This is a genomic window from Microbacterium sp. NIBRBAC000506063 (assembly GCF_017968845.1).
Classification (GTDB): domain Bacteria; phylum Actinomycetota; class Actinomycetes; order Actinomycetales; family Microbacteriaceae; genus Microbacterium.
In genome coordinates, this window is record NZ_CP072876.1 from 2,246,596 (window position 1) to 2,359,748 (window position 113,153).

Annotated in this window: 103 protein-coding genes, 3 tRNA genes, 1 other RNA gene and 25 pseudogenes (1 of these 132 running past the window's edge); 99 read left to right on the plus strand and 33 right to left on the minus strand. The window is 67.8% G+C overall.

The window, feature by feature from the left end:
• Positions 1–88 precede the first annotated feature (88 nt).
• Positions 89–532: pseudogene (locus KAE78_RS18870) on the minus strand (thioredoxin family protein); the annotation flags it as partial.
• On the opposite strand from KAE78_RS18870, the gene KAE78_RS12740 reads away from it, so the two are divergent.
• From KAE78_RS12740 to KAE78_RS12820, 17 genes and pseudogenes are all read left to right on the plus strand, one after another.
• A complete protein-coding gene (locus tag KAE78_RS12740; protein ID WP_223171085.1) occupies positions 531–1,340 on the plus strand; it encodes a thymidylate synthase in 810 nt (269 codons plus the stop codon). The pseudogene KAE78_RS18870 and the gene KAE78_RS12740 sit on opposite strands and share 2 nt — an antisense overlap.
• A pseudogene (locus KAE78_RS12745) lies at positions 1,337–1,811 on the plus strand (dihydrofolate reductase). Before KAE78_RS12740 ends, KAE78_RS12745 begins: the two are co-directional and overlap by 4 nt.
• A complete protein-coding gene (locus tag KAE78_RS12750) occupies positions 1,811–2,572 on the plus strand; it encodes an SDR family NAD(P)-dependent oxidoreductase (RefSeq protein ID WP_223171086.1) in 762 nt (253 codons plus the stop codon). Before KAE78_RS12745 ends, KAE78_RS12750 begins: the two are co-directional and overlap by 1 nt.
• Before the next feature lie 272 nt (positions 2,573–2,844).
• Positions 2,845–3,729, plus strand: coding sequence for a type IV toxin-antitoxin system AbiEi family antitoxin domain-containing protein (locus KAE78_RS12755; protein ID WP_223171087.1), 885 nt, complete (start codon positions 2,845–2,847; stop codon positions 3,727–3,729).
• Positions 3,730–3,871: 142 nt separating this feature from the next.
• Positions 3,872–4,849 carry a 4-hydroxy-tetrahydrodipicolinate synthase gene (dapA, locus tag KAE78_RS12760; RefSeq protein WP_223171088.1) on the plus strand — a complete coding sequence of 326 codons (978 nt, stop codon included), beginning with the start codon at positions 3,872–3,874 and terminating at the stop codon, positions 4,847–4,849.
• 56 nt (positions 4,850–4,905) lie between these two features.
• A pseudogene (locus tag KAE78_RS12765) lies at positions 4,906–6,581 on the plus strand (ribonuclease J).
• Positions 6,582–6,622: 41 nt separating this feature from the next.
• Positions 6,623–6,880, plus strand: a complete 258-nt coding sequence (locus KAE78_RS12770) for a hypothetical protein (RefSeq protein ID WP_223171089.1) — start codon at positions 6,623–6,625, stop codon at positions 6,878–6,880.
• Between the two features lie 193 nt (positions 6,881–7,073).
• Positions 7,074–9,714: pseudogene (locus tag KAE78_RS12775) on the plus strand (DNA translocase FtsK 4TM domain-containing protein).
• 38 nt (positions 9,715–9,752) lie between these two features.
• A complete protein-coding gene (gene pgsA / locus KAE78_RS12780; RefSeq protein ID WP_223171090.1) occupies positions 9,753–10,337 on the plus strand; it encodes a CDP-diacylglycerol--glycerol-3-phosphate 3-phosphatidyltransferase in 585 nt (194 codons plus the stop codon).
• Positions 10,334–10,834 carry a CinA family protein gene (locus tag KAE78_RS12785; protein ID WP_223171091.1) on the plus strand — a complete coding sequence of 167 codons (501 nt, stop codon included), beginning with the start codon at positions 10,334–10,336 and terminating at the stop codon, positions 10,832–10,834. Before pgsA ends, KAE78_RS12785 begins: the two co-directional genes overlap by 4 nt.
• Positions 10,835–10,996: 162 nt before the next feature.
• A complete protein-coding gene (locus KAE78_RS12790) occupies positions 10,997–11,305 on the plus strand; it encodes a helix-turn-helix domain-containing protein (protein WP_223171092.1) in 309 nt (102 codons plus the stop codon).
• A gap of 10 nt (positions 11,306–11,315) precedes the next feature.
• Complete coding sequence (locus KAE78_RS12795) at positions 11,316–11,540, plus strand: DUF3046 domain-containing protein (protein WP_223171093.1); 225 nt, start codon at positions 11,316–11,318, stop codon at positions 11,538–11,540.
• 252 nt (positions 11,541–11,792) lie between these two features.
• Positions 11,793–12,848 (plus strand): recombinase RecA, encoded by a 1,056-nt coding sequence (gene recA, locus KAE78_RS12800; RefSeq protein WP_223171094.1) that lies wholly within the window; start codon positions 11,793–11,795, stop codon positions 12,846–12,848.
• A gap of 470 nt (positions 12,849–13,318) precedes the next feature.
• Positions 13,319–13,639 (plus strand): regulatory protein RecX, encoded by a 321-nt coding sequence (locus KAE78_RS12805; RefSeq protein WP_411155947.1) that lies wholly within the window; start codon positions 13,319–13,321, stop codon positions 13,637–13,639.
• Between the two features lie 57 nt (positions 13,640–13,696).
• A complete protein-coding gene (miaB, locus tag KAE78_RS12810; RefSeq protein WP_223171095.1) occupies positions 13,697–15,256 on the plus strand; it encodes a tRNA (N6-isopentenyl adenosine(37)-C2)-methylthiotransferase MiaB in 1,560 nt (519 codons plus the stop codon).
• A gap of 135 nt (positions 15,257–15,391) precedes the next feature.
• On the plus strand, positions 15,392–16,300 hold the full coding sequence (gene miaA / locus KAE78_RS12815; RefSeq protein ID WP_223171096.1) for a tRNA (adenosine(37)-N6)-dimethylallyltransferase MiaA: 909 nt from the start codon (positions 15,392–15,394) through the stop codon (positions 16,298–16,300).
• Positions 16,301–16,524: 224 nt separating this feature from the next.
• The gene (locus KAE78_RS12820) at positions 16,525–16,857 is read left to right on the plus strand and encodes a helix-turn-helix domain-containing protein (RefSeq protein WP_223171097.1); all 333 of its coding nucleotides are present in this window, start codon (positions 16,525–16,527) and stop codon (positions 16,855–16,857) included.
• 21 nt (positions 16,858–16,878) lie between these two features.
• Here KAE78_RS12820 and KAE78_RS12825 read toward each other — a convergent pair whose 3' ends face one another.
• Complete coding sequence (locus tag KAE78_RS12825) at positions 16,879–17,481, minus strand: ClpP family protease (protein ID WP_223171098.1); 603 nt, start codon at positions 17,479–17,481, stop codon at positions 16,879–16,881.
• Between the two features lies 1 nt (position 17,482).
• Positions 17,483–18,103: a ClpP family protease gene (locus KAE78_RS12830; RefSeq protein ID WP_223171099.1), complete on the minus strand. Its 621-nt coding sequence runs from the start codon at positions 18,101–18,103 to the stop codon at positions 17,483–17,485.
• A gap of 117 nt (positions 18,104–18,220) precedes the next feature.
• Here KAE78_RS12830 and KAE78_RS12835 point away from each other — a divergent pair, with 117 nt between their 5' ends.
• Together KAE78_RS12835 and dapF are read left to right on the plus strand one after the other, a co-directional pair.
• Entirely contained in the window at positions 18,221–18,751 is a 531-nt protein-coding gene (locus KAE78_RS12835; protein ID WP_223171100.1) for a dihydrofolate reductase family protein, read from the plus strand.
• 9 nt (positions 18,752–18,760) lie between these two features.
• Positions 18,761–19,633, plus strand: a complete 873-nt coding sequence (gene dapF, locus KAE78_RS12840; protein WP_223171101.1) for a diaminopimelate epimerase — start codon at positions 18,761–18,763, stop codon at positions 19,631–19,633.
• A 135-nt stretch (positions 19,634–19,768) separates the two neighbouring features.
• On the opposite strand, the pseudogene KAE78_RS12845 reads toward dapF, so the two are convergent.
• Positions 19,769–20,427, minus strand: a pseudogene (locus KAE78_RS12845) (class I SAM-dependent methyltransferase).
• Positions 20,428–20,519: 92 nt separating this feature from the next.
• On the opposite strand from KAE78_RS12845, the gene hflX reads away from it, so the two are divergent.
• A complete protein-coding gene (gene hflX, locus KAE78_RS12850; RefSeq protein ID WP_223171102.1) occupies positions 20,520–22,028 on the plus strand; it encodes a GTPase HflX in 1,509 nt (502 codons plus the stop codon).
• Positions 22,029–22,226: 198 nt separating this feature from the next.
• Here the strand turns inward: hflX and KAE78_RS12855 are convergent, their stop codons facing one another.
• Entirely contained in the window at positions 22,227–22,883 is a 657-nt protein-coding gene (locus KAE78_RS12855) for an SIMPL domain-containing protein (RefSeq protein WP_223171103.1), read from the minus strand.
• Positions 22,880–23,479: a dihydrofolate reductase family protein gene (locus KAE78_RS12860; RefSeq protein WP_223171104.1), complete on the minus strand. Its 600-nt coding sequence runs from the start codon at positions 23,477–23,479 to the stop codon at positions 22,880–22,882. Before KAE78_RS12860 ends, KAE78_RS12855 begins: the two co-directional genes overlap by 4 nt.
• A 142-nt stretch (positions 23,480–23,621) precedes the next feature.
• On the opposite strand from KAE78_RS12860, the gene ssrA reads away from it, so the two are divergent.
• The 8 genes and pseudogenes from ssrA to KAE78_RS12895 all read left to right on the plus strand — a co-directional run bounded on the left by ssrA (position 23,622) and on the right by KAE78_RS12895 (position 29,635).
• Positions 23,622–23,991, plus strand: a transfer-messenger RNA (tmRNA) gene (ssrA, locus tag KAE78_RS12865).
• A 278-nt stretch (positions 23,992–24,269) separates the two neighbouring features.
• Entirely contained in the window at positions 24,270–25,193 is a 924-nt protein-coding gene (locus KAE78_RS12870) for a phosphate/phosphite/phosphonate ABC transporter substrate-binding protein (RefSeq protein ID WP_223171105.1), read from the plus strand.
• 45 nt (positions 25,194–25,238) lie between these two features.
• A pseudogene (locus KAE78_RS19890) lies at positions 25,239–25,523 on the plus strand (ATP-binding cassette domain-containing protein); the annotation flags it as partial.
• Between the two features lie 122 nt (positions 25,524–25,645).
• A pseudogene (locus KAE78_RS19895) lies at positions 25,646–25,711 on the plus strand (hypothetical protein); the annotation flags it as partial.
• Between the two features lie 87 nt (positions 25,712–25,798).
• Positions 25,799–26,086: a hypothetical protein gene (locus KAE78_RS12880; RefSeq protein ID WP_223172525.1), complete on the plus strand. Its 288-nt coding sequence runs from the start codon at positions 25,799–25,801 to the stop codon at positions 26,084–26,086.
• 142 nt (positions 26,087–26,228) lie between these two features.
• The gene (gene phnE, locus KAE78_RS12885) at positions 26,229–27,788 is read left to right on the plus strand and encodes a phosphonate ABC transporter, permease protein PhnE (protein WP_223171106.1); all 1,560 of its coding nucleotides are present in this window, start codon (positions 26,229–26,231) and stop codon (positions 27,786–27,788) included.
• A gap of 10 nt (positions 27,789–27,798) precedes the next feature.
• Entirely contained in the window at positions 27,799–28,935 is a 1,137-nt protein-coding gene (locus KAE78_RS12890) for a TIGR03364 family FAD-dependent oxidoreductase (RefSeq protein WP_223171107.1), read from the plus strand.
• A gap of 16 nt (positions 28,936–28,951) precedes the next feature.
• The gene (locus KAE78_RS12895) at positions 28,952–29,635 is read left to right on the plus strand and encodes an HAD family hydrolase (RefSeq protein ID WP_223171108.1); all 684 of its coding nucleotides are present in this window, start codon (positions 28,952–28,954) and stop codon (positions 29,633–29,635) included.
• Here the strand turns inward: KAE78_RS12895 and KAE78_RS12900 are convergent.
• Both KAE78_RS12900 and KAE78_RS12905 read right to left on the minus strand, forming a co-directional pair.
• Complete coding sequence (locus KAE78_RS12900) at positions 29,616–29,993, minus strand: hypothetical protein (RefSeq protein ID WP_223171109.1); 378 nt, start codon at positions 29,991–29,993, stop codon at positions 29,616–29,618. The two genes, KAE78_RS12895 and KAE78_RS12900, sit on opposite strands and share 20 nt — an antisense overlap.
• A 241-nt stretch (positions 29,994–30,234) precedes the next feature.
• Positions 30,235–31,040, minus strand: a pseudogene (locus tag KAE78_RS12905) (inositol monophosphatase family protein).
• A 93-nt stretch (positions 31,041–31,133) separates the two neighbouring features.
• Between KAE78_RS12905 and KAE78_RS12910 the strand changes: the two are divergent.
• From KAE78_RS12910 to KAE78_RS12960, 11 genes and pseudogenes are all read left to right on the plus strand, one after another.
• Positions 31,134–31,206, plus strand: a tRNA-Lys gene (locus KAE78_RS12910).
• A gap of 193 nt (positions 31,207–31,399) precedes the next feature.
• Positions 31,400–31,720 (plus strand): hypothetical protein, encoded by a 321-nt coding sequence (locus tag KAE78_RS12915; protein ID WP_223172526.1) that lies wholly within the window; start codon positions 31,400–31,402, stop codon positions 31,718–31,720.
• On the plus strand, positions 31,713–33,191 hold the full coding sequence (locus KAE78_RS12920; protein WP_262927665.1) for an amidohydrolase family protein: 1,479 nt from the start codon (positions 31,713–31,715) through the stop codon (positions 33,189–33,191). The genes KAE78_RS12915 and KAE78_RS12920 overlap by 8 nt, the downstream gene beginning before the upstream one ends.
• A 280-nt stretch (positions 33,192–33,471) precedes the next feature.
• Positions 33,472–34,713: an ABC transporter ATP-binding protein gene (locus tag KAE78_RS12925; protein ID WP_223171111.1), complete on the plus strand. Its 1,242-nt coding sequence runs from the start codon at positions 33,472–33,474 to the stop codon at positions 34,711–34,713.
• Positions 34,710–34,901, plus strand: a pseudogene (locus KAE78_RS19900) (hypothetical protein); the annotation flags it as partial. The gene KAE78_RS12925 and the pseudogene KAE78_RS19900, both read left to right, overlap by 4 nt.
• 137 nt (positions 34,902–35,038) lie before the next feature.
• Positions 35,039–35,644 carry an ABC transporter ATP-binding protein gene (locus KAE78_RS12935; RefSeq protein ID WP_262927666.1) on the plus strand — a complete coding sequence of 202 codons (606 nt, stop codon included), beginning with the start codon at positions 35,039–35,041 and terminating at the stop codon, positions 35,642–35,644.
• 383 nt (positions 35,645–36,027) lie between these two features.
• On the plus strand, positions 36,028–37,560 hold the full coding sequence (locus KAE78_RS12940) for an ABC transporter substrate-binding protein (RefSeq protein WP_223171112.1): 1,533 nt from the start codon (positions 36,028–36,030) through the stop codon (positions 37,558–37,560).
• A 75-nt stretch (positions 37,561–37,635) separates the two neighbouring features.
• Entirely contained in the window at positions 37,636–37,944 is a 309-nt protein-coding gene (locus KAE78_RS12945) for a hypothetical protein (RefSeq protein ID WP_223171113.1), read from the plus strand.
• 35 nt (positions 37,945–37,979) lie between these two features.
• Positions 37,980–38,582, plus strand: a complete 603-nt coding sequence (locus KAE78_RS12950; protein ID WP_223171114.1) for an ABC transporter permease — start codon at positions 37,980–37,982, stop codon at positions 38,580–38,582.
• Positions 38,583–39,008: 426 nt separating this feature from the next.
• Positions 39,009–39,511: pseudogene (locus tag KAE78_RS12955) on the plus strand (ABC transporter permease).
• A gap of 39 nt (positions 39,512–39,550) precedes the next feature.
• A complete protein-coding gene (locus tag KAE78_RS12960) occupies positions 39,551–40,138 on the plus strand; it encodes an isochorismatase family protein (RefSeq protein WP_223171115.1) in 588 nt (195 codons plus the stop codon).
• Between the two features lie 4 nt (positions 40,139–40,142).
• On the opposite strand, the gene KAE78_RS12965 is transcribed toward KAE78_RS12960, so the two are convergent.
• Positions 40,143–41,747, minus strand: a complete 1,605-nt coding sequence (locus KAE78_RS12965) for an N-acyl-D-amino-acid deacylase family protein (protein WP_223171116.1) — start codon at positions 41,745–41,747, stop codon at positions 40,143–40,145.
• A 132-nt stretch (positions 41,748–41,879) separates the two neighbouring features.
• Between KAE78_RS12965 and KAE78_RS12970 the strand changes: the two genes are divergently transcribed.
• From KAE78_RS12970 to KAE78_RS13070, 27 genes and pseudogenes are all read left to right on the plus strand, one after another.
• Positions 41,880–42,272: a hypothetical protein gene (locus tag KAE78_RS12970; protein WP_223171117.1), complete on the plus strand. Its 393-nt coding sequence runs from the start codon at positions 41,880–41,882 to the stop codon at positions 42,270–42,272.
• A gap of 233 nt (positions 42,273–42,505) precedes the next feature.
• Complete coding sequence (locus KAE78_RS12975) at positions 42,506–43,765, plus strand: alpha/beta hydrolase family protein (RefSeq protein ID WP_223171118.1); 1,260 nt, start codon at positions 42,506–42,508, stop codon at positions 43,763–43,765.
• A 69-nt stretch (positions 43,766–43,834) separates the two neighbouring features.
• Complete coding sequence (locus KAE78_RS17930) at positions 43,835–44,269, plus strand: serine hydrolase domain-containing protein (protein WP_262927667.1); 435 nt, start codon at positions 43,835–43,837, stop codon at positions 44,267–44,269.
• Positions 44,239–44,484: a hypothetical protein gene (locus KAE78_RS19905; RefSeq protein WP_411155948.1), complete on the plus strand. Its 246-nt coding sequence runs from the start codon at positions 44,239–44,241 to the stop codon at positions 44,482–44,484. Before KAE78_RS17930 ends, KAE78_RS19905 begins: the two co-directional genes overlap by 31 nt.
• Positions 44,457–45,119, plus strand: coding sequence for a serine hydrolase domain-containing protein (locus tag KAE78_RS12980; RefSeq protein WP_411156026.1), 663 nt, complete (start codon positions 44,457–44,459; stop codon positions 45,117–45,119). The genes KAE78_RS19905 and KAE78_RS12980 overlap by 28 nt, the downstream gene beginning before the upstream one ends.
• A gap of 22 nt (positions 45,120–45,141) precedes the next feature.
• Positions 45,142–45,414 (plus strand): serine hydrolase, encoded by a 273-nt coding sequence (locus KAE78_RS19910; RefSeq protein WP_262927668.1) that lies wholly within the window; start codon positions 45,142–45,144, stop codon positions 45,412–45,414.
• Entirely contained in the window at positions 45,411–46,040 is a 630-nt protein-coding gene (locus KAE78_RS12985; protein WP_262927669.1) for a serine hydrolase, read from the plus strand. The genes KAE78_RS19910 and KAE78_RS12985 overlap by 4 nt, the downstream gene beginning before the upstream one ends.
• Before the next feature lie 53 nt (positions 46,041–46,093).
• The gene (locus tag KAE78_RS12990; protein ID WP_223171119.1) at positions 46,094–47,191 is read left to right on the plus strand and encodes a M20 family metallopeptidase; all 1,098 of its coding nucleotides are present in this window, start codon (positions 46,094–46,096) and stop codon (positions 47,189–47,191) included.
• Between the two features lie 17 nt (positions 47,192–47,208).
• Positions 47,209–47,628, plus strand: coding sequence for a hypothetical protein (locus KAE78_RS12995; RefSeq protein WP_223171120.1), 420 nt, complete (start codon positions 47,209–47,211; stop codon positions 47,626–47,628).
• 23 nt (positions 47,629–47,651) lie between these two features.
• Positions 47,652–48,128, plus strand: coding sequence for a hypothetical protein (locus KAE78_RS13000; RefSeq protein ID WP_223171121.1), 477 nt, complete (start codon positions 47,652–47,654; stop codon positions 48,126–48,128).
• A gap of 15 nt (positions 48,129–48,143) precedes the next feature.
• A pseudogene (gene menC, locus KAE78_RS13005) lies at positions 48,144–49,249 on the plus strand (o-succinylbenzoate synthase).
• Between the two features lie 450 nt (positions 49,250–49,699).
• Positions 49,700–51,019, plus strand: a complete 1,320-nt coding sequence (locus tag KAE78_RS13010) for a PucR family transcriptional regulator (protein WP_223171122.1) — start codon at positions 49,700–49,702, stop codon at positions 51,017–51,019.
• Positions 51,020–51,160: 141 nt separating this feature from the next.
• Positions 51,161–52,243: a P1 family peptidase gene (locus KAE78_RS13015; RefSeq protein ID WP_223171123.1), complete on the plus strand. Its 1,083-nt coding sequence runs from the start codon at positions 51,161–51,163 to the stop codon at positions 52,241–52,243.
• Positions 52,173–52,877 carry an aspartate/glutamate racemase family protein gene (locus tag KAE78_RS13020; protein ID WP_262927670.1) on the plus strand — a complete coding sequence of 235 codons (705 nt, stop codon included), beginning with the start codon at positions 52,173–52,175 and terminating at the stop codon, positions 52,875–52,877. The genes KAE78_RS13015 and KAE78_RS13020 overlap by 71 nt, the downstream gene beginning before the upstream one ends.
• Positions 52,878–53,005: 128 nt before the next feature.
• Positions 53,006–54,202: a substrate-binding domain-containing protein gene (locus KAE78_RS13025; RefSeq protein ID WP_223171125.1), complete on the plus strand. Its 1,197-nt coding sequence runs from the start codon at positions 53,006–53,008 to the stop codon at positions 54,200–54,202.
• 57 nt (positions 54,203–54,259) lie between these two features.
• Positions 54,260–55,056: pseudogene (locus KAE78_RS13030) on the plus strand (ABC transporter ATP-binding protein).
• Positions 55,053–55,763, plus strand: coding sequence for an ABC transporter ATP-binding protein (locus tag KAE78_RS13035; RefSeq protein ID WP_223171126.1), 711 nt, complete (start codon positions 55,053–55,055; stop codon positions 55,761–55,763). Before KAE78_RS13030 ends, KAE78_RS13035 begins: the two are co-directional and overlap by 4 nt.
• Positions 55,760–56,634, plus strand: a pseudogene (locus tag KAE78_RS13040) (branched-chain amino acid ABC transporter permease). The gene KAE78_RS13035 and the pseudogene KAE78_RS13040 overlap by 4 nt, the downstream one beginning before the upstream one ends.
• Positions 56,631–57,191: a branched-chain amino acid ABC transporter permease gene (locus KAE78_RS19915; RefSeq protein ID WP_411155949.1), complete on the plus strand. Its 561-nt coding sequence runs from the start codon at positions 56,631–56,633 to the stop codon at positions 57,189–57,191. The pseudogene KAE78_RS13040 and the gene KAE78_RS19915 overlap by 4 nt, the downstream one beginning before the upstream one ends.
• The gene (locus tag KAE78_RS19920) at positions 57,131–57,517 is read left to right on the plus strand and encodes an ABC transporter permease subunit (protein ID WP_411155950.1); all 387 of its coding nucleotides are present in this window, start codon (positions 57,131–57,133) and stop codon (positions 57,515–57,517) included. The genes KAE78_RS19915 and KAE78_RS19920 overlap by 61 nt, the downstream gene beginning before the upstream one ends.
• Positions 57,487–57,765: a hypothetical protein gene (locus KAE78_RS19925; RefSeq protein ID WP_411155951.1), complete on the plus strand. Its 279-nt coding sequence runs from the start codon at positions 57,487–57,489 to the stop codon at positions 57,763–57,765. The genes KAE78_RS19920 and KAE78_RS19925 overlap by 31 nt, the downstream gene beginning before the upstream one ends.
• A gap of 20 nt (positions 57,766–57,785) precedes the next feature.
• A complete protein-coding gene (locus KAE78_RS17940) occupies positions 57,786–58,211 on the plus strand; it encodes an AMP-binding protein (RefSeq protein ID WP_262927671.1) in 426 nt (141 codons plus the stop codon).
• A pseudogene (locus KAE78_RS19930) lies at positions 58,208–59,049 on the plus strand (class I adenylate-forming enzyme family protein). Before KAE78_RS17940 ends, KAE78_RS19930 begins: the two are co-directional and overlap by 4 nt.
• Complete coding sequence (locus KAE78_RS13055; protein WP_262927871.1) at positions 58,940–59,335, plus strand: AMP-binding enzyme; 396 nt, start codon at positions 58,940–58,942, stop codon at positions 59,333–59,335. The pseudogene KAE78_RS19930 and the gene KAE78_RS13055 overlap by 110 nt, the downstream one beginning before the upstream one ends.
• On the plus strand, positions 59,319–59,999 hold the full coding sequence (locus KAE78_RS13060) for a TetR/AcrR family transcriptional regulator (RefSeq protein ID WP_223171127.1): 681 nt from the start codon (positions 59,319–59,321) through the stop codon (positions 59,997–59,999). The genes KAE78_RS13055 and KAE78_RS13060 overlap by 17 nt, the downstream gene beginning before the upstream one ends.
• Positions 59,996–60,748, plus strand: coding sequence for a 3-hydroxybutyrate dehydrogenase (locus KAE78_RS13065; RefSeq protein WP_223171128.1), 753 nt, complete (start codon positions 59,996–59,998; stop codon positions 60,746–60,748). Before KAE78_RS13060 ends, KAE78_RS13065 begins: the two co-directional genes overlap by 4 nt.
• Entirely contained in the window at positions 60,745–61,665 is a 921-nt protein-coding gene (locus KAE78_RS13070; RefSeq protein WP_223171129.1) for an alpha/beta hydrolase, read from the plus strand. The genes KAE78_RS13065 and KAE78_RS13070 overlap by 4 nt, the downstream gene beginning before the upstream one ends.
• 93 nt (positions 61,666–61,758) lie before the next feature.
• Here the strand turns inward: KAE78_RS13070 and KAE78_RS13075 are convergent.
• Positions 61,759–62,549 (minus strand): annotated as a pseudogene (locus KAE78_RS13075) (IclR family transcriptional regulator).
• 104 nt (positions 62,550–62,653) lie between these two features.
• On the opposite strand from KAE78_RS13075, the gene KAE78_RS13080 reads away from it, so the two are divergent.
• The 3 genes and pseudogenes from KAE78_RS13080 to KAE78_RS13090 all read left to right on the plus strand — a co-directional run bounded on the left by KAE78_RS13080 (position 62,654) and on the right by KAE78_RS13090 (position 65,263).
• Complete coding sequence (locus tag KAE78_RS13080) at positions 62,654–63,427, plus strand: CoA transferase subunit A (protein WP_223171130.1); 774 nt, start codon at positions 62,654–62,656, stop codon at positions 63,425–63,427.
• Positions 63,428–63,429: 2 nt separating this feature from the next.
• Positions 63,430–64,083: a CoA transferase subunit B gene (locus tag KAE78_RS13085; RefSeq protein ID WP_223171131.1), complete on the plus strand. Its 654-nt coding sequence runs from the start codon at positions 63,430–63,432 to the stop codon at positions 64,081–64,083.
• Positions 64,080–65,263 (plus strand): annotated as a pseudogene (locus KAE78_RS13090) (acetyl-CoA C-acetyltransferase). The gene KAE78_RS13085 and the pseudogene KAE78_RS13090 overlap by 4 nt, the downstream one beginning before the upstream one ends.
• A gap of 112 nt (positions 65,264–65,375) precedes the next feature.
• Here the strand turns inward: KAE78_RS13090 and KAE78_RS13095 are convergent.
• A complete protein-coding gene (locus KAE78_RS13095) occupies positions 65,376–65,642 on the minus strand; it encodes a hypothetical protein (RefSeq protein ID WP_223171132.1) in 267 nt (88 codons plus the stop codon).
• Between the two features lie 143 nt (positions 65,643–65,785).
• Between KAE78_RS13095 and KAE78_RS13100 the strand changes: the two genes are divergently transcribed.
• The 9 genes and pseudogenes from KAE78_RS13100 to KAE78_RS13140 all read left to right on the plus strand — a co-directional run bounded on the left by KAE78_RS13100 (position 65,786) and on the right by KAE78_RS13140 (position 75,260).
• Positions 65,786–66,739 (plus strand): hypothetical protein, encoded by a 954-nt coding sequence (locus tag KAE78_RS13100; protein WP_223171133.1) that lies wholly within the window; start codon positions 65,786–65,788, stop codon positions 66,737–66,739.
• Positions 66,736–67,032: a hypothetical protein gene (locus tag KAE78_RS13105; RefSeq protein ID WP_223171134.1), complete on the plus strand. Its 297-nt coding sequence runs from the start codon at positions 66,736–66,738 to the stop codon at positions 67,030–67,032. Before KAE78_RS13100 ends, KAE78_RS13105 begins: the two co-directional genes overlap by 4 nt.
• A gap of 36 nt (positions 67,033–67,068) precedes the next feature.
• Positions 67,069–68,469, plus strand: a pseudogene (locus KAE78_RS13110) (trehalose-6-phosphate synthase).
• Positions 68,466–69,257, plus strand: a complete 792-nt coding sequence (gene otsB / locus KAE78_RS13115) for a trehalose-phosphatase (RefSeq protein WP_223171135.1) — start codon at positions 68,466–68,468, stop codon at positions 69,255–69,257. Before KAE78_RS13110 ends, otsB begins: the two are co-directional and overlap by 4 nt.
• Before the next feature lie 9 nt (positions 69,258–69,266).
• Positions 69,267–70,985 (plus strand): dihydroxy-acid dehydratase, encoded by a 1,719-nt coding sequence (ilvD, locus tag KAE78_RS13120; RefSeq protein ID WP_223171136.1) that lies wholly within the window; start codon positions 69,267–69,269, stop codon positions 70,983–70,985.
• Between the two features lie 64 nt (positions 70,986–71,049).
• Positions 71,050–72,852 (plus strand): acetolactate synthase large subunit, encoded by a 1,803-nt coding sequence (locus KAE78_RS13125; RefSeq protein ID WP_223171137.1) that lies wholly within the window; start codon positions 71,050–71,052, stop codon positions 72,850–72,852.
• Positions 72,853–72,855: 3 nt separating this feature from the next.
• Positions 72,856–73,364: pseudogene (gene ilvN, locus KAE78_RS13130) on the plus strand (acetolactate synthase small subunit).
• 109 nt (positions 73,365–73,473) lie between these two features.
• Complete coding sequence (gene ilvC / locus KAE78_RS13135) at positions 73,474–74,502, plus strand: ketol-acid reductoisomerase (RefSeq protein ID WP_223171138.1); 1,029 nt, start codon at positions 73,474–73,476, stop codon at positions 74,500–74,502.
• A 26-nt stretch (positions 74,503–74,528) separates the two neighbouring features.
• Positions 74,529–75,260, plus strand: a complete 732-nt coding sequence (locus tag KAE78_RS13140) for a copper homeostasis protein CutC (RefSeq protein ID WP_223171139.1) — start codon at positions 74,529–74,531, stop codon at positions 75,258–75,260.
• An 18-nt stretch (positions 75,261–75,278) separates the two neighbouring features.
• Here the strand turns inward: KAE78_RS13140 and KAE78_RS13145 are convergent, their stop codons facing one another.
• The 3 genes from KAE78_RS13145 to KAE78_RS13150 all read right to left on the minus strand — a co-directional run bounded on the left by KAE78_RS13145 (position 75,279) and on the right by KAE78_RS13150 (position 76,848).
• Positions 75,279–75,596 carry a hypothetical protein gene (locus KAE78_RS13145; RefSeq protein WP_223171140.1) on the minus strand — a complete coding sequence of 106 codons (318 nt, stop codon included), beginning with the start codon at positions 75,594–75,596 and terminating at the stop codon, positions 75,279–75,281.
• 359 nt (positions 75,597–75,955) lie between these two features.
• The gene (locus tag KAE78_RS17955) at positions 75,956–76,078 is read right to left on the minus strand and encodes a hypothetical protein (protein WP_262927672.1); all 123 of its coding nucleotides are present in this window, start codon (positions 76,076–76,078) and stop codon (positions 75,956–75,958) included.
• Between the two features lie 2 nt (positions 76,079–76,080).
• Positions 76,081–76,848, minus strand: coding sequence for a hypothetical protein (locus KAE78_RS13150; protein ID WP_223171141.1), 768 nt, complete (start codon positions 76,846–76,848; stop codon positions 76,081–76,083).
• 71 nt (positions 76,849–76,919) lie between these two features.
• Here KAE78_RS13150 and KAE78_RS13155 point away from each other — a divergent pair, with 71 nt between their 5' ends.
• From KAE78_RS13155 to serA, 3 genes are all read left to right on the plus strand, one after another.
• Entirely contained in the window at positions 76,920–77,375 is a 456-nt protein-coding gene (locus KAE78_RS13155) for a hypothetical protein (RefSeq protein ID WP_223171142.1), read from the plus strand.
• Positions 77,376–77,400: 25 nt separating this feature from the next.
• Positions 77,401–77,736 carry a bacitracin resistance protein gene (locus KAE78_RS13160; RefSeq protein ID WP_223171143.1) on the plus strand — a complete coding sequence of 112 codons (336 nt, stop codon included), beginning with the start codon at positions 77,401–77,403 and terminating at the stop codon, positions 77,734–77,736.
• A 132-nt stretch (positions 77,737–77,868) separates the two neighbouring features.
• A complete protein-coding gene (gene serA / locus KAE78_RS13165) occupies positions 77,869–79,473 on the plus strand; it encodes a phosphoglycerate dehydrogenase (protein ID WP_223171144.1) in 1,605 nt (534 codons plus the stop codon).
• Here serA and KAE78_RS13170 read toward each other — a convergent pair.
• Positions 79,460–80,005: a TetR/AcrR family transcriptional regulator gene (locus KAE78_RS13170; RefSeq protein WP_223171145.1), complete on the minus strand. Its 546-nt coding sequence runs from the start codon at positions 80,003–80,005 to the stop codon at positions 79,460–79,462. The genes serA and KAE78_RS13170 overlap by 14 nt on opposite strands.
• 98 nt (positions 80,006–80,103) lie before the next feature.
• Here KAE78_RS13170 and KAE78_RS13175 point away from each other — a divergent pair, with 98 nt between their 5' ends.
• From KAE78_RS13175 to KAE78_RS13210, 8 genes and pseudogenes are all read left to right on the plus strand, one after another.
• On the plus strand, positions 80,104–81,654 hold the full coding sequence (locus tag KAE78_RS13175; RefSeq protein ID WP_223171146.1) for an MFS transporter: 1,551 nt from the start codon (positions 80,104–80,106) through the stop codon (positions 81,652–81,654).
• 27 nt (positions 81,655–81,681) lie between these two features.
• A complete protein-coding gene (locus KAE78_RS13180) occupies positions 81,682–82,164 on the plus strand; it encodes a DUF2867 domain-containing protein (protein WP_223171147.1) in 483 nt (160 codons plus the stop codon).
• A 90-nt stretch (positions 82,165–82,254) separates the two neighbouring features.
• Positions 82,255–83,301: a 3-isopropylmalate dehydrogenase gene (locus tag KAE78_RS13185; protein WP_223171148.1), complete on the plus strand. Its 1,047-nt coding sequence runs from the start codon at positions 82,255–82,257 to the stop codon at positions 83,299–83,301.
• A gap of 102 nt (positions 83,302–83,403) precedes the next feature.
• Positions 83,404–84,507 (plus strand): branched-chain amino acid aminotransferase, encoded by a 1,104-nt coding sequence (locus tag KAE78_RS13190; RefSeq protein ID WP_223171149.1) that lies wholly within the window; start codon positions 83,404–83,406, stop codon positions 84,505–84,507.
• Between the two features lie 50 nt (positions 84,508–84,557).
• A pseudogene (locus tag KAE78_RS13195) lies at positions 84,558–85,333 on the plus strand (fumarylacetoacetate hydrolase family protein).
• Positions 85,330–86,616, plus strand: a complete 1,287-nt coding sequence (locus KAE78_RS13200) for an MFS transporter (protein ID WP_223171150.1) — start codon at positions 85,330–85,332, stop codon at positions 86,614–86,616. The pseudogene KAE78_RS13195 and the gene KAE78_RS13200 overlap by 4 nt, the downstream one beginning before the upstream one ends.
• Positions 86,617–86,806: 190 nt before the next feature.
• Positions 86,807–88,311 (plus strand): annotated as a pseudogene (gene gltX, locus KAE78_RS13205) (glutamate--tRNA ligase).
• Positions 88,312–88,391: 80 nt separating this feature from the next.
• Positions 88,392–88,463 (plus strand) — tRNA-Gln (locus KAE78_RS13210).
• Between the two features lie 74 nt (positions 88,464–88,537).
• On the opposite strand, the gene KAE78_RS13215 is transcribed toward KAE78_RS13210, so the two are convergent.
• The 10 genes and pseudogenes from KAE78_RS13215 to idi form a co-directional block, all read right to left on the minus strand.
• Positions 88,538–88,969 (minus strand): pyrimidine dimer DNA glycosylase/endonuclease V, encoded by a 432-nt coding sequence (locus KAE78_RS13215; RefSeq protein WP_223171151.1) that lies wholly within the window; start codon positions 88,967–88,969, stop codon positions 88,538–88,540.
• The gene (locus tag KAE78_RS13220) at positions 88,966–89,754 is read right to left on the minus strand and encodes a prenyltransferase (RefSeq protein ID WP_317451929.1); all 789 of its coding nucleotides are present in this window, start codon (positions 89,752–89,754) and stop codon (positions 88,966–88,968) included. Before KAE78_RS13220 ends, KAE78_RS13215 begins: the two co-directional genes overlap by 4 nt.
• A 170-nt stretch (positions 89,755–89,924) precedes the next feature.
• A pseudogene (locus tag KAE78_RS13225) lies at positions 89,925–90,143 on the minus strand (prenyltransferase); the annotation flags it as partial.
• Complete coding sequence (locus tag KAE78_RS13230) at positions 90,140–90,466, minus strand: lycopene cyclase domain-containing protein (RefSeq protein ID WP_223171152.1); 327 nt, start codon at positions 90,464–90,466, stop codon at positions 90,140–90,142. The pseudogene KAE78_RS13225 and the gene KAE78_RS13230, both read right to left, overlap by 4 nt.
• A pseudogene (crtI, locus tag KAE78_RS13235) lies at positions 90,466–92,066 on the minus strand (phytoene desaturase family protein). Before crtI ends, KAE78_RS13230 begins: the two are co-directional and overlap by 1 nt.
• On the minus strand, positions 92,063–92,299 hold the full coding sequence (locus tag KAE78_RS18875; protein ID WP_317451779.1) for a hypothetical protein: 237 nt from the start codon (positions 92,297–92,299) through the stop codon (positions 92,063–92,065). Before KAE78_RS18875 ends, crtI begins: the two are co-directional and overlap by 4 nt.
• Before the next feature lie 91 nt (positions 92,300–92,390).
• Positions 92,391–92,990 carry a phytoene/squalene synthase family protein gene (locus KAE78_RS18880; protein WP_317451780.1) on the minus strand — a complete coding sequence of 200 codons (600 nt, stop codon included), beginning with the start codon at positions 92,988–92,990 and terminating at the stop codon, positions 92,391–92,393.
• Positions 92,987–93,427, minus strand: coding sequence for a polyprenyl synthetase family protein (locus KAE78_RS17960; RefSeq protein WP_411155952.1), 441 nt, complete (start codon positions 93,425–93,427; stop codon positions 92,987–92,989). The genes KAE78_RS18880 and KAE78_RS17960 overlap by 4 nt, the downstream gene beginning before the upstream one ends.
• A 29-nt stretch (positions 93,428–93,456) precedes the next feature.
• A complete protein-coding gene (locus KAE78_RS17965; RefSeq protein WP_262927674.1) occupies positions 93,457–94,110 on the minus strand; it encodes a polyprenyl synthetase family protein in 654 nt (217 codons plus the stop codon).
• Positions 94,046–94,656 (minus strand): annotated as a pseudogene (idi, locus tag KAE78_RS13250) (isopentenyl-diphosphate Delta-isomerase). The gene KAE78_RS17965 and the pseudogene idi overlap by 65 nt, the downstream one beginning before the upstream one ends.
• 110 nt (positions 94,657–94,766) lie before the next feature.
• Between idi and KAE78_RS13255 the strand changes: the two are divergent.
• The 4 genes from KAE78_RS13255 (at position 94,767) to KAE78_RS13270 (ending at position 100,604) form a co-directional block, all read left to right on the plus strand.
• Positions 94,767–95,348, plus strand: coding sequence for a MarR family winged helix-turn-helix transcriptional regulator (locus tag KAE78_RS13255; protein ID WP_223171153.1), 582 nt, complete (start codon positions 94,767–94,769; stop codon positions 95,346–95,348).
• Positions 95,349–95,552: 204 nt separating this feature from the next.
• A complete protein-coding gene (locus KAE78_RS13260; protein WP_223171154.1) occupies positions 95,553–96,893 on the plus strand; it encodes a hypothetical protein in 1,341 nt (446 codons plus the stop codon).
• 1 nt (position 96,894) lies between these two features.
• A complete protein-coding gene (locus tag KAE78_RS13265; protein WP_223171155.1) occupies positions 96,895–97,986 on the plus strand; it encodes an ATP-binding protein in 1,092 nt (363 codons plus the stop codon).
• A gap of 176 nt (positions 97,987–98,162) precedes the next feature.
• A complete protein-coding gene (locus KAE78_RS13270) occupies positions 98,163–100,604 on the plus strand; it encodes a LuxR C-terminal-related transcriptional regulator (RefSeq protein ID WP_262927675.1) in 2,442 nt (813 codons plus the stop codon).
• Between the two features lie 22 nt (positions 100,605–100,626).
• On the opposite strand, the gene KAE78_RS13275 is transcribed toward KAE78_RS13270, so the two are convergent.
• From KAE78_RS13275 to KAE78_RS13285, 3 genes and pseudogenes are all read right to left on the minus strand, one after another.
• Complete coding sequence (locus tag KAE78_RS13275; protein ID WP_223171157.1) at positions 100,627–100,938, minus strand: SHOCT domain-containing protein; 312 nt, start codon at positions 100,936–100,938, stop codon at positions 100,627–100,629.
• Between the two features lie 23 nt (positions 100,939–100,961).
• Positions 100,962–101,386, minus strand: a pseudogene (locus KAE78_RS19935) (DUF6325 family protein).
• 13 nt (positions 101,387–101,399) lie between these two features.
• Complete coding sequence (locus tag KAE78_RS13285; RefSeq protein WP_223171158.1) at positions 101,400–101,789, minus strand: SHOCT domain-containing protein; 390 nt, start codon at positions 101,787–101,789, stop codon at positions 101,400–101,402.
• Between the two features lie 113 nt (positions 101,790–101,902).
• Here KAE78_RS13285 and pepN point away from each other — a divergent pair.
• Positions 101,903–104,399 (plus strand): annotated as a pseudogene (gene pepN / locus KAE78_RS13290) (aminopeptidase N).
• Positions 104,400–104,451: 52 nt separating this feature from the next.
• Here pepN and KAE78_RS13295 read toward each other — a convergent pair.
• Both KAE78_RS13295 and KAE78_RS13300 read right to left on the minus strand, forming a co-directional pair.
• Positions 104,452–104,925 (minus strand): GNAT family N-acetyltransferase, encoded by a 474-nt coding sequence (locus KAE78_RS13295; protein WP_262927677.1) that lies wholly within the window; start codon positions 104,923–104,925, stop codon positions 104,452–104,454.
• A gap of 60 nt (positions 104,926–104,985) precedes the next feature.
• Positions 104,986–105,621 (minus strand): MBL fold metallo-hydrolase, encoded by a 636-nt coding sequence (locus KAE78_RS13300; protein ID WP_223171160.1) that lies wholly within the window; start codon positions 105,619–105,621, stop codon positions 104,986–104,988.
• A gap of 106 nt (positions 105,622–105,727) precedes the next feature.
• On the opposite strand from KAE78_RS13300, the gene KAE78_RS13305 reads away from it, so the two are divergent.
• Positions 105,728–105,800 (plus strand) — tRNA-Glu (locus KAE78_RS13305).
• Positions 105,801–105,850: 50 nt separating this feature from the next.
• Here KAE78_RS13305 and KAE78_RS13310 read toward each other — a convergent pair.
• The 3 genes from KAE78_RS13310 to KAE78_RS13320 form a co-directional block, all read right to left on the minus strand.
• A complete protein-coding gene (locus KAE78_RS13310) occupies positions 105,851–107,197 on the minus strand; it encodes a PHB depolymerase family esterase (protein ID WP_223171161.1) in 1,347 nt (448 codons plus the stop codon).
• A gap of 251 nt (positions 107,198–107,448) precedes the next feature.
• The gene (locus tag KAE78_RS13315; protein ID WP_223171162.1) at positions 107,449–108,576 is read right to left on the minus strand and encodes a DUF4349 domain-containing protein; all 1,128 of its coding nucleotides are present in this window, start codon (positions 108,574–108,576) and stop codon (positions 107,449–107,451) included.
• Entirely contained in the window at positions 108,573–109,130 is a 558-nt protein-coding gene (locus KAE78_RS13320) for an RNA polymerase sigma factor (protein ID WP_223171163.1), read from the minus strand. Before KAE78_RS13320 ends, KAE78_RS13315 begins: the two co-directional genes overlap by 4 nt.
• Before the next feature lie 243 nt (positions 109,131–109,373).
• On the opposite strand from KAE78_RS13320, the gene KAE78_RS13325 reads away from it, so the two are divergent.
• The 4 genes from KAE78_RS13325 to murA form a co-directional block, all read left to right on the plus strand.
• Entirely contained in the window at positions 109,374–110,363 is a 990-nt protein-coding gene (locus tag KAE78_RS13325; protein WP_223171164.1) for a TerC/Alx family metal homeostasis membrane protein, read from the plus strand.
• Between the two features lie 151 nt (positions 110,364–110,514).
• On the plus strand, positions 110,515–111,993 hold the full coding sequence (leuC, locus tag KAE78_RS13330) for a 3-isopropylmalate dehydratase large subunit (protein ID WP_223171165.1): 1,479 nt from the start codon (positions 110,515–110,517) through the stop codon (positions 111,991–111,993).
• Between the two features lies 1 nt (position 111,994).
• Positions 111,995–112,591, plus strand: coding sequence for a 3-isopropylmalate dehydratase small subunit (gene leuD / locus KAE78_RS13335; RefSeq protein ID WP_223171166.1), 597 nt, complete (start codon positions 111,995–111,997; stop codon positions 112,589–112,591).
• Between the two features lie 62 nt (positions 112,592–112,653).
• Positions 112,654–113,153, plus strand: the beginning of a protein-coding gene (gene murA, locus KAE78_RS13340) for a UDP-N-acetylglucosamine 1-carboxyvinyltransferase (RefSeq protein ID WP_223171167.1). The gene runs 865 nt beyond the window's last position; the window shows 500 of its 1,365 coding nt (coding positions 1–500); it begins with the start codon at positions 112,654–112,656; the stop codon falls past the right edge of the window.

The following is a 113,153-nucleotide window of genomic DNA, read 5'->3' on the forward strand; positions in this document are numbered from 1 at the left end:
GCTCCTTCGGGGCGAGCTCGGCGAGGTCCTGCAAGAGCGTGGGGGTGTGCGGAACACCGCGGTAGCGGGCGTGCACGGCGCCCGAGACATCGACGAGTAGGGTCGTCGGCGTCTGCAGCACATGGTAGTGACGGGCGAGATCGGGGCGGTGGGTCAGATCGACGTCGATGTGACGGACGCCGGGGCGGGTGCCGGCCAGCTGCGTGAGCTGACGGCGCACCTGCGGGCAGCGTGCGCACAGCTCGGTGCTGAACTGCACGAGGGTGGCCCGCTCTCCGAGCGCCTCGCCGTCGAGATCGGATGCCCGCATCCGCTCGCCCGGCGCCGCGTCGACGTGTCGTCCTTCGCGGCGCCGCAGCAGCACGCCGATGAGCGTCGCGAGGCCCAGGAGGACTCCCGCGACCAGCAGCGCGCCGCCGAGGGTCATGTGGTCAAGAATACGGCGGTTTGCGGCATCCGGATCGGTTGTGACGGCCCATGACGTGCGGGGCGCGCCCCGTTCGTCGGTGCCCGCGGGTATCGTGGCAGGCATGAGCGACGCTGTGCCCACTCCCTACGAAGATCTGCTCCGCGATGTGCTCGAGTCGGGGGCGGTGAAGACCGATCGCACCGGCACCGGCACCCGCAGCGTCTTCGGGCGGCAGATTCGCTTCGATCTGGCCCAGGGCTTCCCCCTCATCACGACCAAGCGCGTGCATTTCAAGTCGATCGCCTATGAGCTGCTGTGGTTCCTGCGCGGCGAGTCGAACGTGCGGTGGCTGCAGGAGAACGGCGTGACCATCTGGGACGAATGGGCGGATGCCGCGGGCGACCTGGGTCCGGTGTACGGGGTGCAGTGGCGCTCCTGGCCGACCCCCGACGGCGGGCACATCGATCAGCTGTCCGAGGTGATCGAGCAGATCCGGCGGGAGCCCGATTCCCGGCGCCTGATCGTGTCGGCGTGGAATCCGGCCGACATCCCCGACATGGCGCTCGCCCCCTGCCACGCGCTCTTCCAGTTCTATGTCGCCGACGGTAAGCTGTCGTGCCAGCTCTACCAGCGCAGCGCCGACCTCTTCCTCGGGGTGCCGTTCAACATCGCCTCCTATGCGCTGCTGACGCTCATGATCGCGCAGCAGACCGGGCTGGAGCCCGGCGAGTTCGTCTGGACGGGCGGCGACTGCCACATCTACGACAACCACGTCGAGCAGGTCACCGAGCAGCTGACCCGAGAGCCCTTCCCGTACCCGACGCTGCGCTTCGCGCGAAAGCCCGAGTCGGTCTTCGACTACCGGTACGAGGACTTCGTGGTCGAGGGCTACCAGCACCACCCGCCGATCCGGGCGGTGGTGGCGGTATGACCTGGGTCGGGCTGATCTGGGCCGAGGCGCGCGGCGGCGTCATCGGCGCCGAGGGGGCATGCCCTGGCATGTTCCCGAAGACCTCGCGCACTTCAAAGAGGTGACCCTCGGTGCGCCGGTCATCATGGGACGCAAGACGTGGGACTCGCTGCCCGAGCGCTTCCGTCCGCTGCCGGACCGCGAGAACATCGTGATCACCCGCCGTCAGGACTGGGGCGCCGAGGGCGCGCGTCGCGCCGCGACACTGGCGGATGCCGTGCGCGGTCACGATCAGGTCTGGATCATCGGCGGCGCCGAGATCTTCGCCCAGGTCATCGGCGAGGCCGACCGGCTCGAGGTCACCGAGATCGACCTGGAGGTCGACGGCGATGCCTTCGCACCGGCGAAGGACGGCTGGCGCCTGGTCGGCGAGGGGAGTGGCAGACCTCGCGCACCGGCATCCGATTCCGATTCCTGAGGTATGAGCGCTGATGCCCACCGCACTCATCACCGGAGCGAGCGCGGGCCTCGGAGCCGAGTTCGCCACGCAGCTTGCGGCGCGCGGCGCCGATCTGGTGCTCGTGGCGCGCTCGACCGACGCGCTCAAGGGTCTCGCCGAGAAGTTGCGCGACGAGTACGGCGTGGCCGTCGATGTGCGCACGGCCGACCTCACCCAGACGCGCGGCATCAACAAGGTCGCCGAGCGTCTGGCCGATACCGAGCAGCCGATCGATCTGCTCGTCAACAACGCAGGCTTCGGGCTGCCGCTGCATTTCGCGAGCAACGACATCGACGACGAGGTGGCGCATCTGCGCATCCACGTCGAGGCGCCGATGCGGCTCACCCATGCGGCACTCCAGGGCATGCGCGGCCGCGGCGGGCGCATCATCAACGTCGCCTCGGTCGCCGCGTTCATCCCGCGCTCCACCTACGCGGCGTGCAAGTCATGGCTCATCAGCTTCAGCGAGTGGGCGAATGCCGAGTACGCCCGCGACGGCGTCTCGGTGACGGCGCTGTGCCCGGGCTTCACTCACACGAGCTTCCACGAGCGGATGGGACTGCCGCCCGGGCAGGAGGGCATCGCGCCTTTCCTGTGGCTCGATGCCCCCGACGTGGTCCGCGAGGCGCTGCGCGATGCCGCGCGCGGCAGGGCCGTCTCGATCCCGTCGCTGCGGTACAAGGCGATCGTGGCGCTGACGAGAGTGCTGCCCCGTTCGGTGCTTGCCCGCACGGGCCGGCAGGGGCGGGTCTAGCGCCGCGCCGCCATGTCGCCACGCGCGAAGCCAGGCGCGTCTGGGCCGCCGTCTGCAGGAGCACCCCGGCCATCTGCAGGAGCAACCACTCGAATAGGTCGCAAGTGCCTCGAAATCCCGCCGTTTCGACGTACTTGCTCCTGCAGACGGTCGGGTTGCTCCTGCAGACGAGCACGGCGACTACTTCTCCACATTCGCGGGTCGGACCTGATCCATCCACAATCGCGATGAAGTGCCCTCGGCGCCGGCATGCGCCCGGGAAGATCGCAGCCATGAAGGTGAAACAGATTCTTCATGACAGGGGTGGGCTGGCTCGGACAGCAGACTTCCGCCGGGCAGGCGTCGATAGGTCTGCCATCGACCGAGCGCTGTGCGATGGAACCATGCATCGCGCGCGGCGGGGAGTGTATGCCAAGGCAGGGCTGGCCCGGGACAGCCTCGTGGCAGCCCGGCACGGCGGCGAACTGGCGTGCGTCTCCGTGTTGCGCACACTCGGGGTCTGGGTGCTTGATGATGAGCTCGATTCGGCCGACGCCGACTCGCCGATTCATGTGTGGGTAGGGCCTTCCGGCAGGCAGCACAAGCATGAGGGATGCGGGTGCAAGGTTCACCATGAGGAATGGACGCGAACGCCTGGCCTGGGCACCGCGGATGCGGCACTCGCGCTCATCCAGTACGCCGGCTGTGCACCGGAGGAACGCTTCTTCGCCTCACTCGAGTCGGCCTTGCGGCAGGGTCTGGTCACCGATGCCGGGCGAGGCATGATCCGGCGGCGGATCCTTAAGGAGAAACGCTGGATCGTCGACCTCGCCCGTACCGACGCCGATAGCGGCCTCGAGTCGCTCTTGCGTTTCCGCCTGCACCTTCTCGGCATCTCCTTGGAGTCGCAAGTATCGATCCCGGGGATCACACCGGTGGACTTCTTGCTGGGCGGGCGGATCATTCTGGAGGCGGACGGCCGCGAGAATCATGACGGCCCGTCGAAGCGGCACAAGGATCTGATGCGCGATGCGGTGACCGCAGCGCTGGGCTATGAGACCCTGCGGTTCGACTACGCGATGATCGTGTACCGGTGGCAAATCGTGCTGGACGCGATTCTGGGGCGCATGCGGCGTATCGGGCTGAGCCTTCCGCAGGAGGCGGCTTACCGTCTGTAGGAGCGATCCATCGATTCCTTGCGTTTTCGGGGTGTTTCGGCGGTCATCACGCATGTTGCTCCTGCATACGGCGCGGGCGCTCCTGCAGACCGTCGCCTCGGCCCGTCATGCACCCCATCGCCAAGACCGATAACCTGAAGACATGACGCACACGGGCAACCCCTTCGGACAGGTGCTCGTCGCGCTGGTCACTCCGATGACCGCCGACGGCGAGGTCGACTGGCCCGCCACCGAGAAGCACATCGACGACGTCATCACCGCCGGCGCCGACGGCATCGTCGTCACGGGCACGACGGGCGAGACCTCCACGCTCACCGATGCCGAGAAGATCCGCCTCGTCGAGGTCGGCAAGGACGTCGCGGCCGGCCGGGCGAAGATCATCACCGGCGGCGGCTCCAACGAGACCGCCCATGCGATCGAGCTGTACAAGGCCAGCGAGAAGGCCGGCGCCGACGGCATCATGATCGTCACCCCGTACTACAACAAGCCGACGCAGGCCGGCATCCTCACGCATTTCCGGCTCGTGGCCGACGCGACCGACCTTCCGGTGATCCTCTACGACATCCCGGGTCGCACGGGGGTGCCGATCCAGTACGAGACGATCCTGCGCCTGGCGAAGCATCCGAACATCCTCGCGGTGAAAGACGCCAAGGGCGACTTCAGCGAGGTGAGTCGTGTGCTCAACCAGACCGACCTGATGTACTTCTCCGGTGACGATGCCAACGTGCTGCCGCATCTGTCGATCGGCGCCACGGGCCTGATCGGCGTGACGGCCAACGTTGCCGCCGCGCCCTACCGGGTGATCGTCGACGCGATCGGCCGCGGCGATCTCGCGGCGGCGACGGCGGAGCACAAGCGTCTGGAGCCGCTCGTGAGGGCGGTCATGACGCATGTGCCCGGCACTGTCGCCGCGAAGTACATCCTCCACGGCCTCGGCCGTATCTCCAGCCCGCGGGTGCGACTGCCGCTCGTGGGCCCGGAGGAGTGGGAGGCCGCCATGATCGAAGACGAGCTGGCGCTCGTCGGCGATGTGCCCGGCGCCGACTTCTCGAACTTCCGCCCCGACCGCAATGCGGCCGCCGGCGGCGCACTGCCCAAGGTGCACGGCACGACGCGGTGACGCGGCGCAGCTGCACGAACGACCGGATGCGAGCCGCATCCGACTGAGGAGACGCAATGTCCATCCCGCTCGCTGATCCCGAACCCCTCGCCGCCGGCACCCTCCGGGTGACGCCGATCGGCGGTCTCGGAGAGATCGGTCGCAACATGACGACCTTCGAGTTCGACGGCAAGATCCTCATCGTCGACTGCGGGGTGCTCTTCCCCGAGGAGCACCAGCCGGGCGTCGACCTGATCCTGCCGGACTTCGAGCCCATCAGGGACCGCCTCGACGACGTGGTCGGCATCGTGCTCACCCACGGGCACGAGGATCACATCGGCGCGGTGCCCTATCTGCTGCGGCTGAAGAAGGACATCCCGGTCATCGGCTCGGGCCTGACGCTCGCGCTCGTGGAGGCGAAGCTCAAGGAGCATCGCATCAAGGCGTTCACCATGACGGTGACCGAGGGGCAGAAGGAGAAGGTCGGGCCTTTCGACCTCGAGTTCGTGGCCGTGAACCACTCGATCCCGGATGCGCTGGCCGTCGCGATCCGCACGCCTGCCGGGCTCGTGCTCGCCACGGGCGACTTCAAGATGGATCAGCTGCCGCTGGACGGCCGCCTGACCGACCTGCGCGCCTTCTCGCGTCTGGGTGAAGAGGGCGTGGACCTCTTCCTCGTGGACTCGACGAACGCCGATGTGCCGGGCTTCACACCGCTGGAGCGCGCGATCGGTCCGGTGCTCGACCAGGTGATCGCGAAGGCGCCGCGCCGGGTGATCGTGGCGAGCTTCGCCAGCCATGTGCACCGCGTGCAGCAGGTGCTGGATGCGGCGGCTGCCCACGGGCGCCGGGTGGCGCTGCTCGGGCGCAGCATGGTGCGCAACATGACGATCGCGGAGGAGCTCGGGTACCTCACGGTTCCCGACGGCCTGCTCATCGACTACAAGAAGGCGCGCGATCTTCCCGACGACAGGATCGTCTACATGTCGACGGGGTCGCAGGGCGAGCCCATGGCGGTGCTCAGCCGCATGGCCAACCTCGACCACGCGATCGAGCCGGGGAGGGCGACACCGTCATCCTGGCCTCCAGCCTCATCCCCGGCAACGAGAACGCCGTCTACCGGGTGATCGACGGCCTGACCAAGCTCGGCGCGACCGTCGTGCACAAGGCGAACGCGAAGGTGCACGTCTCGGGTCACGCCGCGGCGGGCGAGCTGCTGTACTGCTACAACATCCTCAAGCCCAAGAACGTCCTGCCGGTGCACGGCGAGTACCGCCACCTCATCGCGAATGCGAAGCTCGCGCAGGACACGGGCATCCCCGAGGAGAACACGATCATCGCCGAGAACGGCACGATCATCGATCTGAAGGACGGCCAGGCCCGTGTGGCGGGCCAGCTCGATCTCGGCTTCGTGTACGTCGACGGGTCGACCGTCGGCGAGATCACGGATGCCGACCTCAAGGATCGCCGCATCCTCGGCGAAGAGGGCTTCATCTCGATCATCACGGTCGTCGACGCCGCCACCGGCAAGATCATCTCCGGCCCGGAGATCCACGCCCGCGGCGTCGCCGAGGACGACTCGGTGTTCGACGACGTCGTGCCGAAGATCGTCGCCGCGTTGGCGGATGCCGCACAGAACGGCGTGCGCGACAGCCATGCGCTCTCGCAGATCGTCCGCCGCACGATCGGCCGCTGGGTCAACCAGAAGCTGCGCCGCCGGCCGATGATCGTGCCGCTCGTAATCGAGGCCTAGCCGGCACCGTAGCGCTGCGGGGTTATCGCGTACCGTGGGGCATGACCGACGGCACCGGCGATCAGCGTCCGCAACCAGCCACCGCGCTCTACGAGGAGCGTGTCGCCTTCGAGGCTCCCGAAGGGCCGGAGGGCACGTGGCTTCCGGGCGTCGCGAGCATCACCGATGTCGCGGTATCCCTCGTCGCCGACGAGCCCTATCGCAGTACTGCGGAGGGACTGACGGAGGTCGGCGTGCCCTATTCGGGCTTGTATGCAGCCGAACCCGAGCGGGGCCATTTCCGTGCCAGCTCGATCTGATAGGTGGATGGGGGACGATCCGCGTGCGCTGCCGCCGGGCGAACGCCTTCGCCGCGAAGGTTCTGGAGGCGGCGGAGGCTGCGCGCGGATCCTGAGCCAAGCGCAGAGACCTCACTGCCTCGCGATGGTCGCCAATCCGCCGGAAACCCGCGTCATTGCGGGGAATGTCGGTGCTGCGCCGTAGCGTGAGGGCATGGCCAAGAGCACCACGAAGACCTCGCGCGCGTCGGAGAAGAAGACCCCGACGCGTTCGCGGGCGGCGGCCGCGCCCAAGAAGTACGTCGACGAGGCAGAGAAGGCGCCGGTGGTCGTCCGCGCCTGGTTGGGGCTCGCCCACGGGTCGGTGGTCTCTTCCGTGCCTTCGGGCCCGAGACGCTCGAGAAGGAGCAGCGCCGCGACGGCTTCCCCTTCCTCCTCGTGCTCCTGGCGGTCGCGGGGCCGTCAACGAATGGTTCTTCATCGGCAACGAGATCGCCGAGGGCATCAGCGCCTACACCTTCGGCGGACTCTTCGGCCGCACCGCCTTCATCCTCCCCGTCCTTCTGCTGGTCCTTGCAGGCTGGCTGTTCCGGCATCCGTCGTCGGTCTACGACAACGGGCGCATCGGCATCGGCTTCGGCCTGCTCGTCCTGACGATCGCCGGGTTCTGCCACGTGGCGGGCGGGCAGCCCGAGCCGCGCAGCGGCATGCCCGCGCTCAGCGCCGCCGGCGGCCTGTTCGGCTGGATGCTCGGCGAGCCGCTGGCCTTCGCCATCACTGACATCGGCGCCTACATCGTGCTGAGTCTGCTGGCCGCGCTCAGCGTCCTCATCATCACCAAGACGCCACCCAACCGCATCGGCTCGCGTCTGGGCGATCTGTACGCCTGGATGTTCGGTGCCGAGCGCGCCGAAGCAGACCCGGATGCCGCACCCGCCGCCGAGTCGGACGACGACGCACTCCCGTGGTGGCGCCGCAACAAGACCGGGCGCGAAGAAGAGCCCGACTCGCACCTGGGCTCGCAGGACCTCACCGCACTGCTTGAGCCCGACTCCGCCCAGGGCGGCTTCGAACAGGCGATCGCCCCGGTCTTCACGCCCGACGAGTCGCCGACCCAGATCCTTTCCGGCCTCGACCTCGGTGGGCAGGACTCCACCATGACGGCGATCATCGGCGACGGCGAAGACGACACCGGCGAACTCGCCGGTATGTCGGGTCTGGGCACCGAAGGCCCGGGCTGGGAGGTCCGCAGCCGCCGTCCGCACCGTACATACTCCCGACCGTCGACGCCCTGGCGGCGGGCAGCCCGCACAAGGAGCGCTCGGCCGTCAACGACCAGGTCGTCGCGCAGATCACCGCGGTGCTCGAGCAGTTCTCGATCGATGCGAGGGTCACCGGGTTCTCTCGCGGGCCGACCGTCACCCAGTACGAGATCGAGCTCGGACCAGGGTCAAGGTCGAGCGCATCACCGCGCTCACCAACAACATCGCCTACGCGGTCGCGTCCAACGAGGTGCGCATCCTCGCCCCATCCCGGGCAAGAGCGCGATCGGCGTCGAGATCCCCAACAGCGACCGCGAGATCGTCACGCTGGGCGACGTGCTGCGATCGCCCGCGGCCGCCGGCAGCACGCACCCCATGACGATCGGCGTCGGCAAAGACGTCGGCGGGGCTACGTCGTCGCCAACCTCGCCAAGATGCCGCACCTGCTCGTGGCGGGCTCCACAGGCTCTGGCAAGTCGAGCTTCGTGAACTCGATGATCACGAGCCTGCTCATGCGTGCGACGCCCGCCGAAGTGCGCATGGTCCTCATCGACCCCAAGCGTGTGGAGCTCACCTCGTACGCGGGCGTGCCGCACCTGATCACCCCCATCATCACCAACCCCAAGAAGGCCGCCGAGGCCCTGCAGTGGGTCGTGAAAGAGATGGACATGCGGTACGACGACCTCGCGTCGTTCGGCTTCCGTCACATCGACGACTTCAACCGTGCCGTGGTCGCCGGCGAGGTCGAGACGCCGGTCGGCAGCGAGCGGGTGCTCAAGCCCTACCCGTATCTGCTGGTGGTCGTCGACGAGCTCGCCGACCTCATGATGGTCGCCCCGCGCGACGTCGAAGACTCGATCGTGCGCATCACGCAGCTCGCGCGTGCCTCCGGCATCCACCTCGTGCTCGCCACGCAGCGCCCCTCCGTCGACGTCGTCACCGGTCTCATCAAGGCGAACGTCCCCTCGCGCCTGGCCTTCGCGGTCACCAGCGTCACCGACTCGCGCGTCATCCTCGACCAGCCCGGCGCCGATCGGCTGATCGGCCAGGGCGACGCCCTGTTCCTGCCGATGGGCACCTCCAAGTCGATCCGCGTGCAGGGCGCCTGGGTCAGCGAGACCGAGGTCGACAAGGTCGTCAAGCACGTCACCCGGCAGGCGCAGCCCGAATACCGTGCCGATGTGCAGGCCGCCGCAGAGAAGAAGGAGATCGACGCCGACATCGGCGACGATCTCGAGGTGCTGCTGGCCGCCGCCGAGCTCGTCGTGTCGACCCAGTTCGGCTCGACCTCGATGCTCCAGCGCAAGCTCCGCGTCGGCTTCGCCAAGGCGGGTCGCCTCATGGACCTGCTCGAATCGCGCGAGATCGTCGGACCCTCGGAGGGCTCGAAGGCCCGCGACGTGCTCGTCACGGCCGAGCAGCTGCCGACTGTTCTGGCGAAGCTGCGGGGGAGGAGCCCGCGGCATCCGCTGCTCCGGCATCCGGAGCCCCGCGTCGGCGCCCATCGACCCGATCGAGGCGCAGTACGAGGGTCTTCCCGTCGTCGACGCGAGCGACAGCGAAGACGCGTGGGGCCTGACGGGCCGGGAGTGACCTCTGCGCACCTCCGTGGCGACGGATAGTCTCGGCACATGAGCATCCACCCGCAGCTGCCCAACGCGATCACCGTCGCCCGCATCCCGCTGGCGATCGTCTTCTTCGTGCTTCTGCTCGTCGGCGGCACGTACGGAGAGGCATCGCTCGGTGCGCGCTGGGCGGCGGGCATCCTCTTCGTCGTCGCGATCTCCACCGACTGGGTCGACGGCTACCTCGCCCGCCGCTACGAGATCGTGAGCGACTTCGGCAAGCTCTGGGACCCCATCGCCGACAAGCTGCTCACCGGTGCCGGCTTCATCGGCCTGGCGATCCTCACCGAGGTCTGGTGGTGGCCGGTCGTCATCATCCTCCTGAGGGAGTGGGGCATCACCGTGCACCGCCTCGTCGTCGCCAAGGAGCACGTGGTCGCGGCCGCCTGGATGGGCAAGGTCAAGACCGCCGTGCAGGGCGTCGCCCTCTCGTGGGCGCTGCTGCCGCTGCACGTGCTGATCGGCCTGCCCGCGTGGACGCTCGTCACCGCGATCCTGATCGGCATCGTGCTCGTGCTCACCGTCGCCAGCGGCATCGACTACGTGGCCGCACAGGCGCGAGGCGCCCGACAGGCGAAAGACCGTCCGTGAGCACCGCGGAGGCCGTCATCGCGCTGCTGCGAGAACGCGGCTGGACGATCGGCGTCGCCGAGTCGCTCACGGGCGGCGACCTGGTCTCCGCGCTCGTCTCGGTGCCCGGCGCCTCCAACGCGCTGCGTGGGGGAGTCGTCGCCTACGCGACCCCGCTCAAGCACTCGCTGCTGGGCGTCGACGCGGCGCTGCTCGCCGCGCACGGCGCCGTCCACCCCGAGGTCGCCCGGCAGATGGCCGAGGGCGTGCGGGCCGCGGTGGCCGTGGACGGCAAGCCTGCGGATGTCGGGGTCTCCACCACCGGCGTCGCCGGCCCCGACCCGCAGGACGGGCAGCCGGTGGGCACCGTGCACATCGCCGTGGCGACGGCGGCGGGCACCGGCATCCGATCCTTCCTCCTCGAAGGAGACCGGCCCGAGATCAGAAGACAGGCATCGGATGCCGCACTCCACGCGGTGCACGAGACGCTGCTCGATCAGGGGCGCGACGGGGAATAGCGGCCGCGTGAGGGACGTTGTTCATGATGTGCTCACAGCGAACCCCCGTGCTCTCTCATCGAAAGCACAGCGTGAAACAGTAGCCTGGGAGGCATCCGATCGGGTTAGACTGACCACCCGGCCGGATACGCCTCCGGTACGAGGAAAGGAGAGGAGGTCCTGATGATTCTTGTAAGACAGGAAATCGGCGATGTGCTGAGGGACTTCCGCCTTCAGAAGGGTCGCACCCTGCGCCAGGTCGCGGGCAAGGCCTCTGTGGCACTCGGTTACCTCAGCGAGGTCGAGCGCGGCCAGAAGGAGGCCTCGAGCGAGATCCTCGCCTCGGTGGCAGACGCCCTCGATGTCCCGATCTCGATGATCATGCGCGAAGTCGGCGACCGGATCGCTGTGCTGGAGGGCCTCGAGGTCTTCTCGGATGTCGTCCCCGACGACTTCGCGACGGCCATCGAGCCCGAGCTCTCGCTGCACTGACGGCCCGCGGGTGCGACGCAGCGAGTTCTTCCGCGCGGTGGACGACGAGTTCGGCGCGAACGCGGCATCCCTTCTGCACGATCTCGTGCTGAGCGAGCTCGGCTCGCGCACGGCCGATGAGGCACTGGATGCCGGTGAGCCGCCGCGCACGGTCTGGCTGGCGCTGTGCGCCGAGATGGACGTGCCCGCGAATCGTCGCTACGGCGCCTGGAGCCTGGAGCCGCGGAAGCGCTGAGTCGCGGCGTGGTTTCGTGCTGCCGTTGTGCGGCGTGTCTTCGAAATAGTGTTCGAAAGCCGCGTAGTCTTCTGCACAAGTGGAATCGAGCGCTTGTCTTTCCACATTGTGCGGTTTCGCGGACCGAATGTCCGAGGCCCCGCATAACGTGAAGGCCATGGCTCAGCCATACGCCTTGTCGGAGAGCTTCACCCCAGCCGGGGTGGCCGCGACAGCCTACAGGCGGCAGAACGCGAGCAGAAGGAGCACACCATGCCATCACCCGCCGACCGCGAGAAGGCCCTCGAATCGGCCCTCGCCCAGATCGACCGTCAGTTCGGAAAGGGCTCGGTCATGCGCCTCGGCAGCGACGAGCGCGCCCCGGTCGAGGTCATCCCCACCGGCTCCATCGCCCTCGACGTCGCCCTCGGCGTCGGTGGTCTGCCGCGTGGCCGCATCATCGAGATCTACGGTCCGGAGTCCTCGGGTAAGACGACGCTGACCCTGCACGCGATCGCCAACGTGCAGCGTGCCGGCGGCATCGCCGCCTTCATCGACGCCGAGCACGCGCTCGACCCCGACTACGCGCAGAAGCTCGGTGTCGACATCGATCAGCTCCTCGTCTCTCAGCCCGACACAGGAGAGCAGGCGCTCGAGATCGCCGACATGCTGGTGCGTTCCGGCTCCATCGACCTCGTCGTCATCGACTCGGTGGCAGCCCTTGTGCCGCGCGCCGAGATCGAGGGCGAGATGGGCGACTCGCACGTGGGTCTGCAGGCCCGCCTCATGTCGCAGGCACTGCGCAAGCTCACCGGTGGGCTGAACCAGACCGGCACGTCGATGATCTTCATCAACCAGCTGCGCGAGAAGATCGGTGTCTTCTTCGGCTCGCCCGAGACGACCGCCGGCGGTAAGGCGCTGAAGTTCTACGCCTCGGTGCGTCTCGACATCCGCCGCATCGAGACGCTGAAAGACGGAACGGATGCCGTCGGCAACCGCACCCGCGTCAAGGTCGTCAAGAACAAGATGGCTCCGCCCTTCAAGCAGGCCGAGTTCGACATCCTCTACGGCACCGGTATCTCGCGCGAGGGCTCGCTCATCGACTTCGGCGTCGAGCACGGGATCGTGAAGAAGTCCGGCTCCTGGTACACCTACGACGGCGACCAGCTGGGCCAGGGCAAGGAGAACGCGCGCAACTTCCTCCTCAAGAACGACGACGTCGCGCTGGCCATCGAGACCCAGATCAAGCAGAAGCTCGGGATCGGCGGTGCCGCCCCTGCCGAAGAGGCGGAGACGGTCGACGAGCTCGCCGAGCGGCGTCCGGCCTGAGCGACCCGGGCTGACCGATGACACACGGATCCGGGGCGAGTCGGGCGGAGACGCCGCCCGACTCGCCCCCGTCACCCCGCTCTTCGGCAGAGGCCTGAGCGAACGGCATCCGGCGCACGGGCACGCGCTGCGCTCGAGCGTCGACGCCCGCGCTGAGGCAGACGTGCATGATCGTGCGACGGCGAAGAGACCCGCGCTCCGCGCCGTCGAACGCATCGATGCCCCTTCACCGGATTCGGGTCGTCTGAACCCTCGGATGCCGAAGTCGCCGACTCTGCGCCCGACCCCGAGGCGCTGCGCGATGCCGCCGAGCGGCTTCTGCTGCGCAAGCTGCGCGCCAAGGCGCTGTCGGTCTCGGAGGCCCGACTGACCCTCCGCGGCGAAGGACTCTCCACCGAGCAGGGGAGGAGATCATCGACGACTGCCTGCGCCGCGGGTACCTCGACGATCGCGTCCTCGCCGAACTGCTCGTGCGTGCCGGCGTCGAACGCCGGAGCCAAGGGCGGGCCGCGCTCGCGCGCAGCCTCGCCCAGCGCGGCCTCGATCGGTCTGTCATCGATGAGGCACTCGCCGAACTCCCCGACGACGATGCGGAGCGGGCGCTCGAGTTCGCGCGCTCGAAAGCCCGGTCACTCGCCCGTCTCGACCCCGACACGGCACTGCGGCGCCTCGTCGGGCAGCTCGCACGTCGTGGATTCGGGGGAGGAGTCGCGATGAACGCGGCGAAGCAGGCGCTGCGCGAGGCCTCTTCCGGCGGCGGGTCCGGGGTGCGGTTCCGCGAATCCGAGTGAGGAGCGGCATCCGACGGGGCCGCATCCTCAGCAAGCGCTCGTAGAATGGCATCCATCATGACTACTCCGCTGAGCGAACCGACGATCATCGCGCCGTCGACGGCCGCCGTCGACGCCGACGGGCACGTGCGCACCTACGAGGTGCGCACCTTCGGCTGCCAGATGAACGTGCACGACTCCGAGCGGTTGTCCGGCTCGCTCGAGAGCGCCGGATACGTACCCGCCGCCCTCGGCGAAGAGGCCGACGTCGTCATCATCAACACCTGCGCCGTGCGCGACAACGCCGCCGGCAAGCTCTACGGCACGCTCGGGCACCTGAAGTCGCGCAAAGACAAGCACGAGGGCATGCAGATCGCCGTCGGCGGATGCCTTGCGCAGATGGATCAGCAGGCGGTGCTCGACAAGGCGCCCTGGGTCGACGTCGTCTTCGGCACGCACAACATGGGCTCGCTTCCCGGGCTGCTCGAGCGCGCCAAGCACAACGGCGAAGCCGAGCTCGAGATCCTCGAGGCGCTCGAGGTGTTCCCCTCGACGCTGCCGACCAAGCGCGACTCCGCGCACAGCGGCTGGGTGTCGATCTCGGTCGGATGCAACAACACCTGCACCTTCTGCATCGTGCCGAGCCTCCGCGGCAAGGAGAAGGACCGCCGCCCCGGCGACATCCTCAACGAGATCCGGCTTCTCGTCGACGACGGTGCCATCGAGGTGACCCTGCTCGGGCAGAACGTGAACTCCTACGGCGTCGAGTTCGGCGACCGTCAGGCCTTCGGCAAGCTGCTTCGCGCCGCCGGCGAGATCGAAGGGCTCGAGCGCATCCGCTTCACGAGCCCGCACCCCGCCGCCTTCACCGACGACGTCATCGACGCGATGGCCGAGACGCCCTCGGTCATGCCCCAGCTGCACATGCCGCTGCAGTCCGGCAGCGACCGCATCCTCAAGGCCATGCGCCGTTCGTATCGCTCCTCGAAGTTTCTCGGCATCCTCGACCGCGTGCGCGAGCGCATCCCGCACGCGGCGATCACCACCGACATCATCGTCGGCTTCCCCGGTGAGACCGACGAGGACTTCGAAGAGACGATGCGCGTCGTCGAGCAGTCGCGCTTCTCCGGCGCCTTCACGTTCCAGTACTCCATCCGCGAGGGCACGCCCGCCGCGACGATGGAGGACCAGGTCCCCAAGGCCGTCGTGCAGGAGCGTTACGACCGCCTCATCGCGCTGCAGGAGCGCATCTCGCTCGAAGAGAACCAGAAGCAGGTCGGCCGTGAGGTCGAACTGCTCGTGTCGGTCGGCGAGGGCAAGAAAGACGCAGAGACGCACCGGCTCACCGGTCGCGCCCAAGACAACAGACTCGTGCATTTCCAGGTGCCCGAGGGTTCTGAGTTGCCGCGCCCCGGCGACGCCGTCACCGTCACGATCACCCACGCCGCACCCTTCCATTTGCTGGCCGACGACCCCAGCGGTGCGCCCCTGAAGATCCGGCGCACGCGCGGCGGCGACGCCTGGGATCGCGCACAGGCCGAGTCCTGCGGCGTGCCGGCACCGGGCGGCTCCTCAGCCGGCGCCGGGACAGTTTCCCTGGGCCTGCCCACCCTCCGCGTCGCCCCCTCCGGTCGTTGAGCGAGGAGCGCAGCGACGAGACGAAACGTGGTGACGACCCATGAATCGCAACCGCCTTCGAGTCGAATGCGTTGACAGGGCGGGGCACCGCGTTTCGACTCGCCTTCGGCTCGCTCGACGACCGGGAGTCACCTTATGAGCCGCGCCCCAGGCCTCTGGGCCGTCGTCGGCGCCACCGGCACCGGCAAGAGCGACTTCTCCCTCGACCTGGCCGAAGCGCTCGGCGCCCAGGGCATTCCCGCCGAGATCGTCAACGCCGACGCGATGCAGCTGTATCGCGGGATGGACATCGGCACCGCCAAACTCGCCGAGGGCGAGCGCCGCGGCATCCGACACCATCTCTTCGACGTGCGGGAGGTCACCGAGGACGCCGCCGTCGCCTGGTACCAGCCGCTGGCCCGCGCGGCGATCGAGGGCATTCATGCGCGGGGAGCCGACGCGATCCTCGTCGGCGGGTCGGGGCTCTACGTCTCGAGTGTGATCTTCGACTTTCGGTTCCCGCCGCGCGACGAGCGGTTGCGTGCGCGGCTCGAGGCCGACCTCGATGAGTTCGGAACCGGCGCCATGTTCGAGCGTCTCCGCGCGCAGGATCCAGCCACCGCGGCCCGCATCGACCCGCACAACGGTCGTCGCATCGTCCGTGCCCTGGAGGTGCTCGCCCAGGGCTCAGAGACGCACGGCGCCGCACTGCCCGAGGAGCCGCAGCTGTGGCATCCGGAGACACGGATCATCGGCATCCGACTCGACCGCGCCGACCTTGTCGAGCGTCTGGACCAGCGCGTCCTGCGCATGTGGGAGGCGGGGCTCGTCGACGAGGTCGCCCGCCTGCGCGAGCGAGGGCTGGAACAGGGCGTCACAGCGCGTCGTGCCATCGGCTACGCGCAGGCGCTCGCACAGCTGGAGGGCACGCAGACCGAGGCCGAGGCGATCGCCGAGACGCAGGCACTGACCCGGCGCTACGCCCGGCGCCAGGTGTCGTGGTTCAAGCGGTACCCGGAGATCGAATGGGTGGACGCCGGAACGGATGCCGCCACCGTGCTCTGAACGCGGCGCCCCTCCACCCTGTGAACACCCGCGCCGGTCTCAGTTCCTGCGACATCCGCGTGCGCCTCGTCGCCATTTGTGAGACCGACGATCTTGGCGGTCTCAGTTGTTGTGGGCTCAGGAGGGAACACCCGCAACAACTGAGACCGGCGCGAAGGGGCGAGGGATTCTGCTCTGAGCGGATCGGCTCGACCCGGGTGCATGGCCCTGCCTACGCTGTGGGCATGAGCGACGTCGCCGAGAACCCGGAAGCACCGACGGCCCCGAGACACGACCCCGACCCGCTCTGGCGCGAGGTCGTCGGGGAGCTGCTGCGCGAAGAGCGTGCGGAGCGCGGCGAGACCCTGGTCGAGACCGCGCGCCGCGCCGGTGTCTCGCCGCAGTACCTCTCCGAGATGGAGCGCGGACTCAAAGAGCCCTCCAGCGAGATGCTCGCCGCCGTCGCCGGCGCGCTGGAGCTCTCCCTGCTCGACCTCACGCGGGGCGTGGCCGAGCGGATCGCCCCGGCGGCGGCGCCGATGGCGACTGTCCGCGCGGCTTTCGCCCTCGCCGCCTGAGAACTGCCCGCGCGTCCGCTCTCACGGACGTGTCACCGGACGCTCGGCGATCACCTCGTCGACCAGACCGTACTCCTTGGCGCCTTCGGCGGTGAGCACGAGATCGCGGTCGGTGTCGGCGCGGAGGCGCTCCAGGTCCTGCCCGCTGTGCGCCACGAGGATCCGCTCGAGGTCGCTGCGCACGCGCACGATCTCGTCGGCCTGCAGGATGAGATCGGGGATCGCCCCGCGCCCCTGCGCGGCCGGCTGGTGCAGGATGACGCGTGCATGGGGGAGCGCGGCACGCTTCCCCGCGGCGCCGGCGGCCAGCAGCACCGCGCCGACCGAGATCGCCTGACCGACGCAGAAGGTCGCGACATCCGATCGGATGAACTGCATCGTGTCGTAGACGGCGAGCATCGCGCTCGGATCGCCGCCCTCGCAGTTGATGTACAGCTGGATGTCGCGGTCCTCGCCCTGCGCGTCCAGATGCAGCAGCTGAGCGACCAGCGCATTGGCGACGTCTGCGTCGAGCGGCGTGCCCAGGTAGATGACGCGCTCGGCGAGCAGGTGCGAGTAGACATCCATCACCCGATCGCCGCGCGGCGACTGGCTGATGACGTGGGGTATCAGCAGGTTGGGCATCTCAGGCTCCTTCCGCGACGAGGCCTACCGCGCGCCGGGCCGGGCGCGGCATGAGGGTGGGGAAGTCCGTCGTGATCTCGTCGATGAACCCGTAGGCGCGCGCCTCCTCGGCGCTGAACCAGCGGTCGTGCAGGGAGTCTTCGAATACCCGGTCGAGGCCCTGCCCGGTGTCGGCGGCGATCAGGGCGAGCACCGTGTCGCGCGTGTGCCGGAGGTCGGCGGCCTGCAGCTCGACGTCCACCGCGGTGCCGCCGATGCCCGCCGACCCCTGGTGCAGCAGGATGCGGCTGTGCGGCAGCGCGCGACGCTTGCCCGGCGTGCCCGCAGAGAGGAGGAACTGCCCGGCGCTGCACGCGAGACCGAAGGCCACGGTCGCCACATCGCAGGGCACGGCCCGCATGAGGTCGCGGATCGCCAACATCGCCGGAACCGAGCCGCCCGGAGAGTGGATCCACAGCGTGATGTCGGCCTGCGCATCTTCGGCGGCGAGGGCCAGCAGCTGCGTCATCAGCAGCACGCCGTTGTCGTCGTCGAGCGGCCCGTCGAGCACGAGCACGCGACGGGCGAAGAGCATCCGGCGCGTGTCGGCGTCGAAGAGGTTCCGCGGGGTGTCATCTGTCATGCTCTCAGCCTGACGGCGCAGAGTCCGCCGCGCCGCGGAATCCGCCGACGGCGGATCCGCCCACGGCGGCGAGCCGCGTGTGACGGAATGTCGGATGCCGTCGGCACACTGGCAGGCATGACCACCCACTTCTACACCGCGACGAGTCTCGACGGCTTCATCGCGACGCCCGAACACTCCCTGGACTGGCTGCTGTCGCAAGACATCGACGAGCACGGGCCGATGCACTACGGAGGGTTCATCACGGGCATCGGTGCTCTCGCGATGGGCGCCTCCACATATGAATGGCTGCTGCGCAACGACCCGGCCGGCTGGTCGTACGACATGCCGGCCTGGGTCTTCACCCATCGCGAGCTGCCCGTTCTCGACGGCGCCGACATCCGCTTCGTCTCCGGAGATGTCACGCCCGTCCATGCGCAGATGCAGGCCGCCGCGGGCGGCAAAGACCTCTGGATCGTCGGCGGCGGCGAGCTCGTCGGTCAGTTCGCCGACGCCGGACTGCTCGACGAGGTGTGGCTGCAGTACGCGCCGGTCACCCTCGGCGCGGGAGCCCCCTTGCTGCCACGGCGCCTCGACCTGGAGCTGATCGAGGTCGCCCGCAACCGGAGCTTCCTATGCGGGCGCTATCGGGTCGTGAAAGCTCCCTAGACTGGGAGGATGGTCGCATTCACCAAGGGGCACGGGACGGGCAACGACTTCGTCATCATCGCCGATCCCGATGGTGCTCTAGAGCTGAGCACCGAGCAGATCGCGGCTCTGTGCGACCGCAACTTCGGCATCGGGGGCGACGGACTGCTGCGCGTCGTCCGCTCGACGGTCATCGCCGAGGGCGAGGGGATCCTTGCCGAGGAGCCCGAGGCCGAGTGGTTCATGGACTACCGCAACGCCGACGGATCGATCGCCGAGATGTGCGGCAACGGCATCCGGGTCTTCGCCCACTACCTCGTCCGTTCCGGGCTCGCGACGATCGAGCCGGGCTCGACGCTGCCCATCGGCACGCGCACGGGCGTTCGCGACGTCACCCGCAGCGAGAACGGCTACCAGGTCGACCTCGGCCGGTGGCGGCTGTCGGGAGACGACCCGCTGACGAGCGTGTCAGGACTGGCGGTGCCACGCCCCGGCCTCGGCATCGACGTCGGCAATCCGCATGTCGTGGTGGCGCTGGCCTCCGAACAGGAGCTCGCCGGGCTCGACCTGCACCGGCCGCCGGTTCTCGACCCGGTGCTCCCCGAGGGCGCGAACATCGAGTTCGTCGTCCCCGGCGAGCCGCTCGTGCGCGACGGCGTCGGCCGGGTCAGGATGCGTGTGCACGAACGCGGGGTCGGTGAGACCCTCAGCTGCGGCACCGGCGTCGCGGCCACCGCGCTCGCGGTGCGGCACTGGGCGGGAGAGGGCGCGCCCGACCACTGGCGCGTGGAGGTGCCCGGCGGCACGCTGGGCGTGCGCATGTTCCCCGCCGAGGATGGCGAGCACGTCGGACTCTCCGGGCCCGCGCAACTGGTCTACTCGGGCGAGATCGCGCTCGCGTAGGTCTTCTCCCGGTCGTCCCGCGAGCCGACGTAGAGTCGACACGCAGTACGTCGATCGGCCGAGGTCACCGCGTTTCGTCACTTCGACGCGCTGCGCTTGCTCAGTACACTGCTCGGTCGCCTGCGGCGTCCTCGCTCAACGACCGGAAGAGGGCGTTGCCACCGCGACCTCGTCGGTCTGCGGCGAGCCGTGCTTGCGCACCTTGATCACGCGGTAGCCGCGGCCCGTCGCTGTGCGGTAGACGCTGTATCCCTTGTCGAAGTTCGCCGCCAGCCACCGCTGCAAGGAGTCGGCGCCCAGATTGCGCTGCACCACCAACCAGGCGTCGCTGCGCTCGTCCAGCCGCGGGATCCACCGATCGAGCAGATCGTGCAGCTGGTTCTTGCCGACGCGGATGGGCGGATTGGAGCGGATTGTGCGGAACACGACGTCATCGGGAACATCGTCGGGCTGTACGGCGTTGATGTTCTTCAGGCCCAGGCTCTCGGCGTTGCGGCGTACGAGGTCGAGGGAGCGCTCATTGACGTCGACGGCCCAGATCGTCGCGCGAGGAGCGCTCAGCGCGAGAGAGATGCTGATGGGCCCCCATCCGCATCCGAGATCCAGGAAGTCGCCGCCGGGAGGCGCGGGAGGCGTATTGGCGAGGAGCACAGCGGTGCCGGCATCGAGGCGGTCCGGGCTGAAAACCCCGCTGCGGTGGTGAGTTCCCACTCTCGGCCTGCGAGAGTGACACGGATCTTTCGCAGGTTCTCCGCACTTGCCGGGGCCGCGCTGAAGTAGTGGTCTGACCCCATACGGTGAGCGTACCGGACAGGTGGGGTTAAGGTTAAGGCGCTCTTCCGCGCGATGAGGTTGCGAGGAGCAGATGCACAAGACTAAGGAACGAATGACACAGCCGACAGACGAGACACCGCAGACCGATCCGCTGGATCGTGTGCTCCAGAGCGCGCAGAAGCGCACCGAAGCGCGCGTGTTCGGCGCGGCGCAGGCGCTGCAGGACGAGGCCACCGCCGGGCATACGATCGCCGACGGCGAGCAGTGGGACCTCGAGGAGCGGCGTGCCCTGCGGCGGGTCGAAGGGCTCTCCACGGAGCTCGAAGACGTCACCGAGGTCGAGTACCGCCAGCTTCGCCTGGAGCGGGTCGTGCTCGTGGGCGTGTATCCCGCCGGAGCGCAGTCGGATGCCGAGAACTCCCTCCGTGAGCTCGCCGCCCTGTCCGAGACCGCCGGGGCGCGGGTGCTCGACGGTGTGCTGCAGCGGCGTCCGAACCCGGACCCCGCCACCTATCTCGGTCGCGGCAAGGCGGAGGAGCTGCGTGATCTGGTCGCGGCATCCGGAGCCGACACCGTCGTCGTCGACACCGAACTCGCGGCCAGCCAGCGGCGTGCCCTGGAGGACGTCGTCAAGGTCAAGGTGATCGACCGCACGACCGTCATCCTCGACATCTTCAGCCAGCACGCCAAGAGCCGCGAGGGCAAGGCGCAGGTCGAGCTCGCGCAGCTCGAGTATCTGCTGCCGCGCCTGCGCGGCTGGGGCGACTCGATGAGCCGTCAGGCCGGTGGTCAAGTTGGCGCCGGCGGCGCCGGTATGGGCTCGCGCGGTCCGGGTGAGACGAAGATCGAGCTGGACCGTCGCCGCATCCGCACCCGCATGGCGCAGCTGCGCCGTCAGATCCGCGGCTTCGCGCCCGCGCGCGACGCCAAGCGCGCCGAGCGCAAGCGCCACACGATCCCCTCCGTCGCGATCGCCGGGTACACGAACGCCGGCAAGTCGAGTCTGCTCAATGCCCTCACCAACGCGGGTGTGCTCGTCGAGAACGCGCTGTTCGCGACGCTGGATGCGACCGTGCGCCGCACGGAGACCTCCGACGGGCGCGTGTTCACACTGACCGACACGGTCGGATTCGTGCGCAACCTGCCGCACCAGCTGGTCGAGGCGTTCCGCTCGACCCTGGAGGAGGTGGCCGATGCCGACGTCATCGTCCACGTCGTCGACGGCTCGCATCCGGACCCCGCCGGGCAGCTGCAGACCGTCCGCGACGTGATGGGGGATGTCGGCGCGCGCGACATCCCGGAGATCGTCGCCTTCAACAAGGCCGACCTGCTCAGCGCCGACGATCGGCTCGTGCTGCAAGGGCTGGAGCCGAAGGCCCACTTCGTCTCCTCCCGCACGGGTGAGGGGATCGCGGGGCTGCGGCAGACGATCGAGGAGACGCTGCCGCGTCCGGCCGTCGAGATCCACGCGATCGTGCCCTACGACCGGGGCGGTCTCGTCTCGGCGATCCACGAGAGCGGCATCCTGCTGTCGTCGGAGCATCGCGAGACGGGCACCGAGGTGCGCGCCCACGTCTCCGAGCGGCTCGCGGCCGAGCTCGCGCCCTTCGCGGTCGGGTGAGCGGGTCTCGGCTGCCTCCGACCAATCGGTCCGTATGCGGGTGTGGTCGTGCGATCCGCAGGAGCGAGCGATCCGTCTGCAGGAGCGAGCGAGGGAATCGCCCGTCCTGGTCGCGTCACCAGGGCACGCAGGCGCCAACGCTCCTGCAGACGGGGAGCATCCTCCTGCACACGGTCGTGTGCGGCCGGGTCTCTCTGTTCAGCGGGCGGTGAAGCGCGCCTCGACCGTCGCCGACACCACGATGTCGGCGGGCTGGAACTCCATGTTCGCGCCGCCCGCAGCATCCGAGGCGAAGGCGACCGCCCGGAGCATCGGCTGTGCGCTCTCCTGGTGCTGCAGAAGCCCCTGGTCGGCGATGGAGACCGGCGATACGCTCGTGCGCCCGAGCGCGGTCGCATAGGCCTGTGCGCGGCGCACGGCGACCTGGATCGCCTCGGTGGCGACGTCCTGCTCGATCGCGCGGCGCGTCTGCGGCGTGAGCGCCCAGTCGACGTGGCCGATCTCGACGGCGTCCCAGGCCGAGACGTCGGTCACCCACAGGGAGAGCGCGCTGAAGTCCGCGAAGGTCGCGGTGAAGTCGATGCTCGCGTGGAAGACGGGCGCGAGGCGCTTGCCCTCCGGGTTCCAGGGGCGCTCGGCCCGTACCGAGAGTCGGGTGCTCGACCACTCTACGAGCGTGCCGGCATCCGATCCGGCCGTCAGGCTCTCACGCACGGGGTCGGCGGAGCGGCCCGCCTCGTCGAGCACGGTGGCCCGCTCCGGGCCTTCCGTGCGCACCGTGACGTGCACCGTCGCCCGCTCCGGCACCACACGCACCTCCTGTTCGCCGCGGACCGTGATCGTGACCTCGCTCATGATGCGATGCTACTCCGACGCGCTCTCGCCGCGCGGGACCGCATACCGCAGGAGCGCGCCCCGGTGTCGAGCGGGCGCGCGTCGAGCAGGGTCAGCGGCCGCGGCTGGTCGGCGGGTTTGAACAGCGGGTTGCCGGCGCCGAGGATGACGGGGGAGACGCCGACGAGCAGTTCGTCGACGAGCCCGGCCTCGAGCAGCGCATCGGTCAGCTCGGCGCTGCCGAACACGTAGATCGGTCGTTCGCCCTCCTGCTTGCGGCGGGTGAGCTCGCCGACGATGTCCGAGGCGACCTCGGTGTTCTGCCAGGTCGCCTCGGCGAGGGTTCGCGATGCGACGAGCTTGGGCGCGGAGTTCATGTACGCGGCGATCTCGGGATCGTCGGTCGCGCTCTGCCAGTGGGCGGCCATGCCCTCGTAGGTCACGCGTCCGAAGACGAGCAGTCCGAGGTTCTCGCCGAAGCTCAGGCTGAGCTCGCGCAGGTCCTCGCCCCAGATGTACTCGTGCAGCGCGAGGTTCCAGGGCTGCGTTCCCTCGAAGTAGCCGTCGAGCGAGATGACGTTCCAGACGATGAGCTTGGCCATGGTGTCCAGTCTCACGTCCCGCGGATGCGGCGTCCAGGGGTCTGGCGCAGGAATGGCGCCGGGGCGGCATCCGTTGTATTCTGTAATGCTCGGGTGCACGGCATCCGGGTTGGTAATTCCACAGTGTGACAACGGCTTCCTTCGCGAGAAGGACCACGGGGCTGATCGGTTTCGACAGCGCCTGTGAATCCACGAGAAGCGGGCCGAGGATGCAGAGTTATCTCGTAAACGCTCTCTGCAAACCAATAGTTGCCGATGCAAAGCGCAACGACTTCGCCCTCGCTGCCTAAGCGAGCCCGATAGTCCGTCAGACCGTGGCTGATCTCGACACGGACTCTGGCGTCATCTAGAGATCTTGCTGAGCGGTGGCGTCTGGACGCCGCTCGGGACTTTTCCCAGACTGGGCTCGTCGACTTAGGTGTCTGTGACAAAGGTCGGAGCCGAGCAGAACGCTTCCACAGACTGCGCCCGGAGAAGGCGTGGAGACTCAGTGCTGGACGGGGGTTCGATTCCCCCCAGCTCCACGAAAGAACCAAGTCGTTGTCATAGATGAAGCCCCGCACCCCTTGCCATGACAAGGGGGTGCGGGGCTTTTTCGTTGCTCGACATGTGCGGTACGGCCGCAGAGCGGAGGCCGACCGCGAGCTGTCACTCAGAGTTCACCCGACGATCGCCGGTGTTGAGGTGGGCGTCACCTGCTGCCCGTAGCTTCATGGGCGGACCCGGGGCCGTGTTCGCATGCCCAGGCGTGCGTACAGGGCGCGGATCCTCCCCTGTGTATCCCTCTCAGAAAGAGTCCTGTCACATGAAGCTCTCCAAGGTCGCCGCGGCATCCGCTGCCGCTGTGCTCGCCCTGTCCCTCGCCGCCTGTAGCGGGGACGCCTCCGGCGCCGAATCCGAAGGCTACGCCAAGGACGCCGACACGCTCGTCATGGGCATGGTTCCCGACCAGCAGTCGGTCGAGAACAACTTCCAGCCGCTCGTCGACTACATCGAGGAAGTCACCGGCAAGAACGTCGAGCTCATCGAGTCGGCCAACTACGCCGCGCTCGTCGAGGCCGCGATCGCCGGTCGCATCGACATCGGCTCCTTCTCCGGCTTCACCTTCGTCGCCGCGCAGAACGGCGGCGCCAACCTCATCCCGATCGGCGTGACGGTCACCCAGGAGGGCGAGGAGCCCGGCTACGAGTCGGTGGCGATCGTGCCCGCAGGCTCGGACATCACCTCCATCGAGGGTTTCCGCGGCAAGAACGTCTGCTTCGTCGACCCGGGCTCGACCTCGGGCTACCTGTACCCCTCGGCGGAGCTGCTCGCGGTGGGCATCGACCCCGAGACCGACATCACCCCGGTGTTCGCCGGCGGCCACGACGCCTCGGCGCAGAAGACCGCGCAGGGCGTGGAGTGCGACGCGGGCTTCGCCGAGGACGCGGTCGTCGACGTCACGGGCGTGCAGCAGGGCCTCTTCGCCGAGGGCGACCTGGTCTCCGTGAACCGCACGACCGTCCCGGGCGCGCCGCTGGTCATCTCGGGCAACCTGCCACAGGACGTCCAGGACGAGCTGACCTCTTCGCTGCAGAACATCACCCGCGCCGACATCGAGGCCAAGGGCATCGAGATCACCGAGGCCTTCGCCGCCTACTTCTTCGAGCTCGTGCCCGTCGAGGACTCGTACTACGACAGCGTGCGTCTCGTCTGCGAGCAGACCGGCGCCGCCCAGTGCACGCCGTGATCTGATCACCCGACGCACCGCTGAGCACAAGGACGAGACAGGCTGATGAGCACCGAGAGAGTTATCGAACTGACGGATGTCCGCAAGGACTTCGGGAAGACCCGCGCGCTGAAGGACGTGTCGCTGGGCATCGAGCAGGGGGAGATCGTGGTCCTGCTCGGGCTCTCCGGCTCGGGCAAGTCCACGCTCCTGCGCCACCTCGACGGACTCGAGCAGCCCACCTCCGGCACCGTCACGGTGCTGGGGGAGGAGGTGCCGAGTCTGACGGGAGCGCGGATGCGGGGGCTGCGCAGTCGCGTCGGCTTCATCTTCCAGCAGTTCGAGCTCGTCGGTCCTCTGACCGTGCTCGAGAACGTGCTCACCGGGTCTCTCTCGCAGCTGTGGGGTCCGCGACTGGGGCTTCCCACCTACCCCGCGCGCTGCGCGAGAAGGCCTTCGATCTGCTCGAGGAGGTGGGTATCGGCGCGCAGGCGTTCCAGCGCGCCGATACCCTCTCCGGTGGGCAGCAGCAGCGCGTGGCGATCGCCCGCGCGCTCATGCAGGACCCCGAGATCCTCCTCGCCGACGAGCCCGTCGCCTCGCTCGATCCCGAGTCGAGCGAGCAGGTGATGAATCTCATCCGCGAGATCGGCATGCGCCGTCATCTCACGGTCGTGTGCAGCCTTCACCAGGTGGAGCTGGCGCTGGCCTGGGCCGACCGCATCATCGGGCTCCGACACGGCGAGATCGTGCTCGACACGCCCGCCGAGGGCCTCAGCAAGGAGGCGGTGATGGAGATCTACGGCCGCGTCGCCACCTCCACGAGCGAGCTGACGGCCGTCGCCGAGGAGCTCAGCGCGGCTGCCGCCGAAGTCCAGGCGCTCGCGACGGAGCGCTCGGGAGCGCACGGATGACGACCACCGCTCCTCCCCGCTCCTCGAGCACCCGCGAGCCGTTGCGCCTTCCGCCGCCCTCGCGCAATCAGACCACCGTCACGATCGTCCTGATGGGGTTGCTCCTCCTCTCCGTCTGGTCGTACATCCAGTCCGGACCGTCATGGGCCAGATCGTCAAGGGCATCGACTATGCCGAGCGCTTCCTGCAGCGCACCGTGCCCTTCGTCTGGCCGAGCTTCGGCGAGATCGTCTGGTACAGCACCCTGACGCTGGCGATCGTGATCTGCGGCACGGTGCTCGCCGCCGTCCTGTCGATCCCCGTCGCCTCCCTCGCCGCCCGCAACACCACCCCGGGCAAGAGCACCCGCTGGGTGGGCCGCGCGCTCACGGTCGTCACCCGTGCCGCCCCGGATGCGATCCTCGCGCTGATCTTCGCGCTCATCATCGGTCAGGGCGCCCTCGCGGGCATCCTCGCCCTCGGCATCCACTCGATCGGCATGATCTCCAAGCTCACCGCCGACGCCATCGAGCAGATCGACGAAGGGCCGCGCCTCGCGCTGCGCGCGGCCGGTGCCACGCGCTCGCAGGAGTTCTGGGGCGCGATCTGGCCGCAGATCCTGCCGGCGTTCGTCGCGATCGTGCTGCACCGCACCGACATCAACCTGCGCGTCTCGGTCATCCTCGGATTCGTCGGCGTCTACGGCCTGGGCTACGAGCTCAGTCACCACCTGCAGACGCTCAACTACCGCGAGGCGATGCCCTACGCGATCATCATCTTCGTGCTGTGCGTGGCCTTCGAGATCATCGCCTCGGCCGTGCGGCGCACCCTCCTCGGCGTCGAGCCGACCGGCAAAGGGCTCGGCGACCGCACGGTGCGTGCCTTCACGAAGGGTCGTTCGGCGAAGACCGAGGACGCCGCGGCATCCGCTCCGCAGCGTCCGAGCCGCGTCCGCCCCTGGGATCGCGCGCGCCTCGCCAACACGGTCTTCGCCTGGTTCGCCGCGATCGCCGTGGTCGGCTCCATCGTGGTCGCCTCCACCCAGACGAGCTCCTTCGCCAACGTCTGGCAGAACGCCGTGATCGCCTGGAACCGTCTCTGGCCGCCCATGATGGCCCGCGAGAAGTGGGAGCCGGTGTTCTTCGCGCTCCTGGAGACCGTGCAGATCGCCCTCGCGGCGACGCTGTTCGCCCTCGCGTTCTCGGCGATCATCGGCAGCTTCTCGGCGCGCAATGTCGCGCCGAACACCGCCACCCGCAATGCGTTCCGCTTCCTGCTGGTGGGCATCCGCGGCCTTCCCGAGCTGCTGCTCGCCCTGTTCTTCATCATCCTCACCGGGCTCGGCTCGGGCGCCGCGGTGCTCGCGCTCGGCATCGGCGGGATCGGGCTGCTGGGCAAGCTCTTCGCGGACTCGCTCGAGGAGGTCGATCCGGGCCCCGAGCGCGCCCTGCGGGCGACGGGCGCGAGCAGGCTCCAGATCTTCGGATCGGCGACCCTCCCGCAGGCCGCCCCGGCCTTCATCGGGCACACGCTCTACATGTTCGACACGAACGTGCGTTCGGCCACGATCCTCGGCATCGTCGGCGGCGGCGGCATCGGCTACATGCTGTCCGCGGCCGCGCGCGTCAACCAGCACGAGCTGCTGTTCCTGCTGCTGTGCGTGCTCGTGATCGTGCTGCTGATCGAGGCGCTGTCGTCGTGGATCCGCCAGCTCATCTCGTGATCGGATGCCGATGAGCACTGATTCCAACGAGTACGACCTCGCCGTCGTCGGCGCCGGCGTGATCGGTCTCGGCGCCGCGCTCGCGGCGAGGGAACGCGGCCTGCGGGTGATCGTGCTCGAGCGCGCGGCGGCGATCGTGGGCGCGAGCGTGCGCAACTTCGGGCACGTCGGCGTCACCGGCCAATCGGGGCGCGCCCACGACCTCGCCCGGGAGACACGCCGCCGCTGGCTGCGGTTGGCCGAGCGCGTCGCTCTTCCGGTGCGCGCCGAGGGCGCCACGCTGGTCGCCCGTGGAGACGACGAGATGGAGCTTCTGGATGCCTTCGCCGACCGGCGCGGTGACGGTATCCGCGTTCTCGGACGCCGAGAGGCGCTGGCCGAGGCGCCGGTGTCCGAGCACGGTGTCGTCGGCGGCGCGCGGCTCGTGGAGGATCTGCAGCTCGATCCCCGCACCGCGGCCGTGCACCTCGCGGAGGCGCTCGCCGGAGACGGGGTGCGCATCGAGTACGGATGCGCGGTATCGGCCGTCGAGCCGGGCCTCGTGCGCACGTCGCGCGGCGAGGTCCGGGCGAAGGCGGTCGTCGTGGCGGTCAACGCCGATGTCGACCAGTTCTTCCCCGCCGCAGCGGCGGATGCCGGCATCCGACGCTGTCGCCTGGAGATGCTCGCACTGGACGGCGCGCACCGGCCCCGCCTCGAGCGCCCGTTGTTGACCGGCACGGCTCTGCTGCGCTACTCCGGGTTCCGCGACCTGCCCGGGGCCAAGGCGCTGCGCGCGCGTTACCAGCGGGACTGGCCCGAGGCCTTCGAGTTCGACATCAACCTCATGGCCACCCAGCGCGCGGACGGCACGCTCATCCTGGGCGACACGCACGCCCGCGGCGACGTCGCCTCCCCGTTCCAGCAGGAGGCCGCCTTCGACGCCCTGCTCGACGCTGCCCGAGGACTGTTCGGCGGACCGCCGATGCGCGTGCTGCAGCGCTGGCAGGGCGTGTACGCCGCGGCCGAGGAGGAGTTCTTCGTGCATGCTCCTGCGGACGGCGTGCGCGCCGTCTCGGTCACCACCGGAATCGGCATGACGTGCGGCCTGGGGCTGGCGGCATCCGTCGTCGATGGACTGTTCGGCGAGCGAGAAGGCTCGTCGTGAGAAGAGAAGAGAGACAATGAACGCACCTGCCCTCGTCGTGATGGACCTTGCCGGCACGACCGTGAAGGATGACGGCGTCGTGGAGGACGCCTTCGCCGTCGCCTATGCGGAGACCACGGTCATGCACGGCTACGGCGATGTGGAGGCCGTGCGCGCCTACGCCCGCGAGACGATGGGGCAGTCGAAGATCGACGTGTTCCGGGTGCTTGCCGGCGACGGGGCGGAGGAGGCGAACGCCGCGTTCGAACGCGCCTACGATCGCTTGATCGCCGAAGGCGCGTGCACCGCGATCCCCGGCGCCGAGGACACCATCCGAGTGCTGAAGGACGCCGGGATCCCCGTCGTGCTCACCACAGGCTTCTCCGAGCCGACGAAGAACGCGCTGCTGGACTCCCTCGGCTGGCAGGAGCTGCCGACCCTGTCGCTGAGTCCGGCGCATCCCGTGCGCGGTCGCCCGGCCCCGGATCTCAATCTCGTCGCCGTCATCCGCACCGCGACGCGCGCAGTCGCCGATATCGCCGTCGTCGGCGACACCGTCAGCGACATGCAGGCCGGGGTGCGTGCCGGCGCGGGGCGCGTGGTCGGCGTGCTCACCGGCGCGCACGACGAGGCGGCGCTGCGCGAGGCCGGGGCGACGGATGTGATAGCCTCCGTCGCGGGGCTGCCGGAACTGCTCGGCCTCAGCCCTGCCAGTCGATGAGCGCGAGGTTCTGCCGCACGTCGGCGAGCATCACCCAGCCGTCACCGAAGAAGTAGGTCATGCCGTAGCCGTCGTCGTCCACGACGAAGGCGAAGCTCGGATTCTCGGTGATGTAGACGCCGTCGGGTGCGTTCTCGCGCAGCCAGCCCTCGCCGACGAGGTAGCTCTGCGCGGAGCGCGCGGTCTCGGCGGTGATCGACGCCCAGCCGAAGAACTGGCCGTGGTCGCTGGCGACCTCGTAGTCGGACCAGGAGCAGATGACGCCCTCATCGAGGAGGATCTCGCCGATGCGGAACTCGTCTTCGAGGTGCGTCCACCCGTCGGCGATCATGCGATCGCGGGTGCCCTCGTACAGCATCTCGTCGCAGGTGGGCGCGCGGAGCGCCTGCGGCTCCTCGTCGTCCGGCTCGGGCTCCGGCTCCGGTTCGGGCTCGGGCTCCGGCGATAAGAGGGGAGCCTCCGCGCTCGGCGTCGGCTCGGGCTCCTCGCCCGGGAGGCTGTGCAGGAGGCGAGGCCGAGCGCCGCGATCAGCGTTGCAGCGGCAAGGGCGAGGCGGGCGGAGGAGTCATAAGTCCTTCGTCGGGGAGGGGCGGCGGATGTCAGGGCGAGGCCGGGTGCAGAAGGCGCAGGAAGTCGTCGTGGAGCACCCCATTGCTGGCAAGTGTCGAGCGGGCGGCGATCGTCTCGTCGCCGTCGAAGGAGGTCATCCGGCCGCCGGCCTCCTCGACGATCGGGACGACGGCGGCGATGTCGTACTCCTTGACGCCGAACTCGGCGACCATCTCGATCCGGCCCTCGGCGAGCAGCATGTACGAGTACACGTCGCCGTAGGCCCGGTCGCGCCACGTGCGGGCGGCGAGCGCGAGCAGTTCCTCCTGCTTGCCGGCCTCCACCCACTGGGTGATGCTCTGGAAGCTCACCGCCGCGTCGTCGAGCGTCGAGACATCGGATGCCGCGAGCCGCTTCTCGCCGGCATCCGTCGCCGTCCATGCGCCCAGGCCCGGGCCGCCCACCAGCGCCGGCTGAGCGCCGGCATGCTCACGACGCCCACCTGCGGCACGCCGTCGACCGCGAGCGCGATGAGCGTGCCCCACAGCGGGATGCCGCGCAGGAAATTGGCGGTGCCGTCGATGGGGTCGACGATCCACTGGCGGGCCGTGTCGCCCTCGGTGCCGAACTCCTCGCCGAGGATGCCGTCTCCGGGGCGTTCGGCGGCGATGAGCTCGCGGATGGCCCTCTCGGTGGCGAGGTCGGCATCGGTGACGTGCGAGTGATCGGCCTTCGTGGAGATCTCGAGATCGGCGGCGTCGAAGCGCGCGAGCGACTGCGCGTCGGCGGCGTCCGCGAGGCGGAGAGCGAAGTCGAGATCGGCCTGGAACGCGGAGGAAACGGGGGAGTCTGGCACGGCTCAAGGATAACCGGCCGCCCTCGGCCTCGATTTCACACGAGGCCGATCGAGATGGTAACGTTGTCCCTCGGTCGGCAATGGTTCGGCCATGCACCTCTAGCTCAATCGGCAGAGCAACTGACTCTTAATCAGTGGGTTCAGGGTTCAAGTCCCTGGGGGTGCACCGATAAGCCTCGGAGAACTCTCGCCAGTTTCTTCGGGGCTTTTTCGTTTCCGTATCAGGGAGGTGTTCGCGAGGGCCGTCGGCGAGTTCGGGTGAATGAACCAACAGTGCGAGAGATCCTGTGCGAGGACGACGACGGGAGAGGGGCGGCCTGAAGCGAAGATGTGAGTATCGCTCGAACTGAGGAGATGCCATGAACGACTACGAGTTGACGGTATGGGCTTTTGCCCGGCAGTCGGCGCTCGCTCGAATCGTGCTCCTCGCCAATCACATGATGATCGCCGTCAGAGACATCAGCCTCGGGGAGCCCGATGAGGATGCTCTGGGTTCGGTCTCACTGCGGATTGCTTGCGACGGCTCAAGGACGTTGGCGAGGTTTGCGAATCGAATCGAACGCCTCGTCGATGTCTATCAGGTCGAATCGGGACCCTCGATGCGAAAGATGGCACAGAGCGCGCGAGACTCACTCGGGCGGAAGGGCTTCTGCCGAGTGGAGCGACAGCACCGTGCGTGAGCGGGAATGCGATGTGGTCCTGGCAGGGGGAAGGGTCATCGATCCGGAAACGGGGTGGGACGGGATTGCACATGTGGGTATTACCGGCTCACAGATCACCGATTTTGCTACTGGGCAGGTGCCGCATGCAAGGACCATCATCGATGTCTCCGGCAGGGTGGTCGCACCGGGCTGGATTGACGTTCACAGTCACGCTCAGACGGTGATGGGCGCTAGGCTTCAGGCGCGAGACGGCGTTACTACCGCACTCGACCTGGAAGGCGGTGTGTCGAACGTCGCTGCCTGCTACGAGCGTGCATCGGCCGAAGGTCGCCCGATCCATTTCGGATTCTCGGCATCCTGGCAGCAGGCGAGGATGATCGAGGTGGCGTCGTTTGAACTTCCCGGCGAATTGGACCACGCTCTCGCTCACTTCGGTGACATGCAGTGGCAGCGTTCGGCGTCAAAAAAGCTGCAGCATCGGCTCTACTCGCGACTCGAGCGGGATCTTGAGGAAGGAGCCTTGGGCATAGGGCTGCTCGTCGGATACGCGCCAGGAGTCGACCCGCAAGAATTGCTCGATGTGAGTCGCATCGCCGCGCAATCCCAGACGGCGACGTACACACACGCACGGGACCTCGTCGAGTTCAAACCGGACATCGTGATCGACGGCGCGGAAGAGATCGTGCGTGCCGCGCAAGAGACGGGCGTGCAGTCTCATTATTGTCACATCCACAGCACGTCGCTGTGGCATGTGGAGCGCGTCCACAACCTTCTGGAACGCGCCGGAACATCGATCTCGACAGAGGCCTACCCCTACGGTGCAGCATCGACTGCCATCAGTGCGAGCTTCCTGGCACCCGAGAGGCTTGCGGAGCGGCGTCTGCACCCTCGTTCGATCTTGCTTACGCCATCTGGTCGCATCCTGCAGAGCGTTGACGAACTGCGAGAACTGCGCCGCGACGATCCTGGCGCTATCGTGGTCGTTCATTATCTCGACGAAGAGGTACCGGCGGACGCTGAAGTGCTTCTTCGAGCGCTCACGTACCCTGGTGCAGTAGTCGGTTCCGATGCTATGCCGCTCGGGTCAAGGGGGAGCGGGCAAGACCCATACGAGTGGCCACCGCCGGCGAATACTGCAGTTCACCCTCGGAACGCGGGTACATTTTCGCGATTCATCCGCCGGTACGTTCGCGAGTTGGCGAGCTTCACGCTGCTCGATGCCGTGGAGAAGTGCACTTTGCTGCCCGCGAAGATGCTTGAGTCATTCACCCCGGTCATGGCCTCGAAAGGTCGCGTGCAGGTCGGATGCGATGCGGACCTGGTCGTTTTCGACTTCGATCGGCTCACCGATCGCGCAACATATCGCCGCGGAGCCGAGCCGTCTACCGGGTATGAGTACGTCTTCGTCGCCGGTGAAATCGTCGTGAAGCATGACGAACTGATCATCGACGCCTTCCCCGGGAAACCGATACGATCGCGCACAGCATAGAGGCGCACGTTCATGCTTTGGCACGAATCGTAATGCGGTGTTCGGTGGAAAGCACGAAGAAGCGCACGATTTAGGTGCGTAGTGTGACAGCAACCACTGGAGGTCGCCACATGTCGGAAGCAGTTGATCTGGGGCTTACTGCCGTCGTGAATCTGGATGGGCGTGCTGTAGATTCGGCGATCTCGACGAATAGTCTCCAAGCAACGCATACTCGGAGGAGTATCGCCGCCGCGAGTACTCTCGCCCGGACTGAGCGGCACGCGAGCAGGGAAAGGTCTTGATGAGGGAGTTATCAGCGGTTCGGACGCCGGGCGAATTCGCGCTTGATGTTCGAGATCTCACCGTGCGGATCGATCGTCACGGCAAGAGTGTCGAACCAGTCACCCAGGTATCCCTTCACGTGCGTGCGGGGGAGACCTTGGGGATCGTCGGCGAATCTGGATCCGGCAAGTCCATGACAGGTCTGGCGATCATGGGCATGCTTCCTCAGGGTGGATCCATCATCGACGGGTCTGTTCGTCTGGGCGAGACCGAACTCGTCGGGCTGGATGAGTCGGCATATCGACGCTTGCGTGGAAACGATGTCGCGATGGTTTTCCAGGACAGCATGACCTCACTCAACCCGACTCGCACGATCGGAGATCAGATCGCCGAACCCGTACGGATTCACCGCGGAGTCAGCAGGCGTGAGGCTATCGATCGAGCCGCTGAAGTACTTCAGCTGGTCGGCATTCCCCGTTCGCGAGAACGTCTCCACGACTATCCGCACCAGCTGTCTGGAGGCATGCGCCAGCGTGTGATGATCGCTATGGCCCTTGCATGCGAACCGAAGGTCATCATCGCTGACGAGCCGACTACAGCCCTGGACGTCACCATTCAGGCTCAGGTCCTCGCGCTACTCGACGAGTTGAAGTCCAAGCTCGGCATGGCGATGATCCTGATCACCCATGACATGGGTGTAATCGCGGGGAGGGCAGATCGAGTGAACGTGATGTATGCCGGAAGGATCGCAGAGAACGCCGAGACGGCCGACCTCTTCGCCCACACCCAGCATCCCTATACCCGTGACCTGCTGGCCTCCATTCCGCTCTTGGAACAGGACCGCGACAAGCCCCTCTACTCGATCAAGGGCTTGCCTCCCGATCTCGCACATGTCCCGCAGGGGTGCAGGTACGCAAGTCGATGCGCTTTGGCGACGGACAAGTGTCGGCTGGAGGAACCATCTCTGCGGGGTGATGACCCGGCACACACGTTCGCCTGTTGGCATCCCGTCGACGGACGTCCGGCAGAAGTTTCCGTCACGTTATCCTCGCGCCCACCTCAAGAGCCGCTGCGAGACGATGCCACTCATCGACTAAGAATCACCGACCTCGCCAAGACTTATCCTGCGTCGACGCGCGGTTCGCGAAGGGGAGGCAGCGTTCTACACGCGGTATCAGGCGTGACTTTGGGGATTCTACAGGGGGAGACGTACGGGCTCGTGGAGAGTCCGGATGCGGTAAGTCCACACTTGGCCGGATGATCGTCGGACTGGAAGAACCCAGCGCGGGTCATGTCGCCCTCGACGGAGTCGTGCTCCGAGGACGTCGCCGAGACAAGACCCAGCGCCGTGACCTGCAGATGATGTTTCAGGATCCATTCGCCTCTTTGGACCCACGGATGAGAGTGTCCTCGCTATTGCGCGAGCCTCTGCGCATTGCTGGCGAGTTGGGCGCACCGGCGCAACGGGCGAGAGTTCGCGAGCTGCTTGACCAGGTAGGTCTCTCCAGCTCCGTGCTTGAGAAGCTTCCGGGGAGATGTCAGGTGGGCAGCGGCAGAGGATCGGTCTGGCGCGAGCTCTGGCTACGATGCCGCGGGTCCTCGTCGCCGATGAACCGGTCAGCGCTCTCGATGTTTCAATACGTTCCCAGGTGCTCAACCTGATGAAGGGTTTTCAGGCCGAGTTCGGGCTGACGTCCCTGGTGATCTCACATGATCTGGCTGTCGTGAAGTATCTCGCTGATCGTATAGGTGTCATGTATCTCGGCAAGCTCGTTGAAGAGGGGCGAGGTGAGGATATCTATCGCCGCCCCGCTCACCCCTACACGGCCGGGCTCATCGCGGCGATACCGGAGCCTGATCCCACTCTCGAACGCTCGAAGTCGATACGAGGTGTGGTGGGGGAGCTGCCCAGCGCCGTCGACCCTCCGTCCGGTTGTCGATTCCGCACGCGGTGCCCCATTGCCCGAGAGGTGTGCGCGACCGTGGAGCCGACCCTTACGAGACTGAGCGGATCGCATCGAGTGGCATGCCACTTTCCACTGGTGCTGCCTGGATCGGCGGTTGCGCGAGAGCATGCGCCGGCGGGTCTGACGACCTTAGTGCCGGAGGATGAATCCGATGCGATTCACTCGTTCAAAAAGACAAGCACGCCGATGGTATCTCGTTGCGAAAATGATCGCACCGGGCGGTGAAAGGGTTCTGGAGATCGCTTACGTCATCGCTCGAAGCCAAGGGTTGGAGAGGTCAATGTACAGCAGCAAGAGAATGGTGCGCAGCGTGGGACTAGCCGCGGTCGCGCTCATGCTCGGTTCAGCGTTGGTTGCGTGCACCAGCGGAGCGTCGGAGCAGCCGGTGGGTGAGACCTTCGGTGAATTCGGTTCTGTGCCGGAGCAGTCGATGAACCGGGTCGAGGGGGTGAGGTCAGTGTCGCCCTGTTGCCGGGACGTTCACCGAACTACATCTTTCCGATCATTCCGGGGGCATCCAACGGACTTATGGTCGCTCCTGGACTGATGCACCGCCCCTCTACTGGTTCTCGGGAGGTGAGTACAACGCCGATGCCAGTCTCGCGGCGTTGCCCGAATACAGCGAGGACCGAAAGACGGTGACCTTCGTCATCAACGATGCATTCACCTGGTCAGACGGCGAGCCTGTCGTGGGCGACGATGTGGTGTTCAACATCGAACTGATCAAGGCGGCCATCGCCGAGAACGCGTCCAACTGGAGCTACTACACGCCCGGGCAGTTTCCGGACGACCTCGTGAGCGCGACGGCCTCGGGTAACACTGTCACGCTGGAGCTGGAGAATGCATACAACCCGAGCTACTTCACGCAGAGGGTCTTGCGGAACCTGGTGCCGTTGCCCTCTACGTCATGGAACAAGAGCTCGGATGATGGCCCCGCACTCGACTTCACCGATCCGGAGAACGCCCGGGCGATCTACGCCTACCTGAACGGTGCTTCGCAGGTGCAGGAGACGTTCGCTACCAATCCGCTCTGGCAGGTAGTGAACGGCCCGTTCAGGATCAGCTCGTTCGACCCCGCCACCGGTTCGCACACGCTCGTGCCGAACGAGCATTACACAGGACCGAACGCGGCTGCGGTGGATACCCTCAGCTTCAAGGCGTTCACCTCTGCGGATGCCATCCTGAACCAGCTACGCGGAGGAGAGCTCACTGTTGCGTTGCTGGACCCGTCGCAGGTGGGACAGCTGCCGGAGCTGGAACGAGCCGGATACCACTACTACGGCCTGCCGTCGAACGGTCAGGTGAACTCGCTGTTCCTGAACTTCAAGAACACTACGAACAACTTCGACAAACTCGTGGGACAGCACTACTTCCGAGAAGTCCTGCAGCGACTTGTTGATCAACCCGGTTACATCGCCAGCCGGGGCATCTACAACGGAGCCGCAGCGGAGAACTACACGAGCACGTCTCCCAATTCTCCCTTCGCCGCGGCTTTCGGGCCTGATGCACCGTATCCGCACGACCTTGCCGTCGCACGGCAGATCCTCGAAGATCACGGGTGGGACGTGGTAGAGGGCGGAGTGACGACCTGTGTGAATCCCGGATCGGGCGAGGGCCAGTGCGGAGAAGGCATCGACGCTGGCCAAGACATCAGCTTCACACACTTCTATGCCAACAGCCCAGCGACAATCGAGGCCCGGAATCTTGCGTTCGTGTCGGAAGCCAAGAAGCTCGGGATCACGATCGAAGCCGCATCGCGGGCGACGTCCTTCATGTGGGACAACTTCGACAACAACTTCGCTCCTGACAACGTCAATCTCTGGGCGACGCAGGATGCCGGGCCGATCAACCTCGGGGACTATCCGTCTGCGGGCATTGTGTGGAGCACTGATGGCACATTCAACGGCGGGCACTACTCGAACGCGGAGCTGGATGCGTTGATGGAGGCGTCGGTGTTCGGAGACGATCCGACCGCTCTATCTCAGGAGGCGACGCTGTTGGGCGAGGATTTGCCCGTTATCTTCCTCCCGAACCCTACGAACATCGCCGTGTGGAAGTCCGAGCTCTCCGGTCCCCGCGAAGCATTCGCGCACCTCCCGCTCAGCGAGTTGCTTCCGGAGCTGTGGTACTTCACTGAGTAGTTGGCCACGCGAGGTCGGCGCAACCTCAAGGCGCCGACCTCGCACCGCCCGAGAAAAACGCAAGGATTCGAAACGATGGCTCGGTACATACTGCGAAGACTGCTGGTCTCGCTGGTCATCGTGCTGGGGTTGTCCATCGTCGTATTCCTGCTCCTGCACTTCATGGCGGGACCGCCGGGACGAACGGTCCTGGGTCCCCTGGCGTCGATCGAGGCGGTGGAGGACTTCAACGAAAAGGCCGGATTCAATCGTCCGCTGGTCATCCAGTACCTCTCGTACATGTCAGATCTGGTGAGGGGGATCTCGGATGGTCGTACTCGCTCAACCAGAGTGTCAATACCCTTCTTGCCCTCTACGCGGGACGAAGTTTCGTACTCACGCTGACGGCGCTCGGCGTCGCACTCGCCATCGCGATTCCGATGGGCATCTTCCAGGCCAGGCGACGCAACACCGTTGTCGACAATGCATTGACGGCGGTCACCTTTGTCCTGTACGCGGCTCCCCCATTCTTTGTGGCCATCCTGGTGATCGAGTTGTTTGCGATCCAGCTGGGCTGGTTCCCGGCGCAGGCCTCTCAAACCGGTTCGGCATTCGCCGTCTTCACTGATCCGCGTGCGATGGTCTTGCCGGTGCTCACGTTGTCAACCACGTACTTCGTCGTATTCGTCAGGTACCAGCGGTCAGCGGCACTTGACCAATTGGGTCAGGACTACATCAGGGTAGCGCGGGCAAAGGGCGTGTCCGAAGGCGGCATCGTTCGCAGACACCTTCTGCGCAACTCGAGCCTGCCGATCATCACGTTGCTGGGGCTCTCCGTGCCTGGATTGCTTGCTGGTGCGCTCATCATCGAAACAGTCTTCAACTATCCCGGCCTCGGCCTGTTGTTCATTAACAGCCTGCAGCGCGAAGACTATCCGGTACTCCTCGCATACGCGCTTATCGGCGGCGTCTTGACTGTTCTGGGAAACCTTCTGGCGGACATCGCGATCGGCGTCGCCGATCCAAGGGTCACTCTGCGATGAACGCGCAGACGAGAGAAGGTGCGATATGAACTTCGAGGCTAGACCAGGCGATAACCCGGGGTATCGCCCGACGATTCGGTCAGCGACAGCGCTCGCCGATTTCCCCTGGGCCGTGCGCTCGTCAGAAGCAGAATCGGCTTCCTGGGCCTTCTCCTGGCCCTCGCCGTTCTCGCCTTCTGCTTCCTGGGTCCACTACTGTACCCATCGAATCAATCTGACGTCGACATCGTCAACGCCTTCAGAGCCCCGTCCTCGCAACACTTGTTGGGTACAGATGCACAAGGCTTCGATGTGCTGGGCAGGTTGATGATCGGTGGCCAAACGTCACTTCAGATCGGACTTCTCGCGGCATTGATCGCCACAGTCATAGGCACGCTCTACGGTGCGATTGCGGGACTGGCCGGTGGAGTGGTCGATGCGGTGATGATGCGCATCGTTGACGTACTGATGTCGATCCCCTTCCTGTTCGTGGTGCTCATTCTTGCGACCAAGTTCAGTACGTCGATGCTCACCCTTGCGCTCATCCTCGGCGTGTTCTCATGGCTGGTGCCTGCACGGCTCGTGCGTGGCGAGGTGTTGACACTGCGCGTGCGCGACTATGTTCTTGCCTCGCGGGCGATGGGCGCCAGCAGCCCCGGATCATCCTCACGCACCTGATTCCGAACGCGCTCGGGGTGGTCGTCGTCAACGTCACCTTCCAAGTCGCCGATGCCATCCTTGCCGCAGCGGCATTGGGTTTCCTCGGCTTCGGCCTCAGCTACCCCGACACCGATTGGGGCAGCCAACTTTCCAGCGGTGTCACTTATCTGCTGTCCGGGTACTGGTGGTTGATCTATCCTGTGGGACTCTGCCTGGTCCTCGTCGTGCTGGCGTTCAATCTTCTGGGAGAGGCGCTGCGTGACACCGTCGACAGTCGTAGGGCTCAGTAGCCCGCCTGTGTGCCGTAAACACTCTGAAGGGAACGCAATATGCCATTAATCGACCTCTCCTCCTCGGCGCTTATCGTGATCGATGCGCAGCACTGCTTCTACGGCGCCGATCGGCATGACGTTGATCGCGAGCGGCTCTCGGAGGTCATCACGCGTGTGGCCTGGGTCGGAGGCGTCGGCCGAGCGCTGGACGTGCCGACGATCATCACGGAGGAAGACGCCGCTCGCAACGGCGGCACCGACCCGCGAATCGTTGCGCAGTTGTCGCCGGGAACCCCGACGTTCGCCAAGCATGCGTTCTCTGCGGTCGACAACGCAGATATCATCGCGGCAATCGAGGCCACCGCAAAAGACACCGTGGTGCTGGTGGGGCTGGAGACCGACATCTGTGTGGCACAGACGGCCCTTCGCCTCCAAGACCACGGCAAACGCGTATTCGTGGTGCACGACGCGGTGTTCTCCCCGGGCCAGTCGCATGCAAACGGACTTGCTCGAATGGAACGGGCTGGTATCGAACTCGTTTCGGCGAAGGAGTTGCTCTACGACTGGGTGCGGACGCTGGAGAGGATTAGGGAGTTCTGCGGGGCGAACCCCGAGCTCAGCACGCCTCCTGGCTTTTCGCTCTGAGGCATCAGGTTCGTGCGCGACGAAGTGCGCGTCCGCCGAAATTGCCGGTGGGCTGGCCGTCGCGTAATGCGGCTGTGCCATTGACGAGCACGTGACGCATTCCCGTGGCGTACACCCCGGGATTCAGGTAAGTGGCGCGGTCGGAGAGCTCGTCCAACGCGAAGACCGCGAGATCCGCGTAGGCTCCCTCGCGAACGACGCCGCGACCTTCGAGACCGAGACTCGTCGCGGGAAGTGATGTCAGTCTGCGTACCGCCTCTTCAATGCTCACCCTTCGCTCATCGCGCGCATACCGGCTCAGCACGCGAGTGAATGCGCCAAAGGATCGAGGGTGCGCGGGGTGACCGGCCTCTACATCCTGAATGCTCGGGGCATCGGAGTCAGAACCAACGCTCACCCAGGGGCGCTCGAACGCGAGTCTGACGTTGTCTTCGTCGCCGAGGAAGTATGCGGCATCGGCATGAGGATCGGCGTTCACGACGGCCAGCAGAGCATCGACGGCGTCACGGACACCGAGGTGCTCGGCGATCGCTGTCAGCGTCAGCCCGCCTTCAAGGTCTAGTGCAGGCGTGCCGGTGAGCACGATGACCCCGTCGCCTCCGCCCGCGAGCGCGTAGAGATTCTCCCATTCTGGCGATTCCACTGCGATCGCCGTGCGAATCGCCTCACGGCCTGCCGAGGACGCAAGGTGCGACTGTAGAAGCTCCGGCGTCGCACGGAACGCGGGAGGAATCGCCGCGAGCAGTGCCGTTGCTCCCGCTGCGTACGGATAGACATTCGCGCTGATCCGCACTCCGTCGCCGCGCGCGCGTTCGATCCGATCGAGCACGGCGGCCATCTTATGCCAGTTGCGCTGACCCACCGCCTTGAGGTGATAGATCTCTGCCCGCGCACCCGTGCGCTGCGCCAGGGAGATCTGCTCCTCCACCGCCTCAAGGAGCCGGTCGCCCTCGCTACGCATATGCGAGATGTGCATGGCGTCGTGGGTGGCCAGCACCTCGGCGAAGGCGCAGAGTTCACTGGTGTCGGCGTAGCTTCCCGGCGGGTAGATCAGAGCAGAACCCACGCCAAGCGCACCGTCAGAAAGCTCGCGGTCCAGGAGGTCGCACGCCGCGGATAGTTCGCTCGGTGTCAGTGGTCTCGGATCCGGCCCGGCTACGGCCATCCGCAGATTGGCAGCGCCCACGAAGCTCGCCACGTTGAAGCCGACCCCTTGGTGCTCGAGATGCGTAAGAAACGAACGCAGACTCGGCCAGGAGCCGCGCAGTCCGGGGACACCGGCCGGTACGCCGGTCATGTCCTCCGGCGCCCGACCCACGACAGGTCCGAGCGAGATGCCTTCGCCGAACACCTCAGTCGTAACTCCCTGGTAGAGATCGGAGAGTCCGCGCGGGTCGCGCTGCAGGCCGAAGTACGCGTGGCTGAGCATGTTGATGAAGCCCGGCGACACGATGCAGCCGCTCGCGTCGAGCTCGATTGCGTTCCGATCGCCCCGTATGTCACCCACATCGGCGATCAGATCGTTCTCGATGAGGATGTCTGCGGGCTTCAGCGGCGCCCCGGTGCCGTCTGCGACCACGCCGCCGCGGATGATGAGCTTTTCTGTCACCGTGCCCTCCCCGATCGGTCTCACACTTCCACTCGCATGACGCTGCTCGTTCGTTCTGCTCAACGAAAGGGAGATGCGTGTATCGTAACGCCGCACGAGTGAAAGGATCGCGAGAGTGCGGAAGATGGAGCAATGATCGACGACACGGCCCCTGAGACGACCCTGGTCGCGGATGGGTTGTTGACGATGCGAATCCCCGAGCAGCCTGTGCTGTCACCGGACGGGGCGGTCATTGCGTTCGTCGTTCGTGAGATCGACGATGATGCCGATGAGTATCGACGACGGGTTCACGTCAGGTATGTATCGGAGTCTGCCTATATCGCGGTCACCGATGGTCCCACCGATTCGACTCCTATCTGGCGAGCGGACGGCGATGTCGGCTATCTACGTCAGGTGGCGGGGCGTACGCACCTTCTCACTCTCGATGTGGGTGCGTCACGCACGTCACGCCAGCTTGGTGTGCTTCCCATCGGGGCGCGTGCCCGCAGTGGAGACCAGACGGCCGGGGAGTCGCCTATGTCATAGGTGCTCCAGTCGGAGAGAAGCTGGTTGTCAGGGACCTGGTCTCTGGGCGCGAACGCGACGTCTACTCTGCCGAGCACGGCATCGTCGCCTTCGACTGGGCGGTTGATGGGTCACGCCTCGTTGCCGTATGCCCTCATGGCCCGCATCCGGAGGTGACGGATGTGACTGCAGCAGTCGTGATCGACGCGACAGCGGAAGTGCCGGCGTACGTCGCGGGTCCACGTGGAGGACACGTGTTCGACGCGCACTTCACCGACGATGGTCAGGGCCTGCAGTTGAGGGGGCGGCGCGACACCGAGATCGGGTTCGCAGACATCTACGTCGTCCCGGTGTCGGACGGCGGCACAGAGAACCGAGACGCAGAGGATGGGTTGCGTGCCCTCACGTCGACGCTCGACGGGAACCCCCTCGCCGTCGTGAACGCCGGCGAGGGACGAGTCGTCATCGGGGCACGGCACGGTGGGGCCGTCCACCCCGTGCTGCTTCACGAGCAGGATCCGCGTCCGCATCGTCTTGTCGACGACCCGAGAATCGATGTGGTCTCCCTGGGCCGAGTCAGTCCAGCCGGGCTGATGCCCGTGGTCTATCGCACCCCACACAGCTACGGAAGAATTGGCCTTGTCGATACACGACGTGGCGGCTTGTCTGACATCGACGAAGCGCCAGGCGATCTCGGCAAGACCGAGACGCTTTACGAACCGCGCATCTGGACCATGCGGGACGGCCACCGCGTTCACGGGTGGTTGTTGCACGCAGGTTGCGGGGCGAATCCGCGGCGCCTGCTCGTCGATGTTCACGTCGGACCCCATCAGGCATGGAGTGGGACCGCCGAAGAGGCATATGCGTATCACCGCACTCTGGTGGGGCAGGGGTGGACGATTCTGCTCGTGAACGCGCGCGGCAGCGACGGTTACGGTGAGGAATTCATGCGAGACGTGCGGGGCGCCTGGGGAGGTCCCGACGCGGAGGACGTTCTTGAGGTCGTTGATCAACTGATCGATGAGGGGGTGGTCGATCACGAACGGATCGCCGTGGGAGGCTATAGCTACGGGGGCTTCCTTGCATGTGAGCTTGTCTCGCGCAGCCAGCGATTCGCGGCAGCGGTCGCAGGGGCAGCGCCATGCGACCTCGTAGCTGCGCTCTCAAGCAACCCCGAAGGCCGGTGGGTCGCGCGGGCTGAGTTCGGTGTCAGCGTCGAAGACGATCCGGCCTTTTATGAGCGACTGTCTCCGCTGACCCGCGTCGAAGATGTGCGCACACCCACTCTGCTGTATGTCGGTGACGAAGACCTCGTCGCACCCCGTGCACCGATGGTGGAATGGGTGTCCAGACTCCAGGCGCGGGGCGTGCCGTCACGGTTAGACACGCTCCCGGGGGCCGATCACGATCTCATCTTCACGGGGCGGCCATCCCAGCGCAACGCCGTCAACACCGCGATCGTGGACTGGCTGAACCAGCATGTCGCAGGGGACAAGGTCGATGAAAGCCATTAGTGATATCGATTGGGGGGGCTGCTCGGCGAGATCGCGACGCGTCATGGCGTCCCAGGAGCGGTACTCGGAGTGACCCAGGTGAGCCCGTCATCAGACAGCGCTCCTGACGAAGCGCTCGCCGCGCATGGAGTACTGCACGTGGGCACGGGGGCGCCGGTCAGCACAGAGTCTCTGTTTCAGATCGGGTCGATCACGAAAGTGTGGACAGCAAGCCTCGTTATGCAGCTGGCCGACTCTGGTGCACTGGATCTCGACGCACCTGTGGTTGAGGTCGTCCCCAGTCTTGAGCTAAGCAGCTCTGCCCGCGCTGTGACGACGAGGCATCTGCTCTCCCACACCAGTGGACTTGAGGGCGATATTTTCACCGATACCGGCCGGGGCGATGATTGTGTGGCTCGATATGTTGAAGAGCTGCGCTCCGCGTCACAGATGTTCACCCGGGAACCGGATGGTCGTACTGCAATTCCGGGTTCGTGCTCGCCGGCTGGATCGTCGAACAGCTGAGCGGGAAGATCTGGGACGTGGCTGTGCGGGAACGCCTGGCGGAGCCGCTGGGTCTGCGCCGTACTGTGACGCTGCCAGAGGAAGCGATTCTGCATGATGTAGCCGTCGGACACGTCGGGGAACGGCAAGAAGACCTGCGCCCGGCTCCTATCTGGGCTCTTCCGCGTTCGATCGGCCCAGCGGGGCCATCGTCGCCAGCGTCGGAGACCTTCTGACCTTTGCGCGCATGCATCTTCGCGAGGGCGTGCACGCAGGGCTCCGAGTGCTCTCGGCTCAAGCCGTTCAATCGATGCAGACGCCGGTCGCGGACATGCCGCGGCTTGCGGAGTGGTCACAGTCTCATGGTCTCGGGTGGGTACGTGATGATCTGTACGAGCTGCCCGTCATCGGGCACGATGGTGCCACGATCGGGCAGACCGCCGCATTGCGTCTCGTACCGTCGCACGGGCTCGGGTTCGCCGTGATGTGCAACAGCGAGCACTCGCCGAGCTTCAGACAGGATGTCTTGCGAGAGGTGCTCGATGCTCTCGGCATGCCGTCGTGGCCACGGGACGGGTGGGAAGCGACGAAAGTTCCTGACCGAGCGATTGCGGGCCGATATGAGGCGACCGGGATGACCATTGACGTCCGCATCGAAGACGATCGCGCGCACTTGACGATGCGGTACGACGACTTCATCGCCCCCGGTCAGGTGAACGAGACGACATTCGAGTTGGTCGAGGGCGTCGATGGGCGCCTACGCATTCGTCGGGACCCCGATGAGCCGTGGCTGGACGTTGCATTCATGAGGTCGGCGGACGGTAAAGATGTGCTTTATTACCACGCCCGCGCTCATCTGCGCGTCACATGAAACAAGACAGTGGAGATCAGAGATGAACGATGTACGCGAACGAATCCAAGACGTATTCACGCAGGCGGGTGTCAGGGGTCGGCTGCACGCACGCCGGGTCGGACATGCGGAGTCTGTAGAGGTCGATGCGGACGACGGCGTCGTCCTGGCCTCGGTGTTCAAGATCGTTGTTGCGGTCGCCTTTGCCCGCGCCGTTGATGAGGGGGCTCTGGATCCGAAAGAGCGCGTGATAGTGCGTCAGCGTGCGGGGCGGGCGCAATCGGAACGGACGCGTGCCGGGACGATGTGGAGATGAGTCTTCGGGATCTCGCGCACTTCATGATGACGCTCAGCGACAACGCCGCGACCGACATCGTCATGGATCGAGTGGGAAGGGCAGCGATAGGCGCGGTGATCGACGACCTTGACCTCCACGCCACGCGAGTTGACGGCGACTGTGGTGACTTGTTCGACACGATTGCCGAGGACCTCGGCATCCCCCGGGATGCGCCGCTGGGAGTCCTCGAGGCGGCATGGGCCGAGCCGCCTTTGAGCAAGCTTCGCGCCATCGACCCGGAGCGCTCATTGAACCGCTCGACGCCGCGCGATATCACAACGCTGCTCAATGCCATCTGGACAGATGACGCAGCATCGCCGGCGGCATGTCAGTACGTGCGGGCGGTGATGGGGGAGCAGGTATGGTCTCAGCGGCTCGCATCGGGCTTCGAGAGTGCCGTTTCTGTGGCGGGCAAGACAGGGACGATTCCCACCGTGCGCAACGAGGTGGGTGTGGTGACCTTCCCCGACGGCGACTCCTACGCGGTTGCCGTGTTTCTCACTTCCGACACGATGATCGGGCGGGATGCGGCCGCGGATGCTGCTATCGGCCGCGCTGCGCAGATCGCCGTGGAGCATTTGCGCGCTGATCGGCACTCGCAGTGATACCTGCGCCGAACGCCGCTGATCTGCTTGCGCGGGCGGAAGAGCGTCTGCCGATGATGCTCGAGCACACTCGGCTGCTGGTCGAGTGCGAGTCGCCTTCATCGGATCTCGATGCCGTGCGGCGCGTGTCCGAGGCGGTCGCCGAGATCGGGACGGATGTCATCGGCCGGGAACCGGAGCGGCTGACGGTAGAGGGATGCAGTCACCTGCGCTGGACCTCGCCACGCCGCACTGGTGGGCGGGTGTTGCTCCTGGGACACTACGACACGGTATGGCCGCACGGCTCACTCGCGGCGCACCCGTTCACCGTCGAGGACGGCGTCGTGCGAGGGCCAGGATCTTTCGACATGAAGGTCGGGGTGGTCATGGCTATTCATGCCATGGCACTTGTGGCTGCGCACGCCAATGTGGACCTCTTGCTCACTGGCGACGAAGAAATCGGATCGCTGACATCTCGTGCGCTGATCGAAGCGACGGCCGCTGAGTGCTCTGCGGTTCTCGTTCTCGAAGGCGCTGCCGAACGGGGCGCGCTGAAGACACAACGCAAAGGCATCTCGCAATACACCCTCGAAGCCAGCGGACGGGCCGCGCATGCAGGACTGGAACCTGAGAAAGGGATCAACGCGACACTCGAGATAGCACACCAGGTGTTTGCCGTGTCAATGATGGATGCAGCCGAGCGTGGTACAAGCGTTGTTCCCACTGCGTTGCAGAGCGGCACGACATTGAACACTGTGCCTGCCAATGCGGAACTGTCCATCGACGTGCGGGCGTGGGATCGAGCCGAGCAGGAGCGCGTCGACCGTGCATTGCGCGCGTTGAGCCCGGCGTTACCCGGTGCCCGCCTGCATCTGTCAGGCGGTCCGAGTAGGGCACCATTGGAGCAGTCCGCGTCCGCATCGCTGTTCGAAGTGGCTCAGCAGGTCGCACGCGACATCGGCATCGGCCCACTCGCGGGCGCCGCGGTGGGTGGCGGCTCGGACGGGAACTTCACGGCGGGCATCGGTGTGGCAACTCTTGACGGGCTCGGTGCCGTCGGCGGCGGCGCGCATGCCGTCGATGAGCACGTGATTCTGGCGGAGGTCCCGCGCCGGACGGCGCTTGTCGCCGGGATCGTCGAACGCATCGGCGCGATTGTCGATCAGGACTAAAACGGTGCAGGCAACTGGTGAGCACCGATAGACACAGCGCGTTCGCCGCGCGTCAGGATTTTGGTGTGAGAATGTTTGAATCGAGATCAGGCACCAGCGTGCTCGAAGGGGCCTTGGATGCGGCGTCGGCGTCGGCGGTCGCCGCGGCCGAAACGACCGATGTCGAAATACGACCGCTACGGCTCCTGTCAGAGTTCATGGATTGCGAACGATTGTTCGCGAGGGTATGGAAGCCGGGCGACGGTGGAGTGCCCCTGACGAGCGAACTGCTCAGAGGCATCGCATCCGCCGATAATTACGTCGTTGGCGCGTTCGCCGACTCGACGTTGCTCGGAGCGTGCGTCGCGTTCTGGGGCCTCCAGCGAGTCACATCATGCACAGTCATATCGCCGGCGTCGACAGCCGAGCGCGTGGTCGTGCCCTCGGGTACGCGCTGAAGCTTCATCAGCGCGCCTGGGCGTTGTCGCACGGCGTCAACGCAATCACCTGGACCTTCGATCCGCTCGTCGCCCGTAATGCTCATTTCAACCTGCACAAGCTCGGTGGGCGACCCGAGGCGTATTACACGAACTACTACGGTTCCATGGGCGACGAGCTCAACGGCGCGGATGAGACGGATCGCCTGCTGATCCGATGGCAGCTTGACAGTGCGCACGTGCAGCGCGCGTGCGACGCAGCGCCAGGGTCGCGCAAGATCGCATCCACTGCGCTGCCGCCGCCTGTGCTGATCGTCGGAGAACGAGGGGAACCGGTGCTCACGAGCGTGGTCAGCGAGTCGGTCCTCGTGAGCGTGCCGTCCGATATCGAAGGAATTCGACAGCGAGATGAGCCGCTTGCTCGGGAGTGGCGCATCGCTGTTCGAGACGTCCTCGGGGCCTCATCAGCGAAGGCGCTGTTGTGGAAGGCTTTGACCGGAGTGCTGCGGCGTACATCGTGAGGAAGGGAAATCACCGTGAAGATTGATGGGATTGAGATTCGGCGCGTTCGGATGCCGCTTGTCGCTCCGTTCAGGACCTCGTTCGGCACTCAGACCGAACGCGAGCTCCTCTTGGTCCGTGTGCGCGGACCAGAGGCCGAAGGGTGGGGCGAATGTGTGGCGATGTCCGACCCGCTCTACTCGTCGGAGTACATCGATGCCGTCGAGAACGTGATGGGTAACTTCTTGATCCCCGATCTGCTTGCGCAGACGGATGTGAAGGCGAGCGATGTGGGCCCGCTGCTGGCCAAGTACAAGGGTCATCGCATGGCCAAGGCCGCGTTGGAGATGGCAATGCTTGATGCGGAACTTCGGGTTCACCGGATGTCGTTCGCGCAGGCGTTCGGAGCGGTGACGACACATGTCCCAGCGGGGTGTCGGTGGGCATCATGGATTCTATCCCGGCACTTCTGGACGTCGTCGACGAGTATCTGTCGGAAGGCTATGTGCGCATAAAGCTGAAGATCGAACCGGGCTGGGACGTAGCGCCTGTGCAGGCCGTGCGTGAGAGGTTCGGAGACATTGCGCTGCAGGTGGATGCGAATACCGCTTATACGCTCAACGACAGTAAGCAACTTGCGAAGCTCGACGACTTTGATCTCTTGCTCATCGAACAGCCACTTGAGGAAGAGGACGTCCGAGCGCACGCAGTGCTCGCGGAAAGGGTGAACACACCGATCTGCCTCGATGAGTCGATCACCTCGGCGCGCTCGGCCGCGGATGCAATCGCGCTCGGGGCATGTCAGATCGTCAACATCAAGCCCGGGCGAGTCGGCGGGTATCTTGAGGCGCGCCGGATCCACGATGTCTGCGTCGCCTACGGCATCCCGGTGTGGTGTGGGGGAATGCTCGAAACGGGCCTGGGGAGGGCAGCGAACGTGGCTCTCGCGGCGATGCCGGGGTTCACGCTCCCTGGCGACGTGTCGGCCTCCGACCGCTTCTACAGCGAAGACATCACTGAACCGTTCGTGCTGCGTGAGGGCGGACTCGATGTGCCGACTGGACACGGTCTAGGGGTCTCGCCAACCCCGGAACGGCTTGACTCTTTCACTTTCGCGACGTCTGAGTTCTTCCCCGCATAGGTTTCGATTCGTACGATTGAACGAAAAGTCAGCGAATGTAGGTAGGATCGGACTGTCGGTCCAATCAGCGGCCGACATACCGTGGGGTGGTGTTGAGTGCAATGCCTGCGAAGCCTCGAACGAGCCTGAGCCGTGTGCTCGATGACCTCGGCGGCACCCTGCTGGAGCACGTCAGCGGCAACGTGAGTGCTGTCACAGATGTCGGTGGAGTGGTGATCTACGACCCGGCCGACGTGCCGGCGATCCCGCCACAGGCCATCGTGCTCGGCGTCGGCATGACCGAGCCACATGACGTCGCGACCCTCCTGATGGAGCTCGCGGATCAGGGCGCGGGAGCACTTGTCGTTCGTTCGCCAGTCGCCCGAACGGACGAGCTTTTCAGCGCCGTGGCCAAGTCAGGGCTGACACTGCTGGAACTGGCTCGGGGGCGACCTGGGGCAGCTCGCAGCGATGCTCCGTACGCTCATCGCCGAAGCCGATGTCGGGGATGTATCGCCCCAGACCATCGGTGGTATGCCATCGGGAGACCTCTTTGCGCTTGCCAATGCGATCGCGGCATTGCTTGATTCGCCGGTGACGATCGAGGACCGGGGATTCAATGTTCTCGCGTTCTCGGGTCGCCAGGATGAAGCAGATTCGTCTCGTGTCGAGACGATACTCGGACGGCAGGTCCCCGACCGATTCGCCAGTCTTCTCACAGCTTCCGGCGTCGTCGCAGAGTTGTACCGAAACGAGGATCCCATATACGTTTCTCCCGGATCGTGGAGCCCCGTCAGCGATGCCTTGCCACGCGCGGCATTGGCGGTGCGTGCCGGTGATGAGATCCTCGGGTCGATCTGGGCGGCCGTCCGAGAGCCGCTGAATGCGGCGCGGACGGAGGCGTTCGTCGAAGCGGGCAAGCTTGTCGCGCTTCATCTTCTGCGTATCCGCGCAGGCGCTGATGTCGAACGCGGCCTGCGCAGCGAGCTCATCAGTTCAGCTCTTGAGGGAGGAACGGCCGGGCCCGAGGCGCTGGGGCGTCTAGGCCTTCTCGGTAAACCTCTGGTCGCGATGGCGATGGGGCTCGCAGAACACCCTGGCGGAGGGGATGACTCCACGACCCACGCTCGCCGTGCTGCGGAGAAACAGCGACTCGCAGATGCTTTCGCGATGCATTTGGGCGCAACTCAGCCCAGAGCAGTGGCGGCGCTGATCGGCGACACGGTCTACGGCCTGGTTCCCGCTCATGACGACGCGCCTAGAGCGCAAGAGCGAATGGTCAGCGTCGCGGAGGACTTCCTTGCCCGCACCGGCACCAAAGTTCCTGCCGTCATCGGCATCGGGTCTGTCGCCCACGATGCCACGGGCCTCAACCGGTCAAAGACGGGCGCCGATCGCGCTCTGCGCGTGCTGCTTCATCGAGGTGAGAGCGGCACCGTGGCCGCGATCGATCGAGTCCATGTCGAGGCTTTGCTTCTCGAACTGGGCGATCTCGCGGCGGCGCGGGGGGATCAGCTGAGTGGACCCATCGCGAGACTGCGAGACTACGACGCCGAGCATAAATCACAATTGCTGATCACACTCGAGTGCTGGCTCATGGCTTTCGGTGATGTCACCGAGGCGGCGGCGGCAGCCTTCGTGCACACGAACACTTTTCGTTACCGCTTGAAGCGCGTCGCCGAAGTGGGTCGAATCGACCTGTCCGATGCGAGTGACCGCTTTGAGGCGATGCTGCAGTTGCGGTTGCTCAGGTCGTCGCGCAACGTGTCGGCGTCTGCAGATCTTGGGTGAGGTCAACGATCAAAGCCGACGAGATTCGTGGCATCTGATGATGTTCGCCACCGTGCTCCTGGCGATGATCGTTAGGTGCACATCCCAGCGAAGTCAGGACTCTCCACGGAATCAGATCATCCGGACGCAAACGATGTGAGCTTGCTGTTCGGCGGGCATCCGCGTGGGGCTCACAACTCCATCATCGATGTCAGCGGAATCGCGATCGGCAACGTTTCCGTTTCTGATTCCAGCCGCGACGTGCACACCGGGGTGACCGCCATCGTGCACGAGCGGCTCACACGAGGGAAGACCTTGCCGGCGGGATTTCACTGCGGCAACGGATACGGCAAGTTTGTCGGATCTACGCAAGTGCAGGAGCTCGGCACCATCGAGACACCGATGCTACTCACATCCACACTTTCAACTTTTCGTGTAGCCGATGCACTGATCTCGTGGCTGCAACGCCGAGAGCGTCGCAGCTCCGTCAATCCCGTTGTCGGTGAGATCAACGACTCCTGGCTGTCGCCGGGGGCGGATCGACCAATCGAAGAGGCTCATGTGTTCAGCGCGCTCGACGGAGCCGATGACGGCGCGCTTGCCGTGGGCGCCGTCGGAGCTGGCACCGGCGCCTGTGCACTTGGCTTCAAGAGCGGCATCGGCTCGGCGTCGCGACTCATCGAAGTCAGGGGCGAGCAGCGCACGGTCGGCGCCCTCGTTCTGTCGAACATGACTGGCCAGCTCCGTATCGGCGGTCGCGTCGTCACTCCTGAGTCCTTGCAACTGCCGGCTGCGGGGCCGCTCTCGGAGGTGGGCTCGTGCGTGACGGTCGTCGCGGTCGACTTTCCTGCGTCGGCGGTGGAGCTGACGCGGTTTGCGCGGCGTGCCGTCTTCGGTATCGGACGCGCCGGAGCAGGCTACAGTCATGGCAGCGGTGACTACGCACTTGCGTTCAGTGCGGACCCGACCGTGGCGAATCCACTGAGCGAGACTGACCTCGATCGTATCTTCACCGCGGTGTTGGACTGCGTCGAAGAGAGCGTCATCGGGGTCTTCTGGCCGCATCGACAGTCACTCTCAGCACCGGCCGCACCGCACACGCCTTGCCGTTTCGGGACTTACAGATCCAAAGGTCGTCGCGATGACGGCGCCGACACTTGGGGTGCTCGGCGGGATGGGGCCCCTCGCGACCGCTTATTTCTACGAGGCGCTGGTTCGTCTGACGCCCGCGTCGCAAGATGGTGACCATATCAAGACGATCATCTGGAGCGACCCCGCCGTCCCTGATCGGACCGCTTATCTCACGGGCAGTGGCATCTCGCCGTTGCCAAGGATGCTGGGTGGAGTCCACGCCCTCAGCTCTTTGAAGGTTGACGTCATGGCGATGCCCTGCAACACAGCCCATGCCTTCTTGGGAGAGTTGCGGGGCTCAACGCAGGCGCTATTCGTCGATATGGTCTCGGAGACTGTGCAGGCGACAATCCGCGCATATCCCGAGTGTGCAACGATCGGAGTCCTTGGCACAAGAGGTACGCGTGCGGCAGGCCTCTACGACGCTGCCGCGATCGGTGCTTCGCTCACGGTGGCGTACCCCTCTGAAGCCGATCAGACGAGGCTTGTCGATGAAGCAATTCGGATCGTCAAGGCGGGAGGCGATCTTGATCTTGCTGATCGGTTACTGGCGGCTGCGGCGCAGAATCTCAAGAGCTCAGAAGTCGACGTCGCAATCGCTGCATGCACCGAGCTTCCGCTTGTCATGAGCCGCGCGCGATCGATTCTTCCGGTCATGGACTCCATCGAGTGTCTCGCAGCGGCGTGCGTTCGCGAGATTCGATGGGTCGGACGCCGAGTTGCGTCGGGCCCGTCAGTCGAGGACTGACCGAGCGCGCCCGGTCTCAGTTCGGCAACGGCGGCTCGTCCGACTTGACTCCGCGTGCATGCCTGCCTACAGTTCAGATAACCTGAATCAGGTTTCAGAACTACCTTCCAACGTTGAAAGGCACGCACATGCGGGTTACAAAGAAGTTGCTGCTGGGCACCGTGGTCACCACGGCCGCTCTTGTCATGACGGCGTGCGCGCCGTCGACCGACCCCGGCACGGGTGGGGAGGACGGCGGAGACACTCCCGGTCTGACCGAGATCACGGTCGGCGTCATCACCAGCGAGACCGGGCCCCTGGCCGGCTACGGCAAGCAGTACCTCGACGGCTTCAAGGCGGGCCTTGACTACGCCACCGACGGCACCGGCGAGATCGACGGCACCAAGATCGATGTCGAGTACCGCGACGACGCCGGCGACCCCGACACCGCTGTCACCGCCGCCAAGGAGCTCATCGGCAACGGCGTGAACGTCCTCCTCGGCTCCGCCTCCTCCGCGGTCGCCCTGGCGCTGGCCGAGCAGGCCGAGCAGAACAAGGTCCTCTTCGTCTCGGGCCCCGCCGCCGCCGACGCCGTCACCGGCATCAACGGCTACACCTTCCGCTCGGGCCGCCAGTCGGCGCAGGACGTCGCCACCGCCGGCGCCTTCCTCGACGACCTCGACGGCAAGAAGATCGTCGTCTACGCGCAGAACACCGCCTTCGGCCAGGGCAACGTGGCCGCCGTCGAGGCCATCCTCGGAGGCAAGGGCGCCGCGGTCGAGTCCGTGCTCGTGGCTGAGGACGTCACCGAGTTCACGCCCTTCGCACAGCAGGTGCTCAGCGCTCAGCCCGACCTCGTCTTCGTGGCATGGGCAGGCGCCACCACCGGCGCCATGTGGCAGTCGATGACCCAGCAGGGCGTGTTCGACGCCGTGCCGGTCGTCACCGGCCTCGGCGACTCGCCGACGTTCGGCGCCTACGGTGAGGCCTCGGAGCAGATCAGCTTCCTGAACCACTACTTCCCGGGTGCTCCGAGCAACGCCGTCAACGACGCGATGGTCGCGGCGATCGAGGCCGCGGGCGGTACCCCCGACCTGTTCAGCCCCGACGGCTTCAACGCCGCCATCATGCTCGTGCAGGCCGTCAAGGAGGGCCAGGGCGACGTCGACGCCATGATCGCCGCGCTCGAGGGCTTCACCTTCGAGGGCCCGAAGGGCACCACCACCGTCCGCGCGAGCGACCACGCGCTCCTGCAGGAGATGTACACGGTCCGTCTCGTCGCCGACGGTGACACCTTCGTCCCGGAGCTCATCGACACCGCCTCGGCCGACTCCGTCGCTCCCTGAGCGGAACGGACGGCAACACCTCGCATGCGGTGTACTGAGCGACTGTAAGGAGCCGAAGTGAACACCCCTCTCCCGTCCGCCCCGCAGGCGGAGACCCCCGGTGCGGCGCTGCGCGTCGAAGGCCTGGGCCTCCAGATCGGCGGCGCGACCATCCTGAAGGATGTCGACCTCGACATCGCTCCCGGCTCCCTCGTCGGAGTGATCGGGCCCAACGGTGCCGGCAAGACCACGTTGTTCAACGTGATCTCCGGGATCATGCGGCCCACCGCCGGGCGCATCCTGATGGATGGCGAAGACATCACGACGATGTCCGTGCCCCGGCGGGCGCGGGCGGGACTGGGGCGCACCTTCCAGACCTCGAGCCTCTTTCCGAGGCTGAGCGTCCTGGAGAACCTGCGCCTGGCCGCGCAGGTCGACCTCGGCGGCAACTACTCCATGCTGCGTGTGCCTCGTCGAGGGGACGAGGCCACGCAGCTGGCCATCGGCGCGCTCGAGCAGGTCGGCCTCGGCCACAAGCTCGACACCCCGGCCGGCGACATCAGCCACGGAGACAAGCGCAAGCTCGAGATCGCCGTGATGCTGGCCACGCACTCGCGCCTGGTGCTCCTCGACGAGCCGATGGCCGGCGTCGCCTCCGGCGACGTCGCCGGGCTCGTGGAGAACATCCGCGAGATGCAGCGCGCCAGCGGGTGCACGGTCCTCATGGTCGAGCACCACATCGACGTCCTCATGGGGCTGGTCGATCTCGTCGCCGTGATGTACTTCGGCACGATCATCGCGCTGGACACCCCGCAGAAGATCATGGAGAACCCACCGTGCAGAGCGCGTACCTGGGAACGGGGAGCACCGCATGAGCGAGCCGATCCTCACCGTCAAGAACCTCCGCGCCTCGATCGCCGGGCAGCAGGTCGTCGAGGACCTCTCCTTCGAGGTCCCCGCCACCGGCATCACCGCCGTCCTCGGCCGCAACGGCGTCGGCAAGACCTCCACGCTCCGAGGCATCCTGGGCCTCATCAGCCGCAAGGGCGAGGTGCGCCTGGACGGCAAGCGGATCGACGGCCTGCCCACCCACAAGATCGTCCAACGCGGCGTCGGCTACGTCCCCGAGGACCGCGAGGTCTTCGCCGGGCTCACCGTGGCCGAGAACCTCGCTCTCGCCGAGCGCCAGCGCGACCCGCGGCACGAGTTCGTCGCGGAGCTCTTCCCCGACCTCGTCCAGCGCCGCGAGCAGCGTGCCGGCACCCTCTCGGGCGGCCAGCAGCAGATGGTCTCCGTCGCCCGGGCGCTCCTCAACGACAATCGGATCCTGCTCGTGGACGAACCCACCAAGGGCCTCGCGCCCAAGATCGTGACCGAGGTCTCGGCCGCCCTCCGGGAGGCCTCGAAGACCGTGCCGATCCTGCTCGTGGAGCAGAACCTCGAGGTCGTGCGGCAGCTCGCAGACGGCGCGATCGTCATCGCGGGCGGCCGCGTCGTGCACACGGGCAAGGCCGGCGAGATCCTCGCCGACGAAGACCTCACCCGCCGCCTTCTCGGCGTCAGTGCGGAGGCCCACGCATGAGCACCCTGGTCCTGACACTCGTCATCGGCGTCGGCCTCGGCGCCCTCTACTTCCTCGTCGCCAGCGGCCTGAGCCTCATCTACGGCCTCATGCACGTGCTGAACTTCGCCCACGGCGCCTTCCTCACCCTCAGCGCCTACATCGGCTGGTTCGTGGCGCAGCAGATGGGCGCGACCACCTGGCCCGCCTTCCTCGTCTCGATCCTCGTCGGCGCCCTGGTCGGCGCTGTGTTCGCGACCTTCACCGAACTCGTGCTGATCAGGCCCTCTACGAGAGGCACATAGAACAGGTGCTGGTCACGGTCGGCCTGTCGTTCGCGGCGATCGCCCTGTTCGAGGGCATCTGGGGCTCCGACCCGATCAACATCACAGGACCCCGCTGGCTGATCCAGACCACGAACGTGCTGGGCGCGCAGATCCCCAACAAGTACTGGGTGCTGATCGTCGCCGCCGCGCTCGTCCTGGCCGGACTCGTGCTCTTCCTGCAGAAGACGCGCTACGGCATGATCATCCGCGCCGGCGTGGAGAACCGCTCGATGGTCACCGCCCTCGGCATCGACGTGCGCAAGTCCTTCACCCTGGTCTTCGCGATCGGCGGCGCGGCGGCCGGCATCGGCGGCGTGCTCGCCATGCACTACTCGACCTACGTCTCCGCGCACCTGGGCTCGACGCTGCTGATCTTCGCCTTCATCGTCACGGTGGTCGGCGGTCTCGGATCGCTGACCGGCGCGGCGCTCGCATCCGTCCTCGTCGCGGTGCTTCAGCAGGTCGCGAACACCTATCTCAACGGCACGGGCGACTTCATCGTCGTCATCCTGCTCGCGGTCGTGCTGCTGGTGCGACCGACCGGACTCATGGGGAAGAGGGCATGACCGTGAACACCACCTCCCGACCTTCGTGGAAGCGGTTCCTGCCCGCGATCGCCGGCGGCCTGCTCGTCGTCGTCATGGCTCTGCTGCCGCTGCTGAACATCTCCATCCCCGGCGTGCTGCCAGGACCCACTTACACGCCCGGAAGCCTCGCGCTGCTGTCGCTGTGCCTGGTGTTCGCGGCCCTGGCGCTGTCGTACAACCTGCTGCTGGGCACGGCCGGCATGCTCTCCTTCGGCCACGCCCTCTACTTCGGCGCGGGCGCCTACGGCCTCGGCATCGTGCTGCGGGCGACCGACCTCCCGCTGTGGCCGGGCATCTTCGTCGCGATCCTCGGCGGCCTGGTGATCGCGGTCGTCACAGGTGCCGTCGCGATGCGCGTCTCGGGCATCCCCTTCGCCATGGTCACCCTCGCCTTTGCCCAGGCCGGTTCGGTGCTCGTGCGCCGCAACCAGCAGGTCACCGGCGGCGAGGAGGGCTCTCCCTCCGCACCACCCACGTGCCGGACTGGCTCGTCGGGGTCATCAACACGAAGAACCTGTACTGGCTCATGCTGGTGATCCTCGTGATCGTGTACCTCGTCGTCCTCTGGGTCGACCGCTCGCGCCTCGGCCACCTCGCCGCGGCGACGCGGGAGAACGAGCTGCGGGTGCGGGTGCTGGGCCTGCGCCCGGTCTACGCGCGCCTCATCGTGTTCGTCGTGGCCGCCTTCTGCGCGGGGCTCGCCGGCATCGGCTACCTGCTGCTGCAGTCGGGCACGCAGCCGTTCTCGGTCAGCGCCGACCTCACGATCACCGTCCTGGTGATGGTCGTGCTCGGCGGCGTCGGCTACCGCTGGGGGCGATCGTGGGCGGCGTGCTGTTCACGATCCTCGACCAGCGGCTGAAGGTGCTCGCGCGCGCCGAGGAGCTGCACGCCCTCCCGGACTTCCTGCGCATCCCGCTCACCGAGCCGCTGTTCCTGCTGGGCGTGCTGTTCATCCTCGTCGTGATGTTCCTGCCCGGCGGCATCGCCGGAACCGTGGACTCGTGGATGCGCAAGCGCCGCGGCAGCGCCCACACCGGCGCGGGCCTCGAGCAGCTGGACTCGGCCGAGCTCGCCGATGCTGGTCAGGGCGGAGCGGTCGTGCGATGATTCCTGGAATGCAGGAGAACGTGGAGGGCCCGCACACGATCGGTCGCTGGCTCCGTGAGCGCGCCGGCGCCGACCCGCGCCGCATCGCGATCGACGACCGCGGCGTCGCCCTGGACTACCGCACCCTGCACTCCCGCGCCGAGCGGCTCGCGACCACACTGTCGGATGCCGGCTACGGCCCCGGTCACCGCATCGCCACCGTCTCGGGCAACTCCGCCGACCACGTGGTCGCCTTCTTCGCCTGCGCGCTGCTGGGCATCGCCCTCGTGCCGCTGTCCTGGCGGCTGACGCCCAACGAGCTCGCCGACCTCGTCCGCCGCAGCGAGGCCGCCCTCGTTCTTGTGGACGACGAGTACTCGGCGCTCGCCGCCGCGGCGCTGCACGTGCGGGGGAGCAGGCGCCGGCATCCGCGATCCTCGGCGAGACCGGAGTCGAGCGCGCGGTGACCGCCTGCCCGGACCCGGTCGCGCGACGGGGCGCGCAGGACGACGATCCGCTGCTGGTCATCTTCACCTCCGGGAGCGAGGCCGCGCCCAAGGGCGTCGTCCTCACGCACGCGAACTGCTTCTGGAACAACCTCGCGCTCTCGCGCGCGATGCCGCTGACCTCCGACGACGTCGTGCTGGCGATCCTGCCGCAGTACCACGTCGCCGCCTGGAACGTGCAGCCCCTGCTGGCATGGTGGATGGGCGCGACCGTCGTGCTGGAGCGCTCCTTCCAGCCCGGCCGGGTGCTCCAGCTCATCCAGGACCGCGGCGTCACCGCGATGATGGGCGTGCCCACGCAGTATCGGATGCTGCACGACGCCCCGAATGGGAGACCACCGACCTCAGCACCCTGCGGATCGCCCTCGTGGGCGGCGCCACGATCCCCGAGGATCTCGCCGCCGACTGGGCGCCCCGCGGCATCCGGCTCACCCAGGGCTACGGGCTCACCGAGGCCGGCCCGAATGTGCTCTCGCTCCCCGCGGCGGACGCCGAAGCGCACCCGGGTGCGGTGGGGCGACCGTACGCGACCGTCGACGTCTGCCTCGTGGACCCTGCGACCGGTATGCCGCTCGACGGCGAGGCGACGGGCGAGCTGTGGGTGCGCGGGCCGAGCGTGTTCGCCGGATACCTGGGCGACCCTGACGCGACCGCGCGTGCCATGGTCGGAGAATGGCTGCGCACGGGCGATCTCGTCAGCCGCGACGCGAGCGGGGTGTACCGGGTCGTCGACCGGCTCAAGGACATCTTCGTCTCCGGCGGGAGAACGTCGCCCCGGCCGAGGTCGAGGCCGCGCTGACCTCGCATCCGCTCGTCTCGGCCGCCGCCGTCGTGGGCGTGCCCGACCTCGTGTGGGGGAGCGCGGCGTGGCGTTCGTCACCGCCATCGGACCGGTGTCGCAGGACGAGGTCCTCGCGCACATCCGCACGCGCCTGGCCGCCTTCAAGCTGCCCGTGCGCATCGTCTTCGTCGACGAGCTTCCCCGTTCCACGATCGAGAAGGTCGCCCGCCGACGCCTGCGCGATCTCGCCCAGCGACTGATCGCCCCGACACCCCAGGAGAGCAGCGATGTCCGCACTGACTGACGACGAGCAGGAGCTCGTCTCGCCCGCCACCGGGCGTCCGCTGACCAAGCGCGGCGAGGCGACCCGCCGCCGGCTGCTCGAGGCCGCCGAGGCGGTGTTCGCCGAGCTCGGCTACCACGAGGCGTCGATCGTGAAGATCACCGAGCGCGCCGGCGTCGCCCTGGGCACGTTCTACCTCTACTTCGACAGCAAGCAGACGATCTTCGAGGCGCTCGTCATCGACCTCAACAGCCGCGTGCGGCACTCGATGACCGAGGCGATGACGGGCGCGACGAGCCGTATCGAGGCGGAGCGCCGCGGCTTCGAGGGGTTCTTCCGATTCACGGCCGAGCACCCCGCGCTGTACCGGGTCGTGCGCGAGGCCGAGTTCGTCTCACCTCAGGCCATGCGGCTGCACTACGAACGCATCGTCGAGGGATACGTCGCGGGGCTCAGCGCCGCGCAGGCCGACGGCGATGTCGACGCCGCGCTCGACCCGGAGATCACCGCCTGGGCGCTGATGGGCATGGGCGAGCTGATCGGCATGCGATTCCTGCTCTGGGAGCGCGACGCCGCGGGCACCGCGCCGACGGAGATCGACCCGGCCGTGATCGATTCGATGATGCTGTTCATCCGGAACGCGCTCGCCGCGCGGACCACGCACGAGGAGGACACCCAGGGATGAGTGAGCAGGACCTCTCCGGCAAGCGCGCCGTCATCACCGGCGGCGCGAGCGGCATCGGCCTCGCGTGCGCGCACGAATTCGCCGGCCGCGGCGCGCAGGTCGTGATCGCCGACGTCAACCAGGAGGCCGCGGAAGCAGCCGCGACCGAGGTCGGCGGCGAGGCCTGGGTCGTGGACCTGTCCGACACCGCGCCGCTGGACACGCTCGAGCTCGACGCCGACATCCTCGTCAACAACGCCGGCATCCAGCGGGTCAGCCCCATCGAGGAGTTCGACCCGGAGATGTTCCGCGTCATCCAGCGCATCATGGTCGAAGCACCGTTCCTGCTGATCCGGGCTGCGCTCCCCGGGATGTATGCGCGCGGCTGGGGGCGCGTCATCAACATCTCGAGCGTGCACGGGCTGCGCGCGAGCGCCTTCAAATCGGCGTACGTCACCGCCAAGCACGGCCTCGAAGGGCTGTCGAAGGTCACCGGCCTCGAAGGCGGCCCGCACGGCGTCACGAGCAACTGCATCAACCCCGGTTACGTGCGCACCCCGCTGGTCGAGAAGCAGATCGCCGATCAGGCGCGGGTGCACGGCATCCCCGAGTCCGAGGTCGTCGAGAAGATCATGCTCACCGAGAGCGCGATCAAGAGGATGGTCGAAGCCGACGAGGTCGCCTCACTCGCCGGCTGGCTCGCATCCGACAAGGCGTCGATGGTCACCGGTGCCTCCTACACGATGGATGGCGGATGGACGTCTCGATGAGTACGCACACCTATCGCACGCTGGACGTCCCCGTCTCCGGTGGCAGCCTGCGCGTGGGCGTCTGGGAGCCGGAGGACGCAACGGATGCCACCCCCAGCGTTCTCGCGATCCACGGCGTGACCGCGTCGCATCTGGCCTGGCCGTTCGTCGTGGATCAGCTGCCGGGCGTGCGGGTGATCGCGCCGGATCTGCGCGGGCGCGGGCGGAGCAACGAGCTCTCGGGTCCTGCCGGTCTGAGCGCGCACGCCGACGACGTCGTCGCCGTGCTCGACGCGCTCGGCGTCGACAGTCTTCCCGTCATCGGTCACTCGATGGGCGGCTTCGTCTCGGTGGTGCTCGCTCACCGGCATCCGGATCGGATCACCCGGGTCGTGCTGATCGACGGCGGGCTCCCGCTCGACGTCCCGGCCGGCCTCGGGGCCGAGCAACTCGTCTCGGCGATCCTCGGCCCGACGGCGGAGCGCCTCTCGCGCCGCTGGGCGGGCGTCGAGGACTACATCGCGGGGTTCTGGCGCGAGCATCCGGCGTTCGCCGAGGTCTGGAGCGAGGAGCTCGAGCGCTACATCGCCTACGACCTGGTCCCGGAGGGCGACGCCTTCCGGCCCGCGACGAGCTACCAGACGACCGTCGACGACACGATCGACATGAACACCGGCACGGCTCTGCCGGAGGCGCTGGCCTCGATCCGGCATCCGATGGTCTTCCTCAGCGTGCCACGAGGATTGCAGAACGAGGAGCCGGGGCTGTATGCGCCGGATCACCTCCAGAACGTGCTCGCGGCCCTGCCATCGGTGCGGCACATCGCTCTCGACGACCTCAACCACTACACGGTGGTCATGAGCCCGCAGGGCGCCGCCGCGATCGGCGACGTGCTGCGCGAAGAGGTGCGCGCGGGGACGCCGATCGCCGGCCGCTGAGCACCCTCCCGACTGCGTCCCTCCCGGTCGTTGAGCGAGCACGGCCGAAGGCCGAGCGAGACGAAACGCGGTTGCTCGACCGGGAGAGGGCGGTCACCTTCGTACGTTCGCGATCCGCGACGACAGCTCGTGCGCATGCGCCAGGAGCGTGCGCCCGAGCGACTGGATGCGGTCGGGGCCGAAGCGGAACTCGACGCCGGTGAGGCTCAGCGCCCATTCGGGCGGCCCACCCGATCGAAGACGGCCGCGCCGATGCCCCAGCTGCCCTCCACGATGAGTCCGGGGTTGATCGCGAAGCCGCGGGCCTTCGTTTCGGCGATCCGCTTGCGCAGGGGCGACTCGGAATGGGGGCGTCCCCAGGCGTCGTCGAGGTCGGTGTGGCGACCCAGATAGGCATCCACATCGTGATCAGGCAGGAACGAGAGGATCGCGAGGCCGGCACTGGCGACGCCGAGCGGGAAGCGCACGCCTTCGCTGAGCACGAAGGAGCGGATCGGGAAGGAGCCGTCCTCGCGCAGCAGGCACACAGTCTCGTCCGCGCGGCGCACCGACAGGAACGCGCTCTCCTCGGTCGTGACCGCCAGGGAGCGCACGATGTCACGCGCGACCGCGGTCACGTCGTAGCGTGCCGCGGCCACGCTCCCCATAAGGAAGAGCTCGGGTCCCGGCATCCATCGCGAGGTCTCCTCATCGCGGTCGACGAGGCCCTCCGCCCGCAGTGCGGAGAGCAGACGGTGGGCGGTGGATCGGCTCAGGCCCGCCTTGACGGCGAGCTCGTGCAGCGCGCCCCCGCCCTCGCCCGCAGAGGTGACGAGACGGAGCAGGAGCGCGGCCCGGGCGATGGCCTGCGCGCCGGGCACCGTCCGAGTCGAGAGTGATTCCATAATGTGGACGCTAGTCCGAATCCTGGCCACATGGCAAGCACGGGCTTGTTCCCCTCGCGCGGACGACGGATGCTGGAATGACGACTTACACGAAGGAGTGCCGCGTGATCGACAAACAGTGGAGTTCTGCCGCTGAGGCAGTGGCCGACATCCCCGACGGGACATCGCTGGCCGTCGGCGGGTTCGGACTCTCCGGAAACCCCATCGCCCTCATCGAGGCGCTGCTCGCCCAGGGCACGACCGACCTCAGCATCGTCAGCAACAACTGCGGCGTCGACGACTGGGGCCTGGGCGTTCTGCTGCAGGCCAAGCGCATCCGCAAGATGACCTCGTCCTACGTCGGCGAGAACAAGGAGTTCGAGCGCCAGTTCCTCTCGGGCGAGCTGGAGCTGGAGCTCACGCCCCAGGGCACGCTCGCCGAGAAGCTGCGCGCCGGCGGCTCCGGCATCGCCGCCTTCTTCACGCAGACCGGCGTCGGCACGCAGGTGGCCGAGGGCGGGCTCCCGCGTCGCTACGGCGCCGACGGTCAGATCGCCGTCGCCTCGCCCGTGAAGGACACCCGCGTGTTCGAGGTCCGCGGCGAGGAGCGCGAGTTCGTGCTGGAAGAGGCGATCGCCACCGACTTCTCGCTCGTGCACGCCGCCGTCGGCGATCGTCACGGCAACCTCGTCTTCAACAAGGCGGCACGCAACTTCAACCCTCTGGCGGCGATGGCCGGCCGTGTCTGCATCGCCCAGGTGGAGCGCCTCGTCGAGCCCGGTGAGCTCGACCCCGACGCGATCCACCTCCCGGGCGTGTTCGTCCACCGCATCGTCGAGGTCGGCAGCGACATCGAGAAGCGCATCGAACGGCGCACGGTCGCCGTGGAAGGAGCCTGAGCATGGGACTCGACCGCAACCAGATGGCGGCCCGCGCGGCGCAAGAGCTCTCCGACGGCTCCTATGTGAACCTCGGCATCGGCCTGCCGACTCTCGTGCCGAACTATGTTCCCGAGGGTGTCACGGTGGTGCTGCAGTCCGAGAACGGCATCCTCGGCGTCGGGCCGTACCCGACCGAGGAGAATGTCGACCCCGATCTGATCAACGCGGGCAAGGAGACGGTCACCACCCTGCCCGGCTCGGCCTTCTTCGACTCGGCGACCAGCTTCGGCATGATCCGCGGCGGCAAGATCGACGCGGCGATCCTCGGCGCGATGCAGGTCTCGGCCACCGGCGACATCGCCAACTGGATGATCCCCGGCAAGATGGTCAAGGGTCCGGGCGGCGCGATGGACCTCGTCCACGGCGCGGCGAAGGTGATCGTACTGATGGAGCACGTCGCCAAGGACGGCTCGGCGAAGGTCGTGAACGAGTGCTCGCTGCCGCTGACGGGGCGCGGCGTCGTCGACCGGATCATCACCGATCTCGCCGTCATCGACGTCACCGATGAAGGACTCGTGCTCGTCGAGACCGCCCCGGGCGTTACGGTCGAGGAGGTCGTCGCCGCCACCGAGCCGGCGCTGATCGTCTCGGAGAACCTGAAGGAGACCGCATGAATGCCACCGATGTCGTCATCGTCGCCGCCGCGCGCACCGCGCAGGGTCGCCTGAAGGGGCAGCTGGCGTCGTTCACCGCTCCGCAGCTCGGGTCCTTCGCGATCCGCGGCGCACTGGAGCAGGGGGTGTCTCTCCGGATGCCGTCGACGCGGTCATCATCGGCCAGGTGCTGGCGGCCGGCTCCGGGCAGAACGCCGCCCGCCAGGCGGCCATCGGGGCGGGCCTCGGCTGGGACGTTCCCGCACACTCGGTCAACAAGGTGTGCCTGTCGGGGCTCACCGCGATCATCGACGCCAAGCGCATGATCGACAGCGGCGACGCCACGACGGTCGTCGCCGCAGGCATGGAATCGATGACCCGTGCCCCGCACTTGCTCATGGGCTCGCGCGACGGCTGGGCCTACGGCAGCGTCGAGGTTCTCGACCACATGGCCTACGACGGGCTGACCGACGCCTACGACAACGAGAGCATGGGCCTGTCGACCGAGCGCCACAACGAGCGGTTCGAGCTCACCCGCGAAGATCAGGACCATGTCGCAGCCCTCTCGCATCAGCGCGCCGCCGCGGCGCAGGAGGCCGGTGTCTTCGACGCCGAGATCGTCCCCGTCGAGGTGCCCCAGCGTCGCGGCGAGCCGATCGTCGTGACCAAGGACGAGGGCGTCCGTCCCGACACGACGGTCGAGTCCCTCGCCGGTCTACGCCCGGCGTTCGCGAAGGACGGCACGATCACCGCGGGCAACTCCTCGCAGATCTCCGACGGCGCCTCCGCGGTGATCGTCACGACCCGCGAGAACGCCGAGGCGCAGGGGTGGCCCGTGCTCGTCGTGATCGGGGCGAACGGCCAGGTCGCCGGTCCCGACAACTCGCTCCAGGCGCAGCCCTCGCGCGCGATCGAGCGTGCCCTCGAGAAGCAGGGGATCGCGGCATCCGACCTCGACCTCGTCGAGATCAACGAGGCCTTCGGCGCCGTCGTCGCGCGCTCGGTGCGCGAACTCGGGGTCTCCCCGGACATCGTGAACATCCACGGCGGTGGAATCGCGATCGGTCACCCGATCGGGGCCTCCGGTACGCGCCTGGTCGTGCACCTGGCGCATGAGCTGGCGCGACGCGGCTCCGGCACGGCAGCCGTCGGCCTCTGCGGAGGAGGAGGTCAGGGCGAGGCCCTCATCCTCACCCGCTGACGGCGCGCGGCACCCGCTCTGTCGCGAGTGGTCTCACAGATTCACCTTCTCGCCCTGCGAGAGCCCGAATCTGTGGGACCACTCGGCAGGGCAGGGCGGCGGCTGAGTCCTCTCAGCCGTCGCGGCGCTTGAGCTGCTTCTCGGCGCGCTTGAGCTGCTTCCGTGTCTCCTTGTTCAGCGGCTCCACGTCGGCGGTGGGAACACCGCGGCGCTCGCGGTTGAGGTCGACGATCGCGCCGATGGCGAGCGCGAGGGTGATGCCCCAGCTGAGCCAGGCGAGGGCCACGCGCCAGGTCCACTCCTGTTCACGCGACCCGCGAAGCAGTGACATTCCGGCGGTGATCGCCCCGATGATCCCGGTGCTGAAGAGGTAGCCCATGTGCTCCACGCTACCCCGAGCGCTAGAATCTGTGGTGGCCCCGGCATCGCCCGGCGGCCCCTTGACTGTGTATCTACCGGCCGCCGGCATCCTCCGGCGGAAAGCGGCGGCACCCTGACCCCGCTCCCGCGGAGGTGCAAGCCATGTCCCATTCTGTTTCTTCCCCTGCTTCCGAACGCAGTCTCCTGCAGATCGCAGGACTGCCCTACTTCCTGATCGCCTTCGTCGCCCGCCTGCCGTTCGCGATGATGGTCGTCGGCGTTCTCACCGTCGTCGTCTCCGCGCGCGGCTCGCTCTCGGTCGGCGGTCTGACCTCGGCCGCCGTCGGCGTCGGCACGGCGATCTTCGGCCCGCTCCTGGGCGCGGCCGCGGATCGTTTCGGACAGCGACCCGTCCTCGTGGTCCTCGCCTTGGCGAACGGCACGATGCTGGCGGTGTTCGGCCTCATCGTCTACGGCGACGCCTCCGACGCCCTCGTGCTGCTCGCGGGGTTCGGCATAGGCGCGACGGCGCCGCAGGTGGCGCCGATGTCGCGCTCCCGGCTGGTGACCATGATCAGCGAGCGGATGCCGGCGAGCCGGCAGGCGCGGACGGTCTCGGGGACGATGGCCTACGAATCGGCCGCCGATGAAATGGTGTTCGTGTTCGGGCCCTTCATCGTGGGCCTGTTCGCCTCGCTCATCGCGCCCTGGGCGCCGCTGGCGGGAGCGGCGGCGCTCACGGTGCTGTTCGTCGGCGCCTTCGCGCTGCATCCGAGCGGGAAGCACATCGCGCTGGCGCGCGGGAGGACGGGAAGGCGCCCTCGCCGGCATCCGATCTCTTCCGCCCGCCCTGCTCGTCGTGGTCGTGGGCATCTTCGGGGTCGGCTTGTTCTTCGGCTCGATGCTGACGTCGCTGACGGCCTTCATGGACGAGCGCGGCGCGCCGGAGCAGGCGGGCTCCTGTACGGGGTGATGGGGATCGGCTCGGCGCTGCTCGCGCTCGGGTCGCCTGGTTCCCGGCGCGGTTCACACTGCGCGCCCGCTGGCTGGTCTTCGCCGTCATCCTGCTGCTGGGCACGCTCCTGCTGCCCCTCGTCGAGACACCTGCGGGGATGATGGCGGCGCTCGCCGTGATCGGCATCGGCATCGGCCCGACACTCGTGACGCAGTACAGCTTCGGTGCGGCACGGAGCCCGGCGGGCCGCTCGGCGACGGTCATGACGATGCTCGGCTCCGGCGTCATCGTCGGCCAGTCCGTCGCCGCTGCCGCCACGGGGATCCTGGCCGATCGCGCCGGCGCCGACGCGGCACTGCTCGTCCCGATCGCCGCGGCCGTGGTCGTGGTGGCCATGGCGGCGATCAACTGGCCGTTGAGCGCGGTCCATCGGGCTGCACGCAGACCTCGGTAGCCTGGGGAGAACGCGTCACCGTCGTAAGGAGCCGCCGTGTCCGCAGCAGAATTCGTCGTCGTCGCCAATCGCCTGCCGGTGGACCGGGTCGTCACGGGCGACGGCGAGGAGTCCTGGCGGCCGTCTCCTGGGGTCTCGTGGCCGCCCTCGAACCCGTGATGAAGCAGGCGCAGGGCGCCTGGGTCGGATGGGCGGGCCAGCCCGATCTCGAGGTGGCCCCTTCACCTTCGACGGCCTCGCGCTCATCCCGGTCTCCCTCAGCGCCGAGGAGGTCGCCGAGTACTACGAGGGCTTCTCGAACGACACGATCTGGCCGCTGTACCACGACGTGATCGCGCCGCCGCAGTTCCACCGCGAATGGTGGGACGCCTACGTGCGGGTGAACCGGCGCTTCGCGGAGGCGGCCGCACGCGCCACCGCCTCCGGCGGCACCGTCTGGGTGCACGACTACCAGCTGCAGCTGGTGCCGCGGATGCTGCGCGAGCTGCGCCCCAATGTCACGATCGGCTACTTCCATCACATCCCCTTCCCCGCGCACGGCCTCTACGCCCAGCTGCCCTGGCGCGATCAGGTGCTCGAAGGTCTCCTGGGCGCCGACGTCATCGGATTCCAGCGCGCGCAGGACGCCACCTACTTCCTCGCCGCGGTGCGCCGGCGGCTCCGCTACGAGGTGAAGGCCTCCACGGTCGCGCTGCCCGATGGCCGCACGCCGCTCGTGAAGGGCTTCCCGATCTCCATCGACACGGCGCCGTACCGTGAGATGGCACAGCGCCCCGACATCCTCGCCCGCGCGGCCGAGATCCGCGAGGGCCTGGGTGGTCCCAAGAAGATCCTGCTCGGCGTCGACCGGCTCGACTACACCAAGGGTATCCGTCATCGCATCAAGGCCTACGGAGAGCTGCTGGACCAGGGGCGGATCTCGGTGGAGGACGTCACCTTCGTGCAGGTGGCGAGCCCGAGCCGCGAGCGGGTGGACGCGTACATGCAGCTGCGCGACGAGATCGAGCTGTCGGTGGCCCGGATCAACGGCGATCACGACACGACCGGCCACACCGCGATCCGCTATCTGCACCAGGGCTTCCCGCGCGAGGAGATGGTCGCCCTCTACCTCGCCGCCGACGTCATGCTCGTCACGGCGCTCCGCGACGGCATGAACCTCGTGGCGAAGGAGTACGTCGCGACCCGCGGGACAACCGCGGCGTGCTGGTGCTCAGCGAGTTCACCGGCGCCGCCGATGAGCTGCGCCGGGCCGTGCGCGTGAACCCCCACGACATCGAAGGGCTCAAGGACGCGATCATGACCGCCATCGAGATGCCGCCCGCCGAACAGGGAAGGCGGATGCGGTCGCTGCGCAAGCGCGTGCTGGAGAACGACGTCACGGCGTGGTCCGACTCCTTCCTCGCCGCTCTCGCCGAGGCCCGGGAGGGGCGCGCATGACCCGCCTGTGGTCTCCGGATGCCGCCGAGCCGCCCCTTCGCACGCTGGCCGCCACGCCGCGCCTGCTCGTCGCCCTGGACTTCGACGGCACCGCCTCGCCGCTCGTCGACGATCCGATGGCGGCCCGCGCGCTCCCCGAGGTCCGGGAGCAGGTCGAGCGACTGGCGGCTCTGCCCGACACCACTGTCGCCTACGTCTCGGGGCGCAGCATGCACGATCTGAGGGTCATCGCCGAGCACGACGATGACTCGCCGATCGTCCTGGCGGGCTCGCACGGTGCCCAGTACTGGTATCCGGGGCAGGGTGAGGAGCAGCCGGCGGATGCCGCCTCCGAGCTCCGCGCCGAGCTCGGCGATCTCGTGCGCACGCTCCTGGACGGCCATGCGGGAGCGAACTTCGAGCCGAAGGCGCTGGGGTTCGGCGTGCACACGCGCCTGGCCGCGCCCGAGGTCGAGGAGGCCGTCTTCGCCGCCGTCGACGAGCTGATGGCCGAACGTGCGCCGCACTGGCGTCGCCGACAGGGGCACAACATCCTGGAGTTCTCGTCGACGGCGACCGGAAAGGATGCCGCGATCGGCATATTGCGGGAGCGCTTCGACGCCACCGGCGTCCTCTTCGCCGGCGACGATGTGACCGACGAGGATGCCATGCGTGTGCTGGGCGCGGGCGACCTCGGTGTGCGCGTCGGGGCGGGGGAGACCGCGGCCACCCTGCGTGTCGAGAGTCCACAACAGATCGCCCTGCTCTTGGACGCACTGGCGACCGAGCGCGCCGCCGGACGGGAATAGACTTCGTCTATGTCCTCCCACGAGCCTTCCTCCTCTGCGCCCATCGACATGAAGCCCCGCAGCCGCGTCGTCACCGACGGCATCGAGGCAACGACCTCCCGCGGCATGCTCCGCGGCGTCGGCATGGGCGACGCCGACTGGGACAAGCCGCAGATCGGCATCGCGTCGAGCTGGAACGAGATCACCCCCTGCAACCTGAGCCTGGACCGTCTGGCGCAGGGCGCAAAGGAGGGCGTGCACTCCGGCGGCGGCTACCCGCTGCAGTTCGGCACGATCTCCGTCTCGGACGGCATCTCGATGGGCCACGAGGGCATGCACTTCTCCCTCGTCTCGCGCGAGGTCATCGCCGACTCCGTCGAGACGGTCATCATGGCCGAACGGCTCGACGGCAGCGTGCTGCTGGCGGGCTGCGACAAGTCGATCCCGGGCATGCTCATGGCATCCGCCCGCCTCGACCTCTCCAGTGTCTTCCTCTACGCCGGCTCGATCGCCCCGGGCTGGGTCAAGCTCTCCGACGGCACGGAGAAGGAGATCACGATCATCGACTCCTTCGAGGGCGTCGGCGCCTGTCGTGCCGGCCGGATGACCGAAGAGGACCTCAAGCGCATCGAATGCTCCTTCGCGCCCGGCGAGGGCGCCTGCGGCGGCATGTACACCGCCAACACCATGGCCTCCGTCGCCGAGGCGCTGGGCCTGAGCCTGCCCGGCTCGGCCGCCCCGCCCTCCGCCGACCGTCGCCGCGACTACTTCGCCCGCCGCTCCGGCGAGGCGGTCGTGAACCTGCTGCGGCAGGGCATCACGACCAGTGACATCCTGACGAAGGAGGCGTTCGAGAACGCCATCGCCCTCGCCATGGCACTCGGTGGCTCGACCAACGTCGTCCTCCACCTCCTCGCGATCGCCCGCGAGGCCCAGGTCGAGTTGAGCCTGCACGACTTCAACCGCATCGGCAGCAGGACGCCGCACGTGGCCGACATGAAGCCCTTCGGCAAGTACGTCATGAACGACGTCGACCGTCATGGCGGCATCCCGGTCATCATGAAGGCGATGCTCGATGAAGGCCTGATCCACGGCGACGCACTGACGGTCACCGGGAAGACCGTGGCCGAGAACCTCGCCGAGCTGAACCCCGACCCCATCGACGGTGAGGTCATCCACACCTTCGACGACCCGATCCACGCCTCCGGCGGCATCACGATCCTGCACGGCTCACTGGCGCCCGAGGGCGCCGTGGTGAAGTCGGCCGGCTTCGACGCCGACGTCTTCGAGGGGCCGGCGCGCGTGTTCGAGCGCGAACGCGCCGCGATGGACGCGCTGGCGAACGGCGAGGTCAACGCCGGCGATGTCATCGTCATCCGCTACGAAGGACCCAAGGGCGGCCCCGGCATGCGCGAGATGCTGGCCATCACCGCGGCCATCAAGGGCGCGGGGCTCGGAAAAGATGTACTACTCTTGACTGACGGACGATTCTCAGGCGGCACAACCGGCCTGTGCATCGGCCACATAGCACCCGAAGCGGTGGACGCTGGTCCCATCGCCTTCGTGCGCGATGGTGATCTGATACGGGTCGATATCGCAGCTCGCACTCTTGACCTACTCGTCGAAGAGGCAGAGCTGAGCTCCCGCCGAGAAGGCTGGGAGCCACTTCCTCCGCGCTATACCCGTGGCGTTCTTGCCAAATACTCCCGTCTTGTCCGGTCCGCTGCCGAGGGCGCGACGACGGGTTAGATCACCCCGGCGCAGCCCTGCGCTCGCCTCGCGTGACAGAGTTTCGACATCGACAGGAACCTCAATGAGTGCTGATCCCTCCCAGGCCGTGCCACGGCCGCCGTCCCGACCTGCCGCCGCCCCCGAGATCACCGGGGCCGAGGCCGTCGTCCGATCGCTGGAGAACCTCGGCGTCACGGACGTCTTCGGGATCCCCGGCGGAGCCATCCTCCCGGTCTACGACCCGATGATGGACGCGTCCGAGATCCGTCACATCCTCGTCCGTCACGAGCAGGGCGCCGGTCACGCCGCCGAAGGGTACGCCGCCGCATCCGGGAAGGTCGGTGTCGCGATCGCGACCTCCGGCCCCGGTGCGACCAACCTCGTCACGGCCATCGCCGACGCCTACATGGACTCGGTGCCGATGGTCTGCATCACCGGTCAGGTGTTCTCCACCCTCATGGGCACGGACGCCTTCCAGGAGGCCGACATCGTCGGTATCACGATGCCGATCACGAAGCACTCGATCCTCGTCACCCAGGCCTCGGAGATCCCCGGAGCGATCGCCGCGGCGTTCGAGATCGCCGGCACCGGTCGCCCCGGCCCCGTGCTCGTGGACATCACCAAGGACGCCCAGCAGGCGGTGGCCCCCTATGTGTGGCCGCCCAAGGTCGAGCTCCTCGGCTACCGTCCGGTCACCAAGGCCCACGGCAAGCAGATCCAGGCGGCAGCAGCCCTTCTGGCCGACGCCAAGAAGCCCGTGCTGTACGTCGGCGGCGGGGTCATCCGCGGTCGCGCCTCGGCGGAACTGCTCAGCCTCGCCGAGGCGACGGGCGCCCCGGTGGTCACGACGCTCATGGCGCGCGGTGCCTTCCCCGACTCGCACGCCCAGCATCTCGGCATGCCGGGCATGCACGGCACGGTTCCCGCGGTGCTGGCTCTGCAGGAGGCCGACCTCCTCATCTCCCTCGGCGCGCGCTTCGACGACCGCGTGACCGGCAAGGCGGCCCTGTTCGCCCCGCACGCGAAGGTCGTGCACGTCGACATCGACCCGGCCGAGATCTCCAAGATCCGCACCGCCGATGTGCCGATCGTGGGCGATGTGCGCGATGTGATCGTCGACCTCGAGTCGGCGTTCCGCAGCGCGATCGGCGACTCCACGCCCGACATCGAGGAGTGGTGGTCCTACCTGGACGGGCTCCGGGCAGAGTTCCCGCTCGGCTACACGGCGCCCACCGATGGGCTGCTGGCGCCGCAGTACGTGATCCAGCGCATCGGAGAGCTCACCGGCCCGGAGGCGATCTACGCCGCCGGCGTCGGCCAGCACCAGATGTGGGCGGCGCAGTTCATCAAGTACGAGCGCCCCAACGCCTGGCTCAACTCCGGCGGTGCCGGCACCATGGGCTACTCGGTGCCGGCCGCGATGGGCGCCAAGGTCGCCGAGCCCGACCGCGTCGTGTGGGCGATCGACGGCGACGGCTGCTTCCAGATGACCAACCAGGAGCTCGCGACCTGCGCGATCAACAACATCCCGATCAAGGTCGCGATCATCAACAACTCCTCGCTGGGCATGGTGCGCCAGTGGCAGACGCTGTTCTACGACGGCCGGTACTCCAACACCGATCTGAACACCGGCCACGACACCGTGCGCATCCCCGACTTCGTCAAGCTCGCCGAGGCCTACGGTTGCCTCGCGATCCGCGTCGAGAAGGAAGAGGACGTGGATGCCGCGATCGAGACCGCCCTGGAGACGAACGACCGCCCCGTCGTGATCGATTTCGTCGTCAGCGCCGACGCCATGGTGTGGCCGATGGTCCCGCAGGGCGTGAGCAACAGCTATGTGCAGTACGCGCGCGATCACGCGCCGACGTTCGACGAGGAGGCGTAGACCATGTCCACTCACGTGCTGAGCCTCCTGGTGGAGGATCGTCCGGGCCTTCTGACCCGCGTCGCCGGGCTCTTCGCCCGTCGCGGCTTCAACATCCACTCGCTCGCGGTGGGGTGACCGAGGTCCCCGGGATCTCGCGCATCACCGTCGTCGTGGATGTCGAGGATCTGCCTCTGGAGCAGGTCACCAAGCAGCTGAACAAGCTGGTGAACGTCATCAAGATCGTCGAGCTCGATTTCGCGGCATCCGTCCAGCGCGAGCACATGCTGATCAAGGTGCGCACCGACAACACCACGCGCTCGAACGTGCTGGAGGTCGTGAACCTCTTCCGCGCGTCGGTCGTGGACTACTCCACCGATGCGCTCGTCGTCGAAGTGACCGGCGACAAGGGCAAGGTCGACGCGCTGCTGCGGGCTCTGGAGCCCTTCGGCATCAAGGAGATCGCGCAGTCGGGTCTCGTCGCCATCGGCCGCGGATCCAAGAGCATCACAGAGCGCGTCCTGCGCGGCTGAACCATAAACCAAGACCACGGTCGCTGAGCCTGTCGAGGCGCCCGTCACCGATTTCGGCCCTTCGACAGGCTCAGGGGCCGAACCTCACCAGAATCAAGGAGAAACAACAGTGAGCACCGAGATCTTCTACGACAGCGACGCCGACCTGTCGATCATCCAGGGCAAGAAGGTGGCCATCGTCGGCTACGGCTCCCAGGGGCACGCCCACGCGCAGAACCTGCGCGACTCGGGCGTCGAGGTCGCCATCGCACTCAAGGAAGGGTCGAAGTCGATCGCCAAGGCGGAGGAGGCCGGTTTCCCGGTCAAGAACGTCGCCGACGCCACCGAGTGGGCCGACGTCATCATGATCCTCGCCCCCGACCAGCACCAGCGCGGCATCTACAGCGACTCCATCAAGGACAAGCTGACCCCGGGCAAGGCCCTCGCCTTCGCGCACGGCTTCAACATCCGCTTCGGCTACATCGACGCTCCTGAGGGCGTCGACGTGATCCTCGTCGCGCCGAAGGCGCCCGGCCACACGGTGCGTCGCGAGTTCGTCGCCGGTCGCGGCATCCCGGACATCATCGCCGTGGAGAAGGATGCCTCGGGCAAGGCGTGGGACCTCGCCCTCTCCTACGCGAAGGCCATCGGCGGCACCCGTGCGGGCGTCATCAAGACCACCTTCACCGAAGAGACCGAGACCGACCTGTTCGGTGAGCAGGCCGTGCTCTGCGGCGGCATGAGCCACCTCGTGCAGGCGGGCTTCGAGACCCTCGTCGAGGCGGGGTACCAGCCGCAGATCGCCTACTTCGAGGTGCTGCACGAGCTCAAGCTCATCGTCGACCTCATGTGGGAGGGCGGCATCGCCAAGCAGCGCTGGTCGATCTCCGACACCGCCGAGTACGGCGACTACGTCTCCGGCCCGCGCGTCATCGACAGCGCCGTCAAGGAGAGCATGAAGGGTGTCCTCGCCGACATCCAGTCGGGTGCCTTCGCGAAGCGCTTCATCGACGACCAGGACAACGGCGGTGAGGAGTTCCTGTCGCTGCGCGCCAAGGAGGAGACCCACCCGATCGAGGCCACCGGCAAGGAGCTGCGCTCCCTGTTCGCCTGGAAGCAGCAGGACGAGGACTACGTGGATGGTTCGGCTGCGCGCTGACACACGTGACCCGTACCACCTCTGACATGCGCGCCCGCGCCGTCCTGCTGGAGATCGCCGTGCAGGACAGTGCGGGCGCGCGCGTCGCTCTCGCCTCCGGCGCCGACCGCCTCGAGCTGTGTCAGGCGCTGGAGGTCGGCGGCCTCACGCCCTCGATCGGCGTCGTCGAGTCGGCGTTCGACGCCGTCGACCCGCGGCGGGTCGCCGTGCTCGTGCGGCCGCGTCCCGGTGGCTTCGTGTACGACGCCGATGAGGTCGATGCGGTCGCCCGCGACATCCGTGCCGTCGTGAGCCGTGGGGCCGGCAGCGTGGTCGTCGGCGCGCTCACGCCCGAGGGCGGCGCGGATGCGGAGGCGCTGCGCCGATGGTCGGATGCCGCGGAGCACGCCGAGATCGTCTTCCACCGCGCGATCGACACGCTGGGCGATCCCGTCGCCCTCATCGACGACCTGGCGGACCTCGGCGTGAGGCGCGTTCTCAGCTCCGGGGGAGCGGCACGCAGCATCGACGGCACCGGCAGTCTCGCGCGCATGGTCGAGCGTGCCGCCGGACGCCTGGAGATCATGGCCGGCGGTGGCGTCCGCGTGGAAGACATCCCTGCGCTCATCTCCACCGGTGTCGACGCCGTGCATCTGTCGGCGCGCCGTCGCGCCGGGGACTCCGGCGGCGGCCCCGGCGGCGGGGGAGCCGTGGGATACGACGTGACGGATGCGGCGACGGTGGTTGCGGCATCCGATGCCCTCGGAGCCTGGGCCTGAACGCCGGCGCCGCGACTCTCAGGCGAGAGCGGGCTGTGCGGCGGCTTCGGCGGACCGGCGACGTGCTCGCCGGAGCTCGCCGCCGACGATGATCACGATGCCCGTCGCGGCGATGCCGACGGCCGTCGGGAATCCCAGACCGATCGGAGCGTCCCAGGGCGACTCGTGCAGCACCGTCATCATGATGCTGGAGATGGCGTAGTCACCGATCGGGTTCACGAACAGAAGGATGCCGACACCGAGCAGCCCAGCCTTCGGCGCCCAGGGCAGGGCTACGAGGGCCGGTGCGAGCGCGACGATCCAGAACACGGCATAGGCGGGCGTCGGGTTGTCCATCGCGTACAGGCAGGCTTCCGTGGTGACCCCTCGAAGCAGGGCCGCCAGAGGCGGGCGGCGTTGAGGAAGGCGGCGACGGAGAGCCCGATCAGCACCGCCCCGAGGATTCTGGTCATGACGCCAAGGTAGCGCTGCCGCCTCGTCGGCGCGATACCCCTTGCCCGGCGCACCGGACTCGGATAGCACCTCCGGTTGAGGTGCGGGGGCTCCCATGATTCCGACGCGGTTCCTCCTCCGGCGCAAGCGCGCCACCTCGTCGGGGGTCGTCCGGTACTGACGCAGGACTGGGCGTCGCAGCCGTGAGACGCCGCCGCGCCCGCTCGAGAGGAGCGGACGCGGCGGCGTGTTCGCGGAAGCGGTCAGTTGATGACGATCGGGGCGTCCTCGGGGTTCTCCCATACCGGGGCGGGCAGGAGCGTGTCGGTGTTGCCGGCCTGGATCTCGCGCAGTGCCGCGGCGATCTCGTCGGAGTTCTCCGGCACGTTCAGACCGCATGCCTGCAGTTCAGAGGCGAAGCGCAGCGTGAGTCGGTTCTTGCCGGCTTCGACTGCTTCGGCGGTGGTGCCGCTGTGGATCTCGCTGCCGGTCTGGATATCGGGGACGTCTTCGCAGACGTGGTAGACGCTGCCGCCGGCGACCCAGTAGACATTGTCTTCGCCGAGGAGCTGGATGACGGTCGACTGGTCGGCCGTGTACTGCTCGACCGAGGGGGCGAGAAGCTGGCGCCGAAGTAGGCGGCCACGAGTGCGAGCACGATCCCGACGCCTCCGGCGACGCCCTTCTGGGTGCCGCTCATGTCCTTGTTCAGGAAGATGAGCAGTACCAGCGGCAGGAAGGCGATGATCGCGATGATCGCGCCCAGCTGGTTCTGCACGAAGAAGCGGACCTTGTCCTCCTTGCTGGCGGGGTCGAGCGCGTTGGCCTTCTTCCACAGCAGGGAGCCCGTGATCGCGAGGGCGGCGATGACCACGAGGAGCACGATCAGGGTGACGAAGGCCCAGGTCGGGAAGACCGCGGTCGCGTTCTGCTGCTCGAGCAGACCGGTCTCCTGATCACGGACGAAGGTACCGTCCTCGCCGACGAACTCGCGCTGGCGCAGCAACCAGAAGATCCCGACGGCCTCCAGGGCGATCGCGATGGCCCAGAGGATGAGTGCGATGATCCTCTTGCTCTTCGCCTGGCTCTTGGCGCCTTCGGTGGCGACCCACTTCTTCTCGGTCGTGGTGGTCTTCTTCTCGGCACTGTCGGCCATGTGCGGTGTCCTCCCGTATGTCAACGAGTCGATCCTAGTGGGGTGCCGTCGCGGGCGGCTACGGTAGAGACATGGTTCGCGACGCCGAAGATGCCCTGAGCTGGGAGGGCGATGATGACCCGCCCGTTGCGGCACGGAAGGAGACCTCCGCGCCCGCCCTTCCCGAGGGCTGGGACGCGATCGGCAAAGGCAGCGAGACCGTCGGGCGGATCACCGCCGACGGCGCCGTGATCGCGCCGGGCGAGCCCGAGCCGATGAGTACGCCCATGCTGGTGTCGCTGGGGGTGATCGGCGGCGCCTACCTGCTGTACATCGTGGGCTGGATCGTCGGCGGGTTCCGTCTGCAGGGCGTGGCGCTGTTCCTGGTATCGGATGCCGTCGCCTACCAGGCCGCGATGTGGCTCGCCGTCGCGGCACCGGCCCTGTGGTTCCTCGCCGCCTGGGTGCTCACCCGGCGCTCGAAGTCCTGGGTGCGCCTCGTGGCGCTGCTGGCGGGGTCGTCGTGCTCATTCCCTGGCCGTTCGTGATGTTCGGCTCTCTCGGAGGTGGACTGTGACATCCGATACCGCGGTCAGGACGCCCGCGCCGCGCTGGGCGGCGGTGGCGATCCTCGGGCTGACCGGCCTCCTCTACGCCTATGCGCTGTGGAACGCGGTCGCCTTCCTCATCGAGCACTCCACGGGCGGCCTCTCGCTCTACGGGTGGTTCGTGCTGATCTTCGCGATCCTGTTCCCGCTCATCGCCTTCGCGATCGTGTACGCGATCGGCAACGGACGCGGGGCGCTGGAGCTCTTCCTCGTCGCGATCGCCGGGCTCGGGGTCGTCGCGGTTTTTTGGCTGAACGTGGTGGCGCATTTCGCCGCCTCGCCGACGCTGTTCGCCGCCTGACGCCGTCCGTCACGGGTCGTCACACGTCCGGGCGGCGTGCGCTGCTCCGCTAAAGTGGTGATGATCGCGCCCCCACGGTGTGCGGCGCATCGGTCTGTTCCGCGCTGCGGCGCCAACCCGAAGGATTCCCTAGTGCCGAAGCCTGTCGTGCTCCTCGCCGAAGAACTCTCGCCCGCCACCGTCGATGCGCTGGGCCCTGACTTCGACATCCGCTCGGTCGACGGCACGGACCGTCCGGCGCTGTTCTCCGCGCTGTCCGACGCCGACGCGGTCCTCGTGCGCTCGGCGACCAAGATCGACGCCGAGGCGCTCTCGCACGCGCCGCAGCTGAAGGTCGTGGCACGCGCGGGCGTCGGGCTCGACAACGTCGACATCAAGGCGGCGACGACAGCCGGTGTCATGGTGGTCAACGCGCCGACCTCGAACATCGTCTCCGCCGCCGAGCTCACGGTCGGACACGTCCTGAGCCTGGCTCGCCGCATCCCGGCGGCGCACGCTTCGCTGTCGGCGGGGGAGTGGAAGCGCAGCTCCTTCACGGGCGCCGAGCTCTTCGAGAAGACGGTCGGCATCGTGGGCCTCGGCCGCATCGGTGCGCTCGTGGCGGCGCGTCTGGCGGCCTTCGACGTCAAGCTGATCGCCTATGACCCCTATGTGACGAGCGCTCGTGCGCAGCAGCTGGGCGTGCAGCTCGTCTCGCTCGACGAGCTCGTCGCCGAAGCCGACTTCCTTACGATCCACATGCCGAAGACCCCCGAGACGGCGGGGATGATCGGTGCCGAGCAGCTGAAGGCGATGAAGAAGACCGCCTACGTCGTCAACGTCGCCCGTGGCGGCCTGATCGACGAGGACGCCCTGCTCGTCGCGCTGCAGACCGGTGAGATCGCCGGCGCGGGCCTGGACGTGTTCACCACCGAACCGCCCGCCGAGGGCAGCACCGCGCGGGCGCTGCTGTCGCTGCCCAACGTCGTGGTCACCCCGCACCTGGGGGCGAGTACCGAGGAGGCGCAGGAGAAGGCCGGCGTGTCGGTCGCGAACTCCGTGCGTCTTGCGCTCGGCGGCGACCTCGTCCCGGATGCGGTCAACGTCGCCGGCGGCGTCATCGACCCCTATGTGCGCCCCGGCATCCCGCTCGTGGAGAAGCTCGGACAGATCTTCGCCGCACTCGCGCTGTCGCCGCTGACGAGCCTCGACGTCGAGGTGCACGGCGAGCTCAACGAGTATGACGTGAGCGTGCTCAAGCTCGCAGCCCTCAAGGGTCTGTTCACCAACATCGTCAGCGAGACCGTGTCGTACGTGAACGCGCCTCTGCTGGCCGAGCAGCGCGGGATCGCCGTCCGCCTGCTGCAGGACGAGGTCAGCGACGAGTTCCGCAATGTGATCACCCTGCGCGGCGCGCTTTCGGACGGCTCGCAGCTCGCGGTCTCGGGAACCCTCACCGGCACGAAGCAGATCGAGAAGCTCGTCGGCATCAACGACCACGCGCTCGAACTGCCGATCGAGAAGCACCACCTGGTGATGCTCTACACCGATCGCCCCGGCATCGTGGCCGTCTACGGCCAGAAGTTCGGCGACGCCGGCATCAACATCGCCGGTCTCCAGGTCGCCCGCGAGCAGGCCGGCGGCCAGGCGCTCAGCGTCCTGACGCTGGACTCGCCGGTGCCCGACGAGCTGCTCGAGGACGTGCGTGCGGCGATCGACGCCGACCTGCTGCGTCAGATCCAGATCACGGAGCAGTAACCGCCCGTACGAGGTCGATCACGGCCGCCAGACCTTCTCCGCTCGGATTGAGCGTGACGTCGACGTCGTGGCGGAGCGCGTTGTTGAAGTACAGGCCGTCGCTGACGAGCATGACGAGGTCCAGCGACGCCTCGTCGCGCACATGGGGTCGGATGCTGTCGGCCCACCGCAGTCGGACGGCTTTCAGCGCGTCCACTGCGGCGGGTGAGCCGGACTGTGCGATGCGCGAGACCGCGGTCAGCGCCCGGGCGAGAGGGTCGTCGAGGATGATCGAGGTGCGCAGGTAGTAGGAGACGGGGCCGTCCTCGGCGGCGTGCATCGTCTCGATATCAGCCTCGACCAGCTCGTTCATCCGCGCGACGAGCCCGGCGGCGAGTTCCTCCTTCGAGCCGAAGTGGTAGAGCAGTCCGCCCTTGGAGACCCCTGCTCTCTTCGCGGTGGCGTCGAGGGTGGCGGTGCGCTCACCATCCGTGAGCAGGATCTCTTCGAAGGCGTCGAGGACACGTTCTCGTGCGCGCGGGGGACGAGCCATCGGATCTCCTCTGCTCAGCGGATTGTCAAGGCGATCTGCATTACTATACCAGCTGGACGGTATAGTAATTCCGTCATCGCATACTACTGAGGTACATCATGGTCTCCACCGCTTCAATCCCCGTGCTGCACGAGGACGGGCCGCGCGCCGGCATCCGAGGCTGGCTCGCACTCGTCGTGCTCATGCTCCCGGTGCTGCTCGTCTCCATCGACAACACGGTGCTGAGCTTCGCTCTGCCCGAGATCGCGATGGCGCTGGCGCCCACGGGGGCCGAGCAGCTGTGGATCATCGACGTCTACCCGCTCGTGCTGGCCGGCCTCCTCGTGACCATGGGAACGCTCGGCGATCGCTTCGGGCGACGCCGGATGCTGCTGATCGGCGCCACCGGTTTCGCCGCCGTCTCCGCGCTCGCCGCCTTCGCGCCCACCGCGGGCCTGCTCATCGCCTCGCGCGCGCTCCTCGGCTTCTTCGGCGCCATGCTCATGCCGTCGACGCTGTCGCTGCTGCGCTCGATCTTCACCAACCGCGATCAGCGACGCCTGGCCATCGCGGTGTGGGCGGCCGCCTTCTCCGCCGGCTCGGCGCTCGGCCCCATCGTCGGCGGGCTCCTCCTCGAGCACTACTGGTGGGGCTCGGTGTTCCTGTTGGCCGTGCCCGTGCTCATCCCGCTGCTGGTCGCCGCGCCGTTCCTCGTGCCCGAGAGCCGCGACCCGAACCCGGGCCGGATCGACCCGGTGAGTATCGTCCTGTCGATGGCGGCGATGATCCCGTTCGTCTACGCGATCAAGTCCTTCGCCGTGGACGGCCCGAACTGGGTCGGCGGCGCCTGGGGGCTGGCGGGCATCCTCATGGGCGTGCTCTTCGTCCGGCGCCAGCTGCGCGCCGCGGCGAGCGGACGCACCCCCATGCTCGACATGGCGTTGTTCCGCCGGGGCGCGTTCTCCGGTGCGATCCTGGTGAACCTGCTCAGCGTCGTCGCGCTCGTGGGCTTCCTCTACTTCGTGCCGCAGCATCTGCAGCTCGTCCTCGGGATGTCGCCGATGATGGCCGGGCTCGCGCTCGTGCCGGGCATGCTCGCGATCATCGTCTCCGGACTCGGCGTCGTGCCGATCTCACGTCGTGTGGCGCCCCGCATCGTCGTGCCCGCCGCGCTGACCTTCTCCGTGGCCGGATACCTGCTCGTCGCCTTCGCCGCCGACGGGCACGCGCTCACCTCGCTGATCCTCGCCTTCGTCGTGCTGGGCATCGGCATCGGCGCGGCGGAGACCATCTCCAACGAACTGATCCTCGCCCACGCCCCTGCGGAGAAGGCGGGGGCGGCCAGCGCCGTGTCCGAGACGGCCTATGAACTGGGGGCAGTGCTGGGCACCGCGGTGCTCGGCGGGCTCATCACCGCGTTCTATCGGGGTGCGTTCGTGGTCCCGGAGGGCGTCCCGGATGCCGCGGCATCCGCCGCCCGCGAGACGCTCGCCGGCGCCTGGACGGTCGCTCAGGACCTGCCCGGCGAGATCGGCGGGGCGCTGTGGGACGCCGCCATCGCCGCCTTCGAGTCCGGCGTCACCGTGACGTCGCTCATCGGTGCTGTGCTCGTGCTCGGCGCGGTCGTGATCGCGGGCGCTACGCTGGGCGGACGCGCCCGTAAGGAGTGAGCCGCGGGAGCGCACCCGAGGAGGACCATGCCGACCCAGGAGCCGACCTTCACGAGCCTGGCGTTCGGCCAGGGGCGCTTCGACTACGGCGACGTGCTGCTGGCCTCGCTGCCGCCGCGCGCCTCCCGTGATCCGCGGGCATGGGCGGAGACGATGTTCTCGCCCCGCAGCACGCCGTGGCCGGTGAAGGCGCTGTTCGGCATCCGGATGGTGCTCGTCCCGCTTCTGGGGTTGCGGCCGGCGCCGCGCGGGGTCTTCGACGTGCGGGAGGTGAAGGGCGAGGAGGCGCTGCTCGCCTTCGACGACGACCACCTCGACTTCCGCTGCGCCGTCGCCGTGGATCCGACCGCCGAGATCGTGCGCGTCACCACGGTCGTGCGCCTGCGCAACGGGCGGGGACGCCTCTATTTCGCGCCCGTGAGCCTGCTGCACCCCTTCGTCGTCCACGCCATGCTGCGGCGGGCGCGAAGGATCCTCGCAGGCGAGGGCACGGCGGCGGGCCGCGCCTGACACCGGAGGAAACGTGGTCGGGACCGGCCGTGCGCGCTCGGTACGCTGGAGGAGCCGGAGGAGCCCGGCAGTGCGCAACGAAGGAGAGCCATGTCGCGTGTCGTGAAGCTTGCCGTCATCCCCGGTGACGGCATCGGGGTCGAGGTCATCGCCGAGGCCGAGAAGGTGCTGGACGCCGTCACGGCAGACAGCGACGTCACGTTCGACAAGACCCGCTTCGCGCTCGGCGCCACCCGCTACCTGGAGACCGGCGACACGCTCACCGACGAGGATCTCGAGGCGATCAAGGCTCAGGACGCGATCCTCCTCGGCGCCGTCGGCGGCGTCCCGGGCGACCCGCGCCTGCGCGAGGCGAACATCGAGCGCGGACTCCTGCTGCGACTCCGCTTCGAGCTCGACCACTACGCCAACATCCGTCCCGCCCGGCTCTTCCCCGGCGCGCACACGCCTCTCGCCGATCCCGGCGAGATCGACTTCGTCGTCGTACGCGAGGGCACCGAGGGGCCGTACGTCGGCAACGGCGGCTCGATCCGCCGCGGCACGCCGCACGAGGTCGCCAACGAGACCTCGGTGAACACCGCCTTCGGCGTCGAGCGGGTCGTCCGGCACGCCTTCGCGCTCGCGCAGCGCCGCCGCAAGCGGCTCACGCTCGTGCACAAGACCAACGTCCTCGTCCACGCGGGCGGCATCTGGCAGCGCGTCGTCGAGCAGGTCGGCGCCGAGCACCCCGATATCGAGGTGGACTACCTGCACGTGGACGCCGCGACCATCTTCCTCGTCGACAACCCCTCGCGCTTCGACGTGATCGTCACCGACAACCTCTTCGGCGACATCCTCACCGACCTCGCCGGCGCCGTGGCCGGCGGCATCGGGCTCGCGGCATCCGGTAATGTGAACCCCGACGGCACATTCCCGTCGATGTTCGAGCCGGTACATGGCTCGGCTCCTGACATCGCAGGGCAGCAGAAGGCAGACCCGACCGCAGCAATCCTGTCGGTGGCACTGCTCCTGGACCATCTCGGCCTCACTTCGGAGTCCGAGCGGGTCTCTGCAGCCGTTGCAGCCGATGTCGCCGCACGCACCGCACAGGCGCGCACGACCGCCGAGGTCGGCGCGGCCGTCATCGCCCGGCTCTGAGCGCGACCCGACCCAGGGCTGTCGCGCACCGCCGACAGGCGTAGGCTGAGTGCATCCATCGGTGCGCAGAGACGAGCGCATACGCGCAGAACGGACACGACAATGACGACGATCGATGAGACGGCGGCCGTGAAGCCGCTGGAGTTCGCCGTGACCCGCAACCTCCAGGCGGTCGCCCCGGAGCGCCGCGCGGAGATCCTGACCAATCCCGGATTCGGGACGACGTTCACCGACCACATGGTCGACCTGTGCTGGTCGACAGGCGGTGGATGGCACCGCCCGCGCGTGCAGCCCTACGGCCCGATCTCGCTGGACCCGGCGGCGGCCGTCCTCCACTACGGCCAGGAGATCTTCGAGGGCATCAAGGCCTACCGCCACGCCGACGGTTCGATCCACACCTTCCGGCCCGACCAGAACGCCCTGCGTCTGCAGCGCAGCGCCCGCCGCATGGCGCTGCCCGAACTGCCGGTGGAATACTTCATCCAGTCCCTCAAGGAGCTCATCGCCGTCGACGGCGGCTGGGTGCCCTCGGGCGAGGACCAGACGCTGTACCTGCGTCCCTTCATGTTCGCCAAGGAGGCGTTCCTCGGCGTGCGCCCGGCGCAGAAGGTCGCCTACTACCTGATCGCGAGCCCGGCCGGCGCCTACTTCACCGGCGGCGTGAAGCCCGTGAGCATCTGGCTCTCCGAGGACTACGCCCGCGCAGCGAGCAAGGGCGGCACGGGCGCGGCCAAGACCGGCGGCAACTACGCCGCCAGCCTCTTGCCGCAGTCGGAGGCCTCGGCCAACGGTTGCGACCAGGTGGTCTTCCTCGACCCCGACCGCAACGTCGAGGAGCTCGGCGGCATGAACGTGCTCTTCGTCAAGAAGGACGGCACGATCGTGACCCCGTCGTCGGAGAGCATCCTGCCGGGCATCACCCGCGACTCCCTGCTCCAGCTCGCCGAGGATCGCGGGCACACGGTCGAGCGCCGTCCGGTCTCGCTCGCCGAATGGCGCGAGGGCGTGGCATCCGGAGACATCGTCGAGGTCTTCGCCTGCGGCACCGCCGCCGTCGTCACGCCCATCGGCACGCTCAAGGGTGAGGGCTTCGAGGATGCGCAGCCGCAGGGCGAGCTGGCGCTGTCGCTGCGCGAGGAGCTCACCGACATCCAGTACGGGCGTCGCGAGGACCGACACGGCTGGCTGCTGCGCCTGGACGCCTGAGCAATCCGAGAAGTGAAGGGCCCGGAAGCACGCGCGGATAGGCTGTATCCGTGAAGATCGCACGTTTCAGCCACAACGACGCCATCGCCTACGGGATCCTCGACGACGACGAGCTCGTCGTGCTCGCGGGTGATCCGATGTTCGCGGGGTTCGACACGACGGGGCCCGGATCCCCGTGGCGGATGCCGCGCTGCTGGCGCCGGTGATCCCGCGCTCGAAGGTGGTCTGCGTCGGGAAGAACTTCCACGAGCACGCCGCGGAGATGGGCGGGGTCGCTCCGGAGGAGCCGCTGCTCTTCCTCAAGCCGAACACCGCGGTGATCGGACCGGGAGACACGGTCGTGCGCCCGCCGCAGTCGCAGGAGACCCACTTCGAGGGCGAGCTGGCCGTCGTGATCGGCCGCATCGCGAAGAACCTCGCGGCGGAGGACGCCCTCGACTACGTCTTCGGCTATACGGTCGGCAACGACATCACCGCGCGTGACCTGCAGAAGTCCGACGGCCAGTGGTCGCGGGCGAAGGGCTTCGACACGTTCTGCCCGCTCGGTCCCGTGATCGAGACGGAGTTCGACCTGTCGCAGGCGACGCTGACCTCGCGGGTCAACGGCGAGGTGCGGCAGAGCGCGCCGCTGACCGACATGATCCACTCGGTGCCCGAGATCATCGCTTACGCCTCGGCGGTGTTCACGCTGCTTCCGGGCGACGTGATCCTCACGGGAACGCCGGCGGGCGTCGGTGCTTTCGAAGAAGGCGACGTGCTGGAGGCGGAGGTCACCGGCATCGGCATGCTGCGCAACCCCGTGCGCGACGCACTTCCGTCATCGTGATCTCGACGGCGGTCTCGCCGGAGGACGTCGAGCGGATCCAGCGCCGCACCGTCCGGGTTCTCGCGCTGGGCCAGGTGCTCGGCGGCATCGCCTTCGGTGCGACGGTCTCGCTCGGCGCGCTCCTGGCCGCCGACCTCTCGGGCAACGACGCGCTCTCCGGGCTGGCGACCGCGGCGGTCACCCTGGGTGCCGCCCTTGCCGCGATCCCGCTCGCGCGCTTCGCCGGCCGCTTCGGCCGTCGTCGTTCGCTCACCGCGGGCAATCTCCTGGCGCTCATCGGCGTCGCGATCGTCATCACGTCCGCTGCGGTGCGGTCCTTTCCGCTCCTCCTCGTCGGCGTCATCCTGATCGGCATGGGCAACGCCGGCAACCTGCAGTCGCGATTCGCCGCGACCGACCTCGCCGCGGATCGCCACCGCGGGCGCGACCTGTCGGTGGTCGTCTGGTCGACGACGATCGGCGGGGTCGCCGGCCCCCTGCTGCTGACCCCTGGCGAGGTGCTGGGGCAGGCGATCGGCATGCCGCCGCTGACCGGCTCGTACCTGTTCTCGCTCGTCGCGCAGACGATCGCCCTCGTGCTGTACCTCGTGGCGCTGCGCCCCGACCCGCTGCTGCTGGCGCTGCGCATCGCCCGCGGGGAGCAGACGGCGACCGGGCTCGGCGCGGGGGAGGACAGCCCTCTCGTGGCCCGGTACGCCGTCTTCGCCGTCGCGGGCTCGCACGCCGTGATGGCCTCGGTCATGGCGATGACCCCGATCCACCTCTCGCACATGGCGCATCACACGCACGGCGCGCACACCACGAGCGCCGATGTGACGCTGCTCGTCGGCGTCACGATCGCCCTGCACGTCGCCGGGATGTATGCCCTCTCGCCGGTGTTCGGGCTGCTCGCCGACCGCTGGGGTCGGATCCACGTCGTGCTGCTGGGACAGGCGATGCTGGCCGCGTCGCTGGGCACCGCGATCGTGGCGGGGGAGAGCGCCGTGGGCGTGATCATCGCGCTCATCCTGCTTGGTCTCGGATGGAGCGCCGCCACCGTGGCCGGCGCTGCGCTGCTCACCGAGGCCTCCACGGTCATGCAGCGTCCGAAGCGGCAGGGCGTGAGCGATTCGCTCATGAGCCTGTCGGCGGCCGCAGGAGCGGCCCTCGCCGGCGTCGTGCTCGCCGAGTTCGGCTACGGCGGGCTCTCCGCGGCGGCCCTCGTCATCGTGGTGGCGATCGTGGCGCTGGCGCCGCTCGCGGCGCGCCGGATGCGGGCGGCTGCGGCATCCGATCCGCGCTGAGTCCGCGCCGCGGCGGTGCGGCGGTCACGTTTCGCGGAGTTCGTCACGATTCGCGGAGGGAATCGTCGAATCCGGCCGCAGATCGGGACGGCGTCCGCAGAACGTGACGCCGTCGCCGGTATCGGATGCCGTGGACCGATCGCTGCGGCGGTGATGGCCCGGCATCCGCCCGAACTAGACTGGTCAGGCTATGGCTACTCCCGATCCCCGCACCACGACCGCAACGGGCGCCGATGTGCGCGTGCGCTTCTGCCCTTCGCCGACCGGCCTCCCGCACGTCGGACTGATCCGCACCGCCCTGTTCAACTGGGCCTATGCGCGTCACCACGGCGGCAAGCTCATCTTCCGGATCGAGGACACGGATGCCGCGCGCGACAGCGAGGAGAGCTACCAGCAGCTGCTCGACGCGCTGAGGTGGCTGCACATCGACTGGGACGAGGGCGTCGAGGTCGGCGGGCCGCACGCCCCCTACCGGCAGTCGCAGCGCCACGACATTCACCGTGAGGTGCTCGACAAGCTCATCGCCTCCGGCGCCGTCTACGAGAGCTTCTCGAACGCGGAGGAGATCGACGCCCGTAACGAGGCGGCGGGGCGTGCGAAGCAGCTCGGCTACGACAACCACGATCGCGATCTCACCGAGGAGCAGAAGGCGGCGTTCCGCGCCGAGGGGCGTCAGCCCGCGCTGCGCCTGCGCGTCCCGGACCACGACTTGACCTACGTCGACCTCATCCGCGGCGAGGTCACGTTCCCCGGCGGCTCGTTCCCCGACTTCGTGATTGTGCGGCCCAACGGCATCCCGCTGTACACCTTCGTGAACCCGGTCGACGACGCGCTCATGGGTGTGACGCATGTGTTGCGCGGCGAGGACCTCATGCCGTCCACCGCCCGCCAGCTGGCGTTGTACAGCGCGCTCATCGATGCGGGTGTGACGGACTTCCTCCCGCGCTTCGGCCACATGCCGCTCGTCCTGGGCGAGGGCACGAAGAAGCTCTCCAAGCGCGACCCGCGGGCCGACCTGTTCCTGCAGCGCGAGAAGGGGATGATCCCCGAGGGGCTGCTGAACTATCTCGCTCTGCTGGGCTGGTCGATCGGTCCCGACCGCGACGTGTTCTCGCTGGACGAGTTCGTCGCGGCCTTCGACATCGCCGACGTCAACCCGAACCCGGCACGCTTCGACCAGAAGAAGGCCGAGTCGATCAACGGCGACCACATCCGCCTGCTGGAGCCTGCGGACTTCGTCTCGCGCATCACGCCGTACCTGCAGAAGGCCGACGTCGTGAGCGACCCGGTGACCGAGCGCGAGCAGGAGCTGATCGACGCCGCCGCTCCGCTCGTGCAGGAGCGGATGCCGCTCCTCGGCGAGGTGTCGGGACTGCTCGGATTCCTGTTCACGGATGCCGTGACCCCGACGAGGACGCGCTGAAGGTCCTGCCGGCGAACGCGGCGGAGGTGCTCGCCGCATCCGTGGCCGCACTCGAGCCGCTCGACGCCTCGGCATTCACGACGTCGGCCATCCAGGAGGCGCTCTCCGGCGCGCTCGTGGAGGAGCTCGGGCTCAAGCCGCGGGTCGCCTTCGGGCCGCCGCGCGTGGCGATCACCGGTCGCCGCGTGTCGCCGCCGCTGTTCGAGTCGATGGAGCTGCTGGGCAAGGACGTATCCCTGGCGCGCCTGCGCGCCCTCGCCGAGACGTTGTGACACGCGCAACGCGCGGGTTTGGAGCACCCCGCCCGGTCAGGTAGACTTGACCCTCGGTGCACGGCTCCGGCTCGTGCCCTTGGGGTATGGTGTAATTGGCAACACGGCTGATTCTGGTTCAGTTGTTCTTGGTTCGAGTCCAGGTACCCCAGCAGAGAAAAACCCCCGCTCCACCGGGGTTTTCTCGTCTCTACCAGCTGTTTCGCCTCTGCGTTCCGCGAGCTTCTCACGGCCTCTCCCAGGCCTCGATTCCGCCGGGCACGACCGTGAAGAGAGGGTGCGGCATCGGGGAGGCCGCACTCCAGCGCACGAGGTCCTCCGGGCTGCGCTCGTGGAGCTTGCGACCGAGGTGCCGCCACTCGTGGTCGAGCTGCCCGACCGTCACCGGAATCCTCGCGGCATCCGCACCGCCCGGCTGCAGGATCCGCGTGGCGTCGAAGCGGTAGCCGCGCCGTGTCGCCTCCTCGGCGACCCCCTCGAGATAGGCGCCGACGGCGGCGAGCGGCTCGGCCTGCGCGCGGAAGCGCTCCAACTGCGGATGGTTCCGGTATCCGCGGGTGCGCCCCGCCAGCACCGCCTGCGCGAGCAGAGTCTCGCGCCAGCAGGCGACGAGCGCCATGCGGTCGAGGTGGGTCGGATGCAGCGACCAGATCCTCACGATGAGAGCCTCCAATACGCGATGAGGACGAGTGTGACGAAGAAGCCGGAGAGGTAGTTCAGCCAGAGGAACCTTCGCCAGGCGGCGTTCGTCTGCGCCGAGGTCTGGTCGGTGACGCGGAGCGAGGGCGCGCAGTTGAGGATGTAGGGGACGGCGAGCAGCGCGGCGAGGGTTCCCGGCCACGGGACCGCGAGCATGAGGAGCCCGGCCGACGCCCACAGCCCCAGCGCGACCCCCACCGTGCCGCGCGCACCGAACACCGTCGCGATGGAGGCGATCCCCGCCTCCCGGTCGGGCAGGATGTCCTGCACGGCGCCGAAGGCGTGCGCCGCCATACCCCAGAGGAAGAACGCGGTGAGCACCAGGACCACGGGCATGCTGAACTCGGCGCCGGCCAGGGTGAGCCCGACGACGGCGGGGCTGACGAAATGGGTGCTCGAGGTGATCGAGTCGAGCACGGGGCGCTCCTTGAAGCGCAGGCCGGGAGCCGAGTAGGCGATCACCGCGAAGGTGCTCACGGCGATCGCTCCCCATGCGGCGGGGCCGCCCGCGCCGAGGAGCAGGACGAGGAAGGGGACGTTCGTCGCAGCGACGAGGACGAGGAGCGGCTTGTGCAGCGGGGGAGGGAGCAGCGCCCCCTCGATTCCGCCCTTGCGCGGGTTCTTGACGTCGGAGGCGTAGTCGAAGACGTCGTTGATCCCGTACATCGCGAGGTTGTACGGGACGAGGTAGTAGAGCACGCCGACGACGAGCAGCCAGTCCACCTCGCCGGTGGCCAAGAGCATCGCGGCCCGAACGGGAAGGCCGTGTTCACCCAGCTCACGGGGCGTGATGCGACGAACGCCCCGCGCAGCAGGCGCCCCATCGGTGTGCGGCCCCGCATCGTCAGCGTCGCCCACAGCGCGGGCAGCGCCACCGCCACGGCTACGGGATAGGCGAAGTCCTCGAGCGGCGCGAGGCCGATCCGGACGCCGAGGATGAGCGACTCCTCGTAGCCGAAGAGTCCGGCCCCGATCATGATGCTGTCGAAGACCGCGGTGAGGGCGATGAGCACGACGACAGTGAGGACGACCGCCGTTGCATGACCGCGCCGATCGGGAAGGCGACGGGTGAGGAGGATGCCGCCGATCGCCGCGCCCGCAAGGAAGGGCAGGGTGAGGAACGCATAGGTCATCTCGGCGCCTTCCGGAGGGCGAGGATGCGCACCGATCCGGTGTAGAGCACCATCGTGCACAGCACGAGGAAGACGAGGAAGACGGGCTCCTCCAGCGGCATCTCCGGCCCGAGCATGATGCCCGTCGCCACGACGGCGTCGCCGTGCAGGAAGACCCCGGCGGCGATGCCCGCGGCATCCCACAGCAGCAGGAACGCCAGCCCTGCGGCGGTGACGAGCGCCGCTGCGGCGGCGTCACGCCAGAAGAACAGGCGGAAACGCCGGTCGAGCAGCAGCATGCATCCGATGCCCGCCAGCAGCGCGCCGAGATACGCGAAGCCCATCAACGGCTCCGCTCCGTCGTCCGGGCGGGCGTCGGCACCGCGGTGGGTCCGGCCGAATGGTCGCCGCGGATCCGCTTGAGGACGAGCTCCGCGCTGATCAGGCACATCGGCACGCCGACGCCCGGCGCCGTCGTCGCTCCCGCGTAGTAGAGGCCCGCGACGCGCTTCGACTGGTTCTGCGGACGCAGGAAGGCGCTCTGGCGAAGGGTGTGCGCCGGCCCGAGCATGCCGCCGCGCCAGGAGTGGTAGTCGCGCGCGAAGTCGGCGGGGCCGAGCGTGTGACGCACCACGACCCGCTCGCGGAGGTCCGGGATGCCCGCCCAGCGCGCGATCTGGTCGATGGCCGCATCCGCGGCGCGCTCCACAGCCGGGTCGCCGGCGCCGTCGGCGCCACCGGAGCCGAGGGCGGGCTCGGCCGGCACGGGGACGAGCACGAAGAGGTTCTCGTGGCCCGCCGGGGCGACGCCGGCATCCGTCGCGCTCGGTCGGCAGACGTAGATCGAGGCGGGATCGGGAATCCGGGGGTCCTCACCGAAGATCGCGGAGAAGTTCTCCTTCCAGTCCCGGGTGAAGAGCAGCGAGTGATGCGACAGCTCGGGGAGGGCACCCGACACCCCCAGCAGGACGATCACGGCACCCGGGCCGCTCACGCGTCGCTCCCACCACGATTCCGGGTAGCTCTGCGCCTCCGGATGCAGAAGCACCGTCTCGGTGTGGTGCAGGTCGGCGGCGGAGACGACGACATCGCTCGTCTCCCGGTGCTCTGCTCCGTCGCCGTCACGCCAGTGCACGCCGGTGACGCGCTTTCTCCCTTGTGCTCCGGTGGTGATGATGCGTGTCACCTCGGCGTCTCGGACGATCTCGACGCCCTGCGCCTCGGCGAGGCGCTCGATCCGCGTCACCAGCTCCCCGAAGCCGCCCATCGGGTACTGCACGCCCTCGTCGAGGTCGAGCGCGCTCATGAGGTGATACATCGCGGGTGCACGGGCGGGATCGGTCCCGAGGAACACCGCCGGGTAGCCGAGGATCTGGCGGAGGACAGGATGCCGGAACCGCCCGGCCACGTGCCTCTCCAGGGAACGCGTGAGCAGGGGAACGAGCCGTGGCAGATCGCGCAGCACTTCACGACCCGTCAGCGATCGCGCGCGGGTGAAGGGGTTGTAGAGGAAGTGCTTCTCGGCCATGTCGGTTGCATGCGCGGCGGAGGCCAGGTAGTCGGCGAGGACGCTCGCGCTGCCGGGCTCGAGGGCTTCGAAGGTCTCGGCGACCTTCGCGGTGCCGAACGGAACGGTCACAGGCGGATCGGGCTGGAGCGGATCCTCCGGCTCTCGGAAGACCCGGTAGCCCGGGTCGAGCGTCCTCAGATCGAGCTGCTCCTCGGCGCTGGTCCCGAGCAGCCGGAAGAAGTGGTCGAAGACCCGCGGCATGAGATACCACGATGGTCCGGTGTCGAAGCGGAACCCGTCGCGCTCGAGCACCCCGGCCCGTCCTCCAGGCGGTCGTTCCTCTCGAGCAGCCGGACCGAGTGTCCTTCCCGGGCGAGCAGCGCGGCAGTCGCGAGACCTGCCACGCCGCCGCCGACGACCACGGTGCGGGTCATGCGCGTGCGACCCTCGGCGCACCCGCGACCGAGCGCAGGAGGACGCCCGCCTTGGCCGGGGCGGGCAGCCGCACCCGCCGCTCGTACAGCTCGGCCGGCGAGGCGGCCGCGATGCGGTCGGTGAGCGCGGAGAACAGGCCGAGCGCGCTCCTGACCGCGGTGCGCGCATCGCGGGGAGCAACGGCAGGACGGATGCCGCATCCGCGAGCTGGGAGCGGATGGTCACCACCCATCGCCGCAGCTCCGGCTCGCTGAGACGCCCCTGAGGGCTGAGGTAGCTGCGCCCGAGACGAGAGGTGTCATCGGCGAGATCGCGGAGAAAGTTCACGTTCTGGAAGGCGGCCCCAGCTGCCTGGCGCCGTGCTCGAGCATCCGGCGCTGCTCGGGGTCCTGCGGCTCTTCGCGGAGGAAGACCCGCAGGCACATGAGTCCGACCACCTCGGCGGAGCCGTGGACGTAGTCGCGATGCGCCTCGAAGCCGAAGGCGACGACATGGTCGGACGGCGCGGTCTCGCTCGTGGCCTCGGAGAGCGGCGGGAGGTCGGCGCGCATAGACGAGAAGAAGGGGTCGATGAGCGTCGCATCGATGCCCGACTCCCGGGCCGTCCTCGCAAAGGCGTGCACGACCGGATTGCAGCTGTAGCCGAGGGCGAGGGCCGACGCCGTCTCCTCGGCGAGCGCGGTGAGGGCGCGATGCTGCTGCAACGGTGTCAGCCCTGCCTCGGAGGCGACGCCGTCGACGAGCTCGTCGGCGACCCGGACGAGCGCGTAGATGTTCCGCACGTGGCGGCGGTGCCGACGACCGAGGAGGCGCGTGGCCATTCCGAACGATGTGGAGTAGGCGTCGATGACCTGTTTGGAGGCGCGTTCCGCGGTCGCGGAGTACCGGTCGAAGGACGCGAGGCGATCGAGTGCTCGGCTCATGCGCGCCGTCCCTCCAGCGATGAGGCGAGGCGGATGCAGAGTCGTATGACCGCCGCGGGCACGATATCCTCCCTGTTGGCCAGCGCATCGATGCCGGCGCGCATCTGCTGCTCCATCAGGGAACGTGCGTACTCCTCGGCACCGCAGTCGGTGAGCAGTGCCCGGAGCATGCCACCCTCTCCTTCGCCGGCGATGAAGTCCTCGAAGTGCGGCGCGATGGCGGGCCACGCGGCCGTCGTCCGGGCGAAGGCGATGATCGCCGTCTCCTTCCCCTCGCGAAGATCGGAGAAGGGATCCTTTCCATGACTCTCCGGTGCGCCGAACGTCGAGAGGAGATCGTCCTGGAGCTGAAATGCCACCCCTAGGTGCCTTCCGGCCTCTCCGATAGCGCTCTCGAGCTCAGGCGAGGTCCCGGCGAGGACTGCCGCCGCACGCATCGGGAGCTCGAAGGTGTAGGTCGCCGTCTTCAGGCGGGACATCGACAGCACGGTGTGCAGCTCCGCGGGGATGACGCCGTCGCTGAGGCCCACGTCGAGCAGCTCCCGGCGACGGATTCGGTGATGGTGCGATCCAGGAGGTCGAGGAGTGCGAGACGCATCTGCGGGGGCAGCTGCTCGCGCGCGAAGGCCTGCAGCGCCGCGGTGAGCATGAGATCGCCCATCAGGATCCCGCCCGTTCGCGCCCAGTGCAGGACATCGTCCTGACTGGGCCGCCTCGGCGCGCTCGAAGCCGGTGCGGCATCCGCCTCGGTCTTCTGCAGCAGCGCTCCGATCAGATTCGGCCGGTGTCGCCGTGTGAGATCCCCATCGATCACATCGTCATGGAGGAGGAAGGAGTAGTGCAGGAGCTCGACGGCTGCGGCGATGCGCACGACGGACGGGCGGGATGCGGAAACCGGGCGGTCTGCGGCGAGGGCGTCGAACAACTCGATCAGCAGCCGAGGGCGGAGCAGCTTGCCGCCGAGGATGCAGACGCCTGCTTCCTCCCACAGCGCCCCGAAATGCGTGCCATAGGCGGCTGCGGCCCGCGAGCGCGACTCGAGGAAGGCGGCGAGTTCACGACCGACGGCCTCGACGGTCTCTTCGTGCGCCGGACGCGCTGTGACCAGACCGACCATCATGAGTCGATCCGAGCGAGCCAATCGCCCTCCTGGAGCAGGGGAACTGTTCGACGAGCCAGGGACTGAATGCGAAAGGCGCGCGCGCGACGGCTTCGGCCAGTGAGTCCGGGGCGATCCAGTGCCATTCCGCGACCTCGGAAGGGTCCGGTCTGAGTTCTCCGGCGAGCCTCGCCACGAAGACCGGGCAGACTTCGTTCTCGACGATGCCGTCGGGGTCCACTGCGCGGTAGCGGAAATCGGGCAGTGCGCATCGGGTGTCGGCGACGCCCGTGCCGAGCTCCTCGGCGGCGCGCCTGCGGATCGCCTGCTCAGGAGACTCGGCCGGTCGCGGGTGCCCGCAGAAGCTGTTCGTCCATACGCCGGGCCAGGTCCGCTTCGAGAGGGCGCGGCGAGTCGTCAGAAGAAGTCCGCGCTCGTCGAGCACGTAGCAGGAGAAGGCGAGATGGAGGGAGTGTCGCGCGTGTGGACCTCGGACTTGGAGGCTGTTCCGATCGGGGAGCCTTCCTCGTCCAGGAGTACGACATCTTCGGGTGCGTCACTCGGCATTCCCTAACTCTATACAAATTAGGTCAGAACAAGAGAGAATAGCGACAAGGAAATACTAACTCGACGTAAACTATCAACCATACATAGAGATCTGCGGATAATATATGCGAATGGTGAATTCTTCGGCGGAGGGGTCGGCGGACCCGATCGCGCAGAGTCTCTACGACGTGCGGTTCAGCAACCTCCGCGACGAACTGGTGACGAGCTGGCCCGTCTCCGACGAGGACGTCGAGCAGATCGCGCGAGTGATGGCCGCTCTCTCTGCGCTTCGGCAAGCCGAGCAGGAGGTCTCCGACGCCTCGCAGAAGTACATGAGGCTCAGCAAGCAGGACATGCGGGCGATCCACTACCTGATCGTCGCCGGCAATCGCGGCGCATTCGTCACCCCCGGCATGCTGGCGGCCCATCTCCACATCTCGGCGGCATCGACGACGAAACTGCTCAACCGGCTCGAGTCGGGCGGACACATCGTCCGGAACGTGCACCCCACCGATCGCCGGGCCTTCGCGATCACCGTGACGCCGGAGACCGAGGCGTCGGCGGTGCAGACCGTCGGGCGCCAGCACGCGAGTCGTTTCCACGCGGCCGCCCGGCTCACCCGGGAGGAGAGGGACACCGTCATCCGCTTCCTCGACGACATGACCGCAGGGCTGTCGCTGGACGGGGCGAGCTGGGCTCAAGGACTCGACTGACGCTGTGAAGAGCGCGCTCACCTCTTCCGGATGACATCCGTGCAAGCCGACGCGTGCGATCCGCCACCATCGGGGAATGGATCTTCTGACGTGGGTCGGCGTTGCCCTGGCCGTCGTGTGCGTCATCATGATCGGAGTGGCAGTGGTGTCCGCCGTGGCGTACCGCAGGCGTCGATGAGCACGGGTGAACCGAAGGAGTGCGAGATGGCCGATGTCGAGGAGCTTCAGGCGCGGGTGGCCGAACTCGAGCAGGAGAACGCGCTGCTGCGCACCGGCAGGCCCGGGTTCTCGTGGCGAAGCGTCGTCGCCGGACTCCTGATCGTCGTCGGCCTGATCCTGGCGCCGGTCGCCGTGCTGGGAACCTGGGCGCGTGTTCAGCTCGTCGACACCGATCGCTTCGTGTCGACCTTCGCGCCGCTCGCGCAGGATCCGGATGTCCAGGCGTTCGTCTCCGATCAGGTGTCGGATGCCGTGATCGCCCAGCTCGACAGCGAGACCCTCGTGCGGGAGGTCTTCGACGGCATCCGACAGCTCGATCTGCCACCGCGCGCGTCTGCTGCTCTCACCCTGCTGGAGGCTCCTGCGGCGCAGGGGATCGATTCGCTCGTGGCCCGCACTGTCGACGAGATCATCGCCTCCGAGCAGTTCGCGACCATTTGGGCGGGCACCCTTCGCGTGACGCATGAGCGGGCCGTGGCGGTGCTCCAAGGGCAGCCCGACACCCTGGTCGTCCTGACCGACGACGGCGTCCTCGCCGTCGATCTCGGAGTGGTCGTCGGCACCGCCCAGGAGGTGCTCGTCGAACGCGGGCTGACCTTCGCCGAGGCCCTGCCGGTGGTCGAGCGCGCGGTTCCGATCGTGCAGGCCGACGCGCTCGTGCTCGTGCGGACCCTGTACCAGGTGGCCGTCGTCGCCGGCTACTGGCTGCCCTGGGTCGTGCTCGCGCTCCTGACCGCCGGAGTGCTGCTCAGCCTCAACCGGCCGCGAGCGGTCGCGCTCACGGGCGCCTGTCTGGTGGCGGTCTTCCTGCTGACGGCTGCGGGGCTAGGCATCGGGCGCACCTTCTTCGTCGCCGCGGTCAGTCCGGCGGTCATGCCCGCCGCATCCGCTCATGCGATCTTCGAGCAGCTCACCGCCCTCATGCTGTCCACCGTCCTGGCGCTGACCCTCGCCGCGGCGATCATCGCGGTCATCGCCTGGCTGGCCGGTGGCAGCCGCTGGGCGAGAGGGGTGCGCGCGGCATCCGATCAGGGATTCGGTGCGGTACGCGCATCCGCCGACCGGCACGGACTCTCGACCGGCCGCTTCGGGCGGGCCGTCGACCGCTGGCATCTCGCGATCGTCGTCGTCGCAGCGATCGCCTCGATCCTGCTGCTCCTGGCGCTGCGTCCCGTCACGCTCGGTGCGGTCATCGGCGCCGTCGCGCTGTTCCTCGGCGTCCTGCTGGTCGCACAACTGCTGCGACGCCCCGCGCCGCCCGAGAGATCGGATGCCGCAGCCGCCGAGCCGAGCGATGACGTCGTGCCGAGCGAGATCGGTCAATAGCATGGGGCGCATGGTCAAGGAACTCTCCATCGGCACCGCGCTCGGCACGACGGATCCGGCGCATGTCCTCGCGCACAAGCTGAACCGGCACACCTTCTGGTGCGGTCAGAGCGGCTCGGGCAAGACATATGCCCTGGGCGTGATGCTGGAGCAGGTCCTGCTGCACACGAGGCTTCCGGTCGTCATCCTCGACCCGAACTCCGACTTCGTCCGACTGGCCGAGGTGCGCGATACGGCGCCCGACGATGTCGCTGAGGAGCTGCGCACGCGCGACATCCGTGTGCGCCGTTCGTCGGCCGCCGACGGAGAGCCCCTCAAGGTGACGTTCCTCGACATGGGAGTGCGCGCCCGCGCCGCGGTCCTGCAGCTGGACCCGGTCGCCGACGCGGAGGATTTCAATGCGGTCCTGCGCGCCGAGTCCGCGCTTCGCGGCGGCGTCGAGGGGTCGATCGTCGACTGGTTCCGCCGACAGGACGATCCGGCGCAGCAGCGGATCGCCACGCGCCTGGAGAACCTCGGCATCGCCGACTGGGACCTGTGGGCGCGGGGCGACGACGATATCAACGACCTCATCGACGAGAAACCCGACGTGGTCGTCGCCGACATCGGAGGCTTTGCGAACTCGGTCGAGCCGAAAGCCGCGGCCCTCGCGATCCTCGACCATCTGTGGGCGAATCGCGCATCGCGAGTCGGACGCCTCATCGTCATCGACGAAGCACACAACCTGTGCCCGCCCGATCCGGTCACAGCGGTCGAGAAGCTGCTCGCCGAGCGCATCGTGCAGATCGCCGCCGAGGGCCGCAAGTACGGTCTGTGGCTGCTGCTGTCCACGCAGCGGCCCTCGAAGGTGCATCCGAACGCCCTCTCGCAGTGCGACAACCTCGCCCTCATGAAGATGAGTTCCCGTCAAGACCTCGAGGAGCTCGGGCGGGTCTTCGGATATGCCCCCGAGGGGTTGCTGTCGCAGGCGAGTTCGTTCACGCAGGGGCAGACGCTGTTCGCGGGCGGATTCGTCCCGCAGGCCCAGCTCGTGCAGATGGGGGAGCGGCTCACGGAAGAGGGCGGCTCGGACGTCGTCATCGAACTGCGCTGACACGATGACGACGCCATCCCCCCCGCGTTGCGCAACGATAAATTGAGCGTATGTCATCGTCGGAACCCGTTGCGGGCGCCAGCACACGCTTCCGCCCACCGCATCGCCAACTGACTCAGATCGACCGTGAACGCCTGAGTGCACGACTCGATGAGGGGTGTGCGAACGAGGGTGTCGTGGTGGTCTCGGCCCCGGCCGGCTACGGGAAGACCGTCGCAGTGGCGGCGTGGGCCGCGCAGCAGGCGACGCCGGTCGCCTGGCTGCGCCTGACCTCCTTCGACACGGACCGGTCGCGAGTGATTCAGGGCATCGTGCGGGCGCTCCAGGCGGCGGCGCAGGAGAGCGTGGCCGACCGCTCGGAAGTGCTCGCCCTCGCCCCGCTGCGCAACTCCGCCGAAGAGGTCGCACGCCAGCTCCTTTTCGCGCTCGAGGCGCTGGAGACGCCGGTGACCCTCGTGATCGACGACGCGCACAGGGCCGCCGAGGGCACCGGCTTCGCCGTCATCGAAGCGCTCATCGCCTCTCGCCCCGATACGCTCCGGCTCGTGCTCGTGGGAACGTCGCGCCTGGGCATCGCCCTGGCCGGGCATCTCCTCACTCCCTCGTTCACCGTGTTGGCCGCTCAGGAGCTCGCCTTCACCGTGGAAGAGATCGCGTCGCTGCGTGCGCTCACCGCGGATCCGGCTGATCCGGTGAAGGTGTTCGCCGAGACGCAGGGCTGGCCGATCGCCGTCCGTGTCATGCTGCTCAGCGGGGCCAGGAGGTGCGCGGTACCCATGCCGACGCCGAGGTGCTGGTGCGGGAGTACGTGCGTGACAATCTGCTCTCGGTGCTGCCTGCCGAACAGCGCGCCTTCATCCTCGACACGACCGTTGTCCACGAGCTGTCCGGCAGCCTGGCGACGGCCATCACCGGGCGATCGGATGCCGAAGCCGACCTGGACCGCTGCGCCGCCTCGGGGCTGTTCCTGGATCGGTACTCGGGCGAGCGCGGAACGGTCTACCGCTGGCACGCCGTCTTCGCCCGGCATTGCCAGGAGATCGCACGTCTGGAGAACCCGGCACGTCGGAACGACCGGCTGCGTCGTGCCGCACGGGCCTGGAGGGGAGGCGCCGCTCCTGGCAGCGGAGCGCTGGCTCGCGGCATCCGATCCCGGTGAAGCGACGCGAGTGATCCTCGCGAGCTGGGTGCGCCTCGTGCTCGGCAGCGAGGCGGCTTCGCTCGATGGGCTGTGTGCGACTCTCCCGGAACCGTATGCGAGCGACCCGAGGGTCATCCTCGTCCGAGCATGCGCGCAGGACCAGATCGGCGAGGAGAAGGTCGCCCGCATGCACTTTGCGCACGCCGAGGCCGTTGCGGGGAAAGGGGCTCCTGACGGCTACGACCTCGTGCACGCGATCGCCTGTCTGATCCTGCGCGACGACCGTGCCGAGGTGTTCGCGGCCGGAGAGCTCGTGCGCAGCGCCTTCATCGATGAGGCCGCGATCACGGCATCCGAGCACGTGGCCGTGCTGTATGTCCTCGCCTGGGCACACATGCGCGTGCGGAGCGCGCCGGATCGCATCCTCGAGCTCCTCACCGCGACGCAGCGCGAGGCGGAGGCGATCGACGATGCGGACCTCGCGACGCGCGCGCACCGCCACCGCGCCCTGACGCTCGCCTGGGCGGGCATGCTCGCGCAGAGCCGTGAGGTCGTGGCCGAGATCCAGGCGCGCGAGAGCATGGACCCGGCGACCTGGACCGGTGCGGACGGTGGCACCGGTGAACTCGCCGCGGCGATCATCGCATACTGGGAGGACGACCTGGACGCGGCGCTGCCGCGCCTGGACCGTGTCATTCGGAACGGCTCCGCCTCCATCATGGGCATCGATGGCGCCGCGCGGCTGATCCTGGCGATCGTCGCCGCCTCCGCCCGCCGGGCTCCGCTCATGCGCCGTGCCGCGCAGGAGCTCATCGCCGTCCCGCGTCAAGATCTGCACGGCTGGTCCTGGCCCGCCTTCCGCCAGTGTGCGCTCGCCGTGCTCGATGAAGCGGCCGGCCGCCGCGAACGTGCGCTCAAGATCGCTCAGGATCTCACCGAGCAGGCCAAGGCGCTGCCACTCGTAGCCGTTGTACTCTCCGGTGTCCTGCGGCGCGGCAACGATCTCCGCGGCGCCTTGGCGCTGTTGGAGGGGATGGGGCACTACCGGGAGCTGCCTCATGTGCGCGTCGCCGGTCTCACGACCAGCGCCCTCGTGCATCGCCGACGCGGCGCGATAGAACTGATGCACGAGACGATCGAACGGGCGCTGGACGTCGCATCCGCCGAGGGCATCCGACGCCCGTTCTGCGACGGCGAGCTCGAGATCCGGGAGCTGCTCACCGAGCACATCGCCTGGGGCACACCTCACGATGACTTCATCGCGGCCTGCTTGAGCGATCGCAGCGACGGATCGGTCCTCAACACGCTCTCCGAGCGCGAACGCGCGGTGTTCGAACAGCTGCGGACGAACCGGACCATGCAGGAGGTGGCAGATCTCATGGGCGTCTCGATCAACACGGTCAAGACGCACCAGCGGGCGATCTACCGCAAGCTCGGTGTGACCTCGCGGCGTGAGGCGGTGCGCCTGCTCTTGTGAGCGGACGCACCGCCTGACACGATCAGCCGATGAGCTTCGCCTTGGCAGCGGCGAACTCCGCGTCGCTGAGCGCCCCGCTCTGGTGGAGAGCGGCGAGTGTGTTCAGCTCGGCGACGAGGTCCGAATCGGCGACGGCAGAGGCGGCTGCGGGCGGGGAGGCCTGGGCAGCCATCTCGGCCTTGGCCGCTTCATACTCCAACTGCTGCTGCTGAGCGTGGGCCATCTGCTTCTGGGCGGCGCGGCCCTGGACGGCACTGGCGGTGCCGGACACGACCGCGGTCCGGGCGGCCAGACCCACGAGACCGGGGCGGCCGACTCTTCTGACGAGGGGCATGTTCTCTCCTTGGTGTCGACGGGTCAGGCGTCGACGACGGCGTCGAGGATCGCGTTGACGACGGGGGCGGGGATGCGCTCGGTGGCGACCACCACACCGCCATGGCGGGCGAGCTCTTCGGCGAGGGCGCGTGCCCAGACGAGCTCGAAGGCGACGATCGCCGCGGCCCCGCCCGGGGGACGACCGCCGAGAGCTCGTCGACGTCGTCCTCCCCGATGAGGCCGGACGCGAGGAGTTCGAGCCCGGCGAGCTCCGCCTCCTCGGGATCGAGCTCCTCGAAGGTCAGCTCGCCGGCATCCGACCGCGACACGACGACGAGGTCGACGAGACGCACAGTGCCCCTGTCGACCTGCTCGTAGAGAGCCTGGAGCACGGCTTGCGGCAGGCCCGGCGTCTCGAGCTGCACCACATCGAGCTCCACGGGGCCGAGCGTGAACGGCGTGAGCATGATCCGTCCTCTCTCAGGCGCTGAGCGCCTTGGCCTTGATCTGGTCGAACTCCTCGCGGGTGATCGCACCGTTGGTCAGCAGCGTCGACGCCTTCTCGATCTGATCGACGGAACTGGTGCCGGCGACGTCGCGGATGTAGCTGTCGGCGGCGTCCTTGTCGGCGCGTATCGCGTCGGCCGTGCGATCGGCCATGCCGCCGCCGCGGGCGATCAGGTAGATCAGGGCGGTGAGGAACGGCACGAAGATGAGGAAGATCACCCAGAGCGCCTTCGCCCAGCCCTTCAGCCTCCGGTCGCGGAAGATGTCCGCGAGGATCCCGAACAGCGCCATCAGATAGGCGATGAACACGAAGGCCCAGAGGAACCACCAGATGATGTTCCAGAAGGAATCCCAGAAAGACATGATCGTCCTTTCTCACAGTCGAATGGTGGGTTCAGAGTGGCATTCGCCCGAGGAGGCGGTTGGGGTTCTCATCCGGTGAGGGTGAGGGCGACAGGGCGTGAAACGATGGAGGGGTGACTTCCGCGAACCTCACCCGTGACGAGACCGCCGCCCGATCCGCCACCATCCGGCTCCATCGCGTCGAGGTCGAGCTCGACCTGACGGATGCCGTGGACCCCGCACGCACGGGCTTTCGCACGTCCACGACGTTGGAGTTCGATGCGACGACGGATGCCACGTGGCTGGACTTCGTCGGAGAGGCGGTCAACGCCCTCTGGATCAATGGTGAGGAGCGTCCGGTCGCGTATGACGGCGCCCGCCTCGTGCTGACGGGGCTGGCGCCGAAGAACCGCGTCACCGTCGAGGCCACCGGCGCGTACAGCCGCTCGGGCGAGGGCTTGCACCGCTTCGTCGACCCCGCCGACGGCGAGACCTACCTCTACACGCAGTACGAGCCGGCCGACGCCCGCCGTGTCATGGCATGCTTCGAGCAGCCCGACATGAAGGCGCGGTATGCCTTCACCGTGCACGCGCCGACGGCATGGGAGGTGCTCTCGAACGCCCATGCCGCTGCGACCACGGTGCACGGCGACACCAAGACGGTCGCCTTCGCCGAGACCCTCCCGATCTCCAGTTACATCACGGCCGTGTCCGCCGGTCCGTACCACCGCGTCGACGGCGAGTGGCGTAGCGCGACCCGGCGCGTCGAACTGGGTGTTCTGTGCCGAGCCTCCCTCGCCGAGCACCTGGACGCCGACGAGATCCTCGAGGTCACCCGGCAGGGACTCGACTTCTTCACGGAGGCGTTCGCCTCCCCGTACCCGTGGGGGAAGTACGATCAGATCTTCGTGCCCGAGTACAACCTCGGCGCGATGGAGAATCCGGGACTGGTGACCTTCACCGAGGCGTACATCTTCCGCGGGGCCGCCACCGACTCACAGCGTGAGGGGCGGGCGAACACCATCCTCCACGAGATGGCTCACATGTGGTTCGGCGATCTGGTCACGATGCGCTGGTGGGACGACCTCTGGCTCAAGGAGTCCTTCGCCGACTACATGGGCTCACACGCCTCTGCCGCGGCGACGCGCTTCACCGAGGCGTGGACGAGTTTCGCAGGTCGCCGCAAGGCCTGGGCGTATGCGCAGGATCAGCTGCCCACGACGCATCCGATCGTCGCCGACATCGCCGACCTCGAGGCGGCCAAGCTCAACTTCGACGGCATCACCTACGCCAAGGGCGCTTCGGTGCTCAAGCAGCTCGTCGCCTTCGTCGGCGAGGAGGCGTTCTTCGAGGGGCACGTCGATACTTCGCCGCGCACGCCTTCGGCAACACCGCGCTCGACGATCTGCTCGTGCAGCTCGAAGAGGTGTCGGGGCGGGATCTGCGCGCCTGGTCGGCCGCGTGGCTGCAGACGAGCGGCGTGTCGACGCTGCGGACGGAGTCGGATGCCGGTGGTACGGTCCTCGTGCAGGATCCGCCCCGCCCGCACCGGCTGCGGGTCGGGCTGTACGCGCTGATCGATGGCGTCCTGGTGCGTCGCGAGTCGCGGGATCTCGACATCGCCGAGGCGCGCACGCGGGTCGAGCTGCCGGACGCCGACCTCGTGCTCCTCAACGACGGCGATCTGAGTTACGTGAAGGCGCGTCTCGACGAACGGTCGACGGATGCCGCAGAGCGCTCCCTCTCGACCCTCGACGACTCGCTCGCGCGCGGGCTCATCTGGTCGGCGCTGTGGAACGCGACCCGCGACGGCCTGCTGCCGGCCGCCCGCTACCTCGCGATCGTGCGGGCACATGCCGCAGCCGAGGCCAGTGTCGGCCTGCTCACGGCTGTCCTCGCGAACGCGGCTTTCGCGGTGCGGCACTATGTCGCCGGCGACGCGCGCGACGCCGAGGCGCGCGCCTGGCTGCAGGCGACCTGGTCGGGGCTGCACGCCGCCGGCGCCGCGACGGGGAGCAGTTGGCATGGGCGCGGGCGTTCGCCGACGTCGCGTCCTTCGACGACGCGCACGCGGCCGACATCCGAGGGTTCCTCGACGGCAGCGTCGCCGCGCCCATGGGTCTCGCCCTGGACGCCGACCTGCGCTGGCAGCTGCTGACCGCGCTCGCCGCGACCGGTCATGCGGGCGAGGAGGAGATCCGCGCCGAGCGGGAGCGTGACGACACCGCCGCCGGCCGGACTGCTTCGATCCGCGCGCTCGCCGCACGGCCGGCGCCGCAGGTGCGCGCTGCGGCATGGGAGGCCGCCTGGGCCGACACCACTCTCACCAACGATCACCTGGATGCGACGATCGGCGGTTTCCGGGCCGGAGGCCGGCGCGATCTCATCTCGGGCTTCGACGAGGAGTACTTCACCCGCATCCTGCCGGCCTGGCGCTCCCGAAGCATCGAGATCGCGCGCCGGCTCGTGGTCGGGCTGTTTCCGGCATCCGACTCCCTCGGCCTCTCCGATGCGTGGCTGCAGGGCAATCCGGATGCGCCGGCCGCCCTCCGCCGTCTGGTGATCGAGCAGCGCGACCACCTGGCGCGCGACCTGCGCGTGCGCGCCGCTCAGCCTCGTTCCGGTCGTTGAGCGAGCCCGCGCGCAGCGCGAGGGAGTCGAAACGCTGCAAGACTCCGGGAAGTCACCGCATCAGATCGACCTGCATGCCCATCACGGTGCGGACGATCCACGGATGCGCGTGGTCGTCGGCGATATGCGTCATGCCGAGCTTCTCGGCGACGCGGCGCGAGGCCGTGTTCTCGGGATGGATGATCGCCGTGAGCAAGGTCGGGGCAAGCTGCTCCCGCACGAGGTCCACGCAGGCGCCGGCGGCCTCAGTGGCATAGCCCTGGCCCTGGAGCTCTGTGCGCACGTGGTAGCCGACCTCGAGAACCGGCGTGTGATTGTACGACTGCCAGGTCAGACCGCAGTCGCCGACGAAGGCGCCGTCGTGCGTCTCGACGATCCACAGACCGTGCCCGTTCTCGTCGTAGCTGCGCCGGCTGCGGGCGATCCAGTCGGATGCCTCGTCCCGCGTCTTGGGCGCAGGGTAGAACGCCATCACCTCGGGGTCGCCGAGGAGCGCGGCCAAGGGGTCGAGGTCGACTGCCTGCATCTCACGGAACCGCAGGCGCGCGGTGGGGGAGGGAAGGAGTCGCTGCGGCGGCATCCGATCTCAGACCTCGAGGCTGTCGCCGGGCTCGAGCACGTGGAAGGTACCCTCGGCCTGGGCGGTCGCCCACTCCAGGCGCTGTCGGTGCATGCCCTTGCCGAGGCCGGAGAGCGTCATGTCGTGCGTCGCGAAGGCGTGGCGCGGGGCGACGGCGAGCACGAAGTCGATCGCATCGCCGATGCGCAGCCAGGGCGCGCCGAGAGGGGCGGCGAGGATGTCGACCTCGACGCCGGGGACCGCGTAGGAGTCGCCCGGGTAGTAGAAGCTGTCGTCGACGAGCACTCCGACGTTGTCGATGGAGGGGATCGAGGAATGGATCACCTCGTGGGTTCCTCCGAAGAACCGCAGCGAGAAGCCCTTGACGTGCAGGCCATCTCCGGCGGCGACCTCGGTGATGGGAAAACCCTCGGCCGCGGCGACGACGCCGGCGGGCGCGAAGATCGGCGTGCCGGGCGCGTCGGCGAGAAGGCGCTCGAGGTGCTCGGCCGACCAGTGATCGGGATGCTGATGGGTCAGGACGATGCCCGCGAGGTTCTCCACGTTCTCCAACGGTGCGGTGAACGACCCGGGGTCGATGATCAGCGTCCTGCCGTGGGCCTCCAGACGCAGCGCGGCGTGCTCGTGCTTGGTGATCTTCATGCTCCGAGTCAACCGCGTGGGCCCCGGATCGGCAACGTCTTCGCGCGTGTTCGGCTCGATTTGGCGACGCCGTTTTCCCATGGCATACTTGAACGGTTGCAAACGCGGCCCCATCGTATAGCGGCCTAGTACGCCGCCCTCTCACGGCGGTAACGCGGGTTCGAATCCCGCTGGGGTCACAGCACAAAGACGCCCCCGGTTCCACGCCGGGGGCGTCTTCCTTTTCCGGTCAGCCGCCGGGGCAGCTCGTCGCCACTGAGAAGGAGCCGTTCGGGTTCTCCTGCAGCGTGGTGAGGGTCGCGTCGCCCTGTCCGAGGTAGGCGGCGGTGCCCACCGCGTAGTAGGGGTTGTACGGGTTGATCCCGTAGCTGTAGGCGCGGCCTTCTGCCTGGTGTGTGGCGTTGGTGGCCGTGCCGCAGTAGAGCTCGGGCTCCTGCGGATCGGTGGGATCCGTGGGGTCGGTGGGATCCGTGGGATCGGTGGGATCGGTCGGATCCGTGGGGTCCGTCGGCTCGTCCACGACCACGCGCCGGTTGTTCTCGAAGAAGAACCCGGTGATGTACGCCGGATAGTCGATGCTGTTGGTCGAGATGTACGAACCGCCCGGCCCGCCGCCGGCGGGCCAATTGTGCCCGAGGCCGGTGTTCTGGATGAGCGAGACTCGAGGACCGTCTGCATCCGAGTACAGCGTTCCTGTGCCGTTGGTGTTGCTGCCCGCAAGACCGGCGAGCGAGAAGCTGCTCGTCGTCGCCGCGCCGTAGATGTTCGCCATGATCTGGGCGTTCAGTGTGTTGTACCCGGGGGCGACCGTGGTGTCGTTGCTCCCGTAGACCACGCTCGTGAGCTGGGTCTCGAAGCCCGCCCCGTGACTGCCGGCGAACCCGGTGCACACGCTCTTGCCCGTGTTGAGGTTCGTCGCGACCGATCCGATCTGACCGGACGTCGTGCCCACGGTCGGCCCGGCGTTCAGGCCGATACCGGCGAAGATGTCCGGTGCGAGGCACCCCATGACCATGGACTGGCCGCCTCCGGAGGAGAGCCCCGAGATGTAGACCTGATCTGCGTCGATGTTCAGATCTGCACGAGCGGTGAGCGCGGTCGCCAGGTCGATCAGGTTGTCGTCGTGGCGCGCGGGATTGCTGCGGCTGTGGTTCGTGTCGTAGTAGTCCCAGCATCCGAGCAGGACACCGCCGTTCGGCGCCGCAGGGATTGCGACGACCATCCCGTACTCGTCGGCTGTGCCCTGCCAATTGCCGCCGCTCTTGAGCGCGGCCGAGGTCTGGACGCACCCGTGCAGGGTGATCATGAGCGCGCGGCCGTCGCCCAGCGCCGGCGCGGTCGTCGGAGTGTAGAGCTGGACGGTCATCCCGGCGATCGTGGCTGTACTCCAGCCTTCGCCGCCGGTCTCACCGCCACCGCCGCCGTCGCATCCGGGGAGGGTGTCGAAGGGTGGGGGACAGTAGACGGCGTTCGCGGCCGTGGCAGGTACGACGAGTGCAGCGGCGGCGAGCGAGAAGGCGGCCGCCAGTTTCAGGAGCCTGCTCGTCACTGAGCGGCCCGAGGTGCGGATCTCCATGATTCCTTTCGGGAACTGTTCGCGGGCGACGCCATCGTCGCTCGGGGCCCCATCGCCCCTCGCTTCCCTGACATCACCCAAAATGAGACATGATTCAGGTATCCGTTAACGTAGCGGCGCCGCGATGGCGCGTCAACGGCGATCCTCGGATCCGAGACGACGAACCCCCACCGAGGCCCGGGCCGGCGATCTGCGTCGACAGAAAGGGCGGGCGAGTCGGTGGGGGTCCGAGATCGGATGCCGGATGCCGCCTACTGCACGTCCGGCTCGACGCTCGCGGCCGCCGATGCCGCCGTGCGGCGCTGGCGGCGAGAGCGGCGGATGAACCAGATGACCAGCACGACGACGCCGGCGACGGCCAGCCACGGCAGGACGAAGCCGGCGGCGATGACCAGGGCGTTGAGCGAGACGATGAGCCCGTTCCAGCCCGCCTTCAGCCCATCGGCGAAGCCGGCGGGATCGGCCTGTGTCACCGGAGTGATCCGGACGAGCTCGATGTCCAGGGAGGACATCGCCACCTGATCGTCGAGCGCGGCCAGCTGCTGCTCGTACGACTCCAGCTGCGCCTGTCGGTCCGACAGCGCCATCTCGGCCTCGATGAGCTCGGACACCGAACCGGTCTGGCCCATGAGGTCGGTAAGCCGCTCGACGGAGGCGCGGGTGGCCTCCACACGGGCGCGCAGGTCGATCGCCTGGGAGGTCACGTCGTATCGCGACACCGACGAGGAACGCACCTCGCCGACCTCCTGCAGCTGTGACATCACCTCGGTGAGCGCATCGGCCGGCACGCGGATCGTGACCCAGCCGTAGTCGCCACCGGGAGGCGGCGCGGGCAACGAGGGGTCGACCGCGCGCACGACCTCGCCGATGTTCGTGCTCTCGACGTAGCCTCCGTGGGTCCGAGCGAGGGCGGCGACCTCTTCGGATGCCACAGCGACTCCGTCGACGTGCACCGAGGCGTAGCCGTTGGCGATGATGTCGCGACCCGCGGTGGGATCGCTGCTGTCCAGGCTCGCGACGTCGCCATCGGCCAGGGACAGCATCTCCTGCCTGTGCTCCGGCAGACTCTCCGCCATGCCAGCGGCGCTGTCGGCCATCTCGATCGACCAGTCGGATGCCGGAGAGACGGCCGACTCGTTCATCGCCGAGGGGGTGACGATGCCGAGGATGGGCGGGGTCACGAGCACGCCGACCACGAAGGCCGCGGCCACGCCGCCGATCGTGAGCCACGTGCGGCGTCGAGAGCGGGCAGGCCGAGCGGATGCCGCGGCATCCGCTGTTCGGGGCTCGTCGGCGACCTGGGCGAACAGTGCCTGCTCGATGCGGTCGATGCTCTCCTCCGAGAGCGCGGGAAGATCGGGGATCCGGGTGTCGTTCATGCTTCGCTCGTTTCACTCAGCGCACCGCGCAGATGGGTGCGTACGCGAGAGAGCCGGTTTCGGACGACGCCGTGGCTCACGCCGAGCTGTTCGGCGGCGGCCTGGTAGGCGTAGCCCTCCGCGGCGCACAGCCGGAAGATCTCCTGGTCCAGGTCGCTCAGCGTGCCCAGCTCCGTCGTGATCCGCTCCGCGAGCTCGGCGGAGATGACCTGCTCCTCCACATCGACGGTGTCGCGCAGACTCTCGTCCGGCGCATCGGTGGTGTTCGCCTGGTCCCTTCGCCGCTGCCGCAGCCGATTCGCCGCTTGGAATCGGCAGATCGTCGCGAGCCACGGCAGGAGCGACTCCCCGGCCAGTTCCATGCCGGGCAGCTTCCGCCACGCGACCAGGAACGTCTCCTGGGTGATGTCCTCCGCGTCGGCGGCGGCACCCAGGATGCCGTGGGCGATCCAGTACACAGGTCGGACATATGCGCGATACAGAGCGCGGAAAGCCTCCTGGTCGCCTGCGGCGGCCCGTGCGGTCCACTCCTGATCGCTGATCTGTTCCGGCATGCTGCTCCGTTCGATCCTGCTCTCTCATCTGAGAGTGTCAGCGGTGATGCCATCGTCTCAGAACGCGTCGATGCAGGTCGCGTCCGATTCGTTCGGGTACGCTGTATCTGCGAGAGGGAGTATCCCATTTCTGCGCGTTCGTCATCACGAGCATCGGTTCTGCTGCTCCGGGCGCGCACCGCGACCAGCGGGGGAGAGACTTTCGACTGTCGAACGTCCCCTCCTGAAAGGCCCTGAGCCCCGTTGATTCCCCTGTGGTTCGAGATCACCTCCTTCATCGTCCTGACCCTGATCCTCATCGCCGACCTCACGCTCATTCGGCTCCGGCCCCACATCCCCTCCACGAAGGAGTCCACGCTCTGGGTGCTGTTCTACGTCACCCTCGCGTTCGTGTTCGCCGGACTCCTCTGGTGGGTGGCCGGTGGAGCGATCGCGGGGGAGTTCGTCACCGGCTGGGCGCTGGAGTACAGCCTGTCGATCGACAACCTGTTCGTCTTCGTGCTGATCATGACCCAGTTCTCCGTGCCGCGCCGCTACCAGCAGCAGGTGCTCATGGTCGGGATCATGATCGCGATCATCCTGCGCGGTCTGTTCATCCTCGCCGGCGTCGCGCTGATCGAGCACTTCTCGCCGATCTTCTACATCTTCGGCGCGTTCCTCATCTGGACCGCGATCCGCCAGGCGATGCCTGAAGGCGATCATGAGGGGGAGGCACAGCGCGAGAACTTCATGGTCCGCGTCGTCCGGCGCTTCATCGACGTCAGCGACGAGTACGACGAGGGGAAGCTGCGCACGGTCGTCGACGGCAAGCGCATGTGGACGCCGATGATCATCGTGTTCGTGGCGATCGGCGTGACCGACCTCATGTTCGCGATCGACTCGATCCCGGCGATCTTCTCGATCACGCAGAACGGCTTCATCGTCTTCACCGCGAACATCTTCGCCCTCATGGGGCTGCGTCAGCTGTACTTCCTCCTCGGCGATCTGCTCGATCGTCTGCGCTACCTGCACTACGGGATCGCGGTGATCCTCGGGTTCATCGGTGTCAAGCTGATCCTCCACGCGATGAACCACAACGAATTGCCCTTCGTGAACGGCGGGCGGCCGATCGAATGGGCACCGGACATCCCGATCTGGATGTCGCTGACGGTCATCCTCGTCTCCATGGTGGTGGCGACCACGGCGAGCCTTATCGCCGCCGCGCGCGACAAGCGGGCGGCCGTCTCCGAGTGACGCCCTCGGCGCTGGCGTCGCCGGTGCGGTGCTAAACTCGGCCCATGCGGCAGAAGGTGCTTCTCCTTAGCGGCCGCGACGAGACCTCGATCTAGGCCTTCCTCGTCGCGGCGTCCAGCATGGGCCGAAGCACGAACCCAGGAGAGACCTTATGACTGCCCCCGAGCACACCGTAGATCCGGAGCGTCCGCGCACCCTCGCCGAGAAGGTCTGGGACGACCATCTCGTCGTCAAGGGAGAGGACGGCCAGCCCGACCTCATCTACATCGACCTGCACCTCGTCCACGAGGTCACGAGTCCGCAGGCCTTCGACGGCCTGCGTGCCGAGGGTCGGCCGTTGCGCCGCGTCGACCTCACGATCGCGACCGAGGACCACAACACCCCCACGTGGGACATCGACAAGCCGATCGCCGACCTCACCAGTCGCACGCAGATCGAGACCCTGCGTCGCAACGCCGAGGAGTTCGGAGTGCGCCTGCATCCGCTCGGCGATGCCGAGCAGGGGATCGTGCATGTCGTCGGCCCGCAGCTCGGTCTGACGATGCCCGGCATCACGGTCGTGTGCGGCGACTCGCACACCTCGACGCACGGCGCCTTCGGCGCGATGGCCTTCGGCATCGGCACGAGCGAGGTCGAGCACGTCATGGCGACGCAGACCCTGCCGCTGAAGCCCTTCAAGACCATGGCGATCACCGTCGAGGGCGAGCTGAAGCCCGGCGTCACGGCGAAGGACATCATCCTCGCCGTCATCGCCAAGATCGGTACCGGAGGCGGTCAGGGCTATGTGCTCGAGTACCGCGGCAGCGCGATCCGGGCCCTCTCCATGGAGGGGCGCATGACGATCTGCAACATGTCGATCGAGGCGGGCGCGCGCGCCGGCATGGTCGCCCCGGACGAGACGACCTTCGAGTACGTCAAGGGTCGTCCGCACGCCCCGCAGGGAGCGGACTGGGACGAGGCCGTGGCCTACTGGAAGACGCTGCCGACCGACGAGGGCGCGGTCTTCGACGCGGAGGTGTTCATCGACGCGAACACGCTGGAGCCCTTCGTGACCTGGGGCACCAACCCCGGCCAGGGGCGCTCGCTGTCCTCGACGGTGCCCGATCCCGCCGAGTACGACGACCCGAACGAGCGGGCCAGCGCCGAGCGCGCGCTCGAGTACATGGACCTCACCCCGGGCACGCCCCTCAAGGAGATCCCGGTCGACGCCGTCTTCATGGGATCGTGCACCAACAGCCGCATCGAGGATCTGCGCGCCTTCGCGTCGATCATCGAGGGGCGCAAGAAGGCCGATGGCGTGCGCGTCATGGTGGTCCCCGGATCCGCGCGGGTGCGTCTGGAGGCCGAAGCCGAGGGTCTGGACAAGATCTTCACCGACTTCGGAGCCGAGTGGCGCTTCGCTGGGTGTTCGATGTGCCTGGGGATGAACCCCGACCAACTCGCGCCGGGGGAGCGCTGCGCCTCCACCTCCAACCGCAACTTCGAGGGGCGCCAGGGCAAGGGCGGGCGCACACATCTGGTCTCGCCGCTCGTGGCGGCGGCGACCGCGGTGCGCGGCACGCTGTCGAGCCCGTCCGACCTCGAGACTTCGGCCGGCTCAGCGACCGAGTTCGAGAGTGCAGGAGTCTGACATGGAGAAGTTCTCTACCCACACCGGCATCGCCGCTCCGCTGAAGCGTGCCAACGTCGACACCGACCAGATCATCCCCGCCGTCTACCTCAAGCGCGTCACCAAGACCGGTTTCGAGGATGCGCTCTTCGCCGCCTGGCGTCAGGATGCCGACTTCGTCCTCAATCAGGAGGCCTTCCAAGGCGCCTCGGTGCTCGTCGCCGGTGCCGACTTCGGCACCGGGTCCAGCCGCGAGCACGCGGTCTGGGCGCTGCGCGACTTCGGCTTCAAGGTCGTGCTCAGTCCTCGCTTCGCGGACATCTTCCGCGGCAACGCGGGAAAGCAGGGCTTGGTCGTCGGCGTCGTCGCCGAAGACGACATCGCACGCATCTGGGCCGAGATCGACAAGGCTCCTGGCGCCGAGATCACGGTCGACCTCGTGGAGCGCACCGTGTCGATCGGCGACGTCCAGACCACTTTCGAGATCGACGATTACACTAGATGGCGGCTCCTCGAAGGGCTCGATGACATCGGGCTCACACTGCGCAACGAAGACAAGATCGCGCAGTTCGAGGCCCGCCGCGAATCGTGGCGGCCACGCACTCTCCCGGTGTCGTGAGTCCCGGGGCGACCTGCCCCAGCGTGCAATCCACGATCTGTGATGAAGTGAGGCCCTCGGATATGACGACACCCCTGCAAGGAACCCGGCGCGAAGCCACCGCAGCACCCCGCGGTGACGTCCTCGCCATTCGAGGAGGCCGAGCGCTGCGCGGACGAGTGAAGGTCACCGGCGCGAAGAACCTCGCGACCAAGGCCATGGTGGCCTCGCTGCTGGGGGAGACCGTCAGTGTCCTGCGCGACGTCCCCGAGCTGAGCGACGTCGGGGTCGTGCGATCGCTGCTCGAGGTGCACGGCGTGCACGTCAGCGAGGGCGACGAGCCCGGGTCGCTCCGCCTCGACCCGAGCGATGTCGAATCCGCGCACATGGAGGAGATCGACGCGCACGCCGGTGCTTCGCGCATCCCGATCCTGTTCTGCGGGCCGCTGCTGCACCGGCTGGGCCAGGCCTTCATCCCCGACCTCGGCGGATGCCGCATCGGCGACCGCCCGATCGACTTCCACCTCGACGCGCTGCGGAAGTTCGGCGCGGTCGTGGAGAAGCTGCCCAGCGGCATCCGGCT

Coding starts and splice junctions, on each gene's coding strand:
- KAE78_RS12950 (WP_223171114.1), top strand. CDS start 37,980: ATGGGCATCTTCCAGGCCAGGCGACGCAACACCGTTGTCGACAATGCA.
- otsB (WP_223171135.1), top strand. CDS start 68,466: ATGACCCGCCTGTGGTCTCCGGATGCCGCCGAGCCGCCCCTTCGCACG.
- KAE78_RS12915 (WP_223172526.1), top strand. CDS start 31,400: ATGAACGACTACGAGTTGACGGTATGGGCTTTTGCCCGGCAGTCGGCG.
- leuC (WP_223171165.1), top strand. CDS start 110,515: ATGACTGCCCCCGAGCACACCGTAGATCCGGAGCGTCCGCGCACCCTC.
- KAE78_RS13065 (WP_223171128.1), top strand. CDS start 59,996: ATGAGTGAGCAGGACCTCTCCGGCAAGCGCGCCGTCATCACCGGCGGC.
- KAE78_RS13320 (WP_223171163.1), bottom strand. CDS start 109,130: ATGCCGGAACAGATCAGCGATCAGGAGTGGACCGCACGGGCCGCCGCA.
- KAE78_RS12960 (WP_223171115.1), top strand. CDS start 39,551: ATGCCATTAATCGACCTCTCCTCCTCGGCGCTTATCGTGATCGATGCG.
- KAE78_RS12990 (WP_223171119.1), top strand. CDS start 46,094: ATGATGCTCGAGCACACTCGGCTGCTGGTCGAGTGCGAGTCGCCTTCA.
- leuD (WP_223171166.1), top strand. CDS start 111,995: ATGGAGAAGTTCTCTACCCACACCGGCATCGCCGCTCCGCTGAAGCGT.
- KAE78_RS13315 (WP_223171162.1), bottom strand. CDS start 108,576: ATGAACGACACCCGGATCCCCGATCTTCCCGCGCTCTCGGAGGAGAGC.
- recA (WP_223171094.1), top strand. CDS start 11,793: ATGCCATCACCCGCCGACCGCGAGAAGGCCCTCGAATCGGCCCTCGCC.
- KAE78_RS13085 (WP_223171131.1), top strand. CDS start 63,430: ATGGGACTCGACCGCAACCAGATGGCGGCCCGCGCGGCGCAAGAGCTC.
- KAE78_RS13145 (WP_223171140.1), bottom strand. CDS start 75,596: ATGGACAACCCGACGCCCGCCTATGCCGTGTTCTGGATCGTCGCGCTC.
- KAE78_RS13010 (WP_223171122.1), top strand. CDS start 49,700: ATGCTCCGTACGCTCATCGCCGAAGCCGATGTCGGGGATGTATCGCCC.
- KAE78_RS12900 (WP_223171109.1), bottom strand. CDS start 29,993: ATGCTGTACGAGGGCACCCGCGATCGCATGATCGCCGACGGGTGGACG.
- KAE78_RS13185 (WP_223171148.1), top strand. CDS start 82,255: ATGTCGCGTGTCGTGAAGCTTGCCGTCATCCCCGGTGACGGCATCGGG.
- dapA (WP_223171088.1), top strand. CDS start 3,872: ATGACGCACACGGGCAACCCCTTCGGACAGGTGCTCGTCGCGCTGGTC.
- KAE78_RS12855 (WP_223171103.1), bottom strand. CDS start 22,883: ATGAGCGAGGTCACGATCACGGTCCGCGGCGAACAGGAGGTGCGTGTG.
- miaA (WP_223171096.1), top strand. CDS start 15,392: ATGAGCCGCGCCCCAGGCCTCTGGGCCGTCGTCGGCGCCACCGGCACC.
- KAE78_RS13100 (WP_223171133.1), top strand. CDS start 65,786: ATGTCCCATTCTGTTTCTTCCCCTGCTTCCGAACGCAGTCTCCTGCAG.
- KAE78_RS12820 (WP_223171097.1), top strand. CDS start 16,525: ATGAGCGACGTCGCCGAGAACCCGGAAGCACCGACGGCCCCGAGACAC.
- KAE78_RS12835 (WP_223171100.1), top strand. CDS start 18,221: ATGACCACCCACTTCTACACCGCGACGAGTCTCGACGGCTTCATCGCG.
- KAE78_RS13140 (WP_223171139.1), top strand. CDS start 74,529: ATGCGCGCCCGCGCCGTCCTGCTGGAGATCGCCGTGCAGGACAGTGCG.
- ilvD (WP_223171136.1), top strand. CDS start 69,267: ATGTCCTCCCACGAGCCTTCCTCCTCTGCGCCCATCGACATGAAGCCC.
- KAE78_RS12750 (WP_223171086.1), top strand. CDS start 1,811: ATGCCCACCGCACTCATCACCGGAGCGAGCGCGGGCCTCGGAGCCGAG.
- KAE78_RS12740 (WP_223171085.1), top strand. CDS start 531: ATGAGCGACGCTGTGCCCACTCCCTACGAAGATCTGCTCCGCGATGTG.
- KAE78_RS12825 (WP_223171098.1), bottom strand. CDS start 17,481: ATGCCCAACCTGCTGATACCCCACGTCATCAGCCAGTCGCCGCGCGGC.
- KAE78_RS18880 (WP_317451780.1), bottom strand. CDS start 92,990: ATGAGCCGAGCACTCGATCGCCTCGCGTCCTTCGACCGGTACTCCGCG.
- KAE78_RS13265 (WP_223171155.1), top strand. CDS start 96,895: ATGGGGCGCATGGTCAAGGAACTCTCCATCGGCACCGCGCTCGGCACG.
- dapF (WP_223171101.1), top strand. CDS start 18,761: ATGGTCGCATTCACCAAGGGGCACGGGACGGGCAACGACTTCGTCATC.
- miaB (WP_223171095.1), top strand. CDS start 13,697: ATGACTACTCCGCTGAGCGAACCGACGATCATCGCGCCGTCGACGGCC.
- KAE78_RS13070 (WP_223171129.1), top strand. CDS start 60,745: ATGAGTACGCACACCTATCGCACGCTGGACGTCCCCGTCTCCGGTGGC.
- KAE78_RS13020 (WP_262927670.1), top strand. CDS start 52,173: ATGGGGCCCCTCGCGACCGCTTATTTCTACGAGGCGCTGGTTCGTCTG.
- KAE78_RS12895 (WP_223171108.1), top strand. CDS start 28,952: ATGAACGCACCTGCCCTCGTCGTGATGGACCTTGCCGGCACGACCGTG.
- KAE78_RS17960 (WP_411155952.1), bottom strand. CDS start 93,427: ATGCGTGCGGCGGCAGTCCTCGCCGGGACCTCGCCTGAGCTCGAGAGC.
- KAE78_RS13125 (WP_223171137.1), top strand. CDS start 71,050: ATGAGTGCTGATCCCTCCCAGGCCGTGCCACGGCCGCCGTCCCGACCT.
- KAE78_RS12870 (WP_223171105.1), top strand. CDS start 24,270: ATGAAGCTCTCCAAGGTCGCCGCGGCATCCGCTGCCGCTGTGCTCGCC.
- KAE78_RS13060 (WP_223171127.1), top strand. CDS start 59,319: ATGTCCGCACTGACTGACGACGAGCAGGAGCTCGTCTCGCCCGCCACC.
- KAE78_RS13295 (WP_262927677.1), bottom strand. CDS start 104,925: ATGCAGGCAGTCGACCTCGACCCCTTGGCCGCGCTCCTCGGCGACCCC.
- KAE78_RS13260 (WP_223171154.1), top strand. CDS start 95,553: ATGGCCGATGTCGAGGAGCTTCAGGCGCGGGTGGCCGAACTCGAGCAG.
- KAE78_RS13150 (WP_223171141.1), bottom strand. CDS start 76,848: ATGGCCGACAGTGCCGAGAAGAAGACCACCACGACCGAGAAGAAGTGG.
- KAE78_RS13310 (WP_223171161.1), bottom strand. CDS start 107,197: ATGGAGATCCGCACCTCGGGCCGCTCAGTGACGAGCAGGCTCCTGAAA.
- KAE78_RS13220 (WP_317451929.1), bottom strand. CDS start 89,754: ATGCTCTTGGCCACCGGCGAGGTGGACTGGCTGCTCGTCGTCGGCGTG.
- hflX (WP_223171102.1), top strand. CDS start 20,520: ATGACACAGCCGACAGACGAGACACCGCAGACCGATCCGCTGGATCGT.
- KAE78_RS12970 (WP_223171117.1), top strand. CDS start 41,880: ATGATCGACGACACGGCCCCTGAGACGACCCTGGTCGCGGATGGGTTG.
- pgsA (WP_223171090.1), top strand. CDS start 9,753: ATGAGCATCCACCCGCAGCTGCCCAACGCGATCACCGTCGCCCGCATC.
- KAE78_RS13025 (WP_223171125.1), top strand. CDS start 53,006: ATGCGGGTTACAAAGAAGTTGCTGCTGGGCACCGTGGTCACCACGGCC.
- KAE78_RS19910 (WP_262927668.1), top strand. CDS start 45,142: ATGAACGATGTACGCGAACGAATCCAAGACGTATTCACGCAGGCGGGT.
- KAE78_RS13170 (WP_223171145.1), bottom strand. CDS start 80,005: ATGGCTCGTCCCCCGCGCGCACGAGAACGTGTCCTCGACGCCTTCGAA.
- KAE78_RS13175 (WP_223171146.1), top strand. CDS start 80,104: ATGGTCTCCACCGCTTCAATCCCCGTGCTGCACGAGGACGGGCCGCGC.
- KAE78_RS12935 (WP_262927666.1), top strand. CDS start 35,039: ATGCCGCGGGTCCTCGTCGCCGATGAACCGGTCAGCGCTCTCGATGTT.
- KAE78_RS13180 (WP_223171147.1), top strand. CDS start 81,682: ATGCCGACCCAGGAGCCGACCTTCACGAGCCTGGCGTTCGGCCAGGGG.
- KAE78_RS13275 (WP_223171157.1), bottom strand. CDS start 100,938: ATGCCCCTCGTCAGAAGAGTCGGCCGCCCCGGTCTCGTGGGTCTGGCC.
- KAE78_RS13255 (WP_223171153.1), top strand. CDS start 94,767: ATGGTGAATTCTTCGGCGGAGGGGTCGGCGGACCCGATCGCGCAGAGT.
- KAE78_RS13230 (WP_223171152.1), bottom strand. CDS start 90,466: ATGGGCTTCGCGTATCTCGGCGCGCTGCTGGCGGGCATCGGATGCATG.
- KAE78_RS13105 (WP_223171134.1), top strand. CDS start 66,736: ATGATGGCGGCGCTCGCCGTGATCGGCATCGGCATCGGCCCGACACTC.
- KAE78_RS13190 (WP_223171149.1), top strand. CDS start 83,404: ATGACGACGATCGATGAGACGGCGGCCGTGAAGCCGCTGGAGTTCGCC.
- KAE78_RS12945 (WP_223171113.1), top strand. CDS start 37,636: ATGGCTCGGTACATACTGCGAAGACTGCTGGTCTCGCTGGTCATCGTG.
- KAE78_RS12830 (WP_223171099.1), bottom strand. CDS start 18,103: ATGACAGATGACACCCCGCGGAACCTCTTCGACGCCGACACGCGCCGG.
- KAE78_RS19915 (WP_411155949.1), top strand. CDS start 56,631: ATGACCGTGAACACCACCTCCCGACCTTCGTGGAAGCGGTTCCTGCCC.
- KAE78_RS13095 (WP_223171132.1), bottom strand. CDS start 65,642: ATGGGCTACCTCTTCAGCACCGGGATCATCGGGGCGATCACCGCCGGA.
- KAE78_RS12790 (WP_223171092.1), top strand. CDS start 10,997: ATGATTCTTGTAAGACAGGAAATCGGCGATGTGCTGAGGGACTTCCGC.
- KAE78_RS13155 (WP_223171142.1), top strand. CDS start 76,920: ATGGTTCGCGACGCCGAAGATGCCCTGAGCTGGGAGGGCGATGATGAC.
- KAE78_RS18875 (WP_317451779.1), bottom strand. CDS start 92,299: ATGGGTGGTGACCATCCGCTCCCAGCTCGCGGATGCGGCATCCGTCCT.
- KAE78_RS12890 (WP_223171107.1), top strand. CDS start 27,799: ATGAGCACTGATTCCAACGAGTACGACCTCGCCGTCGTCGGCGCCGGC.
- phnE (WP_223171106.1), top strand. CDS start 26,229: ATGGGCCAGATCGTCAAGGGCATCGACTATGCCGAGCGCTTCCTGCAG.
- KAE78_RS12985 (WP_262927669.1), top strand. CDS start 45,411: ATGAGTCTTCGGGATCTCGCGCACTTCATGATGACGCTCAGCGACAAC.
- KAE78_RS13285 (WP_223171158.1), bottom strand. CDS start 101,789: ATGTCTTTCTGGGATTCCTTCTGGAACATCATCTGGTGGTTCCTCTGG.
- KAE78_RS12925 (WP_223171111.1), top strand. CDS start 33,472: ATGAGGGAGTTATCAGCGGTTCGGACGCCGGGCGAATTCGCGCTTGAT.
- KAE78_RS12770 (WP_223171089.1), top strand. CDS start 6,623: ATGACCGACGGCACCGGCGATCAGCGTCCGCAACCAGCCACCGCGCTC.
- KAE78_RS13035 (WP_223171126.1), top strand. CDS start 55,053: ATGAGCGAGCCGATCCTCACCGTCAAGAACCTCCGCGCCTCGATCGCC.
- KAE78_RS17965 (WP_262927674.1), bottom strand. CDS start 94,110: ATGATGGTCGGTCTGGTCACAGCGCGTCCGGCGCACGAAGAGACCGTC.
- KAE78_RS12755 (WP_223171087.1), top strand. CDS start 2,845: ATGAAGGTGAAACAGATTCTTCATGACAGGGGTGGGCTGGCTCGGACA.
- KAE78_RS13300 (WP_223171160.1), bottom strand. CDS start 105,621: ATGAAGATCACCAAGCACGAGCACGCCGCGCTGCGTCTGGAGGCCCAC.